This window comes from Alcaligenes sp. Marseille-Q7550 (genome assembly GCF_965112015.1).
In genome coordinates, this window is record NZ_CBCOPU010000003.1 from 55969 (window position 1) to 167136 (window position 111168).

Consider the following 111168-nt stretch of genomic DNA (forward strand, 5'->3'; position numbering starts at 1 on the left):
TCAACGGCCGTCTGCAGGACTCGCGCAAGGCCTCCCGTCAGGATCGGGACATCGAGCTGGTCCGCCTGACCTCCATCCTGGCCCGCTATGGCATGGCGCGCGTCAACATGGTCGACTCGGTCGAACCCAATCTGCAGAGCTGGCCGACCGAAACCCTGCTTGCCTGGGTGGACCTGACGCAGCGCCTGCCCGGCATCAAGCAGGCCGAGCAGACCCGCCGGCAGGCCCTGGACCTGATCCAGGCGCGCCTGGTCAGCCGCGGCACGCGTCTGGTCTTCGGCGAGGATCGCCTCAACGGCGATCCCTGGACGATGAGCAGCCGCGTCACCAACCAGGCCCGCCTGATGATGCAGATGAGCGGTCAGCCTGACTGGGCCGAGGACATGCCGCGCCTGGCGCAGGGGCTGCTGCTGGAGCAGCGGCGCGGCGCCTGGGGCATGACCACGGAGAATCTGCTGGCCGGGCTGGCGATCGAGCAGTTCAGCCGCCATTACGAACATCCTGTCCATGGCCAGTCCATGGTGATCCTGGGGTCGGAAAGCGCCCAGGTCGTGGATTGGGACGCCTTGACGCCCAATCGCCAGGGCGTGCGCTCGACCCGGATCGATGTGCCCTGGCGCGGTCCCGAAGCCGATGACCTGAGCGTCGAGCTGATGGGCGAGGGCAAGGCCTGGGTGGACGTGCGTTCGCTGGCCGCCGTGCCGGTGGACAAGCCCATTGCGGCCGGGCTGAGCGTGGAGCGCAGCATGAAGGCGGTCGAGCAGGCCAAGCCCGGCGTCTGGAGCCGCGGCGACATTGCCCGCATCACCCTGACGGTCAAGGCCCAGGGGCCGGCAAGCTGGGTGGTGGTATCCGATCCCATCCCGGCCGGCGCCACCATCCTGGGCAGCGGCCTGGGACGCGACTCGGCACTGGCGACCGAAGGCGAGCGCAACGAAGGCGTGGCCTGGCCCGCCTTCGTGGAGCGCCGCTTCGACGGCTATCGCGCCTACTACGAGCGCTTCCCGGAAGGCACCACCACGGTGGAATACACGGTGCGCCTGAACACGGTCGGCCAGTTCGTGCTGCCGGCCACGCGGGTGGAGGCGCTGTACGAGCCTGATGTCTTCGCCGTCTGGCCCAATGCCGGCACGCTGGATGTGGTGGATGCGCCTGCGCCGTGAACACAGCGCCCTGCTGCTGGGCCTGGCCTTGCTGGCCGGCCCGGCGGCGGCGCTGCCCTCCTATGAGCAGGTGCGCCAGGCGCACCGCTCTTCCGACATCCAGGTCCTGGACCGCCACGGCGTGCTGCTGCAGAGCGTGCGGCGGGATTTCAGGCAGCGGCGCGGGCAATGGGTGGACCTGGAGCATATATCCCCGGCCTTGCAGCGCGCCGTGCTGGTGTCCGAAGACCGCCGCTTCGAGTCGCACGGCGGAGTGGACTGGTGGTCTGTCGGGTCGGCGGCCTGGGAGGGGCTGGTATCGGGCCGGGCCCGCGGCGCCTCAACCATCACGATGCAGTTGGCCGGTCTGCTGGACCAGGACCTGGCGGCCGGTCGAGGCGGCCGTTCCCTGTGGCAGAAGCTGGACCAGGTGGTGGCGGCGCAGTCCCTGGAAGACAGTTGGAGCAAGCCGCAGATCCTCGAAGCCTATTTGAACCGCGTGGCGTTTCGCGGCGAACTGGTCGGCGTGGATGCCTTGTCGCGCACCTTGTTCCAGAAACAGGCGGCGGCGCTGGATGTGCGCGAATCGGCCATCGCCGCCGTGCTGCTGCGCGGTCCCAATGCCTCGGCGCTCACCGTGGAGCGGCGCGCCTGCATGACTTTGCAGGACATGGGGCGCGGCCAGGAATGCCGCGGCCTGGGCAATCTGGTGACGGTGGCGCTGCGGCGCGCCGCCCAGCCTCCTTTCGGGCAGGCGGACCAGGCGCCTCACTTCGCCCGCTGGGTCATCGAGCAGGACAAGGACCTGCAGGCGGGCGACAGCTTGCGCACCACGCTGGATGCGCGCCTGCAGGCCCTGGTGGCGGCCAGCGTGCGGCGTCATCTGCTTGACCTGCGCACCGCGCGCGTGCGCGACGCCGCCGTGGTCGTGCTGGACAATCGCAGCGGGCAGGTGCTGGCGTATCTGGGTTCCAGCGGCGATCTGTCGCAGGCCGATCAGGTGGACCACGCCCGCTCGCTGCGCCAGGCGGGCTCCACCCTCAAGCCGTTCCTGTACGAACTGGCCATTGAAAGGCGCATGCTGACGGCCGCCTCGCTGCTGCAGGACTCGGCCTTGAATCTGCCTACCGGCAACGGGCTCTACATACCGCAGAATTACGACAAGCAATTCGTCGGCTGGACCAGCGCGCGCACCGCGCTCGGGTCCTCGCTGAATATCCCCGCGGTCCGCGTGCTGACCTTGCTGGGGCCGCAAGCGCTGGTGCAGCGCCTGCGGGACCTGGGGATGGACCTGCGCCAGGAGGGCGATTATTACGGCTACAGCCTGGCGCTGGGCAGCGCTGATGTCACTTTGTTGCAATTGACCAATGCATATCGCGTCCTGGCCAACCAGGGGCGGGCCCAGGAGGTTCGTACACGGCTGGATGCGCCGCCGGCCCAGCTCAGGCCCGTGATGGAGCCCGCTGCCGCCTGGATCGTGGGCGACATGCTGTCCGACCGGCAGGCCCGAGTGATGACTTTTGGACTGGACAGCGCCTTGAGCACCCCTTTCTGGTCGGCGGCCAAGACCGGCACCAGCAAGGACATGCGCGACAACTGGGCCATGGGGTGGTCGCAGGACTACACGGTGGGCGTGTGGGTGGGCAACAGCGCGGGCGAAAGCATGCAGGACGTGTCCGGAGTCAGCGGCGCGGCGCCCATCTGGCATGAGGTCATGGCGGCCTTGAACCGCGGCCGGCCCAGCCGTCCGCCGGCCATGCCCGAAGGCGTGGCGGTCCGTGACATCCGTTACGAGCCGGCGGTGGAGGCGCAGCGACGCGAATACTTCCTGGAAGGGACGCAGACCGACGTGATAGAGCTGGCCAATGCGGGCCAGGCCTATGCCGGGCCGCTGCGCATTGCCGAGCCGGTCGACGGCACCATCCTGGCCCTGGATCCGGATATTCCGCCGCAGAACCAGCAGATGCGCCTGTTGGCGCAGGGGCAGGGCAGCGACGCCCTGCCGCTGGCCTGGTGGGTGGACGGCCGCGAGGTCGCGCGAGGGAGCCAGGCGCGCCTGCCGCTGAGGCCGGGCAATGTCCGCATCGAGCTCAAGGACGGACAGGGCAAGCTGCGGGACCAGGTGCGCGTGCAGGTGCGCGGCGCCCTGCCGGGCAGGCTTAACAAAGATTAACCGCTTTCACTGTTACATGACTGCTACACTGCAAGTCATGTTGAATTTTTGCAAAGAGGGGGGACCTTCAGAATGATGACTTTACGCACGCTTGCCCGATTCCTGGCGCCTATCGGCCTGGTGGCGCTGGCCGCTTGCCAGACTGTCCAGCAAAAACCCGCTGACCAAGCCGGCTCGTCCAGCACCACGGCGGCGCAGACCCCCTCCACGGCCGCCCAGGCCGGCCAGACCGGCGGCGCCCAGCCTTCCGGCGCGCAGCAGCAGGTCGCTCCCGTCCAGGTCTTCCTGGCGGACACGCAGCCCCAGAGCGGCTGGGCCCGCGTGGACGTACAGCCCAATGGCGCCCTTTATGTGAATCCGCGCGCCATCATCGTGCGCGACGACCTGACCGGCGTGCAGGCGGGCACCAACGACAGCAAGGAAGGCCTGCTGGCTCTGAACCTGACTCCCGAGGCGGCACAGCGCCTGCTGCAGGTCACCACCCAGAACCCCAGGAAGCGCCTGGCGCTGGTGGTGGGCGACACCATGCTGGCCGCTCCCAGCTACAGCTCGCCCGTCAAGGACGGCCGCCTGATCTTCATGGTGGGTACGGAAGCCAACGCCATGGCCGCTGCGCGCGCCATCGCCGGGCCTCAGGCCACGCCGACCACCAATCAGAAAAGCAATTAAACCGTCGTCATGAAGCCAGCCATCCCCAGCAACGTGGCCTTTTATGTGCTTTCGTTCCGGGTGCTGGCGACCATGCACGGCGTCGCGCTGCTGACCATCATGCTGATGGCCAGCGGCGTGGTCAATTCCGTCTTCATGCCCGAGTGGCTGCGCATTCCGCTGGCGGTGTTCATGATGGGCCTGGTCTCCGCCTTCCTGGCCTTGTGCTGGAGCCACTGGACGGCCGCCTGGCGGATGTCCTCGACCGGACGGCGCTGGGCCTGGATTCCCGCATTCTGTTCCGCCTTCTTCCTGGCGCTGAGCCTGGCGGTGTTCCTGCTGGGGTTGTGGGGCACGCTGGGGGTGGCCAGCTTTGCGTACCAGCATAGCGATTGGGTCGATTCAGCTCCTCAGGACGAGGACAGCGCCGCGATTCCCGATTTCGGCATGCCTCAGATTTTCCCGCAGGAACTGCGTCTCTGAGCCTTGCCGCCGGCTCCACGAGCTCTTGGCCGGCCTGCTTGTCGGGCTTGCGTTGTATTTTTTCTAATTGCCTGTTTTCCTGCTCGCTATTTTGCTGCTCCCGGTTTTAAAATATACGCATTGCGTATATTAATATAGCGAGCACTCCACATGGCCGTTTCCCAACAAGTATTTTTGCGCGATGCGATGCGTCGCCTGAACCTGACCCGCGACGTATTCGCCGCCCGCATCGGCGTCAAGCGGCGCGCCCTGGATACATGGCTGTTGCCGGAAGGCTCGCTGGAGTCGCGGGCCATGCCGGAAGTGGTGCAGCGCTTCGTGACGGAAATCGTGGAAAACGAAGCCCTGCTCAATAAATATGCGCAGAGCGCACAGTCCGGTCCGCTGCGTGACCGTATCGCCGTCGGCGGCAAGCACCAGTTGCTGTCGGTGGACCAGTTCACGCGCGAAACCGTGGAAGAGCTGTGCAGCCTGGCCGACATCATGCAGCCCATCGCGCGCCGCCAGAAAGTGTCGCGCGTGCTGGAAGGCGCCGTGCTGGGCAACCTGTTCTTCGAGGCCTCGACCCGCACCCGCGTCAGCTTCGGCGCCGCTTTCTGCCGTCTTGGCGGCTCTGTCTGCGACACTACCGGCTTCACGTTCTCGTCCATGGCCAAGGGCGAATCCATCTATGACACCAGCCGCGTGATGAGCGGCTATGTGGACGCCATGGTGATCCGCCACCCCGAGCAAGGCTCGGTGGCCGAATTCGCCCGCGCCACCAACATCCCCGTGGTCAACGGCGGCGACGGCGCCGGGGAGCACCCCAGCCAGGCCCTGCTGGACCTCTACACCATCAGCACCGAGTTTTCCCGCCTGGGCAAGCTGTTGGACGGCGCGCACATCGCCATGGTGGGCGACCTGAAATACGGCCGCACGGTACATTCCCTGATCAAGCTGCTGGGCATGTACCGCGGCCTGAAGTTCACCCTGATCTCGCCCCCCGGCCTGGAAATGCCCGAGGACATCGTGCAGCAGGTGGCCAAGCAGGGCAAGCACGTGATCGAACAGACGCATTCCCTGGAAAAAGGTCTGCCTGGCGTGGACGTGATCTACGCCACCCGCGTGCAGAAGGAGCGTTTCGCGGAAGGCCAGGGCGACAGCTACACCGCGGATTTCCAGGTCAACAAGGCCATCATCGACCAGTGCTGCGGGCCCGACGTGATCGTCATGCATCCGCTGCCGCGCGACAGCCGTGAAGGCGCGCATGACCTGAGCGTGGACCTGAACCATGATCCGCGCCTGGCCATCTTCCGCCAGGCCGACAATGGCATCCCGGTGCGCATGGCCATCTTCGCCGTGTTGCTGGGCGTGGAGACCCTGGTGCAGCATTCCATGCGCGATGTCACCTGGAGTCCGCCTTCGCACGTCGGCCCCGACGACGCGGTCTTCCACGGCATGTACTGACGCGCCGCCGCGGCTGCGGCCCCCCGCGCCCGCCATGGCGCGGCGGGCCGTTTTGCTTACTTGGCCGTAGGCATGACGAATTCCGCTCCTTTGGCCATGCTTTCGGGCCAGCGCTGCATGATGGACTTCTGCCGCGTGTAGAAGCGCACGCCTTCCTCGCCATAGGCGTGCATGTCGCCGAACAGGCTTTTCTTCCAGCCGCCGAAGCCGTGCCAGGCCATGGGCACGGGGATGGGCACATTGATGCCTACCATGCCCACCTGGATGCGCCGGCCGAACTCGCGCGCCACATTGCCGTCACTCGTGAAGCAGGCCACGCCGTTGCCGAATTCATGCCGGTTGATCAACTGTATGGCGGCGGCCAGATCGGGCACGCGCACGCAGCACAGGACCGGCCCGAAGATCTCTTCCTTGTAGATGCTCATGTCGGGCGTGACATGATCGAAGAGGGTGCCGCCCAGCCAGAAGCCGTCCCGGCAACCCTCGCCGGCCAGGGCGCCGTCAAAAGCCCTGCCGTCGACCCGCAGCAGCGCGCCTTCGCGCACGCCCTGGGCGATGTGCTCGGTGATGCGCGCATGCGCCTGCGGGGTGACGATGGGGCCCATCTCGGCCTGCGGATCCATGCCGTTGCGGATTTTCAAGGCGCGGGTGCGTGATTCCAGGGCCGGGAGAATGCGATCGGCGGCCTCGCCCACCAGCACGGCGACCGACACCGCCATGCAGCGTTCGCCGGCCGAGCCGTATGCCGCGCCGACCAAGGCGTCGACCGCCAGATCCAGGCCGGCGTCGGGCATCACGACCAGGTGGTTCTTGGCGCCTCCCAGGGCCTGGATGCGCTTGCCGCGGGCGGCGCCCTTTTCATACAGGCGCTGGGCGATCGGCGTGGAGCCGACGAAGGACACGGCCTGCACGTCCGGATGTTCGACCAGGGCGTCCACTGCTTCCTTGTCGCCTTGCACGACGTTGAACACGCCGTCGGGCAGGCCGGCCTGCTTGAGCAGCTCGGCGATGAACAGGCTGGGGCTGGGGTCTATGGGACTGGGCTTGAGCACGAAGCAGTTGCCGGCCGCGATGGCCACGGGAAACATCCACATGGGCACCATGACCGGAAAGTTGAAGGGCGTAATGCCGGCGACCACGCCTAGCGGCTGGCGCAGGGCCCAGTTGTCGATGCCCGTGCTGACCTGATCGGTGTAGTCGCCTTTCAGGAGCTGCGGAATGCCGCAGGCGAATTCGACAATCTCTATGCCGCGGGTCACCTCGCCCTGCGCGTCGGAGAAGACCTTGCCATGCTCGGCCGTGATCAGCGCCGCCAGCGCGTCCTTGTGCTCGTTCAGCAGGGCAAGGAATCTGAACAGCACGCGGGCGCGACGCACGGGCGGGATGTCAGACCAGGCGGGGAAGGCCGCCCTGGCGCAGGCGACGGCATCGTCGACATCCTGTGCGTCGGCCAGTCTCACGTGGCCGGCGACCCGGCCGCTCGCGGGATTGTAGATGGGCTGCGTCCGGGCGCCGGCGCCGGCCTGGAGGCTGCCGCCGATGTAGTGGGCGATCTCCTGGACCTTGGGGTCTGTCATGGTGAAGCTCTCCTGCTCAGGTGGGTTGCAACAAAAAGGGCGGCGGCCCGCAGGGGGCCGCCCGGTTCAGTGGGAAGCGGCCGCGATGCCGACCGCCGTCTCGGCCCGGGCTTCCTGCGCCGGGAAGCCGGCGCGGTCCTGCGCGGCGCGGCGGCTGCGATCCGCGGCGGACACCGCCACGATGGTCAGAAAGGCCAGGGGCATGGAGATCAGCGTCGGATAGTCGTACGGGAACACGGCGGCGGAAAATCCGAAGATGCGCACCCAGACGGCGGGCGACAGGATCACCAGCGCCAGGGCCACGCCCAGCCCCGCCAGGCCGCCGGCCAGCGCGCCGCGCGTGGTCAACCCGCGCCAGTACATGGACATGAGCAGCACGGGAAAATTGGCGGAGGCCGCGATGCTGAACGCCAGGGCCACCAGAAAAGCCACATTCTGGTCGCGGAACAGCAAGCCAAGGACGATGGCGACCAGCCCTATGCCGATCGAAGCCAGGCGGTTCACGAGCATGGCCTGCGCGGCGGACACATTGCCGCGCCGCAGCACCTTGGCGTACAGGTCGTGCGCCGCGGCCGAAGCCCCCGCCAGCGTCAGGCCGCTGACCACGGCGAGAATCGTGGCGAAGGATACCGCGGCCAGCAGGCCGAACAGCAGGTTGCCGCCCAGCGCCGTGGCCAAGTGCATGATGGGCATGTTCGAGCCGCCCAGCACGGGGCCGCCCACCTTGCCGTCGACGTAGAATGCGGGATAGTCGGGCAGGATCGCCATGGCGCTCAGGCCCAGGAAACAGATGAGCACGAAGAACACGCCCATCAGTCCCGTCGCCACGAATACCGATTGACGGGCTGCGCGCGCGTCGGGCACGGTGAAGAAGAGCATCATGATGTGGGGCAGGCCGGCAATGCCGAATACCAGCGATACGGCCAGCGAGAAGCCCGAGAACGGGTCCGCCATCAGCTTCCAGGGGCCCTTCATGGCTTCGCCGGCCGGGTGCCGCTCCGAGGCGGCCGCCACCAGGGCGGAAAAGTCGAAGTCGAAGTAGCCCAGCGCCAGCACGGCCATCAGTACGCCATTGCCCAGCATCAGCACGGCCTTGATGATCTGCACCCAGGTCGTGGCGACCATGCCGCCGAGCACGACGTAGACCATCATCAGCAGGCCCACCGCGATGACGGCGTAGGAATAATCGATGCCGAACAGCAACTGCACCAGCTGGCCCGCGCCCACCATCTGCACGATCAGATAGAACAGGACCACCGTCAGCGAACTGATCGCGGTGAATATCCGGGTGCTGCGTTCATCGAGCCGGTAGGAGACGATGTCGCTGAGCGTGTAGCGGCCCAGGTTGCGCAGCCGTTCGGCGATCAGGAACATGACGATGGGCCAGCCCATGAAGGCGCACACGGCATAGATCAGGGAGTCGAACCCGTTGGAGAATGCCAGGGAGGAGATGCCCAGCAGCGTGGCGGCGGACATGTAGTCGCCCACGATGGCCAGCCCGTTCTGGGTGCCCGTGATGCCGCCGCCCGCGGTGTAGAAGTCGGAGCTGGAGCGGGTCCTGAGCGAGGCCCAGTAGGTGATCCCCAGGGTGACCAGCACGAAGCCGGCGAAGATCAGGATGGCTTGCGTGTTCATGGCCGCACCTGTGCCAGCAGGCGATCGCGCATGGGATCGAAGCGCGAATTGGCCACGTGGATGTAGGCGCCCGTCAGCAGCCAGGACAGCAGGATCAGCCCAACGGCGTACAGCAGCCCGCTGGTGACGGTCCCCTGGTCGTTGAGCGGGTGCGCCAGCGCGGCGGGCCAGAGTACGGCGGCCAGGATGAAGCCGGCGCGCAGGCCTAGGCAAAGGCCGGCGCAGGCAAACGCCAGGCGCCGGCGCTGCGACTTGAGCCGTTCGTACTCGGGCAGGCCGGACAGGCGCCGGCAGATTTCTTCGTTCGACAGCATGGTTTGTCTCCGTCCTTGTTCTGTTGGTCGCCCATGTCCGCCCGGCCTGCAATCAGGAGGTCGGCCTCACTTTATGGGCTTTCTTGTTCACGAACTCGCCCAGGCGCTCCTGCACGTCCCGCCCGGTCTGTACAACGGCCGCCATCAGGCCCTCAGTGAAAAGCCCTTCGGTGGCGGCCATGTCGCCAATGCGGCTGATCGAACTGACGATGGCGTAGTTCGACAGGACCGCATTGCCGGCAATGCGCTGCGCGAGCTCCAGGCCGAGCTCGTACGCGGACTTGGGGTTGGCCTCGGTGTTGCAGACGTAGTGGGCCAGGCCCAGGCGCTCGCCTTCGTGCGCGTCCAGCACCCGGCCGGTCAGCATCAGCTCCACCATGCGGTTGGCCGAGATGATCTTGGCGGTGCGCACCGTGGCGCCTCCGCCGGTGAAGATGCCGCGCGTGCCTTCAGGCAAGGCGAAGAAGGTGCTCTTGTCGGCGACCCGCACGTGTGCGGCGCTGGCCAGCTCCAGGCCGCCGCCCACGACGGCGCCCTGCAGGCAGGCGATCACGGGAATGCCTCCGTGCTGGATCTTGTCGAAGGCGCGGTGCCAGCCCTGGCAGACGCGCAGGAAATCGACGGCGCTGCGCGCCTTGTCGTGGTGTTCCTTAAGGTCCAGGCCGGCGCAGAAATGATCGCCCTGCGCCTTCATCAGAATGACCCGTATGTGCTCGGGCACGTTGGAAAAGTACGCGTCGATTTCGGCGATGGCTTCTTCGTCCAGCGCGTTGCGCTTGTGCGCCTTGTTCAGCGTGACGATACCGATGTCGTCCAGCTCGGTCGTGAGCAGGAAGGGTGCTGCCATAATCAAACTCCTAGAATGGGGAAAGGGTGCGCGCCGACAGGCGCTAGCGCGGCGCGGCTTTGTCCGCCAGCCATTGGCGCAGCGCGGATTTCTGGATTTTTCCCGTGGCGGTCATGGGCATCTCGTCGATGAATACGACCCGATCCGGGCAGGACCACTTGGCGACCCGCCCTTCGTAGCGTGCGAGCACGTGGGCTTCGCTCAGCCCGGCGCTCGGTTTCGGAACCACGAACAGGACAGGGCGTTCGCCCCATTTTTCATCCGCGTCCGCGACGCAGGCCGCCAGCTCGATCCGCGGTTCTTCCATCGCGATGTTCTCGATCTCGATGGACGAGATCCATTCGCCGCCCGATTTGATGACATCCTTGCTCCTGTCCGTGATGCGCAGGTAACCGTCCGCATCGATGGAGCCCACGTCGCCGGTGCGGAACCAGCCGTCCTCGGTCGCGTCCTGCATCTTTCCGTAGTAGCGCGCGATGACCCAGTTGCCCTGAACCATAAGATGCCCGGTGCTGTGGCCGTCATGCGGCAGCTTGCGTCCCTGGTCGTCGACGATCTTGAAGCGCACGCCAAAGAGCGCCCGCCCCTGGGAGGTCAGCATGTGCTGTTTTTCCTCGTCGGGCAGCGCTTCGTGCCGGGGCAGCAGTTGGCAGACCGTCCCCAGGGGGGAGGTCTCGGTCATGCCCCATGCGTGGCGCACCGCCACCTTGCGTTGCGCAAAGGAAGCGATCATGTGGGGCGGGCAGGCGGCGCCGCCGATCACGATGCGCCGCAGCGTGCTGAATGCCAGACCCTTCTCCTGGACGTGGTCGAGCACGTTCTTCCATACCGTGGGCACGCCCGCCGACAGGGTGACGCCGGTGCGCTCGCACAGTTCGTACAGGCGATTGCCCTGCATGCCGGCGCCGGGCAGCACGATCCGGGCGCCGGACAGCAGGGCGGAATAGGGCAGGCCCCAGGCATTGACGTGAAACATCGGCACCAGCGGCATGACGGTATCGTTGCCGGAGATGGACAGCGCGTTGGGATGGCATGACGCATAGGCATGCAGCACGGTGGAGCGGTGCGAGTACAGCGCGCCTTTGGGCTCCCCGGTGGTGCCGGAGGTGTAGCACAGGCCGCAGGCGGTGTTCTCGTCGAATTCGGGCCACTGGAACCCGGCGGCGTCCTGGGCCAGCCAGGTTTCATAGTCCTCGTCCGGCGCGTCCTGGCGGGCGGCGCCCATGCGCACCCAGTGCCGGACGCTGGGGCAGCGTTCCTGCAGGTAGGCCGCCAGCTCGCTGAAATGATCGTCGTAGAACAGCGCCGCATCCTGGGCGTCGTTGATGATGAAGGCAATCTGCTCGCGCGTCAGACGGGGATTGACGGTGTGGCAGATGGCGCCCATGCCGGCCGTGGCATAGTAGATTTCCAGGTGGCGGCAGGTATTCCATGCCAATGTCGCCACGCGGTCGCCTGGTTCCAGGCCCCGCAGCGCCATGCCCCGCGCCAGCGCCTGGACCCGTTGCGCGAATTCCCGATACGTGCAGACATGCAGTTCGCCCTGGTCCAGGGCCGTGATGATTTCCTGGGCGGGGTTGTTTTCTGCGGCATGTGTGAGAATGGAGCTGATGAGCAAGGGCATGCGCATCATGTTTGCGGCTGGCGCCATGGCAAGGTCTCCTTGTTGTATGGTTGGAGCATAGGCTGCTTCGCTAACGAGCCCAATTGCCAATTGCGACGCTGCATATGCAAAAACTGACAATATTCTGTTTGGGAGAGACATGGACATGATGGTCGTCGGCAGCGCCGATGCCGCGGACGTGAGCGCCGCGACGGTGTCGCTGGATCTGGTGCAGGATTGGTTGTCCAGTTTGCGGGCCGTGTGCGCCGAGCCTGTCCTGGATCATTGCCTGAGACAGGCCGGCATCGTCAAGGATTTCATGGACCGGCCTGTTTCCCGGCTGACCCGCGACCAGCTGGTGCGTCTTTATCAGGAGGGCGCGCGGGCCACGGGCGATGAGATGATGGGCTTGTGGAGCCGGCCCATCCGTTCGGGGTCCTTGAAGTACATCGTGCGGGCTGTCCGGGATGCGCCGGCCATCGACGTGGCGCTATATCGCTTCACGCAGTTCTGGAATCTGCTGCTGGACGACTACAGCCTGAGCCTGGTCCAATCGGGCCAGACGCTGGGCGTCATGCTGGTGCCGCGCCGCGAACGGGCCGCGGTCAACCGTTTCGGGCACGCCCTGATGCTGAAGCTGACGCACGGCATCGTCTCCTGGCTGGTCGGCCGCGAGGCTCCGGTGCAGGAGGTGGCGCTTGCCTTCGGGCGGCCGCCGTTCGCGGCCGATTACTCGATCCTGTTCCCCGCGCCTATGCAGTTCGATGCAAGGCGCTCGCAGATTCTGTTTCGCGCCGAGCTGGGCCCCATCCGCCCCGAACGCAGCCAGGCCGATGCGCGCCTGTTCCTTGAGAGGGCGCCGCGCGACTGGATCTTCACCTCGTATCGCGAGCACGCCTTGCGCCTGAAAGTGCGCGAGCTCTTGCATGCCGATCTGGGGCGCACGCTGGAAGAAGTATCCGGGAAGCTGCATATGTCGCCGCGTACGCTGATACGCAGGCTGGGCGGGGAGGGGCTGTCGTTCCAGGGCATCAAGGACGAGTTGCGCCGGGACCTGGCCATTTTCTATCTGGCGCGCCGGGAAGTGTCGCTGGCCGAGATCGCCTATGCGCTGAAGTTCAGTTCGCCGGCGACCTTTCATCGCGCTTTCCGGCATTGGACGGGGATGACGCCGGGCGTGTATCGGACAGCCCAGCGGGAGCTGGGCTGACCTGGCGCCGCAGGGATCAGGATTTGCGCTCGCCGCCCAGCACGCCGACCAGGTCGGCGATCAGATTGGCCAGCTCGGCCGTCATCAGCGTCATGTCGGCATCGAAGATCTCGTCGTCGTTGACGGCGGTGGCATCCTGTTTTTCAGGCAGGATGTCCAGCGGGCTGACGCGCTTGATGTCCAGGGCGTCGGTCAGCACGAAGCTGATGCGCTCGGCCCAGGTCAGGGCCAGGCGCGTGCACTGCTTGCCGGCCTGCACGTGCTTGCGCACTTCCTCGATGTCCACGCTCTGCTTGACATAGCGCACGGCCGCGCCGCTGTCGCCGGTCGAGCGCAGCTCGGTGTCCTGGTCTATGGTGAAGTTGGCCGGCGGGTCATTGTCGATCAGCCAGGAGGTCATGACCGAGCCGGGCGACAGCTCCGTGTACAGGGGCAGGGCGGGAAAAGGCTCTACGCTCTTGGCAAGCAGCCCCAGCACTTCGTCGCTCTTGGCGGTGGCCGCCGCGTCGATGGCCAGCCAGTGGTTGCGGGTATCCAGCCACACGCGGGTGTCGCGGGACACGGCAAAGGCGCGCGGCATCAGCTCGGTGATGACCTGCTCCTTGATTTCCTTCATCTGCTTGCGGCCGGGCTTGTAGCCTTGCTGCTCTTCGATGTCGCGCGCCTTTTCGCGGGCGACCTGGTTGATGACGGCGGTCGGCAGCAGCTTCTTTTCGGCGCGCAGGGCGATCAGGTACTGGCCCTCGACCGCATGCACCAGGGCGTCGTTGTCACGCGGGCTGACCCAGCCCAGGCTCAGCGGCTCCTGGCTGGAGCCAGGCGTGAAGCGATGCTTGGCCAGTGCGTTTTCCAATTCCTGGGCGGAACATTTCCAATCGGGGGAGAGGCGATAGATGCGTAGATTCTTGAACCACATGGACACTAGGATAGGTAGACAGGACAGAGAAGGCCGGGGTTTGCCCGCTGGAAGCGGACCCCGCCGCAAGGCAAAGCGTTGATTGTACGCGCAGAAGCCCGGACGCGTCCTCGTCCGTTTACCCGTGTTTGCATTTGGGCGGGCCGCGGAGCGCGTCAGGCATTGATGTCGTTGTGGCGCGTTTCGCGCACGAAGGGCAGGCCTATGGCCACGGTGAGCAGGCAGATGATGATGGGATACCACAGGCCGTCGTAGATATTGCCCGAGGCGGCGATCATGGCGAAGGACAATGGCGGCAGGAACCCTCCGAACCAGCCGTTGCCGATGTGGTAGGGCAGGCTCATGGACGTGTAGCGGATGCGGATGGGAAACATCTCCACCAGCATGGCGGCAATGGGGCCGTAGACGGCCGTCACCAGGCCGACCAGATAGGTCAGCAGCAGGATCAGCATGACGGTGTCGACGTGTTCCGGGTCGGCCCGCTCCGGGTAGCCGTGCTGGCGGATGGCGCTGGTCAGTTGGGCCTTCAGTTCCCTGGACTGGCGCGCGAATTCCGCGCGCGCAAGGCCCGCGCCTTCGAAGCTGTCTATGGTCTGCGTCCCGATGCGCACCTGCGCCACCTGGCCGGGCGCGCCCGCCTGGTTGCTGTAGCTGACGGCATGGCTGGCCATGAAGGACTTGACGATGTCGCAGGAGCTGGTGAAGGAGTGCGTCCCCACAGGGTTGAACTGGAAGGAACAGGCGGCGGGGTCGGCGATGACGGTCACCGGCGCCTGCCGCTGCGCCTGCACCAGGGCCGGATTGGCGTAGTGCGCCAAGCCCTTGAAGGCGGGATAGTAGGTCAGCGCCGCCAGCAGGCAGCCCGCCAGGATGATGGGCTTGCGGCCGATGTGGTCCGACAGCCAGCCGAACAGCACGAACAGGGGCGTGGCCAGCAGCAGGGCGATGGCCATCATGGTCTGCGCGTGGTTGGCTTCCACGCCCAGGGTCTGGGTGATGAAGAACAGAGCGTAGAACTGGCCCGTATACCAGACCACGCCCTGGCCGGCGGCCAGGCCGAAGAGCGCCAGCAAGGCGATGCGCAGGTTCTTCCAGCGCCCGAATGATTCCCTGATGGGCGCACTGGACAGCGCGCCTTGTTCCTTGATGTGCTGGAAGGCGGGCGACTCTTCCAGGTTCATGCGTATCCAGACCGAGATGCCCAGCAGCAGCACCGAGATCAGGAAGGGGATGCGCCAGCCCCAGGCCACGAAGGCTTCCTCGCCCAGGGCGCTGCGTATGCTCATGATGACCACCAGCGACAGCAGCAGGCCGACCGAGGCCGTGGTCTGGATCCAGCTGGTGTAGAAGCCGCGCCGGTGCTGGGGCGCGTACTCGGCGACATAGGTGGCGGCGCCGCCGTATTCGCCGCCCAGGGCCAGTCCCTGCAACAGGCGCAGCACGATCAGAATGATGGGGGCCGCGATGCCGATGGCTTCGTAGTTGGGCAGCACGCCGACCAGGAAAGTGGACAGTCCCATTAGCAGGATGGTGACAAGGAACGTGTACTTGCGGCCCACGCGATCGCCAATGCGGCCGAACAACAGGGCGCCGAACGGACGCACGGCAAAGCCGGCGGCAAAGGCGAGCAGGGCGAAGATGAAGCCCGCGGTCGGATTGACCGCCGAAAAGAAATGCTGCGCCAGGATGGCGGCCATGGAGCCGTAGAGGTAGAAGTCGTACCACTCGAACATGGTGCCCAGCGAGGAGGCGAATATGACTTTGCGCCCCTGGGCGTCGAGTTTGCCGCGGGCGGCGCGGGGCGCGGCGTCCAGGGCGTGTCTGGCGATCGTCGGCGGCATGCGTCAGGCTCTCCGTGGCGGGTTCAGCGGGAAGCTGGCCCGCAGGCGTGTGCCGCTGGCCTGGCCGGCGCTCAGCGGCAGAAACTCGATGGTTGCGTCATGGATGTCCGCGATCTCGCGCACGATGGCCAGTCCCAGCCCGCTGCCGTCGGCCTGGTTGCCCATGATGCGGTAGAAGCGGTCGAAGACGCGCGACTGATGTTCCGGCGCGATGCCCGGACCGTTGTCCTCGATCTCCAGCCAGCCATGCTCTTGATCCCGGCCTGTGCGCACGGTCACCCAGCCGCCGGCCGGCGTGTAGATCAGGGCGTTGTCCAGCAGATTGTTCAGCAGCTCGCCCGCCATCACGCCGTCTGCCGGCAGCCCCACGGGCTGCCCGGCGCTTTCCAGGCCCAGGTCCAGGCCCATCTGCAGGGCGCGCGGCACCCATTGGGCGATGTGCTGTTCGGCCAGGGTGTTCAGCTCGATGGCCTGCGAGAGAGGCGCGCGCAGCGCATCGCCGCTTTCGGCCCGCGCCAGGGCCAGCATCTGGGTGACCAGCCGCGTGGCGCGCTCGGTGCCGCGCACCAGTTGGCGCAGGCTGGCTTCGCTCTGGACGGGGTCGTGTTCGCGCAGCGCCACTTCCGCCTGGGTCCGGATGCCGGCCAGCGGCGTTTTCAACTGATGCGCCGCATTGGCCACGCAGCGCCGCTGCGCGGCGGAATACTGCGCCTGGCGCTCCAGCAGCCCGTTCATGGCGTCGATCAGGGGCACGATCTCCGCCGGCGCCTGGTCGCGGTCCACGGGCGAGAGATCCCCGGGCGCGCGGGCCCGCAGCCGGGCCTGCAGCAGGTTCAGCGGCTCCAGGCCGTGCGTGAGCCCCAGGCCGGCCAGCATGGCGGCCAGGGGCACCAGGATGAACTGGGGCGTCAGCATGCCGATCAGGATCTCCCGGTGCAGCACCGAACGATGCTGGTTGGTCTCGGCCACAATGGCCAGAAAAGGCGTGTTCAGCCTGTCCCGCCCGCCCCAGACATAGGCCAGGCGCAGGCTCTGGCCGTCCATCTCGACGTCCCGGTAGCGCAGGACATTGTTTTCATAGTCCCAGCTGTCGGGCAGGGGCAGGGCGGCGTTGCCGGCCAGGGGATCGCCGTTGGCGTCCCGGATCTGCCAGAGCGTGGGCGTGTCGCTGCCCAGGCGCAGAATGGTGTTGGCCGAGGCGGACAGTTCGACCCGCCCGTGTACGTCCTGCTGGCTGATCTCGTGGCGCAGCAGGTCCAGGTGATCGCGCAGCGTGCGGTCGTAGGGCGAATTGGCGATGTGCTGAGCGATGAAATAGGTGATGACGATGCCTATGGTCCACAGCAGGAACAGCGGGCCGAATATCCACAGCATGATCTTGTGGATCAGGGTGCGTTGCGCCGGCCTGGCCGGCGCCTTGCGGAAGCGCGCGGCCCGGTCGGGGGCGTCCTGGCGGGCGGACTGGGGCTGGGAATGCATGGACGGCCTTCAGGCGGGCGCGTCTTCCCGCAGCTTCTCGGGCTCCAGGCAGTAGCCCAGGCCGCGTACGGTCATGATGCGCACTCCGCTGGGCTCCAGCTTCTTGCGCAGGCGGTGGATATAGACCTCGATGGCATTGGGAGTGACTTCCTCGCCCCATTCGCACAACAGGTCCACGAACTGGTTCTTGCTGATCATGCGGCCGCTGCGCGACAGGAAGATCTCCAGCAGGCTGGTTTCGCGCGCCGACAGCTCCAGGGGCTGGCTGTCTATGTAGGCCACCCGGCCCTTCAGGTCAAAGCTCAGGCGCTTGTGGTGCAGCATGGCGCTGCTGGTGCCGGTGCTGCGCCGCGTCAGGGCGCGCACGCGGGCCTCCAGTTCGGTCAGGGCGAAGGGCTTGGACATGTAATCGTCCGCGCCCAGATCCAGGCCGCGCACCCGCTGCTCCACCGTGTCGCTGGCGGTCAGGATGAGCACGGGCAGGCTGTCCTGGCGCTGGCGTATGGACTGCAGCACGGCCAGGCCGTGCTTCTTGGGCAGGTCCAGGTCCAGGATCAGCAGGTCGAAACTTTGCAGTTGCAGAGCGGAGTCGGCGCTCTCGCCATCGTGCACCACGTCCACGGCATAGCCCTCGTAGCGCAGGGAGCGGGAAAGTCCATCGGCGAGAATACTGTCGTCTTCGGCTATGAGTATGCGCATGTCCCTGGTTAAATCCGTGTTTTAAAAGCTGTTTTATATTGTTGCACAGGGCTTGCGCGAAGGTCATTAGGGGATAACGATGGACGTTGTGCGACTTTTGTGGATATCTGGTTATATATACAGTATAATTTGATGCAATAATTAAGTTTGGCTTTAAGTTTTACATTGCCGTGCCTGCCCATCGTGGCGCAATTCCATAGTCAAGGATTCTTCATGGACGACAAAAACAGCAAAGCAGTGGCCTCGGAACGTTCAAAAGCGCTGGCGGCCGCCCTTTCGCAGATCGAAAAGCAGTTTGGCAAGGGCTCCATCATGCGTTATGGCGACGACAGCGTCGAGCACGACATCCAGGTCGTCTCCACGGGGTCGCTGGGCCTGGACATCGCCCTGGGGGTCGGCGGCCTGCCGCGCGGTCGCGTCATCGAAATCTATGGACCCGAATCCTCCGGCAAGACCACGCTCACCCTGCAGGTCATCGCCGAAATGCAGAAGCTCAATGGCACCTGCGCCTTCATCGACGCCGAACACGCCCTGGACGTGCAGTACGCCCAGAAGCTGGGCGTGAACCTGGGCGACCTGCTCATCTCCCAGCCCGACACCGGCGAACAGGCCCTTGAAATCACCGAAGCCCTGGTACGCTCCGGTTCTGTCGACCTCATCGTCATCGACTCGGTGGCGGCCCTCACGCCCAAGGCCGAAATCGAAGGCGACATGGGCGACGCCTTGCCCGGCCTGCAGGCCCGCCTGATGAGCCAGGCCCTGCGCAAGCTCACCGCCACCATCAAGCGCGCCAACTGCATGGTCATCTTCATCAACCAGATCCGCATGAAGATCGGCGTCATGTTCGGCAACCCCGAGACCACCACCGGCGGCAACGCGCTCAAGTTCTATTCGTCCGTGCGCCTGGACATCCGCCGCATCGGCTCCATCAAGCGCGGCGAGGAAATGATCGGCAACGAAACCCGCGTCAAGGTCGTCAAGAACAAGGTGGCCCCCCTTCAAGCAGACCGAATTCGACATCATGTACGGCAGCGGCATTTCCCGCGAAGGCGAGATCATCGACCTGGGCGTGCAGACCGGCGTGGTGGACAAGGCAGGCGCCTGGTACAGCTACGACGGCAACCGCATCGGCCAGGGCAAGGACAATGTGCGCGAATTCCTGAAAGAGCGCCCCGAGCTTGCCCGCGAGATCGAAAACAAGGTGCGCGAAAAACTGGGCGTGGCTCCCATGGCGGCGGCTGCACCCCGCTCAGCCAGCGCGGAAGCCTCCGTCACGCCTGAAGACCAAGCTTGATCTACCCGGGCGGGTTCGACGACGAACCCTTCGAAACCGACCCCGAGGAAGTCCAGGAGCGCCGGCAGCGCCAGCGCTCAAATTCGGCTTCGCTTTCTCCGAACCCGCGCGTTCGTACCAGTCCTGCGAAGGTGGCGGGCGACTCCCCTCAGGATTTCGAATCCCTTTCGGCGGCGCCCAAGCGGGCAGGGCCTTCGCTCAAGGCACGCGCCTTGAACTACCTGTCGCGGCGCGAATACTCACGCCTGGAGCTGGGGCGCAAGCTCTCGGCGCATGCCGACAGTCCGGAACAACTGGAAGCCTTGCTGGACGAGCTCACGGCGCAGAAATGGCTGTCCGACGAGCGTTTCGCCCAAAGCCTGGTCAATCGCCGTGCTTCCCGCGTGGGCGCGCGCGTCATTCTGCAGGAATTGCGCCAGCACGGCCTGGATGCCGCGCAGACTGAAACCATCAAGGAAGAGCTGGCGGCCACGGAACTGGAGCGCGCCCGCCAGGTGTGGGCCAAGAAGTTCAGCGCGCCGCCTGAAGACGCTCGCGCCTATGCCAAGCAATATCGCTTCATGGCCAGCCGCGGCTTTTCGGGGCGCATCCTGCAGCAGATCCTGGGCGACTGGGAGGACGATCCCGCCTAGCGCATTCTGCTGCCGGGCCCCATTGCCGGCCGGCTTTCAGGCCTGGGCGGCCACGATCCCCTGCAAGGTCTTGAAGCACGTTTCGCGCGCCTGCTTCAGGAAGGCCTGTACATAATCCGCTTGAAGATCTTCGCTGCGCACCGCGGCATACAAGGTGCGCCATACGCCTTGCTCGCCCAGGCGGCAGGTGCGCAGCCATCCCTGGTTCAGGAATTCCGTCAGCGCCCAGTTGGGCAGGGCGGTCACGCCGCGCTGGCTGGCCACCAGCTGCACGATCATGGGCGTAAGTTCCGCCTGGCGTACGGCGGCCGGTTCTACGTCCGCAGGCTCCAGAAACTGTGTGAAGACATCCAGCCGGCTGCGCTCGACGGGGTAGGTGATCAGCACCTGGTCGGCCAGTTGCACCGGCTCCACATAACGGTACTGGGCGAGCGGATGCTGGCTGGCCACGGCCAGGATCAGCTCGTAGCGGAACAGCGGCGCGTAGTGCACGTCGGCATCGTCCTGCGGGTCGGAGGTGATCACCACGTCCAGGTCGCCGCGCAGCAGGGCGGGCAGGGGGGCGAAAGAAAAGGCGGCGGACAGGTCCAGCGTGACGTCCGGCCATTGCTGGCGGAACGCGTCCAGCGCCGGCATCAGCCATTGAAAACAGGAATGGCAGTCTATGGCCTCGTGCAGTCTTCCGGTCCGGCCGGCAGCCAGGCGCTGCAGGTCTCGTTCGGCAGCGCGGATGCGCGGCAGGATGTCGTCGGCCAAGGTCAGGATGCGCAGGGCGGCGGTTGTCAGGCGCGCCGGGCGGGTGCGCCGGTTCAACAACTGCACCTGCAGTCTGACTTCCAGGTCGCGCAACTGATGGGAGAGCGCCGACTGCGTGACGTGCAGCCGTTCGGCGGCCTCCTGCAGGCTGCCGCTGTCGCGGATGGCGCTCAAGGTTTCCAGATGTCGAATTTCAAGCATGTTGAATAAAGCTCATGTTTAACATGGTGCATTTGATTTTTTTTCAATCAATTGTACAGGCACAATACCCTCCAGACGCCGAAACTGGGCTCTCCGATTATTATTTTTGGGTATATCATGACAATTATTCATAATTTGGGTTTTCCGCGCATGGGCAAGCAGCGCGAACTCAAACGCGCTCTGGAATCGTATTGGGCTGGCAAGGCGAGCCAGGAAGAATTGCTGGAGACCGGCAAGCAGTTGCGCGCCCGCCATTGGGACATCCAGGCCCGGGCCGGACTGGACCTGATCCCCGTGGGCGACTTCGCCTGGTACGACCAGATCCTGGAATGGAGCACCGTGCTGGGCGTGGTGCCGGCCCGCTTCGGCCAGGCCGACGATGCTCCCGTTTCCCTGGATACGCTGTTCCGCATGGCCCGCGGTCGCGCGCCCAGCGGCACGCCCGCCGCCGCTTGCGAAATGACCAAGTGGTTCGACACCAATTACCACTACATCGTGCCCGAGCTGGCGCCCGGCCAGACCTTCCGCATCGCCCGCGACTTCCTGTTCGAGCAGGTCGAAGAGGCCCAGGCCCTGGGCCATGCCGTCAAACCGGTGATCCCCGGGCCCCTGACCTGGCTGTGGCTGGGCAAGGGCGACGCCTACGAAGGCCTGTCGGACGAGCGCAAGCTGGAGTTGCTGCAGGCTTTGCTGCCGGTCTACGAACAGGTGCTGGCGCGCTTCCAGGCGCAAGGCGTGCAATGGGTGCAGATCGATGAGCCGATCCTGGTGCTGGACCTGCCGCAAGCCTGGCGGGACGCCTTCCGCCGCGTCTACCAGAACTTGAACCAGTCCGGGCTGCGCGTGCTGCTGGCCACGTATTTCGATGATCTGCGCGAGAATGTCGCCTTGCTCAAGGACCTGCCCGTGGCCGGCGTCCATGTGGACGGCGTGCGTGCGCCCGCGGCCCTGCAGGCTGTCCAGGCCGTGCTCGGTGTCGACCAGGTGCTGTCCGCCGGCGTCATTTCCGGCCGCAATATCTGGCGCACCGAACTGGACAAGGCGGTCGAACTGCTCAAGCCCTTGCAGGCCGCCCTGGGCGAGCGCCTGTGGATCGCGCCATCCTGCTCGCTGCTGCATGTCCCCGTGGACCTGGACGGGGAGACCGGCCTGGATGCGGAGCTCAAGAGCTGGCTGTCCTTCGCCGTGCAGAAGCTCGATGAGCTCAAGTTGCTCGAAGGCTTGTTGAACGGTTCGCTGGATGCGCAAGGCGAGCAGGACGTGCAGGCCCAGCGCGCCGCGCTGCAAAGCCGCCGCAGCTCCGGCCGTACCCGCATCCCCGCCGTTCAGGCCCGCATGGAAGAGATCGCCCAGGTGCGGCGCGAGCGTGCTCCTTTTGCAAAGCGCATCCAGGCCCAGCGTGAGAAACTGAATCTGCCTGCCTATCCCACGACCACCATCGGCTCCTTCCCGCAGACCACGGAAATCCGCACGGCCCGCCGCGACTGGCGCAACGGCTCCCTGAGCGACGCCGCCTACGAGAAGGCCATGCAGGCCGAGATCGAGCAGGTGATCCGTTTCCAGGAGCGTATCGGCCTGGACGTGCTGGTGCACGGCGAAGCCGAGCGTAACGACATGGTGGAGTACTTCGGCGAACTGCTGGGCGGCTTTGCCTTCACGCAGAACGGCTGGGTGCAGAGCTATGGTTCGCGCTGCGTGAAGCCGCCCATCATCTTTGGCGACGTGGTGCGTCCAGCCCCCATGAGCGTGGCCTGGTCCGCCTACGCCCAGTCCCTGACCGAGCTGCCCGTCAAGGGCATGCTGACCGGCCCGGTCACCATGCTGCAATGGTCCTTCGTGCGCGACGACCAGCCGCGCGCCGACACCTGCCGCCAGCTCGCCCTGGCCTTGCGCGACGAGGTCTCGGACCTTGAGAAGGCCGGCATCCATGTCATCCAGATCGACGAACCCGCCTTCCGCGAGGGCTTGCCGCTGCGCAAAGGCGACTGGCGGCAGTATCTGGATTGGGCCGTGGATTGCTTCCGCCTGTCCACCAGCGCCGTGGCCGATGACACGCAGATCCACACCCATATGTGCTATTCGGAGTTCAACGACATCATGTAATCCATTGCGGCCATGGACGCGGACGTGATCACGATCGAGACCTCGCGCTCCAACATGCTGCTGCTGGAGGCCTTCGAGAATTTCGAGTACCCGAACGACATAGGCCCCGGCGTGTACGACATTCACTCGCCCAATGTGCCGGAGACGGGCTGGATGGTGCGCCTGATGGGCGAGGCCGCCAAGCGCCTGCCCGCCGAGCGCCTGTGGGTGAATCCGGACTGCGGCCTGAAGACCCGCGGCTGGCCCGAGACCGAGGCTTCCTTGCTGGCCATGGTGCAGGCCGCCAAGACCTTGCGCGCCAGCGCCTGAAGCCAGTGTCCGTCTGGCGGTCGGACCTCGCATTGCGCGGGTATCGTCCGCCGCCTGGCCGCACGCCTGGACGACCGCCTTGACGGCGGTCGTTTTTTTAGGCTCGAAATTTCATATATAAAGGGAAAGGCTCATAAAAAAACGGGTATGAACGGTCTGGAGTGTGCGCTCCTATTATGTAAGAGGCTGATACGGACAATACGAGGTGCGTTATACTTAGCCCGTTTCAACCCTGTGCCCTTGAACGTATAAATGCCTTTGCCCAAGCCGTCCGTCGCCCGTGAACCGCTGCATACTCGCACCATCAAGGTGGAGTCATTCATCCGGGAAGATGGCCTGTGGGATCTGGAAGCCGAGCTGATCGATGTGAAGTCCTATGATTTCCCCATTCGCGACGGCCAGATCCACAAGGCGGGCGATCCCGTTCATCACATGCACTTGCGCATCACCATCGATAGCGACTTCACCATCACCGACGCCCTGGCGGTGTACGATGCGGCGCCCTACGGGCAGAACTGCTCGTCCATCGCCGGCGCCTATGCCCAGTTGGTCGGCCTGAACCTGCTCAAGCAGTTTCGTCAACGGGTCAAGGAGCGCCTGGCGCGCTCGGCCGGCTGTACGCACTTGAGCGAACTGGCCCAGGTGCTGCCCACCGCCGCCGTGCAGACCATGGCGGGGCGGCGGCGCAGCAGCGGCGAATCGGAAATCCACCGAACCGACAAGCAGCCCTTCCACCTGGACGGCTGCCACGCCCTGCGCCTGAACGGCCCGGTGGTCAAGGAGTTCTATCCCGTTTGGTACAGGCCGGATGCGCCGGCCCGGGATTCATAGTTTCTGGTTTGTTCAGGTCCCGGGCTCCGGCCCAGGGTTCCTGCCTTTTTTTATTGTGTTTTTAGACTGACAGGTATCACATGAAAATTCACGAATATCAGGGCAAGTCGCTGCTTAAGCAGTTTGGCGTTGCCGTGCCGCGCGGAATTCCTGCCTTCTCCGTCGACGAGGCTGTGGCGGCCGCACAGGCGCTGGGTGGCTCCGTGTGGGTCGTCAAGGCCCAGATCCACGCAGGCGGCCGTGGCAAGGGCGGCGGCGTCAAGCTGGCCCGCTCCATCGACGAAGTGCGTCAACTGGCCTCGGAAATCCTGGGCATGCAGCTGATCACGCACCAGACCGGCCCTGAAGGCCAGAAGGTGGGCCGTCTGCTGATCGAAGAAGGCGCGGACATCAAGAAAGAATACTACGTGGGCATCGTGACCGACCGCGCCTCGCAGCGCGTGGCCGTCATGGCTTCCAGCGAAGGCGGCATGGAGATCGAAGAGGTCGCCGCCCACTCGCCCGAAAAGATCCTGAAGGAATTCGTGGATCCCGCCCTGGGCCTGACGGCCGAGCAGGCCGCCAAGCTGGCCCGCGGCATCGGCGTGCCCGACGCTTCCGTGGAGAAGGCCGCCGCCGAATTCCAGAAGCTGTACAAGGCCTACACCGAGACCGACGCCGAACTGGCTGAGATCAACCCCCTGATCCTGACCGGCTCGGGCGACATCATCGCCCTGGACGCCAAGTTCAACTTCGACGGCAATGCGCTGTTCCGCCATCCCGACATCGTCGCCTTCCGCGACCTGGCCGAAGAAGACCCTGCCGAAGTCGAAGCCAGCAAGTACGACCTGGCCTACATCCAGCTGGACGGCAACATCGGCTGCCTGGTGAACGGCGCCGGTCTGGCCATGGCCACCATGGACACCATCAAGCTGTTCGGCGGCGAGCCCGCCAACTTCCTGGACGTGGGCGGCGGCGCAACCGCCGAGAAAGTCACCGAAGCCTTCAAGATCATGCTGGCCAACAAGGGCGTCAAGGCCATCCTGGTCAACATCTTCGGCGGCATCATGCGCTGCGACGTCATCGCCGAAGGCGTGATCGCCGCGTGCAAGGCCGTCAACCTGAACGTGCCTCTGGTCGTTCGCATGAAGGGCACCAACGAAGAGCTGGGCAAGAAGATGCTGGCCGAATCCGGCCTGCCCATCATCAGCGCGGACACCATGGCTGAAGCCGCGACCGCCGTCGTCGCCGCCGCCAAGTAAGAAAAGGTTGAGGATTAGCAAATGTCGATTCTGATCAATAAAGACACCAAAGTCATCACACAAGGGATCACCGGCAAGACCGGCCAGTTCCACACCCGCATGTGCCGCGAGTACGGCAACGGCATGGAAGCCTTCGTGGCTGGCGTGAACCCCAAGCGCGCCGGCGAAGATTTCGAAGGCATCCCGATCTACGCCTCCGTCTCCGACGCCAAGGCCGAGACCGGCGCCACCGTTTCGGTCATCTACGTGCCGCCGGCAGGCGCGGCCGCCGCCATCTGGGAAGCCGTTGAAGCCGATCTGGACCTGGTGATCTGCATCACCGAAGGCATCCCCGTGCGCGACATGCTGGAAGTGCGCAACCGCATGCGCGCCGAAAACCGCAAGACCCTGCTGCTGGGCCCGAACTGCCCCGGCCTGATCACCCCCGATGAAATCAAGATCGGCATCATGCCCGGTCACATCCATCGCAAGGGCCGCATCGGCGTGGTCAGCCGCTCCGGCACGCTGACTTACGAAGCCGTGGCGCAAGTCACCGAGCTGGGCCTGGGCCAGTCCTCGGCCGTGGGCATCGGCGGCGACCCGATCAACGGCCTGAAGCACATCGACGTGCTGAAGATGTTCAACGACGATCCTGACACCGACGCCGTCATCATGATCGGCGAGATCGGCGGTCCGGACGAAGTGAACGCCGCCCTGTGGGCCAAGGACAACATGACCAAGCCCGTGGTCGGCTTCATCGCCGGCGTGACCGCGCCTCCCGGAAAACGCATGGGCCACGCCGGTGCGCTGATCTCCGGCGGCGCCGACACGGCCGATGCCAAGCTGGAAGTGATGGAAGCCTGCGGCATCCGCACGACCCGCAACCCTTCCGAAATGGGCAAGCTGCTCAAGTCGGTGCTCTAAGAAGTCCAGGCCCGCCTCGGCGGGCCTTTTGTCCGGCCGCTTCGCGGCCGGGCGCCAGCGGCCAGCCGGTTTCGCCAAGAAGAACACCATTCCGGCGCATTCCTTCCCGAATCTGGCCAGCCTGCACGCACGCTGAATTACGTAACAAAAGAAAACAGCCCATGCCGCGTTTTCGGCTTGCCGTCCACCTCGTGGCCTGCATGCCATTCGGATTTGCCAGGCGTGGAACAGTCCGCGGGGCCTGTTCCATGTCCGGGCTCATCCCCCAAGGGGAGCTTTTCCCCTGGAGCGGTCCGGCGTAAAAATACGGCGCCTGCCCATGAACATGGAGCGGCGGATAATTTATAGCTGTAACGGGAACTACTATGATTGAATTTCTGCAATCGCTCCATTGGGGGTCATTGTTCCAGATCGTCCTGATCGACATTCTGCTGGGGGGAGACAACGCGGTCGTGATCGCCCTTGCGTGCCGCAACCTGCCCAAGCAGCAGCGCATGCAAGGCATCCTGTGGGGGACCGCGGGCGCCATCATCCTGCGCGTGGTCCTGATTTTCTTCGCCCTGACGCTGCTGGGCATTCCTTTCCTGAAGGTCGTGGGCGCCTTGCTGCTGCTGTGGATCGGCATCAAGCTGCTGATGCCCGACGATGACGAGCATGGCAACATCCAGGGCGCAAGCTCCATCTGGGCGGCCGTCAAGACCATCATCGTGGCGGACTTCGTCATGAGCCTGGACAACGTCATTGCGATTGCCGGCGCGGCCCAGAATGCCCATCTGGACCATCAGCTGGGCTATGTGATCTTCGGCCTGCTGCTGAGCGTGCCCATCATCATCTGGGGCAGCACCCTGGTTCTCAAACTGATCGATCGCTTCCCCATCGTGGTCACCTTCGGTGGCGCCTTGCTGGGCTGGATCGCCGGCGGCATGCTGGTGACCGACGCCTTTGTGGAAAATCAATTCGGCGTGGTCGCGCAGCCTGTTAAACTGGGGGTTGAGATCGTCTGCGCCCTGCTCGTGGTGGCTGTCGGCAAATGGCTGGCCAGCCGCAAGGGCTCCACCAAGGAAAGTTAAGTCAATGGCAATTTTCAAGTCTTCCGACGCCAAGTCCCAGGAAAGCGGCCTGTCGCTGCTGCAAGGGCTGGGCATCCTGGCCGTCATCGGCATCGTCGCCGCCGCTGTTCTGCGCTACTTCGCCGCATGATGGCAGCGGCTGCACCCCAGGAACTGGTCATCGCCACCCGCGCCAGCCAACTGGCGCTATGGCAGGCCGAGCACGTCCGCGGCCTCCTGCAGCAGTTGTACCCGCAGTGCCGCGTCAGCCTGCTGGAGATGACCACCCGCGGCGACACCATTCTGGATCGCACGCTGTCCAAGGTCGGCGGCAAGGGGCTGTTCGTCAAGGAGCTTGAAACCGCCTTGCTGGACGGTCGCGCCCATCTGGCCGTCCACTCCCTGAAAGACGTGCCGGTGGACCTGCAGTCCCCGTTCGCCTTGCCCGTCATCATGGAGCGCGAGGATCCGCGCGACGCCTTCGTCTCCAACGAGTACGCCAAGCTGGCCGCGCTGCCGGCCGGCGCCGTGGTCGGCACGTCCAGCCTGCGCCGCGAATCCCAGATCCGCGAGCGTTACCCCCATCTGGAAGTACGACCCCTGCGCGGCAACGTCCAGACCCGCCTGGCCAAGCTGGACCGCGGCGAGTACGCCGCCATCATCCTGGCCTCCGCCGGGCTGCGACGCCTGGGCCTGGCCGAGCGCATCCGCGACTACATCTCCGTGGAGGACAGCCTGCCCGCGGCCGGTCAGGGCGCCCTGGGCATCGAGATCCTCGAAACACGCCAGGACGTGGCCCAGTGGCTCGCGCCCCTGGCCGACGCTTCGAGCACCGCCTGTGCGCTGGCCGAACGCGCCGTTTCGCGCGCATTGGGCGGCTCCTGCCAGGTCCCGCTGGCGGCCTACGCCACCTTGCAGGGGGACAATCTGGAATTGCGGGGCCTGGTGGCCGAACCCGACGGTTCCGTGGTCTATCGCGCACAGGCCCATGGTCCGGCGCGAGACGCCGAAGTCCTGGGTCAGGCCCTGGCGCAGGATCTGAAAGAGCAGGGGGCCCAGGCCGTCCTGGACCGCCTGCTGTCCGAATCGCCCCAAGGGCGCTGATACGGAATGGGCATGCCCAAGGCTGTGTTGACGCGGCCGGCAGGCCGAAATGAAACCCTGGCGGCCGCCCTGGCCGCGCAGGGTTTTTCTTCGCTGGTGCTGCCTGCCCTGGAGCTGCTGCCGCTGGATCTGTCCGGCGAGCGCTGGCAGGACCCGGCGGACTACGATCTGCTCATGTTCGTCAGCGGCAATGCCGCCGCTTTCTACTTCTCCGCCCTGCGCGAGCGCGGCCGGCGCTGGCCCGAAGGCGTGCGGCTGGCTGCCGTCGGCGCGGCCACGGCGCGGGCGCTGCTGGCTCAGCCTGGCGTGCCTCCCTGGGCCGTCATCCAGCCTTCCGATCCTGCCTCGCTGCAGGACTCCGAGGCCCTCTGGCCGGAGATCGAACCTTTACTGGGGCAGTTGCGCCGCGTTCTGATCGTGCGCGGGCAGACCGGGCGGGAATGGCTGGGCGAACGACTGGAGCAGGCAGGCGTGCAGGTGCAGCGGCTGGCCGTCTACCGACGTTGTCCGACGGTCTGGAACGAGGACCAGGTGCGTCTGGTCCGGCAGGCCCTGGATGAACCCATGGCAGTCCTGCTGAGCAGTTCCGAAAGCGTGGATGCGGTGCTGGCCAATGTGCAGCGCCTGGACATGATCGAGCGCTGGGCGGCTGCCTGCCGCTATGTGGTCATCCATCCGCGCATCCAGGAACGTTTACAATCCCGCTTGGATCAGGCTGGAATCACCGGGCGTCCAGTGGTACAAAGATGTACGCCAGACGACGGCGCCATTGTCGCTGCCATGGTAGCGGCGCTCTCGCGCGACTAGCCTCACACGGATTACAATCTTGCCATGAACGCTAAAACAGATAACACATCCGCAAGCGAACCGGGGCCAAGCGTGCCCGGCCCAGAAGCCGCCAAGGCGTCCGCTTCCTATCCGGGCGCCGCTGCGCCGCGCGCGCCCGAACACCGCCGCAAGAGCGGCGCCGGCCCAGCCTATGCCCTGACGGCCGTCGTGGTCGCGCTGGCGGCCGCGGCCCTGTGGTATCAGAACAGCAGCATCCAGCAGTACAAGGACGAGCTTCAGGGCCAGTTGGCCGCCAACATCAGCGCCACGCAGCAGGCCAATCAGCGCGCCGAGCAGGCGCTTGCGCAGTTGCAGCGCCAGTCCGACAAACTGAACGCCCTCGAACAGTCCTACCGGGATTCCACCGAACAGTTCCAGGACCTGAGCCAGGCTTTCCAGACCATGACGGATAGCGGCTCGGACCTGATTCTTTTGAACGATATCGATCACCTGGCCACCATCGCTCAACAGCAGCTGCTGCTGGGCGGCAACGTGGCCAACGCCATTGTCTCCCTGGAAGCCGCGCAGGCCCAGTTGGCTCGGGCCAACCGCGTGCGCCTGGCGCCGCTGCAACAGACCCTGAATGGGGACCTGGACCGCCTGCGCGCCGCTGCCACCGTGGACGTGGCCTCTTTGTCGCGCCAGCTGGACACCTTGTCGCGCTACGTCTCCGAAGCGCCATTGCTCGTGCCCGACGATGTCGCCGGCGGCGCCAGCACTCAGGCGCTGAACCTGCAGCCCGAGCAACAGGCGAGCGCCGAGCTGCCCGCCGACGCATCCTGGTGGGCGCGCACCTGGAACGCCGTGGAGCAGTGGAGCGCGGAAGCGTGGCGGTCCGTGACGCATGACCTGGGGCAGTTCGTGTCGGTGCGGCGCGTGGACGATGCGGCCGCGCTGCTGATGTCGCCCGACCAGGCGGCCCGCCTGCGCGAGAACCTGCGCCTGCGCATCATGACCGCCCAGCTTGCCATGATGATGAACCAGTCTTCGGTCTGGCAGACCGAGCTGGATGCCGTGATCACCGCGCTGGAAAAACGGTTCGACCTGCAGTCCAACGAGGTGCAGCAGGCCTTGCGGCTGACCCGTCAACTGCAGGACGCCCAGATCGGCGCCCGTCTGCCCACAGTCAACAATACCCTGGCCGCCATCGAAAGCCTGCGTCAGGCCGAGGCGAGCCGCGCCCAGGACAAGCAGCCGGCGGTTCCGTCCACGGAAGCTCCCGCCCAGGAGCCCGAATCCGAATCCTCCCCCGGCGAACAGCCGGCCCAGGAGCCGCCTGCTCCCGCTGCGAGCCAATCCGAAGCCGGCGATGCCGCGCAGGCGACCAATGCCGCGGTCGGGCAGGCGCAGGGGTAAGCGATGCGTACTTGGTTCTGGACTCTCATTCTGTTCATTGCCGCCGTGGCGCTCGCCCTGGTGCTGCGTGAACATGCCGGCAATGTCTATCTGGCAACGCCGCATCATCTGGTGCGCTCCTCCCTGACTTTCGTTGTCTTGTCCCTGCTGGCCCTGTTCGTGGCCCTGTACATTCTGCTGCGGCTGCTGGCCTGGGTCAGCGGCGGTCCGGAGCGATTCCGGCTGTGGCGTGGCCGGCGTGCCCAGAAGCGCGACCAGACTTTGCTGGAAACGGGCTGGATAAGCATCCTGGAAGGGCGCTACGACCAGGCCGAGAAAGACATGATGAAGCTCATGAGCAAAACTCGCTCGCAGAGCAGCAATGTCGTCGCCGGCCTGGCCGCGGCCCGCGCCGCGCATTACCAGGGTGACATGACCCAGCGTGACCAAGCCCTGGCGGCGGCTCGCGCCGCCGCCGGCGAAGACACGCGCCTGAAGGAAGCCAGCGCCGTCGCCTCCGCCGAAATGTATCTGGACCAGAATCGGGCCCAGCAGGCCATAGCCCTGCTGCAGCCTCTGCAGGATGCCAGTTCGCGTCACCTGCACGCCGCCCGGCTGCTGCTGCGTGCCTACAGGCAGCAAGGCGATGCCGAGCGCGTCTACGAGCTGACCCGTCTGCTCATGCGCCGCAGCGGCATCGAACGCCAGGAAGCATTGGGGCATATCGAGTTCGCGGCGGCGGCCCGGCTGCGCGCCGGCGGCAGCGAGCAGTTCAAGACGCTGTGGTCGGACCTGAAAGCCGACGAAAAGCTGCTGCCGGGCGTGGCCCTGGAAGCCGCCCTGATCCAGGAGCGCGAAGGCAACTACGAAGACGCGGGCCGCATCCTGGAGCCGGCCATTGCCGCCAGTTTCGACGTCCGCCTGCTGGAGGCCTATGCGCGGTGCCCCGCCGAGCAGGTCGGCCGCCGCCTGGCCAAGGCGGAGGAATGGCTGCGCAGCCAGCCCAACAATCCCGTCCTGCTGTCCACGCTGGGCCATTTGTGCCTGACCAGCCAGCTCTGGGGGCAGGGGGAGCATTACCTGCTGCGCAGCCTGAAGATCCAGGGCGACCTGCGCAACCACGCGCTGCTGGGCAATCTGTACGACAGCCTGGGGCGCCGGGACGAGGCGGTGGCTTACTGGCGCAAGGCTGCCTCCATGGCCGGCACGCTGCCGGTGCTGACGGTGGCCGGCGCCTTGCCGGCGGCCGACACCCGCATGGATCCTGCGCACATCGATGGCGACAGCCTGCCTTCGGACCAGCAAGCCCAGGTCCCGCCCTACGGCGCCAGCGCCGTGGCGGACGATCTGCCCGACAGCGGCCGTCCGCTGCCCGTGGTGGAGCCCATCAAGCCGGCCCCCACGCCCAGCCAGGACGCGCTCACCTCCTCGTCGGACCTGGATGATTATTTCGATACGGCGCCCATCCCCGGCGTCGATCTTTCCCAGACTTCGGACCGTCCCCGACGCTCCAACGATTAACCCTCACCATCTTTTTTAAGGTTTGCAAGAATGAGCCTAGACCGCGTGCCAGCCGGCAAGAAACTGCCCGACGAGTTCAATGTCATCGTTGAAATTCCCATGAACTCCGACCCCGTGAAGTACGAAGTCGACGAGACTGGCGCTATTTTCGTGGACCGCTTCATGCTGACCGCGATGCACTATCCCTGCAACTACGGTTACATCCCCCAGACCATTTCCGAAGACGGCGATCCGGTGGACGTGCTGGTCATCGCGCCGTTCCCCATCCAGATCGGCGCCGTGATCGCCTGCCGCGCCATCGGCGTGCTGAACATGGACGACGAAGCGGGCGGCGACGCCAAGCTGCTGGCCGTGCCCACGGACAAGCTGTATCCCCTGTACCGCCACATCCAGTCCCCCGACGACCTGCAGCCTGAAGAGCTCGAGCGCATCAAGCACTTCTTCGAGCACTACAAGGACATCGAGAAGGGCAAGTGGGTCAAGGTCAAAGGCTGGGACGGCGTGGAAGCCGCCAAGAAAGAGATCGTCGACGGCGCCAAACGCTTCGCAGACAGCCAATCCCAATGAGTACCGTCATCCCCACGCCACCCGTCGCGGCGCTGAACGTCCAGGACAGCGATCAGCTCTTTCCCGTGCGCCGCATCTACTGCGTCGGCCGCAACTACGTGGAGCATGCCCAGGAAATGGGCTTCACCGGCCGCGAAGATCCTTTTTTCTTCTGCAAGCCGGCCGATGCCATCCTGAACGTGCTGCCGGGTCAGGTCTGCGACATGCCGTATCCTTCCCGCACCCAGGACCTGCACCACGAAATCGAGCTCGTTGTGGCACTGTCCAAGGGCGGGCGTGATCTGTCGGTGCAGCAGGCTGCGGAATGCGTGTGGGGATATGCGGTAGGTCTGGACATGACCCGTCGCGACCTGCAGGCCCAGGCCAAGAAAGCCGGCCGCCCCTGGGAGGTCGGCAAGGCCTTCGACCACTCGGCGCCCACCGGCCCGCTGGCGCCGCGCAGCCGCGTCGGCGAACTGATCGCCGGCGCCATCACGCTGGACGTCAACGGCGAGCGCCGCCAGAGCGGCGATCTCTCGCAGCTGATCTGGAATGTGGCCGAGTCCATCGCCTATCTGTCGGGCCTGTTCGAACTGCATCCTGGCGACATCATCTTCACGGGCACGCCCGCAGGCGTCGGCGCGGTCGAGCGCGGCGATGTCATGCATGGCGCCATTGAAGGGGTGGGCAGCATAGACGTGCGCCTGGTCTGATCGCCAGTCCTCGCGCAGGTTTCGCTGTTCGTGGCGAAGCGGAGCTGCGTGCAACGTGCTTTCGTAACGTGGCGCTGAAGCTCCGGCCTTGCGGTCGGAGCTTTTTTATTCATGGCAAAGAGCCCGCTTGCGGGCCTTGACTGCAGGCTGCTTGCCTGCAAACTCTTTTCGCTAATTTTCTCGTCGACATGGATTTTGGCGGCCTGTTCCTGACGCTGCAAGTGCTCATCGTGGCGGGCGTGGCAAGCTGGTGCCTGCTGACCCTGGGTGTGTTCGTATTGCTGCGCGGCAGAGTATCCAGGGGCCGGCGGCTGGCCTGGACGCTGCTGTTTTTCAGCCTGCCCGTGTTGTGGCTGGCGTTTCACATGCTCTGGGCCTACGTCTTGCTGGTTCTGGAATGGCGGTATTGAATCAGGGGCGGGTGCCCGCCCTGCGCTGAGACACAATCAGCCAGCTCGGTTTTTGCGAATTGGAGGGGGCGGGCGGGAAGGGCAGACTATGGACTGACTTTGGGGAGATTCCTATGAGGCAGTCCAGCATGCAGCAGCGCGGCCAGGGCATGGTCGAATACCTGGTCATCGTGGCCCTGGTGGCGGTGGCCGCCATCGCGGTGTATCAATCCTTCGGGCAGGTCATACGCAACCAGACAGCGGCCATGGCCAAGGAGCTGGCCGGCGAGGACGGATCGGAACAGACCCGCCAGGCTCAGTCGGCTGCTGCCGCGGCCGCTGCGCAGGGCGCCTCCAAGGGGCTCAAGTCCTTCACGGGCAATGCGCAATGACGCCGCCGCGCAGGTCCCAGCAGGGTGCGGCGCTGGCCTGGGGGCTGGTGTCCCTGTCTCTTCTGTCCGTGGCGTGGCTCGGGTACTTTCACGTCAACCAGATCGCCGAGCAGCAAGGGCGTCTTTCGCTCGTGCTGGATGCGGCCGCCTACAGCGCGGCAACCGAGCAGGCGCGCACCCTGAACCTGCTGGCCTACATCAATCGCGCCCAGCTGGGGCATCAGCTTGCCCTGGCGCACCTGCTGACCCTGGCCACCTGGGACCGGGCGGCGCAAACCCAGTCCGGGCAGATGCGGCGCGGCAATCCGCCCGCGTATCTGATCGCCATGATGTTCGGGCCGGGCCATGGATCCGCCTACCTGGGCGCCCGCTCGGCCGGCGATGGCCAACGCTCCCTGGAGCAGGCCTTCGAGGGCCACCAGCAGCTTATCCATCAGGTGCTGGCCAAGGCGCAGGAGCAACTGGTCCAGGAACTGCCTCAACGTCGCCGCGCCATCATTCAGGCCATCCTGGATGGCAGCCTGCCGGATTGGCCGGTTCAGGAGCGTTCCTGGCAACTGGAAGAAGACGGCTGGCCTGGTTTTCTGCAGCGGCGCAGCGGTCTGGCGCAATGGCGGCCGGCCTTGACGCGCTTGACGGCCTTGTACGGCTTTCTCGGACCACGTGATCATCTTGCCAGCTCGTTCTGGGTCGTGGATCCTCGATGTCCGCTGTGGCGGCATCGCTTGCGCCGCTTGGGGCGTACGGAGATGGACGATGGTGGCCGCTGGCATTCCAGCGATACGCAATCCTTGCATGCCGTGCGAGCCAATCGATGGCTGGGCTGCTACTACCGCGAGTACGCCATGGCCTGGGCCTTGCAGACGCCCAGGGAAACGTCCGGCATTCAGGCGCCTGCGGACTTTTCCGCGCAGAGTTTCTGGCGTTGGGCCCTGGAGCAGGGCAATACATCGCTTTTTTCGGCTGACGATAACGCCGTGGCCAAGGCGTGGGCCCGGCGCGACGTCATGGATTGGAAGCAGGCGGGCTTGCCGGATGGATATTCGATCGCCATGCCGGGTTCGCGTCTCGGCCTGTGCTTGCGCTTGCGCGGTCAAGGCCATCTTGGGCAGGCCGTTCATGCCCATTCTTGCGCTCAAACCTTTTTTTCTCTGCCGCCCGGTTCCCATGACGAGGACTCTGGTTCTTCCAGCCTGTTTCTGCCTTTTTGGCAGGCGCGGCTGAGCGGCGCCGATCAAACGTCCGTGCGCAAGCCTCGCCGTAGAAGGCGAGGCCAGGCAAGGCCGGCTCGCTGCAATGCACGCCGCGCCTCTGCATCACGGCAAAAAAGCGCCGGCCGCCAGGCCCGAGTTCTTCATGTCGGCGGGGAGCAGTCATGATCATGCGCCTTCTCGCAAACAGGCAGCAAGGAGCCGTGCTGGTGGAGGCCTGCCTTCTGGGAGTGGTGCTGTGCCTGTTGATCCTGAGCGGGCGCTGGCTGATGAGCCAGCAGAATCGCCTGCAGCAGCTACAGCAGTTCAGCCATGCGCAGGTGTTCGTGCATGACTCGCAAGGTGTGCCGATCAGCGAAGGCAATGGGCCGCCGGAGGAGTTTCTCCTCAGCCGACGCTTCGACGCATTGCCTGCCCAGGGGGCGGAGTCCTTGAGGATAGAGTTGCTGGGCATGCGAAGCGGCACCTGGCAGGTCCGGTCCAGCATGGGCATGGACTGGCCTGCATGGATGCCCGGTGAGCGGGCGGCGCTGACGCTGGCGCGTCAATCCCATCTGCTGGCGGGGGCGGGGCAGGCGGACGATACACAAAGTGCAAAGGCCCGCCTTGTCGGCAGCCGCAGCGCGTGGGGGCGCGCCACTCGAGCCAGCCTGCAGGCGGCGCAGGCATCCATGCAGGCGGCCGCGCCGCTGGATTCGGCTTGGGGACGGGCGCTCCCGGATCTGGATTGGTTCGGTCCCTGGCAGGATGTCGCACCGGATCTGGCCACGCGCTTGTGCACGGGCCTCGCTGCTGATGGCGAAGGCGAGCAAGGCCGGATCAACGCGGCGCCGCAAGCGCCTGCGCACTGTGGCGCAGATGCTGCGGCCGGCATGGCGGGGTTCTCGAACCGACTGGAGGCGCCGTGAAATCCTGGCTTGTCTTCTGTCTGCTGCTCGCTCCTGGATTCTGCCGGGCTGCAGCGGTACCGCCGCCCTTGAACGATCCGGCGGTGAACTGGAGCGGGGGCCAGGGCAGTCGCACGCCTCAAGGGCTGTTGTGGTCCTGGAACATGCGGACAGATCTGCCCGCGCGGGATTTGTCGGAGCGGCTCGAACCGGCTTGCGGCGCATTCCACCGCGCTCTGCGCCTGCACAAACAATGGGTGTTCAGCGCGCAGCACGGGAACAGAAGCTGCGTGCTGTGGCTGGACGGCCTGCACGGGCCGGACCTGTCAGGCTCTTTGAGCATGTCGGAGGCGGCCCGCCCGGAGCCGATGCCGTCGGCGCCCATCCCCGGACCTGTGTTGTGGCAACACGAACAGCAAGGGGAAGGGCGGGCCTGGCTGGTCCAGGTCCAGGATGGCTGGCGCACCCGTCTTGGCGCCGCCGGGTGGCGTCCGGCCGCCTCGAGGGACGTCTGGCGGCGGGAGCAGTCCGTGCTGGAAGTCGTCGAGGTGGAGCATGGGCGCCTCATGTATCTGTTGGTGATCTGCAGGGGCTGTACACAGGAGTCGCCATGACTTTTTCCGCCTTGTTTCGTGTTGTCCGCCATCCCAGCGTCGGATTGGGGGGAGCGGCTCTGCTGGCCGGCCTGATGGCGGCCGGGTCCATGAGCGAGTATCTCGATCAGCAGGAGCAGGCGCTGCGTCAGGCCGCAGTCCGTCCGCATGTCGAACGCGTGGTCGCCGCCGTCGCGCTGGAAGCTGGAACGGTGTTGCAGGTCGCCCATCTGGCCGCGCGCGCCTATCCGGCGGAACTGGCGCCCAGCGACAGCCTGGACGCAGCGCGTTTCGGGGATCTGGACGGCATGGTGCTCACCCAGGCTCTGCGGGCGGGGGACCTGATCACACGGGCGCGCGTGCAGGCGCCATCCGGGCCTTTCTCCGAACAGTTGCTGTCGGGCAGGCGTGCCGTGACGGTGCCGGTCGATGCACTCAGTTCGGTTTCCGGCCTGATCCGCCCCGGCGACCTGATCGACATCTACGTCAGCTTCGACGATCGTCAGCGGCGCGTCACCGCTCCTTTGCTGCAATCCGTGGCGGTGCTGGCGACGGGCCACAAGTCGCAGGGAACGGGGGGCGGCCCAGGCGCTGAGACGGAGGGCTACAACACGTTGACCCTGGACGTGGGGCCGGACGAGGCCCTGAAGCTGCTGGCGGCGCGCCAGCACGGCCGCATCACGGCCCTGCTGCGCCATCCTGATGACCAGACGCCCCATCAAGCTGCTGTGCGCGGCGAACTGGCCGATATCCTGGGCCTCGCGCCGGATGGCGCACCCGGCAAGCCTGTGGAGGTCCTGTACGGCAATCGGCCGTCGCGCGATGTCGGATCGCCGGAGTTGGAAAGGTTGGGCTGGCTGGACTTGCCTGATGTCCTTGCCGTGCCAAAGGGGCGGCCATGAAAGAGACCAGGCGTCTTTGCCGTTGGCTGGGCCTGTTCATGCTGAGCTGTATGCCCGCACAGCTCTGCGCGCAGGATCTGGCTTTGCAGGTGGGCGAGTTGCTGGTCTTGCCGGGTGGTCAGGTCGAACGTGTGGCGGTGGGCGACGGCGATATCGTCCATGCTGTCACCACGGATGCGCGCGAATTGATCCTGTTCGCCCGCAAGGCGGGCGCCACATCGGTGCAGGTCTGGCGCAATTCGGGCCAAAGCCGATCGTACCAGGTGCAGGTTTCGCCCGAGAACCATCGCCAGACCCTGTCCGAACTGCGGGAGCTGTTGGCGCGCATTCCGCAATTGCGCATCAGCGAACTGGGCGGCAAGCTGGTGCTGGAAGGCGAAGGGCTCAGCGACCAGGACAAGGAACGCATCCAGTCCCTCAGCCAGCAGCATCCCCAACTGCTGGACTTCACCCAGCAGGACGGCTGGGAGCCCATGGTGCTGCTGGATGTGCAGGTGGTCGAAGTGCCCCGCAACAGCCTGCGCGAACTGGGCGTACGATGGGAAGGCGCCTCTCAGGGGGGATTGAGCATGGGAGGCGGCTGGGACGCCGCCACGCATCAGTTCCTGGAGCGTCCCGGCGAAGCCGTGCTGCCCTTGCCCTTTCCGGCGCGGCATGGCGCGGCCTTCTTCGGAGTGGGAGCGCTGATGTCGGCCCGGGTGCAGGCCATGGCTCAGGAGGGCCAGGCCGTGGTGCTGGCCCAGCCCCAGCTTCTGGCGCGCAGCGGCTCGCAGGCCGAGTTCCTTGCCGGCGGGGAATTGCCTTACACCGTGACGGACGCCAAGGGCAACAGCAACACGGCGTTCAAGCCCTATGGCGTGTCATTGCGCATCGTGCCGCGGGTGGAGCGCGGCGGCCTGGTGCGTTCGCGCATCGAGGTCGAAGTCAGTTCGGTGGACGCCAGCCTGTCGCAGCCTGCGGGCCCCTCGCTCAAGACCCGCCGCGCCTCCACGGAGTTCAATGTGCGCTCCGGCCAGACGCTGGTGTTGGCCGGTTTCATTTCGCGCGAGGAATCCCGCCATGTCGATCGGCTGCCGGGCCTGGCCAGCCTGCCCGTCCTGGGGGCGCTGTTCCGTTCGGAGCGCTTCGCTCGCCAGGAGACGGAGCTGGCGGTGTTCGTCACGCCCACCCTGGTGACCGCGGATCATCCGGATCTGCTCTCGCGTCAGGCGAACTCGGCCCAGTGGCTGGAACAGGCCTTTCCCGATGCGCCCAGGCTGAACACGCCGGTACGCAGCCCCGTCGCCGAGCCTGCGGTGGATTCATTCTGGCGCGGCAATGCATCCCAATGGCGCAATTCCGATGCCGAGGTCTACCGTGTTGAACCTTGAAGTCTGCTCCGAGCGCGACGCTGCGCGCCGTTGTTCTCTGGCCCTGCCCGCGCTGATAGGGCGGGATCCGGGCTGCGACCTGGTCCTGCCGTCCTGGCGTATCGCCCGCCAGCATGCCAGCCTTCTGGACCGGGCGGGCGCCGTGTATGTGCAGGACCACGGCTCCCTGACCGGAGTGCTGCTCAATGGGCGGCGCGTCTACGACGACGGACCTTTGCGCCAGGGCGATGTGCTGACACTGGGAGGGTTTACCCTGCGGGTGCTGGGTCTGCTTCATGTGTCTTCCGAGGCGGACAGATCGCGGGGAGTCGAGCCGGCCGAGCAGGCGGAACCGCTTGCATCGCCGCCCGCACAGAGCGCGATGTTCAGGCAGGAGCAACAGCGCCTGCATCAGGCCTTGCTCGATGCCCTGGAGCTGGAACGCCGCGACCTGTCCAGGGTCAGCGATCAGCAGTTGTATCAAGAGGCCTATGAGTGCGTGGGCCGGCTCATCCAGGCCCAATGCGCCTTGCCGCCCGACGAGCAGGCCGGCCTGCAGGCGGCGGTGTGCGCCGAAGCAGTGGGTCTGGGGCCTCTGGAGCCCTTGCTGGCCGACCCCGGCGTATCGGAGATCATGGTCAATCATTACGCCAGCGTCTTCGTGGAGCAGGGAGGGCGTCTTCAGCCGCACCCGGCCTCCTTCAGCAGCGAAGCGGCCCTGAGGGCCGTCATCGATCGCATCCTGGCGCCGATTGGGCGCCGCCTGGATGTCAGCTCGCCGGCCGTGGACGGCCGGCTGTCCGACGGCTCCCGCTTCCATGCCGTGCTGGCCCCGGTCGCGGTCAAAGGCACTTGCGTGACCATACGCAAGTTTCCCAGACGCCGCCTGTCACTGGACGATCTGCTGCGCTCAGGCAGCCTGTCCGCCGACATGGCTGTCTTCCTGCGCCAGGCTGTGGACCAGCGCTGCAATGTGCTGGTGTCCGGCGGCACCGGCACGGGCAAGACGACCTTGCTCAACGTGCTCAGCACCTGCATCGATCCCGGCGAGCGCATCGTCACGCTGGAGGATGCGGCGGAACTGCAGTTGCAGCATGCGAACTGGGTGGCGTTGGAATCGCGTCCCGCCAATGCGGAGGGGCAGGGCCAGGTGGACATACGCAGCCTGCTGCGCCAGGCCTTGCGCATGAGGCCGGACCGGATCGTGGTGGGGGAGTGCCGCGGGGCGGAAGCTTTCGACATGCTCTCGGCCATGAACACCGGCCACGAGGGATCCATGGGGACCTTGCATGCGAACAGCCCCCGCGACGCCCTGTCCCGCCTGGAGGGCATGGTCCTGATGGCGGGCCTGGACCTGCCCCTGAACGTCGTGCGCGAGCATATCGCCCGGGCCTTGCATGTGCTGGTTCAGCTGTGCCGCTTGCCGGACGGCCGCCGCCTGATCAGCGAGATCGTGGAAGTGACCGGCATCGAAGGGCACTGCATTCAGATGCAGACCTTGTACAGCTATCGTCCGGAGGGCGGCTTCAGCGGCAGCGGCCTGGTGTCCGAGCGTCTGGGCTTGCTCCGGAGGGAGCGGCCATGAAGCTTGCGGCGCTCATCCTTGTGCTGCTGGGCGCGTGCCTGCTGGCGTTCCTGCTGCTGCGCCTGTCCAGCGGGCTGGCCCGATCCTATCGCCGGCACCTGCAGGCCAGTTCCAGGGACAGCCTGCAATCTCATTTTGTCTTCGTACGCAGCCAGTACCTGGTGGCGGCCAGTGCGGCGCTGCCGCCCGTGCTTCTGGCGTTCGTCTGGTGGTTGTGGCAATCGCTCGTGCTGGCGGCGGCTTGCGCCATTGCGGGGCTGGTGCTGCCTATCCTGCTGCTGCGCGGCGTGCGGGCCCGCCGCCTGCAGCGCCTGCGCCGGCAATTGCCGGATTTTGTCCTGTCCCTGGCCCTGGCGCTGCAAGCCGGCCTGGCTCTGCAGGCCGCTTTGCAGCAACTGGCGCAATCTCTTGCGCCGCCTCTGGGGCAGGAGCTGCGCCTGCTCTTGCGTCAACAGCGGCTGGGCCTGGGGCGGCAGGCCAGCTATGACGAACTGCTGGCGCGCGCGCCCCTGGCCGAGCTGGGCATGTTTCTGAGCGTTCTGCACATGGGGCTGGGAACAGGAGCCGGATTGGCCGGCATGCTCAAGATTCTGTCCCAGACCTTGCGAAACCGCCTGGCCATGGAGGAGAAGATCCAGGCCCTGACCGCTCAGGCTCGTCTGCAGGCGCGCATCATGCTGGGACTGCCGCTGCTGCTGGCCGTTGTCCTGTATGCGCTGGATCCGGAAGGCTTTGGACAGGCCTGGTTCAGCCGGACCGGCGCCTGGGTGGCGGCAGGCATCCTGGCCATGCTGTCCACCGGCCTGTGGTGGATGCGCCTGATCCTGCGCGGCAAGGAGTAGGCATGCATCGACTTTCCCGGCTGCTGGCCGGCGCGAGCGCAAGCTGCTTGTCGATGGCCTTGCTGTGGGGCTGGCAGGCGCGCTGTCGGCAGTTGATGCGAGCTGGCCGGCGGCCCGCGCAAGCAGCCCTGCAGGCCTGGGAGGCCCCGTTTCTCAAGTTGCTGGCGATGGCGGGTTCCTTGCCTGTGATCAACGAATGGCTGCATCGCCTCGCCGGGCCGACGGCTCGGGATCCGGTCGGCGCCTTGGCCAGGACCTTGGCGCTGGCCAGCCTGCTTGCGCTGGGCAGTGCGGCGGCCTTGTTGCGTCTGGGTTTTCCGTTGCGCGCCACCGCGTGGACCTGCGCGGCCATCGTGCCGGTCAGTCTGATGCATTGGCTGCAGCAGGTGCGCGTCTCCCTGCGCAGGCAGGCCGGCGCCTGTCGTCGCGACCTGCCGTTCTTTCTGGACCTGCTGGTGTTGGCGGTGGAGTCGGGGCTGGGGCTGCAGCAAGCATGGACCCAATCCCTGGAAAGTCTTCCCGATGGCGCCTTGAGGCATGTCCTGTCCATGGCGCTGGCGGACATGCGCACCGGGCGACGGCTGTCGCAGGCCATGCGTTCCGCGGGGCGACGGATCAGGCTGGCGGACCTGGAGGAACTGGCCCTGGCGCTGGAGGTGGCCCAGGAGACGGGCCTGTCCCTGGCAAGCTTGCTGCGCGCCCAATCGGAGCAGTTGCGCAACCGCTTGCACTTGGAAGCCGAGCAGCGGGCCTTGAAGCTGCCTGTCCACCTGCTTCTGCCTTTGGTGGTCTGCATCTTTCCCTGCACCTTCCTGGTTCTGGGCATGACCTTGCTGGGGCCGTGGCTGTCGGCGCCTTTCTGAGGCGGCGCTCATGGACGCACGTCTGCTGTGCCTGCATGATGCCCGCCACGCCTGGTCGCGGCTCCGTGGCTGGCGTGCGCTTCCGCGCGACGGCGGCCTGCACGGCATGTGGTTGCGGCCTTGCCGAGCCGTTCATACCTGGGGGCTGCGCGAGCCCTTGGATCTGTGTTTTCTGGATCGATGCGACCAACCCTTGCGTTTTTGCTCTCATGTGCCGGTCGGTACTTGGCGCTGGTGCCCGCAAGCGTATTCCGTGCTGGAGGCGCCGGCGGGATTCTTGTGCGGCCTCCAGGGATTCGGGCCATGGCGGGATGCCTTGCGGCAACTGCGGCAGGGCGTAGGGCGAGCCTGGGTGATTCTGGATGATCCTGGGTGATGCCGATGGCAGGCTTGGTCCACGGTTGTGAACGAAGCCTGCCCTTGGGCCGGATCAGACGGCCGGCCTGGGGGTGGAATCCCCGAATACGCTGCGGTAGGCCGGGTAGAAGCTGGCGTAGAGTACGGCGGCGATCGCCAGGTTGACGGGTGTCAGCAGCACCGTGAGGGTGCCGGGACTCAGGCCGGCGCCCAGCATGAGCTGGCCCAGGGTCTGAAGGCCATAGAAAGCGGCGGCCCAGCACAGGCCATAGAGCAGGAAGGCCGCCTTGTTGCGCCAGCAGGCCACCATGGAAAAGAACAAGGCCTGCTTGATGGGCACGGCGTGCCAGCCCACCAGGGCGGGCGCGTGCCAGAACAGGCCCGACAAGCCAATGTACAGGATGAAGAAGGTCAGGATGGGCTTGCGGAAGGCCGACATGATCTCTTCCGGGCTGGCGGCATTGCTGTTGGCCATCAGGTCGGCCAGCTCCTGCACGAAAGGCGCGGTGGCGAGGAACCCCGCGGCCAGGCAGGCCAGCAGATAGATCAGGCCAAGCTGGATCAGCCGGGCGCGTACATTGGAGGGCTTGACCGGCTCCAGCCACATGCCCAGCCGCATGGTCTGGCCGCCGTCTATGCGTCGGCAGGCGTTCTGCACGATGAAGGTCATGGAAGGCACGAGCACGATCAGGATCATCTGGCCGAAGATCGGGAAGAGGGTGCTCAGATTGATCAGGATGGATGTCACCAGGCTCCAGAAGAAGAGCGCGGCGGGCTGCAGCCTGAACAGCCGCATGCCTTCCTGAATCCAGTACCAGCCATAGAGAAAGGGGAGCTTGGCAGCCTGCATGGTCGGTATCCGTGATCAGCGCGGCAGGGCGGGGACGCCGTGGTCGCGGCGCTGGCGCAGCACGCGCTCGAAATGGCGGGGGTCGTGGGGCTTGAGCGTCTGGGCCGGACGCGGCAGGAATAATCGTGCAGGCGCGACACCCAGAAGCGCAGGGCGGCCGCCTGGATCAGGCGCGGCCAGGCTTGCCGTTCGGCATCGGTGAAGGGACGCACCTGGGCGTAGGCCTGCAGCCAGGCCTGCGCTTTTTCCAGGTCCAGGGCGCCGGTCAGGCGGTCTATGCACCAGTCGTTCACGCCCACAGCCACATCGAACAGCCAGGTGTCGCAGCCTGCGAAGTAGAAGTCGATGATGCCGCCCATCTGGGGAGAATCCGACGTGCCGGCAAACAGCACATTGTCGCGGAACAGGTCGCAGTGGGCCGGCCCCTTGGGCAGGCTGCGGTAGCAGTCCGTGGCGGCGAAATCGGTCTGCTCCTTCAGCACGGTCTGGATCAGCTCAGCCTGGCCGGCATCCAGGAAGGGCAGCACCTGTGGAACGGTGGCCTGCCACCAGGACAGGCCGCGCAGATTGGGCTGCTCCAGCGGGAAGTCCTGCGCGGCCAGGTGCGCCCGGGCCTGGGTGGCGGCGGTCTGCCGGCAGTGCTCCACGGTGGGATCGGGCTCGTAGCCTCCGCGCAGGCGCGTGACGATGGAGCAGGGCTTGCCGTGCATGACGCCGATGCGCTTGCCGTCGCGGCGCGTCATGGGTTCGGGCACCGGCACGCCCTTGGCGGCCAGGTGATGCATCAGTTCGACGTAGAAGGGCAGTTGCTCCAGCGTCAGCACTTCGAACAGGGTCAGGACATACTCGCCTTGCGTGGTGGTCAGGAAGTAATTGGTGTTTTCAATGCCGGCGGTGATGCCGCGCAGGGAGACCAGCTCCCCGATGTTGTAGTGGTCCAGCAGTGCGCGGGCATCCAGTTCGCTGACAGAGGTAAAAACAGCCATGCTTGATTCAGTGTCCGGTTGGAAGGTGGCGGCGCGCCGGCCGGCGCGCAAAGAAGAGCCAAACGGCCGATTTTAGACCAGTGCGCGGGCTTTTTGGGGCGTGTCGCGGATTTTGGCGCGAGACCGGGCGCGCGGCGCCGGTTTTCCCCGCGGCCCTTAAGCTATTAAAATAACAGGTTGTCTATTGCGCCCGCCATTTGCCGCGGGCCTCTACCCGAATCCATATGAATACCCCCACCCTGCCTGACGGCCAGATGTGGCGCTTGAGCGTGGCGCCCATGATCGATGTGACCGACAGGCACAGCCGCTTCTTTCACCGCCTGCTGGCGCCTCGGGCGCTGCTGTTCACCGAGATGATCACCACCGGTGCGCTGATGCACGGCGACCAGGCCCGCCACCTGGACTTCGACCCGGCCGAGCATCCCGTGGCCCTGCAACTGGGCGGCAGCGATCCGCAGGCGCTGGCCGCCAGCGCCCGGCTGGGCGAACAATGGGGCTACGACGAGATCAACCTGAATTGCGGCTGCCCTTCAGAGCGCGTCCAGAAGGGGGCGTTCGGCGCCTGCCTGATGGCTGAACCGCACTTGGTCGCCGATTGCGTCAAGGCCATGCAGGACGCGGTTTCCGTACCGGTCACGGTCAAGCACCGGCTGGGCCTGGACTACAGCGAATCCTATGATTTCGTGCGCGATTTCGTGGGCATACTGTTCGAGGCCGGCTGTCGCGTGTTCACCGTGCATGCGCGCAATGCGGTGCTCAAGGGCCTGTCCCCCAAGGACAACCGCGAGATTCCTCCCTTGCGCTACGACGCGGCCCGTCAGCTCAAGGCCGATTTCCCGCAGGCGCGGTTCGTGCTCAACGGAGGCATCGTCCAGGCCGACCAGGCCGTGGAGCTGGAGCAGCAGTTCGATGGCGTCATGCTGGGCCGCGCCGCCTGGCATACGCCCGGCGTGCTCACCGACATCCATCGCCGCTTGTGGCCGTCCGAGGCCATCCCGGACGAGGACAGCGTCATCGAACGCATGCAGGCCTATGCCGCCGCGCAGGTGCGGGCGGGCGTGCCGCTGCGCATCGTGGTCAAGAGCCTGCTGGGCTGGCCGCACGGCAAAAAGGGCGCGCGCCAGTGGCGCCGCACCCTGACCGATCCCGCCTTGCTGGCCGGAAACGACGCAGGCCTGCTCGCGCAGGCCTGGCAGGAGCTCAAGCGCCAGAACGGCGCCTGAGAGCGGCAGGATCAGTTGGCCCCGGCCGATTCGGAGTCGGTGGGCCAGTCGCGGATGTAGGCTTTGAGCATCTTGTTCTCGAATTGCTGGGCGTGCACGATGGCGCGCGCCATGTCGTAGAAGGAGATGACGCCCATCAGCGTGGGGCCGTCCATGACCGGCATGTAGCGCGCGTGGTTGTCCAGCATCAGGCGCTGTACTTCATCGGCGCTGGTGTTGGGCGTGACGCTGACCGGCGCGTCGTCCATGATGCTGCGCACCGTGAAGCCCGAGGCCTTGTCGCCATGCGCGTGCCAGTGGCGGATGATTTCGCGGAAGGTCAGCATGCCGACCAACTGGCCGTGCTCCATGATGACCAGCGAGCCTATGTCCAGCTCGCTCATGCTCTGCACGGCTTTTTCGACGGTCATGTCGGGGGTGCCGGTATAAAGCGTGTCACCTTTGACACGCAGGATTTCACTGACTTTTAGCATGCTGGGTCTCCTGGCGGATATCGGAATTCTGTGGGGCTGGGCAGGCTGCAAGTACGCCGTCGGGCGATTCAAACAGGTTTTCCAGATTGGACATTCGCTGGTCGAAGAAGTGGGATAGATAGTTCAGTACATATTCTAGCGGACCCTCGTGGGCATGGGAGCGGTCCAGCAGAAATGTCGTTATCAGCGTATTCAGGCTGACCTGGCGCAAATCGCTGCTAAGCACCCAGACTTCGTCCTCGTTCTGAAGCGTGTCGGCGATCAGGCCCATGTCCTTGAGCTTGCACATGACCTGGTTCAGCTCGTCCGGGTCCCGTTCCAGCCGCAGGCTGAGCGAGCTGATGCTCAGCCCGGGCAGGGGGTCGAGGCGGTTCAGCCAGAGCTGGTGCAGGATGTTCACCGCGTCGGTAAAGGCGATGCCCGGCACGTCGAGCTTGACCCAGTTGCGCCGCCGCCAGTCGGGCAGGATGGCGACCATGGAGGCGCCCAGCAGCACGATCAGCCAGGATATGTAGATCCACAGCAGGAAGATGGGCAAGGTGGCGAAGGCGCCGTAAATGATGGTGTAGGTCGGGAAACGCGTGAGGTAGAAGGCGAAGCCCGCCTTCATGACTTCAAGGGCGGCGGCGGTCGCCACCCCGCCCACCAGCGCATCGCGCCACCAGACGCGGCGGTTGGGCACGTACATGAAGAGCGCCGTGAAGCCCAGCGCGCTGAACAGGAAGGGAACATAGGACAGGGCGAAGGATACGATGCCGGACAGATCGCCGATATAGCCCAGGGATTCGCGCGCCAGCACGGCGGTGGCCCACAGGCTGGCGCCGGTCAGGATGGGGCCCAGCGAGATGATGGCCCAGTAGACCAGCAGGCGCTGGCCCAGCGGCCGCTTGACGTGAACCTGGAAGATGTCGTTGAAGGTCTCGTCTATGGTCATGATCAGCATGATGGACGTGACGATCAGGAACAGGCTGCCCACGGCGGTCAGGCCCGAGGCCTTGGCGGCGAACTGGTTCAGGTACAGCATCGCGTTTTCCGACACCACTTCCGGCATCAGGTTGCGGGTCAGAAAGCCTTCCAGGGCCTGCTCGAACTCCTGGAACAGCGGAAAAGCCGTGAACAGGGCCAGCACGACGGTCAGCATGGGCACCAGGGCGAGAATGGTGGTGTAGGTCAGGCTGGAGGCCACCTTCATCAGGTCTTTCTCGGCCACGCGCTTGAACACGAAGCGCACGATGTCCAGCAGGTGCGCCAGGCCTTTGCGCGGCGGCGCGGACGTGGGCTGGGCAGTCGGGTTGGCGGCAGTGTGCGGGGAATTGGCGTCGCTGGACGGCACAGGGAGCATGTAGGATTCCTCGTCGTTTTTTCAGGGCATGTTTCGTGCGCCGGGCGCTGCTTTTTCGACATGGTTTCAGGTGATAATAACAGCATGCATGCACCATTGAACCCCATACTTCATCGCGTGGCCGCCTCGGCGCTGGTCGCCCTCATCGTCCTTTGCCTGGCCTGGGAGCTGCATTTCGCGCCCCTCAAGCCCGGCGGATCCTGGCTGGTGCTCAAGGTCGTGCCCTTGCTGTTTCCGCTGCGCGGCGTGCTCAAGGGCAATCTGTATACCTTGCAGTGGACCTCCATGATGATCCTGCTGTATTTTGCCGAGGGCGTGGTGCGGGCCTGGTCCGATCCCGTGGCCACCGTCCTGCCCTGGGCGCTGGGCGAGATCGTTCTGACGCTCATTTTCTACTTCTGCGCCATCTTCTACCTGTGGCCGGCCAAGAAGGCCGCCAAGCAGCGCGCCAAGGCCGAAAAAAACGCCCGGTCGGCATAACGAACGTGTTCATGATCTAAGGAGGACTCATGTCCAGCTTGTTCGACGGCCTGACCATACGCCATACCTACGCGGATCTGCCGTCCGCCTTCCATACCGCCGTGCCGCCCCAGCCGCTGGTCAATGCGCGCCTGCTGCATGTCAACGAGCCCCTGGCGGCCCAGTTGGGGCTGGATACGGCGCGCCTGCACGAGCCCGAGTTCCTGGACGTGGTTGCGGGCCGGCAGCCCCTGCCTGGCGGGCGGACGGTGTCGGCGGTCTACAGCGGCCATCAGTTCGGCATCTGGGCCGGCCAGCTCGGTGATGGCCGCGCGCATCTGCTGGGCCAGATCGACACGGCCGACGGCCCCCAGGAGTTGCAGCTCAAGGGCGCGGGCAAGACGCCGTATTCGCGCATGGGAGACGGCCGCGCGGTGTTGCGCTCGAGCGTGCGCGAATACCTGGCCGGCGAGGCCATGGCCGGCCTGGGCATCGCCACCAGCCGGGCCCTGGCGCTGGTCACTTCCGACACTCCCGTGTATCGGGAAACCGTGGAGACGGGCGCCATCGTGACGCGCGTGGCGCCCAGCTTCGTGCGCTTCGGCTCCTTCGAGCACTGGTCGCACGATGCCGAGCGCCTGCGCATCCTGCTGGACTACGTGCTGCGCGAGTTCTACCCCGAACTGCGCCGGGAGTCCGACAGCGAACAGCAGCGCGTCTGCCGTTTTCTGGAAGAAGTGGCGCGGCGCAGCGCCGAGATGGTGGCGGACTGGCAGACGGTGGGCTTCTGCCACGGCGTCATGAACACCGACAATATGTCCATCCTGGGCCTGACCATAGACTACGGCCCCTACGGATTCATGGATCGTTTCCGCGTCAACCATGTGTGCAATCACAGCGATACGCAAGGGCGCTACGCCTGGAACATGCAGCCGTCCATCGTGCACTGGAACCTGTATCGCCTGGCCAGCGCCTTCCTGTCGCTGGACCTTGAGGCCGACGCCCTGAAGGAAAGCCTGCAGACCTTCGAGGGCCACTTCCTCAAGCGCTATCACGCCAATCTGCAGGCCAAGTTCGGCCTGCGCACCTGGACCGAGGAGGACGCCGGGCTGGCGGATGACTGGTGGCGGCTGCTGCACGTCAGCGGCGCGGACTTCACCCTGTCCTTCCGGGCCCTGGCTCCGGCGCCCGCCATACCCGATGCTTTCCTGGACTTGTTCGAGCACTCCGAACAGGCCTCGTCCTGGCTGCAACGCTATCGGCAGCGCCTGGCCCAGGATGGATCGGACACGCCGCAGCGCGCCGCCGCCATGAATCGCGTCAATCCGCTCTATGTGCTGCGCAATTACCTGGCCGAGCAGGCCATACGGGCCGCGGCGCAGGACGACGCCGCCGAGATCGAAACCTTGCTGACGCTGCTGCGCGACCCTTATACCGAGCGCGCGGGGTACGAGGCCTACGCCGCCGTGCCGCCCGACTGGGGCTGCCGGCTGGAGGTCAGCTGCTCGTCCTGACCGGGCGGCCTATGGCGGGGATACGGTCGCGCGCATGTCCGGCGCGGTGAACAATGCCATAATCCAGTCTGTCCTTTCTTCATTTTTTCGCATTTCTTCGCAACGAAACCACGTATGTCCGGCAATACACTAGGCAAAAGCTTCTGCGTCACCAATTATGGTGAATCCCACGGACCGGCCATTGGCGCGGTCATCGACGGCTGCCCGCCCGGCCTGGAACTGTCCGAGCAGGACATCCAGGTCGAGCTGGACCGCCGCCGGCCCGGGACCTCCCGGCACGTCACGCAGCGCCGCGAGCCTGACCAGGTCGAGATCCTGTCCGGCCTCTACGAGGGCCGCACCACGGGCACGCCCATCAGCCTGCTGATCCGCAACACCGATGCGCGCAGCAAGGATTATGGCAACCTGCTGGATACCTTCCGCCCCGGGCACGCCGACTACACCTATTGGAAAAAATTCGAGAACCGTGATCCGCGCGGGGGCGGCCGATCCTCGGCGCGCCTGACCGCGCCCACGGTGGCGGCCGGCGCCATCGCCAAGAAGTGGCTGGGGCAGCATTTCGGCATCCAGATCCGCGGCTACATGAGCCAGCTCGGCCCCTTGCAGATCCCGTTCAAGACCTGGGACAGCGTCAGCCAGAATCCCTTCTATGCGCCCGACCCCGACATGGTGCCGGAACTGGAAGCCTATATGGAAGAACTGCGCAAGGAAGGCGACTCCATCGGCGCGCGCATCGAAGTGGTGGCCGAAGGCGTGCCGGCCGGCTGGGGAGAACCCATCTACGACCGCCTGGACGCGGATATCGCCCATGCCATGATGGGCCTGAACGCCGTTAAGGGCGTGTCCATCGGCGCGGGCTTCGAAAGCATCGTGCAAAAAGGTTCCGAGCACGGCGACGCTCTCTACCCGGACGGCTTCAAGACCAATCACGCCGGCGGCATCCTGGGCGGCATTTCTTCCGGCCAGGCCATCACCGTGTCGCTCGCGATCAAGCCCACCTCCAGCATTCGTACCATGCGGCCCTCCGTCACCCGCGCCGGCGATCCGGTGGAGGTGCAGACGCTGGGCCGCCACGATCCCTGCGTGGGAATACGCGCCACGCCCATTGCCGAGGCCCTGCTGGCCATTGTCCTGATGGATCATTGCCTGCGCCATCAGGCGCAATGCTCCATCCGGACCTGATCCGCAAGCCGGGCGTACGTTCCTTACTTCTTCAACAGCCTGTGGAGTCGCTCATGAAACGTTCAGTCTTTGGCAAACGATTCGCCGCCGGCGCGCTGGCGCTGGCGCTGGCGGGCTGTGCCGCCGTCCAGACCACATCCAGCGGGAATGTGGGCGTGGAGCGCAAGCAATACATGTCGGGCCTGGTTTCGGAGGCCGAGCTCAATCAGGCGGCGGCACAGAACTACGCTCAGGTGCTGAGCCAGGCGCGGGCGCAGGGCGCGCTGGATACGGATGCGGCGCAGACCCGGCGGGTGCGCGCCATCGCCCAGCGCCTCATCGCCCAGGTCGGCGCCTTCCGGCCCGATGCCGCGGGCTGGAACTGGGAAGTGCACGTCATAGCCCAGGACGAGGTCAACGCCTGGTGCATGCCCGGCGGCAAGATTGCGGTCTACACCGGCCTGATCAAGCGCATCCAGCCCACGGACGCCGAACTGGCCGCCATCATCGGGCACGAGATGGCGCATGCCTTGCGCGAGCATTCGCGCGAGCAGGTGTCGCAGAAGATGGCTACCTCCATCGGTCTGTCGGTGCTCACGGCCATCACCGGCGTGCAGTCCGTCAGCGACCTGGGCAGCTCGCTCAGCGAAGTCATGTTCGAATTGCCCAACAGCCGCACGCACGAGACCGAGGCCGATCTGATCGGAGTCGAATTGGCCGCACGCGCCGGCTACGACCCGCGCGCCGCGGTCACGCTGTGGCAGAAGATGGCGGCGCTGGAGCAGGGCAGGGGGCAGCCGGAGTTCCTGTCCACCCACCCCTCGTCCTCGACCCGCATCGCCGACCTGCAGGCCATTTCCGAGCGTTTCATGCCGCTCTACGAGCAAGCGCGGCGTTAGACGGCTTTTCCCAGGCGCCTCGACCGGCCGGATGCCTGCAAGGCGCCCGGTTTTCTATGCCCGCGCAAGTTCAGGCTGGTACTTTCAATACTAGGATGGCAACTGGTCTTGTCCCAGTTACTGCGCCTGTCATAATGACGTAAATCACAGCAAGCGGCCCGGCTTTTTCCGGGCTCCTGTCCCAACCGGATGTTGAGAACGCAATGGCCAAGACCTTATACGATAAGTTGTTCGACGAACATGTCGTGCACCAGGAAACAGACGGCACCTGTCTGATCTATATCGATCGCCACCTGCTGCACGAGGTGACCAGCCCGCAGGCCTTCGAGGGCCTGACCATGGCCGGGCGCAAGCCCTGGCGCATCAGCGCCAACCTGGCCGTGGCCGACCATAACGTGCCCACCACCTCGCGTCAGAACGGCATCGAAGACCCGATCTCGCGCCTGCAGGTGGATACGCTGGATGCCAATTGCGAACACTTCGGCATCACCGAATTCCGCATGAACGACGTGCGCCAGGGCATCGTGCACATTGTCGGCCCCGAGCAGGGCGCGACGCTGCCCGGCATGACCGTGGTCTGCGGCGATTCGCCCACCAGCACCCACGGCGCCGTGGGCGCGCTGGCGTTCGGCATCGGCACCTCGGAAGTGGAGCATACCCTGGCCACCCAGACCCTGCTCATGAAGAAAAGCAAGAGCATGCTGGTGCAGGTGGACGGCAAGCTGCCCTTCGGCTGCACGGCCAAGGACCTGATCCTGTACGTGATCGGCCAGATCGGCACGGCCGGCGGCACGGGCTACGCCATCGAGTTCGGCGGCTCGGCCATCCGCGAGCTGAGCATGGAAGGGCGCATGACCATCTGCAACATGGCCATCGAGGCCGGCGCGCGCTCCGGCATGGTCGCGGTCGATGAGCAGACCATCAACTACCTGCGCGGCCGTCCCTATTCGCCCAAGGGTCCGCTGTGGGACCAGGCCGTGGAATACTGGAAGACGCTGCATTCGGACGAGGGCGCCCAGTTCGACCGCGTCGTGCGCATCGACGCCAGCCGGATCATGCCGCAGCTGACCTGGGGCACCTCGCCAGAGATGGTGCTGCCCGTGGACAGCCGCGTGCCCGACCCGGACAAGGAAAAGGACGACGTCAAGCGCAACGGCATGGAGCGCGCCCTGGAATACATGGGCCTGACGCCCAACATGCCCTTGACGGACATCCGCATCGATCGCGTGTTCATCGGTTCCTGTACGAACGCCCGCATCGAGGACCTGCGCGCCGCGGCCGCCGTGGCTCGCGGCCGCAAGGTCGCCGCCAATGTGAAGCAGGCCATGATCGTGCCCAGCTCCGGGCTGGTCAAGCGCCAGGCCGAGCAGGAAGGCCTGGACAAGATCTTCCTGGATGCCGGCTTCGAATGGCGCGAACCGGGCTGCTCCATGTGCCTGGCCATGAACGCCGACCGCCTCGAACCAGGCGAGCGCTGCGCGTCCACGTCCAACCGCAACTTCGAAGGCCGCCAGGGCCAGGGCGGACGCACGCACCTGGTCAGCCCCGCCATGGCCGCTGCCGCCGCCATTGCCGGTCACTTCGTCGATGTGCGCTCGTTCAACTAAGGAGACCTCGCCATGCAAGCTTTCACCACTCATCAAGGCCTGGTCGCTCCCCTGGACCGGGAAAACGTCGACACCGACCTGATCATTCCCAAGCAGTTCCTGAAATCCATCAAGCGTACGGGTTTCGGCCCCAACCTGTTCGACGAGCTGCGCTATCTGGACCATGGCGAACCGGGCATGGACAATTCCAGGCGGCCGCTCAACCCCGATTTCGTGCTGAACCAGGACCGCTACCAGGGCGCCTCCATCCTGCTGGCGCGCCAGAACTTCGGCTGCGGTTCCAGCCGCGAACATGCGCCCTGGGCCCTGATGCAATACGGTTTTCGCGCCATCATCGCGCCGTCTTTCGCCGACATCTTCTTCAACAACAGCTTCAAGAACGGCCTGCTGCCCATCGTGCTCAATGAACTGGACGTGGCTCGCCTGTTCGACGAGGTCAAGGCCTTCCCCGGCTACCAGTTGCGCATCGACCTGGAGCAGCAGCGCGTGATCACGCCGGAAGGCCGCGAATTGCCGTTCGACATCGACGCCTTCCGCAAGCATTGCCTGCTCAACGGCCTGGACGAGATCGGCCTGACTTTGCAGAAGGCCGACCTGATCCGGGAATACGAGTCGCAGCGCCTGGCCCGCCATCCCTGGCTGGTCGGCAATCCGTCCGCCTGAACACGCTCATGACAAAAGCGCTCCGGCCGGCAGGCCGGAGCGCTTTTTCCCTATCCCCCGACTTTTACGCCTGACTTCATCATGACCTACAAGATTGCAGTATTGCCCGGCGACGGCATCGGCCCCGAAATCACGGAACAGGCGCAGCGCGTGCTGTCCGCCGTGGGCCTGGACCTGGACATGACGGTGGCTCCCGTGGGCGGCGCCGCCTACGACCTGCACGGCCATCCCTTGCCGCCCGAAACCCTCAAGCTGGCGCAGCAGTCCGATGCCGTGCTGTTCGGCGCCGTGGGCGACTGGAAATACGATTCGCTGGAACGTCATTTGCGCCCCGAACAGGCCATCCTGGGCCTGCGCAAAGCCATGGGCCTGTTCGCCAACCTGCGTCCGGCCATCCTGTATCCGCAACTGGCCAACGCTTCCACGCTCAAGCCTGAAGTCGTGTCGGGGCTGGACATCCTGATCGTGCGCGAGCTGACCGGCGACATCTATTTCGGCCAGCCGCGCGGCGTGCGCACCGTGCAGGAAGGCGCCTTCGCCGGCGAGCGCCAGGGCTTCGACACCATGCACTACGCCGAAAGCGAAGTGCGCCGCATCGCCCACGTGGGCTTCCAGGCCGCCCGGAAGCGTAACAAGCGCCTGTGCAGCGTGGACAAGTCCAACGTGCTCGAGACCTCGCAGTTCTGGCGCGACATCATGATCGATGTGGCGCGCGAGTATCCCGACGTGGCCCTGAGCCATATGTACGTGGACAATGCCGCCATGCAACTGGTGCGTGCGCCAAAAGAATTCGACGTGATCGTCACAGGCAACCTGTTTGGCGATATCCTATCGGATGAGGCTGCGATGCTGACCGGTTCCATCGGCATGCTGCCTTCGGCATCGCTCAACGCGTCGCAGCAGGGCCTGTACGAGCCCAGCCACGGCTCGGCTCCGGACATCGCCGGCCAGAACAAGGCCAATCCGCTGGCCACGATCCTGTCGGCCGCCATGCTGCTGCGCTATTCGCTCAATGCCGAGGAGCAGGCCAAGCGCATCGAGGCCGCCGTCTCCAGCGTGCTGGAGCAGGGGCTGCGCACCGGCGACATCCATGAAGCAGGCTGCGAACTCGTGTCCACCAGCGCCATGGGCGACGCGGTTCTTCAGGCTTTAAAATAGTATCCTTATAGTTTTTACATTATCGATATCCAGGTGGTATTACCATGACTCAAGCGGTAGGTTTGGTCGGCTGGCGCGGTATGGTGGGCTCCGTGCTCATGCAGCGTATGCGCGACGAAGGCGATTTTTCCCTTTTTCAGCCGGTGTTCTTCTCGACCAGCAACGCCGGCGGCGCAGCTCCCTCGTGGGCTGACGGCGCCGGCCCATTGCAGGACGCTCACGATATTGAAGCGCTCAAGAAGCTGCCCATCATCGTGACCGCTCAGGGCGGGGACTACACAAGCCAGATCTATCCCAAGCTGCGCGCCGCCGGCTGGAACGGCCTGTGGATCGACGCGGCCAGCACGCTGCGCATGGACGAGAATTCCGTCATCGTGCTGGACCCCATCAACCGCAACGTCATCGACGCGGCCCTGGCCAAGGGCGGCAAGCAGTTCATCGGCGGCAACTGCACCGTCAGCTGCATGCTGATGGGCCTGGGCGGCCTGTTCAAGCATGACCTGGTCGAATGGATGACCAGCATGACCTACCAGGCCGCATCGGGCGGCGGCGCCCAGCACATGCGCGAGCTGCTCACCCAGTTCGGCCTGCTGAACCAGTCCGTGGGCGCCTTGCTGGCCGACCCTGCCTCGGCCATCCTGGATATCGACCGCGGCGTGCTGCAGGCGCAGAAGGATCCCTCCCTGCCGCAGAAGAACTTCGGCGTGCCGCTGGGCGGCAGCCTGATCCCCTGGATCGACTCCGACCTGGGCAACGGCATGACGCGCGAGGAATGGAAGGGCGGCGTGGAGACCAACAAGATCCTGGGCCGCACGGCGCAGGACAAGCAGATCCCGATCGACGGCCTGTGCGTGCGCATCGGCGCCATGCGCTGCCACAGCCAGGCGCTGACCATCAAGCTGACCCGCGACGTGCCGCTGGACGAGATCAACGACATCATCGCCCAGGGTTCGAAGTGGGCCAAGGTCATCCCCAACGAGCGCCAGGCCACGATGCAGGAACTGACCCCCGTGGCCGTGACCGGCACGCTGGACATCCCTGTGGGCCGCATGCGCAAGCTGAACATGGGTCCCGAATACCTCAGCGCCTTTACCGTGGGCGACCAGTTGCTGTGGGGCGCGGCCGAGCCGCTGCGTCGCATGCTGCGCATCGCCCTGGGCGAGCTGTAACCATGACAGGCCGCCGGCGCGCACTGCATCTGCTGGGTCCGGCCCTGCTGTCGGCAGGCGTGCTGGCCGGCGCCGATGTCCAGGCCCTGGAGATCGGCCACAGCCGCCTGGTTTCGCGCCCGGACCAGCCCCTGCGGCTGGATGTTGGCATACGGAGCATCACGCCGGCGGAAAGCCTGTCCCTGCAGGCCGCGCCTGCGCCGCTGCCGGCCTGGCGCGGCTGGTGGGGTCCCGCCGGTGGACCTGGCTTCCCTGCAGGTCCGGCTGGAGCGTGACGGCCAAGGCCAGGTGCGCCGCATCGTCCTGTCGTCCGACCAGCCTTTTTCGGGCAAGGTGGCCGATATCCTGCTGCAGATCCGCAGCGACAGTGGCCAGGCCACGCATCAGGTCAGCGTGCTCGCGCCCGCTGCGGTACGCGTGCAAGTTCCTGTGCGGCAGGCGCAGGCCAGACGCGCCGCGCCGATATCCGTCTTGATTCCGGCGGCGCCCGCGGGCGCCGCGTCCGGACACAGCAGCGTGCAGCGCGTGCCGCAGGGCGCCATCCAGGTTCAGTCCGGCGACACGCTGCACGCCCTGGCGCGTCGCTATGCGGTGGACGGGGTCACGGCCTACCAGTGGATGCTGGCCGTCCAGCGCCTGAATCCGGATGCTTTCATCGGCCACAATCTGCATCGCCTGAAGGCGGGGCAATCCCTGCAGGTGCCGGACATGGACCTGATGCTGTCGCTGGACGACGCCCAGGCCCGGCGCCTGTACGTGGACCAGGCCCGCGCCCTGCGTCAGGGCGGCCGGGTGCGCATGGGCCAGGCCGACGCCTCGCAGGGGGCGCTACAGGTCGGCGCCGCGGTCCAAGCCGTTTCCGAACAGGCCCAGGATCGTTTGCGCCTGTCCGCGCCCACTGCGGCCGAGGACCACAAGCAGGCGGTGCAGCACCAGTTGCGCGATACCGGCGAACGGGCGTCGCAACTCGAAGAAAACGTTTCCAATCTCAGCCGCGCCCTGCAATCGCAAGGGGAGGCGGCCAAGGATCTGATCCTGGAGTCGGCCGGCGAACTGGGCCTTGCCGACACCAGCGCGAACACTCCCGCCGTCGTCCCTGAGCAGGGCGGGCAGGCGGGCGCGGCGGCGCCCCTCGCCGCTTCCGGATCCGCTTCCGTCGCACCCGGCCCTGAACAAGGCAAGATGGCCGGCGCAGTCAACAAGGCAAAGAAAACCGTGTCCTGGATACAAGAACACATGCTGGCCGTCATGGCCGTGGTCCTGGCCCTGATCGTGCTGATCGTGACCTGGGTGCTCAAACGGGCCAATTCCGCCAATCAAGACATCGACGATTCCCCGGCTCCCGTCAGCGAGGCCATGGTTCGCGAGAAGCTGGAAAAAATCAATCTGGACCTGGACCAGCCGCCTTCGGACGAGCCTCCCGTCCGTCCGTAAAGGCGGGCCAATGAGCACTCGCATCGCATTGGGCGTCTGCTACGACGGCGCGCCCTGGCTGGGCTGGCAGAGCCAGCCGGGCGGTCGCACGGTGCAGGATGTGCTGGAACAGGCCTTGAGCCGGTTCGCCGCACATCCGGTCAGCACCATTTGCGCCGGGCGCACCGACACCGGCGTGCATGCCCTGAACCAGACCGTGCATCTGGATACGACGGCCGCGCGCAGCCTGGAGTCCTGGGTGCGCGGGGTGAACGCCTTGCTGCCGGAATCCATCGCCGTCCAATGGGCGCGCGAGGTGCCGGACGATTTTCATGCCCGCTTCTCGGCTCAGGGACGCCATTATGTGTATCTGGTACGCCAGCATCGGGTGCGTTCGCCCTTGACGCAGGGCAGGGCGGCCTGGGTGTTCCGGCCGCTCGAGCTGGCCCGCATGCAGGAGGCGGCCGGACATCTATTGGGCGAACATGATTTCAGCGCCTTCCGTTCCTCGGAATGCCAGGCGGCCAGCCCGGTGCGCACGCTGACGCGCGCGCACATCGAGCGGCAGGGGGATTATTTCCTGTTCAGCTTCAGCGCCAACGCCTTCCTGCATCACATGATACGCAACCTGATGGGGGCGTTGATCTATATAGGCCAAGGCCGTCAGCCGCCATCCTGGGCGGCGCAGCTGCTGCAGCAGCGCGACCGGCGCCTGGCCGCGCCCACATTCGAAGCCAGCGGCCTGTATCTGGCCGGGGTGGATTATCCGCCCGCCTTCGGCCTGCCCGCCGCCGACCCCTATGGGCAACTGCGCGAGCTGACCGGTCTGCGCTTTGGACAAACAGGATGAAGCAAGCGATTCAATGTCCTGTTCTAAAGGGTAATTCCTTGGTTCGAGAGCCGTTCGTGCCTGCTTCAATCGTATAAAATGTGAAGCCTTTTCTTTTTGTAAGCATTCCAATCCAATTTTGGGCCGACTACCTTCCGGGTCCAGCCACAAGCTATTCCGGGACGCGACCATATCCTGAGCAAGGCCATGCAATTTTTATTACGTATATCTAGCTTTATCGACCGCATCAATACCGCGGTCGGCAAATCGGTGACCTGGCTGACCCTGATCGTGGTCCTGGTCAGCGCCGTCAACGCTGTGGTGCGCAAGGTGTTCGGGGTCAGCTCGAACGCCTGGCTGGAGCTGCAGTGGTATCTGTTCGGCGCCATCTTCCTGCTGGCGGCCGGCTATACCTTCTTCGTGAACGAGCACGTGCGCGTGGATGCCCTGGCCGAGCGCTTTCCGCCGCGCCTGCAGGTGTGGATCGACGTCATCGGCGTCATCTTCTTCCTCCTGCCCGCCGGCCTGCTGATCTTCTGGCTCTCCATCCCTTTCTTCCAGCAGTCCTACGATCTGCATGAACTGTCCTCGAATACGGGCGGCCTGATACGCTGGCCGGTCAAGCTGCTGATTCCCGTGGGCTTTGCGCTCCTGTGCCTGGCGGGCGTCTCCCACCTGATCAAGTGCATAGGCTTCTTGCGCGGCGCCTGCCCCAATCCGCTCAAGGGCTCGGGCGGCCCCAGCGCCGAAGAACAGCTGGCTGAGGAAATCCGCCAGATGGCGCAGGCCCAGCAAGCTGCAACCCCCGTTTCGAAAGGCCGGTAACGATGGAATTCTTTGTTGATAATCTGGCGCCGATCATGTTCTTCAACTTGATCGCGTTCCTGCTGCTGGGCTTTCCGGTGGCCTTCACCCTGGCCGCGATCGGCATTCTCTACGGCCTGGTGGCCATCGAACTGGGGCTGATGCAGCCCGCCCTGTTCCAGGCATTGCCGCAGCGCGTGTTCGGCATCGTCGAGAACGATACCTTGCTGGCAGTGCCGTTCTTCACGCTCATGGGCTTGATTCTCGAGCGCTCCGGCATGGCCGAGGACCTGCTGGACACCATAGGCCAGTTGTTCGGCCCGCTGCGCGGGGGCCTGGCCATCGCCGTGGTGCTGGTGGGCGCCATGCTGGCGGCCACCACCGGCGTGGTGTCGGCCTCGGTGATCTCCATGGGCCTGATTTCCCTGCCCATCATGTTGCGCTACGGCTATGACCGCAGGCTGGCGACCGGGGTGATCGCGGCCTCCGGCACGCTCTCGCAGATCATCCCGCCTTCCATCGTGCTGATCATCCTGGCCGACCAGCTGGGCCGCTCCATCGGCGACATGTACCGCGGCGCCATGGTGCCCGGCCTGCTGCTCACCGGCGTGTACATCCTGTACATCGTGGCCATGTCCTACATCAAGCCCAAGTCTGCTCCGGCCCTGCCGCCCGAGGCCCGGGTCTACGTGGAGCCGGACGGCAGCCGCGGCCTGACTTCGCTGATCCTGCTGACGCTGCTGGCTTCGGCCGTGGCCTACTTCGGCTCCCAGCACTATTTCGCCACGCACCCCAACATTCCCGTGGACGAGCATATCGTCGTGATGCTCCTGTTGTGGGGCATCACGGCCTGGGTCATCGCCCTGGCCAACAAGCTGCTGCGCCTGAAGCTGCTGTCGCGGATCGCCGAGCGCGTGGTGTTCGTCATGATCCCGCCGCTGTTCTTGATATTTTTGGTCCTGGGCACCATCTTCATCGGCGTGGCCACGCCGACCGAAGGCGGCGCCATGGGCGCGGTGGGAGCCATCATCATGGCCGTCTCGCGCGGGCGCCTGTCCTGGAAGCTGCTGCGCCAGGCTATGGAGTCGACCACGCGCCTGTCCTGCTTCGTGGTCTTCATCCTGGTGGGCTCCACGGTGTTCAGCCTGAGCTTTCGCGGCATCAACGGCGACCTGTGGGTGGAGCACCTGCTCATCGACATGCCCGGCGGCCAATGGGGCTTCCTGATCGTGGTCAGCGTGCTGACTTTCCTGCTGGCCTTCTTCCTGGACTTCTTCGAGCTGGCCTTCATCATCGTGCCCTTGCTGGGTCCGGTGGCCGACAAGATGGGGATAGACCTGATCTGGTTCGGCGTGCTGTTAGCAGTTAATATGCAAACATCCTTTATGCATCCACCATTTGGCTTCGCACTATTTTATTTGCGTTCGGTGGCGCCCAAGGAAGACTATATCGACAAGGTCACCGGCGAACGCATCAGGCGCGTGGCCACCACGGATATCTATTGGGGCTCGGTTCCCTTTATCATTATCCAGTTGCTGATGGTGGCGGCGGTCATGGTCTTCCCCGGCATGGTCACCCACTACAAGCACGGCGAGGTCCTGCTGGACGATTCCCAGATCCAGTTCGGCACCGAATCCACCTATGGTTCGGACAGCTACGGACAGGATCCCGCCGCCGTCTTCCAGTAAGACAGCATCGGTTCAACAACGGGGGCGCCAAGCCCCCGTTTTTCATTCAGGAGCAGCCATGATGCCAGCCCGTACCCGGATCAAGATTTGCGGATTGACCCGGGAGCAGGACATAGACGCCGCCGTCCGGGCGGGCGCCGACGCCCTAGGCTTTGTGTTCTATCCCAAGAGCCCGCGCATGCTCTCCACGGACCAGGCGGCCCGCCTGCGCAGGCGCATCCCCGCCTTCGTGCAGGCTGTCGGCCTGTTCGTGAACGCGCCGGAAGCGTTCGTGCGCGAGATACTGGACCAGGTCCGTCCCGACCTGCTGCAGTTCCATGGGGAAGAAAGCCCGGCGCAATGCCGGCTGTATGGCCACCCCTACATCAAGGCCTTCCGGGCCGGCGCGCCCGGCCTGGATACGGTGGAGGGCCTGTTCCAGGCCTGTCTGGCGTATCCGGACGCCCAGGGCTGGCTGATGGACGGCTATCACGATGCCTACGGCGGCACCGGCACGGCCTTTGACGCCGACCTGATCCATGGGCTGCAGCAAAGGCTTTCGAGCCAGGCGCATCTGCCGCCCCTGATCCTGGCCGGCGGCATGCGGATCGACAACGTCGCGCGACGCGTGGCCCTGCATCGGCCCTACGCCATCGACGTGAGCAGCGGCGTCGAGGATGCGCCGGGCGTCAAGAACGCCGACAAGATCGCGCAGTTCATGCAGGCGCTGGCGCACTCCTGAACCCGGCGGGGAATCTTTCGGGTTTCAGGAAGTCTATCTCTCTTGATCCGGCCCGCCGCGAGCGGGCCCTTCTTTTCCGGTCTTGCCAGGAGCCGTATCCATGCAGAGCATCCAGCTCGTCCCTTCACCTTCGCCACGTCCTTGTTCGCCTTCATGGCGGCGGCCATCGCGGCCTTGTTGCTGGCCGCGTGGCTGGACAGGCGAAGCCGGACGCGCGCGGAATCCGCGCTGTGGCGCGGCATGCTGCTGGGCGTGGTGGCCGGACGCCTGGGCTTTCTCATCCAGCAATGGGATTTTTATCGCCACGCGCCCTTGAGCTGGTTGGATCTGCGCGACGGCGGCTTGATGCTGCCGGCCGCTGTTGCGGCAGCCCTGGCCTACTGGCTGTGGCGCGGGCTGCGCGACAAGGCGATGCTGCCGGCGCTGTCGGGAGGCCTTGCCGTCGGCCTGGCCGCCTTCGCCCTGATCATGAGCTGGGCGGGCACGATGCAGACACAGGAATCCCGGATCTTACCGACGGTGGCCTTGCAACCCTTGCAGGCGCAGACCGATTCCCCGGCGGGGCTGCAGGGCTATCAGGGCAAGCTGACCGTGGTCAACCTGTGGGCCACCTGGTGCCCGCCGTGCCGGCGGGAGATGCCGGCCTTCAAGCAGGTGCAGTCCAGCCGCGACGACGTGCATATCGTCTTTGCCAACCAGGGCGAGGAGGCCGACGTCATCCAGCAGTATCTGGACAAGGAAAAGCTGGAGCTGGCCAATATGTGGCGCGATCCGCAGATGCAACTGGGCCAGGCTGTCCGCAGCCGCGGCCTGCCCACCACCCTGTTCCTGGACGCGCAGGGGCGGCTGCTGGACGTGCGCGCCGGGGAGCTGTCGGCCGCCACGCTGAATGACCGTATCGATCGTTTGATGTAGGAGTTCAGGCTCTGGCTTGCGTCGTCCGATCGGGCAGGAGCCGGCTCGGCATGAAGCCGACGGCACGTTGATGCGCCGTGGCGGTGTCCGGGCGCGCGCCGCCCAGTCCGTTCGCCGGACGCCTCATGCTCAGCGCAATCGTCCCTTTTTCATCCAGAATCGTCAACGCCTGCCGTAGAATTTCGGACTGGGTCGGTCTGGGGCAAAAAAGGTTTTTCGAAGAATCCCGGGGACTGAATTGTCAAGTCGATGCCGAACTGGTTTTTGAAGACGCCGTTCAAGGCGCGGGAAGATCGGACGGGGCTGATGGCTTGCCGGCGCGGCGCGCCGGTGCCCTGGTCGGGACGAGTGGCCGGGCGCGTCGTTAACTCCGGCGGGTTGCTCGCCCCCCAGGCGAGCAACAAGCGCCGCCGTCGAACAGAACGACGCTTGCACCCCGTCCCCGCGCCCCGCCTGCGGCAAGCCATCCGACCCGCCCCGTCCGATCTTCCCGCGCCTTGAACGGCTCAAAATGCCGATGACATCAACCTGGCTATACGCATTCATGCCAAACAGAAAATTCAGCGGATGGCTGATATGTTGTACGGCGTGCGCGGACGTCCCGCCGTTTGGGCCAAAACAACGGTGCCGTTCTCGCGAGGCCGGCCCGCCCCGGCCGGCCTCGCGAGAACCCGAGGTTCTTTCCGCTTGGCCCAAACGGCTCGCCAAACACGGAGGAATCCCCGGAATTCCTCGAAGAAGCAAAAAAAACCGCCCGGCAAGGGGCGGCAAATCAGCACAGGAACGCGGTCGGTCAGGCTTTCTGCAGCACGCCTTCTTCTTGTTCCTCGTGAGGGCGGCGGGCGTAGTGATTGGCGATCACGGCGCAGGCCATGAGCTGAATCTGGTGGAACAGCATGATGGGCAGCAGCGCTGGACCGATGGCGGCGCCGCTGAACAGCACCTGGGCCATGGGCACGCCGGTGGACAGGCTCTTCTTGGAGCCGCAGAACACGATGGTGATCTCGTCTTCCTTGTTGAAGCCGAAGCGGCGCGCCATCCAGGTGGTCAGCGCCAGCACCACGGCCAGCAGCACGATGCAGACCACGGTCAGGATCAGCAGGGACATGGGCGGCACGGCCTGCCACAGCCCGCCGATGACCGAGGCGCTGAACGCGGTGTAGACGACCAGCAGGATGGAGGTCTGGTCCACGTTGCGCAGCCAGGCACGGTTGCGGTCCATCCAGCCGCCGATCCAGGGACGCATCAGGTGGCCGACCACGAAGGGCAGCAGCAGTTGCAGGCTGATCTTCTTGATGGCGTCCAGAGTGGAGGCTGCCGAGCCGGCGTCCGCATCGAGCAGCAGCTTGAGCAGCACGGGCGTGAGCACGATGCCGATCAGGCTGGAGGCCGAGGCGCTGCAGACGGCGGCGGGAATGTTGCCGCGGGCGATGGAGGTGAAGGCGATGGCCGACTGCACGGTTCCGGGCAGGGCGCACAGGTACAGGATGCCCACGAACAAGGGCATGCCCAGCAGCGGCAGCAGCACGGGCTTCAAGACCAGGCCCAGCAGCGGAAACATGACGAAGGTGCAGCCGAACACCAGCAGATGCAGCCGCCAGTGCGTGGCGCCGGCGATGATGGCTTCGCGCGAGAGCTTGGCGCCGTGCATGAAGAACAGCAGGGCGATGGCCAAGCCGGTGATCAGCTCGAAAATGACGGCGCCCTGGCCGTAGGCGGGAAACAGCGTGGCCAGGGCCACGACGCCGATCAGGATCAGGGTGAAATTGTCGAACAGCAGTCTTAGGCGTGACAACATGGCGATTTGAAAGAGTTGCGAAAAGGGACGGTTCACTTTACCGTAGACTTTCGTGGGTGTTTATCGTTAAACGGATATGGAACATCGAAAAGCGGACATTCTGGTGCATTCGGACGCCATTCCGGCAGGGTTGAGGCAATTGCGTTACCTGCCCAGGCCGCTCTACGGCCAGGAACGGGCCTTGCCCAACCAGGCGATTTCACGTCCGCACCGCCACCCCTGGGTGCAGTTTTCCTATGCGCTGACCGGAGTGATCGAGGTGCGCACTGCGACCGGTCGCTTCATGGCGCCGCCGCAGCAGGCCGTGTGGGTGCCGGCCGGCGTGGAGCATGGCGTGCGCTGTTCGCCCGATGCGCAGATACGCAGCCTGTACATCGATGTGCAGGCCTTGCCGCGGCAGCACGAGCAGTGCCGGGTCGTGGCGGTGAACCGGCTGCTGCGGGAACTGATCCGGGAATTCAGCGCCTTGCCGGTGCTCTATGACCGCGAAGGGGAACAGGGCCGACTGGTGCAGGTGCTGCTGGACCGCCTGCTGGCGGCGCCCGAAAGCGGCCTGATCCTGCCCTGGCCGGCGGATCCGCGCTTGCGCCAGGTCTGCCAGCAGTTGCAGGCCCAGCCCGCGCTGGGTTGTACCCTGGAGGAACTGGCCGGGCAGCAGGGCGTGTCGGAGAAAACATTGAGCCGGCTGTTCCGCCAGGAGACCGGGCTGACCTTCCGGGCCTGGCGGCAGCGTCTGCGCATCATGAGCGCCTTGCCCATGCTCGAGCGCCATGAGCGCGTCACCGATGTGGCGCTGGCCTGCGGCTACGACAGCATGTCGGCCTTCGTGGCGGCGTTCCGCGAGCTGATGGGCCAGACGCCCGGCGAGTTCTTCCGCCCGCCGGCCGACGAGGCCGGGCTGTAGGCCCGGACGAAGTTCCACAGCAGCCGGCGCGCTTCGGGCGTGTCCCGCACCTGATCGGCCATGGCCTGCGGGTCCCGTCCCTCGGCCTGCAGCCCCGCTTGATTGCGCAAGATGCAGTAGCGCAGCAGTTCAGCGAAGAATTCCGGGTGGAACTGGGCGGACCATTGCGCCGGGCCGTAGCGCAGGATCTGGTGCGGATCGTGGTCGGAGCCGGCCAGCACCTGGACGCCCGCGGGGATGTCCAGCACGCTCTGCTGGTGGGTGAGCAGGGCGTCAAAGCGTATCGGCAGGCCGGCGAGCATGTCATGTTCGCGGGACTGCGGCCGCAGCGCCACCGGCAGGCAGCCCAGTTCGCGTCCCCGCGGATGGTAGTCCACCACGCCGCCCAGGGCATGCGCCATCAGTTGATGACCGTAGCAGATTCCCAACAGGGGCGTTCCAGCCTGGCGCCGCTCGCGTATCCAGTGCGCCAGCGCTTCGCTCCACCCCAGCCTGTCGGTGACCATGCACCAGGATCCGGTGATGATGACCGGCTCCGTGCAGTCGGCCTCGGGCAGGGCGGGGTCCTCGTCCACCCGCCATATCCGCAGGTTCTCGGACACCGGTTGCAAGGCTTGGCGGAACCAGTCCGCCTGGCTGCCGAAGCGCGCCTTCACGTCGGCGGGCGGATCTCCAGCCTGCAGGATATGCACCGTGCTCATGCCTGGCCCTTGAGCATGCTCCAGGTGGCCATGCCCAGCGCCACCATGATCAGCGAGCCGATCACGTGGATGGCCACGCCGCCCAGGGCCCAGACGTAGCGCTGCTGCAGCATCAGGGTCATGATTTCCGCGGAAAACGTGGAGAAGGTGGTCAGTCCGCCCAGGAAGCCGGTCATGACGAAGACCCGCCAGCCTTCGTGCGCCAGGCCCAGTCCGCTGAAGCCGGCCATGGCGATGCCCATCAGATAGCCGCCGATCAGGTTGGCGAGCAATGTGCCGGGAGGCAGGGTGGGAAAGAGGGTATTGAGGGTCTGGCTGAGCAGCCAGCGCGAGACGGCGCCCAGAGCGCCGCCGACGGCGATGTACAACACGGCAAGAGGCATGAACCGACCTTGATGGATGATGCGGCTGTCAGCGAGCTGTCAGCCGGTCGCGATATATACGATAGAGCTCATGCTCATTATGCGCCCGTATGGTTGAAAACGCGATCTTGTCCAAAGGCCGCGGCCCCATTACCGTAAGAGTACGCACGACAGACGGACGGCCGGACCCCGCCGGCACGCCCGCATCCTCTTGGAGACATCATGGCAAACATCTTTGATCAGGATCTGCCCAGGACGCCCGCCAATTACCGCGCCCTCTCGCCGCTGGATTTCATCGAGCGCAGCGCCAGCGTCTATCCCGACTATCCGGCGGTGGTCTACGGCCCGCGCGAGGGAGGCCTGCGCCTGAGCTGGGCGCAACTGTATGCGCGTACGCGCCAGTTGGCCAGCGCCCTGGACAGGGAAGGCATAGGCAAAGGCGACACGGTGGCGGTGATGCTGCCCAACACGCCCCCCATGGTCGAAGCGCATTTCGGCGTGCCCATGTGCGGCGCCGTGCTCAATACCTTGAACACCCGCCTGGACGCGGCCACCATCGCCTACATGCTGGATCACGGCCAGGCCAAGGCGGTGCTGGTGGACAGCGAGTACGCCCAGGTGATGCAGCAGGCGCTGCAATTGCGTGAAAGCACGGAGCCCATTCTGGTCATCGACGTGGTGGATCCGTACTTCAAGGGGGAGGGCGGACTGATAGGCCGCCAGACCTATGCGGAATTTGTGGACGGCGGCGACGCCGGCTACGAGTGGCAGTTGCCGGCCGACGAATGGGACGCCATCGCGCTCAACTACACCAGCGGCACGACGGGCAAGCCCAAGGGCGTGGTGTACCACCATCGCGGCGCCTGCCTGAACGCCTTGTCCAACATCCTGGAATGGGACATGCCCAAGCATGCCGTCTACCTGTGGACGCTGCCCATGTTCCACTGCAATGGCTGGTGCTTTCCCTGGGTGGTGGCGGCGCGGGCCGGGGTCAACGTCTGCCTGCGCAAGGTGGAAGCCCAGGCCATGGCGCAGGCCATCATCGAGCACGGCGTCACCCATTATTGCGGCGCGCCCATCGTGCACTCCATGCTGGTCAATGCCGACGAGAGCCTGAAGGCGAAGCTGCCGCGCGGCGTGTGCGCCATGGTGGCGGGCGCCGCACCGCCGGCCGCCATGCTAGAAGGCATGGAACGGATGGGCTTTGCGCTGACGCACGTGTACGGCCTGACCGAGACCTACGGCCCGGCGGCCGTCTGCGCCCAGCATGCGCCATGGCAGGACCTGGACATCCAGGAACGCGCGCAGCGCAATGCGCGCCAGGGCGTGCGCTATCACTTGCAGGGAGGCGTGCAGGTGATCGATCCGCAGACCATGCGTCCCGTCCCGCCCGACGGGCAGACCATGGGCGAGATCATGTTTCGCGGCAACATCACCATGAAGGGCTATCTGAAGAACGCCAAGGCGACCGAGGAATCCCTGGCCGGCGGCTGGTTCCACACGGGCGACCTGGCCGTGTGCGAGCCTGACGGCTATGTTCGCATCAAGGACCGCAGCAAGGACATCATCATCTCGGGGGGCGAGAACATCTCGTCCATCGAGATCGAGGACGTGCTCTACCGTCATCCGGCCGTGCAGGCCGCGGCCGTGGTGGCCCGGCCCGACGAGCGCTGGGGCGAGGCCCCTCACGCCTACGTGGAGCTGCGGCCCGGCGCGCAGGCCAGCGCCGAGGAACTGGCCGCGCATTGCCGACAGTATCTGGCGGGCTTTAAAATACCCCGGTATTTCAGCTTCACGGAGCTGCCCAAGACCTCGACGGGTAAAATACAGAAATTCGCCCTGCGCCAGCAGGCCCGCGAGGCGGCCGCGGACTGACCGCGGCGGCCCCCAACGCCCAGGCGGGTCATGGTCCGGCCTGGGGTTCAAACCAAGTACAGGATTCTAGGAATGCCATCTTTTGACGTTGTATCCGAAGTCAACGCCCACGAACTGCGCAATGCAGTCGACCAGGCCAGCCGCGAGCTGGGCACGCGCTTCGACTTCAAGGGTACGGATGCTAAATTCGAACTGGAAGACGAGAACACCATTCTGCAGTCGGCGCCCAGCGTGTTCCAGCTGGAGCAGATGATGCAGATCCTGCGCGGCCGGGTGTCGGCGCGCGGCATCGACGTGCGCTGCCTGGATGCCGAGAAACCGCTGGAGAACGTGGCCGGCGCCCGCCAGAAGGTCAAGGTGCGCCAGGGCCTGGATCAGCCCACCGCCAAGAAGCTGGTGGCCGCCATCAAGGGCGCCAAGCTCAAGGTCGAGGCCCAGATCCAGGGCGACAAGCTGCGCGTCACGGGCAAGAAGCGCGACGATCTGCAGGCGGCCATCGCCCTGCTCAAGCAGACCGACGTCGATCTGCCCCTGCAGTACCAGAACTTCCGCGATTGATTTTTCTCCGGCGGCCCATGGCGGCCGCCGACGCCGTATATGTCTTTACGAGTCGAATTGATGCGCCCGGACGACATCGATCATGTCCTGTTGGCGCAAGCGGACGTCTACGATCCCGACATCCTGGAGGACCGCAGCTTTTACCAGAATCGCCTGGATCTGTCCCCGCACAGTTGCTGGGTTGCGCGCGATACGACCGGCGAGCTGCAGGGCTACCTGATTTCCTATCCCTGGGCCGGCGATCTGCCGCCCGCCCTGGGCCACGCCTTGCCGGCCTTGCCCGAGCATCCGGATCAGTGGTTCATTCATGACTGCGCGGTGTTGCGCCGCGCCCAGGGGCGCGGCGTGGCCGGAGCCCTGTTGCAGGCTGGCCGGCATTATGCCTGGCGCCGCGGCCTGCGGCGCTGCAGCCTGGTGTCCCTGGGCCCGGCGGTGGGCTACTGGGAGCGCCATGGATACCGGCCCGTACAGGGCGTGGCGCCCGAGGTGCTGGCCCGCAAGCTGGCGCAGTACGGCGAGCAGGCCTGCTTCATGGACCGTCCTGTGGAGCCGCCCGCCTGAATCGCAGGCGTCCGGGTCCAAGGGCTTGAACAGATGCCTAGGGCCGCAGGCGGTAGCCCGTGCGGAAGATCCAGCCGACCAGCGCCAGGAAGGCGGCCAGGAAGATCAGCGTCATGCCCAGGCTCAGCCAGACGTTCACGTCGGCCAGGTTGAAGAAGCTCCAGCGAAACCCGCTGATCAGGTAGAGCACGGGATTGAACAGCGTGACCTTCTGCCAGAACTCGGGCAGCATGTCGATGGAGTAGAAGGTCCCGCCCAGAAAAGTCAGCGGCGTGATGATCAGCATGGGCACGAACTGCAGCTTTTCGAAGTTGTCCGCCCATATGCCGATGATGAAGCCCAGCAGGCTGAAGGTCAGCGCCGTCAGCGCCAGGAAGGTCAGCATCCAGATCGGGTGGGCGATCTCGTAGGGCACGAAGCAGCGCGCCGTCAGCAGGATGATGGCGGCCAGGATCAGCGACTTGCTGGCCGCCGCGCCCACGAAGGCCAGCGTGACCTCGAAGTGCGAGATGGGGGCGGACAGGATTTCGTAGATATTGCGCGTGAAGCGCGGGAAATAGATCCCGAAGGCCGCGTTCGAGACGCTGTGGGTCAGCACCGACAGCATGGTCAGCCCGGGCACGATGAAGGCCCCGTAGGACACGCTGCCGATCTCGTTGATGCGGTGGCCTATGGCCGCGCCGAAGACCACGAAGTAGAGCGCCGTGGAGATCACCGGCGCGACGATGCTTTGCAGCAGGGTGCGGCGCGTGCGCGCCATTTCATAACCGTATATGGCCAGGACGGCGTGCCAGTTCATGCCTGCGCTCCCACGAATTCCACGAAGATGTCTTCCAGGCTGCGCTCGCGCGTCTGGATGTCGGTGATGCCCAGGCCGGCCTGGCCTATGGCGGCCAGCAGGGCGCTGAAGTCGTGCTCCTGCTCCCGGTCATTGAAGGGATACAGCAGTTGCAGCCCGTCGGAGGAGCGCTGCAGTCCCAGCGCGACCAGCTGGCCGGGCAGGGCGTCCACCGGCTGGGCCAGGCTCAGGCTCAGGGTCTTGCCGCCCAGGCGGCGCATCAGGTCCTGCTTGGTCTCCACCAGTTGCAGCTTGCCCTTGTTGATGAAGCCGATGCGGTCGGCCATGTCCTCGGCCTCTTCGATGTAGTGCGTGGTCAGGCTGATGGTCACGCCCTGGCTGCGCAGCTTCTTGACCAGGCTCCACATGCCCTGGCGCAGCGCCACGTCCACGCCGGCGGTGGGCTCGTCCAGGAACAGGATCTCCGGCTCGTGGGACAGCGCCTTGGCGATCAGCACGCGCCGCTTCATGCCGCCCGACAGGGTGATGAGGGGGTTGTCCTTCTTGTCCCACAGGGACAGGTCCTTGAGGATCTGCTCGATCAGCGGCGGATTCGGGGACTTGCCGAACAGGCCGCGGCTGAAGCGCACCGTGTTCCAGACCGTCTCGAAGGAGTCGGCGCTGAGTTCCTGGGGCACCAGGCCTATCTTCCGGCGCGCCAGCTTGTACTGGTCGACATTGTCCGCGCCGTCCACCGTCACGGTGCCGCTGCTGCGATTGACCAGGCCGCAGATGATGCTGATCAGCGTGGTCTTGCCCGCGCCGTTCGGACCCAGCAGGGCGAAGATCTCTCCGCGCTTGATGTCCAGGTCCAGGGGGTGCAAGGCATGGTGGCCATTGGCGTATTGCTTGCTCAGGCCGCGCACGCGCAAAATGGCGTGGGAATCAGGAGTGTTCTGCATGGGCAGGAAGGTTACACTTGCGGGTTGCTGACAGGGTAAGAATGATCGCATGGATTTGAAGTCAACAAGCTTAACACCGGAGCCCCATGGGGATGTTCTGAGCGATGCGCAGGCCATGGCGCTGGCGCTGGAGCAGGCCGGACGCGCCGCCCGCATGGGCGAGGTGCCGGTGGGCGCGGTCCTGCTCGATGCGGACGGGCGTCTGCTGTCGGTGGGTGCGAACCGCACCATCTGCGACCAGGACCCCACCCAGCACGCCGAAATCGTGGCCTTGCGCGACGCCACGCGGCTGGCCGGCAACTATCGCCTGCCCGGCGCCAGCCTGTTCGTCACGCTGGAGCCGTGCATGATGTGCCTGGGCGCCATGCTGCACGCACGCCTGGCGCGCGTGGTCTGGGGCGCCGCCGATCCCAAGACCGGCGTGTGCGGCGGCGTGGAGTCTTTGCACCTGCACCCGACCCTGAACCATCACACCTGCGTCAGCGGCGGCCTGATGGCCGAGGAATGCGCGCAGGTGCTGCGCGACTTCTTCCGTGAGCGCCGCGCCCAGCAGAAAGCCGCGCGCCAGGCGCCGGCGCAAGGGCGGGATCAGTCCGTCTAGATTTGTCTTGGGACGGCCCTGCGTTAAAAAATCCTTCCACGCTGCGATAGAATACCGGCACCCTCATCTACAAGGCCCATCATGAACCTCCCCGAGCACGATCACCATCATCAGCATGACCACGGCCATTGCGGCCACCTGGATCACTCGGGAATCTATCTGTTCTCGCCCTCCGGCCAGGTCCTGGAGCCGGAACGTCTGACGCTGGCGCAGCAGCGCCTGCGCGACATGGGATTTACCGTGGATGCGGATGCGGACGCGCTGGCCGTGCACGAACGCTTTGCCGGCACGGATGAGCAGCGCCTGGCCGCCGTCCAGCGGTCCCTGGCCCAGCCCCATCCCATCGTCATGGCCACGCGCGGCGGATACGGGCTCAGCCGCCTGCTCGATCGCATCGACTGGCGCGCCGTGGCCGACAGCGGCAAGCATTTCGTGGGCATGTCGGACTTCACCGCCTTCAACCTGGCCCTGCTGGCCAGGACCGGCGCGATCAGCTTCTCGGGGCCGACCGCCATCGCGGACTTCGGCTGTCCGGAACCAGACGACCTGACCACGGAGCTGTTCGCCGAGCTGATGCGCGGCGAGCTGGAGCTGTTCAGCTTCGAGTCCGAGGACTCGGACGCCGTGGACGGGCGGGGCGTGCTGTGGGGCGGCAATCTGGCCGTGATGTGCTCGCTGCTGGGCACGCCGTATTTCCCACAGGTCGACGGCGGCATCCTGTTTCTGGAGGACGTGGGCGAGCACCCTTACCGCGTCGAGCGCATGTTGACGCAGCTCTGGCATGCCGGCGTGCTCAATCGCCAGCTTGCCGTGGTGCTCGGGCGTTTCACGGAATACCGCCAGGGCGCCAACGACAATGGCTTCGGCATGGATTCGGTCGTGCGCTGGCTGCGCCAGACCGTCAAGGTGCCCGTGGTCACGGGCCTGCCGTACGGCCATGTGGAGGTCAAGGTCACGCTGCCGGTGGGCAAGCAGGTCGGCCTGGCCACCGAGGACGGCATGGCCTATCTGGTCCTGGACGAACACGAACACTGACGGCAGGCACTAACGGATTTCGCGGGCGCTTGCTACACTAGCGGGTTGAATCCAACCTTTTGCAAAGTGCTTTTACGTGATCTCCACCGCTAATCTAACGATCCAGTTCGGCGCCAAGCCCCTGTTTGAAAACGTCAGCGTCAAGTTCGGCGAAGGCAACCGCTACGGCCTGATCGGAGCCAACGGATCGGGCAAGTCCACCTTCATGAAAATCATCGGGGGCGACCTGGAAGCCAGCGCCGGCAATGTGTCGCTGGATCCGGGCGTGCGCCTGGGCAAGCTGCGCCAGGACCAGTTCGCCTACGAAGACATGCGCGTGCTGGACGTGGTCATGATGGGCCACACGGAAATGTGGAGCACCATGCAGGAGCGGGATGCGATCTACGCCAATCCCGACGCCACCGAAGAAGACTACATGAAGGCGGCCGAGCTGGAGGCCCGCTTCGCCGAGTACGACGGCTACACCGCCGAATCGCGCGCCGGCGAGCTGCTGATGGGCCTGGAAATCCCGGTCGAGCAGCACAACCTGCCCATGAGCGAGGTGGCCCCGGGCTGGAAGCTGCGCGTGCTGCTGGCCCAGGCGCTGTTCTCCAATCCCGACGTGCTGCTGCTGGACGAGCCCACCAACAACCTGGACATCAACACCATCCGCTGGCTGGAGGACGTGCTCAACAGCTACCAGAGCACCATGGTCATCATCAGCCACGACCGCCACTTCCTGAACCAGGTCTGCACCCATATGGCCGACCTGGACTACGGCGAACTGCGCGTCTACCCCGGCAACTACGACGACTACATGCTGGCTTCGGTGCAGTCGCGCGAACGCGTGCTGGCGGCCAACTCCAAGGCCAAGGAGCGCATCAGCGAACTGCAGGACTTCGTGCGCCGCTTCGCCGCCAACAAGTCCAAGTCCCGCCAGGCCACCTCGCGCCTGAAGCAGATCGGCCGCCTGAAGGCCGACACCATCGAGGTCAAGCCGTCCTCGCGCCAGAATCCCTTCATGCGCTTCGAGCAGAAGAAGGTGCTGCATCGCCTGGCCGTCACGGTGGAAGGGCTGGGCAAGTCCTACGACCGTCCCGTCATCGGCAATTTCTCGGCCATGATCGAGGCCGGCGAGAAGATCGCCATCGTGGGCGCCAACGGCGTGGGCAAGACCACGCTGCTGCGCCTGCTGGCCGGCGACCTGGAGCCCGATCGCGGTTCGGTGACCTGGTCCGAGAACGCCGACATCGGCTACATGGCCCAGGACGTGTCGGACGAATTCGAAACCCAGGACAATCTCTTCGACTGGATCAGCCGCTTCCGCCAGGCGGGCGACGACGACCAGTCGCTGCGCTCGGTGCTGGGCCGCATGCTGTTCTCGGCGGACGACATCATCAAGCCGGTCAAGGTGCTCTCGGGGGTGAAAAGAACCGCATGACCTTCTCGCGCCTGATGCTGGGCCGGCACAACGTCATGCTGCTGGACGAACCCACCAACCACCTGGACATGGAGTCCATCGAGTCCCTGCAGATGGCCCTGGAGAAGTTCGCCGGCACCCTGATCTTCGTTTCCCACGATCGCGAGTTCGTCTCGGGCGTGGCCACGCGCATCATCGAAGTGCTGCCCGACGGCAAGCTGGTGGACTATCACGGCGGCTACGAAGACTACCTGGCTGCGCGCGAGCAGGCCTGAGGCCGCCGATGGCCTTGTTCACCCTGTCGGGGCCTGCCCGTTTCGAAGAGGACATCAAGAAAAGCCGCTTCCTGGCGCTGGCCGTTCCAGTGGACAGCGCCGCCCAGGCCCTGCAGTTCTTCCAGGAGAACAGCGTCCCGGACGCCACGCATAATTGCTGGGCCTACAAGATCGGCGCGGAGTACCGCTTCAACGATGACGGCGAGCCGGGCGGCACGGCCGGCCGCCCCATCCTGCAGGCCATCGAAGGGCAGAATTGCGATCGGGTGGCCGTGCTGGTGGTGCGCTGGTTCGGCGGCGTCAAGCTGGGCACGGGCGGGCTGGTGCGCGCCTATGGCGGCGCGGCCGCCCAATGCCTGCGACTGGCCGACAAGCGCGAACTGATTCCCATGTCACAGTTGCGCTGTCGCTGCTCGTTCAGCGACCTGGCGCTGGTCCAGTCCCGCTTCGAGTCCTTCGGCGTCCAGGTCCAGGACGAGCAGTTCGACGGAGAGGGCGTCTCCTGGGTGCTGGCCTTGCCGGCGGACAAGCGCGCCTGTTTTCAACAGGCCTTCGTCAACATGACCCGCGGCCAGGGCGAATGCGCGCCGCTCCAGGCGGATTGATCGCGCGCCTTTGCCCCGACAGGAAATTTTCCGCCAGGCTTGTTTCCTTGCTGGTATTTCTGCTGCTAAGGTAGGGGCAATGAATCCCTTGTCTTCTTCCTGCTTGGCTGATCAGCTATCGCGCATCCAGCGCGTGCTGCGCCGTCGCCTTCCCACCGGCCTGCTGGCCTTGTATCTGTACGGCTCCGCCGTGCAGAGCCGTTTGCAGCCTTACAGCGACATCGATCTCCTGGCGGTGGTGGATGCGCCTTTGCCGGCGGCTGCGCGCCTGGATCTGATGCGGGACCTGCTCTCGGTCTCGGCCTGGCCCGGCAGCGATCCGCATTGCCGAGCGGTGGAATTGACCGTGCTGGTTCGTGCCGATGTCGTGCCCTGGCGTTTTCCCCCTCGGCGCGAACTGCAATTCGGCGAATGGCTGCGCGAGACGCTGCAGGCCGGCCAGGCGCCGCAGCCGGAACCCGATGCGGACCTGGCCATTCTCCTGACCCAGCTTCGTCAGCACAGCGTGGCCCTGTCGGGACCGCCGGCCGAGGACTGTTTCGAACCGGTTCCCGTCCAGGACCTGAACGCCGCCATGCATCGCGCCGCGGCGCAGTGGGAAAAGCCTGCCGATTGGGCCGGGGACGCGCGCAATGTGCTCCTGGCCCTGGCGCGCATCTGGTTCAGCCTGTGCACGGGTGACATCGTCTCCAAGGACGCGGCGGCCGCCTGGGCTGCCGAGCGGCTTCCCCAGCCCTGCAAAGGGGTGATGGAGCATGCCCGCGAAGCTTATCTGGGCCTGGCGCCCGACCGGTTGGACCGGCAGCCGGAGCAGGTCCGGGCCTGCATTGCGCGCATCAAGAGCCGGCTTCCCGCCTGACTCCCTCGAAAACAGCCCCGCTGCAGGGGAAAAATGGGCCAGGCGTCCTGTCTGGACGAAAAGGCATGTTTTACGTACGAATCAGCGCGGTTGCAGCGTATTCCTTCGTCATACTGACTGCATCCGAGTCGTCGTCCAGCCCCGAGCGCCATGCAGCACAGCCGGGTCGGGCGCGGCCTGTTTCCAGGGGTGAACGCCATGTCCTACGAGATCGATGCCAGCGAGTGGCTCAACACGGAAGCGCCGCTCAGCCTGAGGGCCTTGCGCGGCCGGGTGGTGATCGTCACGGTGTTCCAGATGCTGTGCCCAGGCTGCGTGCGCAACAGCCTGCCGCAGGCCAAAGGACTGGATGCGCTCTTCCCGCGCGAGGACCTGGCGGTCATCGGTCTGCACAGCGTGTTCGAGCGCCATCACGTCATGACGCCGGCCGCCCTGCGCGCCTTTGCCAGTGAATACCGGCTGGGCTTTCCCATCGCCATCGACAGGCCCTTGGAGCCGGGCGTCATGCCGGCGACCATGAAGCAATGGGGGCTGGGCGGCACGCCCACCCTGCTGGTGTTTGATCGGCAAGGCGAACTTGCCTTGCGGCACCTGGGGCATCTGGACGATTTGCGGCTGGGAGCCTTCGTGGGCCAGCTCATCGCCCAGCGCAGGCTGCGGGAAGCGGGTCTGGAACCCGCGGATCAGGCGGACGGCGGCCCTGTCTGCACGCCGTGAATTTTCCACTTGGCAAGGATGTGTGATGAAAATTGCTGTTTTCGACACCTACGTGGTGCGGCCCGAAGGACGCGGCGTGCATTTCAGACATTCTGGTGCATGACCAGGACGACGCCAAGGCGCTGGACGTGGTGCTGGATCACGGCCGGCGCTATCTGAGCGCCAAGGGCGTGCCGGCGGATACCCTGAATGCGCGCGAGTGCCGTTTCTGCCATACGGAGATCGCCTCGACCCCGGTCGAGAACGAGATCAAGCGCATCGGCTTTGCCATCATCGAGCTGGAGCATTGCGACTAGGCGCATGCGCGACGCAAAAACGCCAGGCACAGCCTGGCGTTTTTGCTTGCGGCGCAGCCGTGCGCTAGCAGGCAAGCGCCTGTTCAGCGCAGGCTTTACCCGGATGCCGGAATCAGTTCTGGGTCTTGCCCTGGGATTCCTGGGCGGCGATCTCGGCGTGAACCTTTTCCATGTCCACCGCCTTGACCTGCTCCACCAGTTCGTTGAGCTGCGAAGCCGACAGGGCGCCGGCCTGGGAGAACAGCAGGACGCGTTCGCGGAAGACCATCAGCGTGGGAATGGAGCGGATGCGCAGGCCGCAGCCAGCTCCTGTTCTTCCTCGGTGTTCACTTTGGCGAAGGTGACGTCCTGGTGCTCGGCGGCAGCGGCTTCGAACACGGGGGCGAATTGGCGACATGGACCGCACCAGGGGGCCCAGAAGTCGATGATGAGGGGTTTGCCGTCTTCGACGGCAGCCTGGAAGGTGGCCTCGTTCAGTTCGATGGTGCTCATGGGGAGAGCCTCCGCATAAAAAAATACCCCCACGCTGCGCCTTTGGCTTGCTGCCCCCCAGGGGGGGATTTTTACCTTAGGACGGCCTGGCGGTAAAAAAAAGCGGCTGGTGGACAGCCGCTTTGTTAGTCATGCGTTCAGTGTAACCGCTTTTCCCGCGACGCCAAAGCGGCGTCCCGTTCGGCGGCAGGGTTATTCATTCCGCATAGACGCCATACTTGATGATGAACAGGATGGCCACGATCAGGGTGGCGGGGTGGATGTCGCGCCAGCGTCCGGTGGTCAGCTTGATGACCACGTAGCTGATGAAGCCGAAGGCCAGGCCGTTGGCGATCGAGTAGGTGAAAGGCATGGCGAAGGCGGCCAGGGCAGCCGGCACGGCTTCGGTCATGTCTTCCCATTTGACCTCGGTGATCTCGCGCATCATCAGGCAGGCCACATAGAGCAGGGCGGGCGCGGTGGCGTAGCCTGGAACGGTGGCGGCCAAGGGCGAGAAGAACAGGGCCAGCAGGAAGAGCACGCCCACGGTCAGGGCGGTCAGGCCGGTGCGGCCGCCCGCCTGCACGCCGGAGGCGCTTTCGACATAGGCGGTGGTGCTGCTGGTGCCCAGCATCGAGCCGGCCACGATGGCGGTGCTGTCGGGCAGCAGGGCGCGGCCCAGGCGGTTGGGGCGGCGTTCCTCGATCAGGCGGGCGCGCTTGGCCACGCCTAGCATGGTGCCGGTGGCGTCGAAGACCTCGACCAGCACCAGCACCAGAATCACGTGGATGAAGCCGGTGTGCAGGGCGCCCATGATGTCCAGCTGCAGGAAGGTGGGCATCAGCGACGGGGGCATGGAGACCACGCCGCCGAACTGGCTGTAGCCGGTTGCGATGGACAGGAGGGTGATGGCCAGGATGCCGATCAGGATGGCGCCGCGCACCCTCAGGGCGTCCAGGGCCGCGATGATGAAAAAGCCCAGGATGGCGAACATGGCCCCGGGCTTGGTCAGGTCGCCCAGGCCGATCTTGGTGGCGGGGTTGGCCACGACGATCTCCGAGGTCATCAGCGCGATCAGGCCCAGGAACATGCCTATGCCGGCGGCGATGGCGCTTTGCAGAGACTTGGGTATCCCGCGTATCAGCCAGCCGCGTATGCCGGTGACGGTCAGCAGCAGGAAGATCACGCAGGAGAGGAAGGCCACAGCGCCTGCTGCCAGGTGTAGCCCAGCGTGGCGACCACGGTGAAGGCGAAGAAGGCGTTCAGCCCCATGCCCGGCGCCATGCCGATGGGCCAGTTGGCCAGGAAGGCCATGATGAAGGTGCCCAGCGCGGCAGCCAGGCAGGTGGCCACGAAGACCGCGTTGCGATCCATGCCCGTGGAGGACAGGATGTCCGGGTTGACGAAGATGATGTAGGACATGGTCAGGAAGGTGGTGATGCCTGCCAGGACCTCGGTGCGGAAATTGGTGCCATGCTCAGAGAGTTTGAATAAGCGTTCAAACATGGTCTTCCCCTCGTGGTTGATATGCTGTCGGAATCCCTTGGAGCGTGTGCAGGCTCCAAGATGGATGACGGATTTTAACCGTCACAGACACACTGTGTTGCACTCTTTATGCCTGCACAATGGACCTTTAAGAGAAGCTTGGCAAGAGGTGGCGCATGGGCAACAATTTGCCGACCTCGCCATGGCGGCGGGGTAAAATAGCCAAATGAATATTCTTGGATTTGAAAGTTCCTGCGACGAGACCGGCGTGGCGCTGGTCAGCACGGAACGGGGCCTGCTGGCTCATGCCCTGCACAGCCAGATCGCCATGCACCGCGATTACGGCGGCGTCGTGCCGGAGCTGGCTTCGCGCGACCACATCCGGCGCGTGCTGCCCCTGACCCGCCAGGTGCTGGCGCAAGCAGGCCTGGCGCTGGAGGAGGTGGACGCCATCGCCTATACGGCCGGTCCCGGGCTGGCCGGAGCCTTGCTGGTAGGCGCCAGCGTCGCGCAGGCCATGGCCTGGTCGCTGGGCAAGCCCACCATCGCCGTGCATCACCTGGAAGGGCACCTGCTCTCGCCGCTGCTGGCCGAGCCCCGTCCTGAGTTCCCTTTTGTGGCGCTGCTGGTGTCGGGCGGCCACACGCAGATCATGCGGGTGGACGGCGGGGCCGGTACGAATTGCTGGGCGAGACCCTGGACGATGCGGCCGGCGAAGCCTTCGACAAAAGCGCCAAGCTGATGGGGCTGGGCTATCCCGGCGGACCCGCCCTGTCGCGTCTGGCCGAGCAGGGCGACCCGACGGCATACGATTTGCCCCGCCCCATGCTGCACAGCAAGGATCTGGATTTCAGCTTCAGCGGCCTGAAGACCGCGGTGCTGACGCGGCTGCGCAAACTGGAGCAGGAAGAGGGCGGCGTGACGCCGCAGCGGCGCGCCGACCTGGCCGCCGCCACGGAAAGCGCCATTGTCGACGTGCTGGCGGCCAAGGCCATCAAGGCCTTGAAGCAAAGCGGGCTGAAGCGTCTGGTGGTGGCCGGCGGCGTGGGAGCCAACCGACATCTGCGCGCCCAGTTGCAGCAGGCGATGCGCAAGCTGCGCGGCGAGGTCTTCTTTCCGCCGCTGGAATTCTGTACCGACAATGGCGCCATGATCGCGTTTGCGGCGGCCATGCGGCTGCAGCATGGCCTGGCGGAGCTGGATGCGTCGCAGCACGGTTTCGCGATCCGGCCGCGCTGGGACTTGGCCAGCGTCAACGAGCCGCTGGCGCAGGCAGGAGCCTAGGCTTTATTTTTTCTTGCCGGCGCCGATCTTGCTTTCCTTGCCGGTCATGAGGCGGCGGATGTTCTCCTGGTGTCGCCACAGCAGCAGGGCGGCGATGGCGATCAGGGCGGCGGCGGTCGCGCCGCTCATGGGCCAGGCCACCTTGGCGCCCAGCAGGTAATAGAAGGGCACGAATACGGCGCTGACGATGGCGGCCAGCGAGGAATACCGGCTGACCCAGGCGATGATCAGCCAGGTGGCCAGCGTGGCCAGCGCCAGCCAGGGCTCCAGGGCCAGGATCACACCTATGGCGGTGGCCACGCCCTTGCCGCCCTTGAAGCCCAGGAACAGCGGGAACAGATGGCCCAGGAAGGCGAACAGGGCGCTGATGGCGGCCAGCGCCGGCGCCCAGCCCCAGGCGGCGATGGCCTGCTGGGTCAGGAACACCGCCAGCCAGCCTTTGAACGCATCGCCCAGCAAGGTCAGAACGGCGGCCTTCTTGTTTCCGGTGCGCAACACGTTGGTGGCGCCCGGGTTTTTGGAGCCAAAGGTGCGCGGGTCCTGCAAGCCCATGATCTTGCTGACGATCACGGCAAAGGGCAGCGAGCGCAGCAGGTATGAAACCAGGGCCGTGAGCAAGGCGGCCGCAGCGAAGGGAAGGGCATTCATGGGATCGGAGCTCCACAATAATAGTTGCGCGGATTCTACCGGCCTTGCAGCAAAATACCAAAACCAGCGGGTACAATTCGCTACCCCTGTTAGATTTTTAACGGAAGTGAACGATGCGTATTCTGGTGTCCAATGATGATGGCTACAATGCGGCCGGGATCGAGGCCCTGCATCAGGCCTTGCAGGGTCTGGGCGAACTGACCGTCATCGCACCCGAGACCAATTGCAGCGGGGCCAGCAACTCCTTGACGCTGAACCGCCCCCTGTCGGTGCGCCAGGCCGCCAATGGCTTCTATTACGTCAATGGTACACCGTCGGACTGCGTGCACGTGGCCCTGACCGGGCTGCTGGACTTCCGTCCGGACCTGGTGGTCTCGGGCATCAACAATGGCGCCAACATGGGCGACGATACGCTGTATTCAGGCACGGTCGCCGCTGCCATGGAAGGGCACCTGTTCGGCATACCCGCCATCGCCTTCTCGCTGATCGAGCGCGGCTGGCCCCATCTGGACAGCGCCGCGCGCATCGCGCGCGAGGTCGTGGAGCGCTGCCGTCGCCAGCCCCTGGCGCCCAATACCCTGCTCAACGTCAACATTCCGGCCGTGCCCTACGATGCGCTCAAGGGCCTGCGCGTCACGCGCCTGGGCAAGCGCCATCCATCCGAGCCCGTCATCCAGAGCCGCACGCCCTATGGCGACCCGGTCTACTGGATAGGCCCGGTCGGCCGGGTGTCCGACAGCGCGGACGATACGGATTTCGGCGCGGTCGAGCAACTGGCCGTATCGGTCACGCCATTGCGCGTGGACCTGACCAATTACGAACAACTGGCCGGCATACGGGCCTGGGCGGAGTAGCCATGCGCAAGCCGGTCAACCGTTTTCCTTTCGCCGACGGCACGACGAACCGATTCGGCAAGTCCCGGCTGGGCAGCGGGCTGTCCGCCAGCAACAGCAACACGCGCATCGTGCAGCGCGGCCAGTTGCAGCCCGCGCCGGCTGGGGCGGTGTCACAGCAAGTGTCAACAAGTGTCAATCTTGGTTTGAACTCGGAACGCTCGCGTGGCATGATGATCGAGCGCCTGCGCAGGCAGGGCATCGTGGACGAACGCGTGCTGGCCGCCATGCAGGCCGTGCCCCGCCACCTGTTCGTCGACGAGGGGCTGGCCAGCCGCGCCTACGAGGACGACGCCCTGCCCATCGGCTTTGCCCAGACCATATCCCAGCCCTGGGTGGTCGCGCACATGATCTCCCTGGTGTGCGACCAGAAAATACCTAACAAAGTACTTGAAGTTGGCGCCGGATGTGGTTATCAGGCTGCAGTTTTGGCACAATTGGTCAAAGAAGTTTACGCCATCGAGCGCATCAAGGGGCTGTACGACGCGGCTCGTGATCGCATGAGGCAATTAGGCCTGTCGCAACGCGTTCGGGTGCTGTTTGGTGACGGAATGCAAGGTTACGCCGCCGCCGCTCCCTATGATGCTATCGTTGTGGCGGCAGCCGGTCCGGTCATTCCCCGGACCTTGCTGGAGCAATTGGCCGTCGGCGGGCGATTGATCGCACCCGAAGGCACGACGCAGCAGCGCCTGGTCCTGGTGGAGCGCACCGGACAGGCCGGCTGGCGTCGCGAAGAACTTGAAGCGGTCCGCTTCGTACCGATGCGGTCCGGAACCCAGATTTAGTAAGACATTCTCAGGAGATTCATATGCAGCATGCAGTCAGGTTACCGATAACCGCTGCTCCCACCAACGTTCTGTGGTCCTTGAAGCCACGTCATTGCCTGGTGGTGGCTGTGGTCGCCAGTACCCTGTTGGCGGGCTGCGGGAGCCGTTCGGCCCGCGCGCCCGTCACTGACATGAGCTCCTCGTCGGCCTCCTCCGGCGCCGTCAGCACGGCCTCGGGCACCTATGTGGTGCGGCCCGGCGACACGCTGTACAAGATCGCCCAGGCCCATGGCATGGAGGTCGGCACGCTGATCAGCCTGAACCAGATTTCCGACCCGTCCATGCTGCGCGTGGGCCAGGTCCTGCGCCTGGACGGCAATGCGTCCGTGGCGGCCGCGCCGCCGTCCTCCTCGGGCTCGTCCCAGACCTCGCCCGTCAGCCCGGCCACGCCGATCAAGACCGAAACCCCCGCTTCTGCGCCCCGCGCCAGCGACGCCTCCCTGATCTCCTGGGGCTGGCCTGCCACCGGCAAGATCATTCAGGGCTTCAACGCCTCCACCAAGGGCATCGACATCGAAGGCAAGGTGGGCGACCCCGTGGTCGCCGCCGCCGATGGCAAGGTCATGTATGCCGGCAACGGCGTGCGCGGCCTGGGCTCCATGGTGCTGCTGGGTCACAGCAATGGTTTCATCACCGCGTACGCGCACAACAACACGCTGCATGTGAAGACCGGCCAGCAGGTCAAGAAGGGCCAGCGCATCGCCGACCTGGGCCAGTCCGACACGACCTCGCCGCGCCTGCACTTCGAGATTCGTCGCTCGGGCACGCCGGTCAATCCCATGTCCTATCTGCCGGCCCGCTGATCGGCGCGGCAGCGTGGATGACAAAGCGGCCCGCGGGCCGCTTTTTTTTCATGCCGGCGCGTCGCTCCCGAGGCAGGAAGCGCCTTTTCTGGAGTGTCGGGCTTGTGCCGCGCAGGAGCATGGCTCGCAGCCCGGGCTTGTTTGCCGGGGGGCATGCGTTTTTTTCATTCTCCGCGCGGCCCCATTGTAAAATTGCCTATTTGCCTGCATTTCTTCGAGCGAGCGCGCAATCTTCCGCGGGCCGGGCGCTTATCTGGATTTTTATCGTATGTCTGATGTGTTGTTGATCGAATCGCTGGATCTGGAAGGGCGCGGCGTGGCCCACAAGGACGGCAAAGTGGTGTTCGTGGAAGGGGCTCTGCCCGGCGAGCGCGTGCGCGCCGAAACCGTGCGCTCCAAGGATTCCTATGACAAGGCGCGCATGACCGAACTGGTGCAGCGCTCTTCCCAGCGCGCCGAGCCGCCCTGTCCGAACTTCGGCAACTGCGGGGGCTGCGCCATGCAGCACCTGGAGCCGGCCGCCCAGGTTGCGATCAAGCAGCGCGTGCTGGAAGACTCCCTGGCGCACATCGGCAAGGTCAGACCCAGCCAGGTCCTGCCGGCTCTGCACGGCCCCTATTGGGGCTATCGCTATCGGGCGCGCTTCTCCACCCGTTTCGTGCCCAAGAAGGGCGGGGTGCTGGTCGGTTTTCGCGAGAAGAATGGCCGTTACGTGGTGGACATGACCGAATGCCGCGTGCTGCCCGCCAAGGTGTCGGCCTTGCTGGGGCCGCTGCGCACCTGTCTGGCGGGCCTGTCGCGCCCCGACAGGCTGCCGCAGATCGAGCTGGCCATGGGCGACCAGGTCACCGTGCTGACGCTGCGCCACATGGAGCCGCTGACGGCGGACGACATTGCCCGTCTGCGTGATTTTGCCAAAGAGCATGACATCAGCTGGTGGCTGCAGCCCAAAGGCCCAGAGACCGTGCACCCGCTGGAGCGCGACGATGCCGGCAAGCTGGCCTACGCCTTGCCCGAATTCGGCTTGCGCATGCCGTTCCGCCCCACGGACTTCACCCAGGTCAACCATGCCATCAACCGCAGCCTGATCTCTCGCGCGCTGTCCTTGCTGGATGTGCAGCCGCATCATCGCGTGGCCGACCTGTTCTGCGGTCTGGGCAACTTCAGCCTGCCGCTGGCGCGCCGCGCCGCGGAAGTGGTCGGCATCGAAGGCAGCGCCACCCTGACCCAGCGCGCCGGCGAGGCCGCCCTGGCGCACGGCCTGCAGGACAAGGCCCGCTTCGCCACCCTGAACCTGTTCGAGGTGGACGTCAAATGGCTGCGCGACCTGGGCCGCTTCGACCGCATCCTGATCGACCCGCCGCGCGACGGCGCCATGGCCGTGGCCACCGCGCTGACCCAACTGGCCCCCGAAGAACGCCCCGAGCGCCTGGTCTATGTGTCCTGCAGCCCGGGCACCCTGGCTCGCGACGCCGGCATCCTGGTCAACGAAGGCGGCTACACGCTGCAATCCGCCGGCGTGGTCAACATGTTTCCCCACACCGCGCACGTGGAATCGATCGCGGTGTTTGCAAAGTAAGCACTTGGCCTGAACGCCCAGAAATAAGAGCGGTTCTGCGCGTGGCAGGTAAGCACTGTGGGCGCCTCTTCAGCGGCGCGGCCGGCTTGTGGCTCATGGAACATGAAATGGTTATCCGTTACCCAATCTAGGGTTGATGGCGATGGCGGTGTTGCGGCCGGGCCATTCTTGCGTCCGACCCTGGTTCTGGTGGCCGGGTTCGATCTTCTTCGAGAGAAACAAGCATGAATACAACGACTTTCGATATGCTCAATATTTCAAGCTCCCTCAGGACCGACGGCTTCGACGCCCTTGATGTGGCGCAGGCGCCGTCGTCGCCGCGAATGGGCACCGGGCTGGGTTTGTGGGAAACCCTGGGTGGTCTGGCAAGTACTCGGCGCGCCGACCGTCGGCTGGTCGGAGAGCTGCTGGTTGGACTGATGAGCCCTCTGGCGGTTCAACGAAGACTCGGCATTGACGAAGAGCGTCTATCCAGGATAGTGATGCCACTGATGGAGTTAGGCCAGGACTGGGAAGCATGCGAAACTGTGTCTATGAGGGCACGGCAGTGCCTGCATGCATGTTTGCAAGAACAGAAAGAATCGGACATCGTCATACTGCGTTACGGTATATTGCGCAGTGAGCAGTCCCGCAATGCCATTCTGGACAGGATTTCAACGCAGCCCAATGACCTGCGGCGCGCTGCGGCAGCCAAGGTTCTGGCGGATGTGGCCGAGGCCGTGGAACAGCGCTGGACCTGGAACACCGTGCATATGCCCCTGCAACAGCTTTTCCATGTGTTGCATGCCCCCATCTTGGACGTACCCAAGTTGCTTGCGCAGTTGGAGCTGATTCCGGGCGACGAGGCGACCCTGTATCGCTACGTCCAGCTCTTGTCCGACGACGAGTTCTATAAGCTGGAGAAAACATTGCGGACTTGCTGGCCGAGGATCGTTCAGGTCTCCCTATACCCAGGCACCGAGAGGGCGGCTTTTGCTAAGCTGATGAACATCTGCAATGCCTGCGACGACGAGGATTACAGGCGGCTATTGATGTAGGCGCAGTAAATTGTCGCCGCGCCGCTGTCGGCCGTTGCCGACTGCGACCGACTCGCCGCCGCCCAGGCGTTGGATGAGCTGGGCCTGCGCAGGATCGGGCTCAACGTGCAGTCGTACGTCGATTGAGGGAAGCCGGGAAGAACTCCCCGCCAGCCGGCGGGGCGCTTTTTCCGGCGGCGCGCGCCTAGCCGGGGATGCGGTCCAGGATGAGCTGGGCTTCGATGCGCACGCGTTCGGGGGCGGTGCCGCCGATGTGCTTGCGCGAGGCGACCGAACCTTCCAGGGTCAGCACCTGGAAGATGTCGGATTCGATGCGGGCGTCGAAGCTCTGGAGCTGCTCCAGGGACAGGTCGGCCAGGTCGCAGCCGCGCTCTTCGCAGTGGCGCACGGCCAGCGCCACGGTTTCGTGGGCGTCGCGGAAAGGCAGGCCTTTCTTGACCAGGTAGTCGGCCAGATCGGTGGCGGTGGCAAAGCCCTGCAGCGCGGCCGCGCGCATGGCCTCGGGCTTGACCTTGATGCCGGAGATCAGGTCCACGAAGATGGTCAGGGTGTCGCGGATGGTGTCGGCGGAGTCGAACAGGCCTTCCTTGTCTTCCTGGTTGTCCTTGTTGTAGGCCAGGGGCTGGCCTTTCATCAGGGTCAGCAGGGCGATCAGATGGCCGTTGACGCGGCCGGTCTTGCCGCGGGCCAGCTCGGGCACGTCGGGGTTCTTTTTCTGGGGCATGATGGAGCTGCCCGTGCCGAAGCGGTCGGCCCGGTCGATGACGCCCACGCGCGGGCTCATCCACCGCCCCCGCTCTTCGGAGAAGCGCGAGATGTGCGTCATGATCAACGCGGCGGCGGCGCAGAACTCGATGGCGAAGTCACGGTCCGAGACGGCGTCCAGCGAGTTGCGGCAGACTTCATCGAAGCCCAGCAGGCCGGCGACCATCTCGCGGTCGATCGGGTAGCTGGTGCCGGCCAGGGCGGCCGCGCCCAGGGGCAGTCGGTTGACGCGCTTGCGGCAGTCCTGCAGACGTTCGGCGTCGCGGCGGAACATTTCGGCGTAGGCCAGCAGGTGGTGGCCGAAGGTGACGGGCTGGGCCACCTGCAGATGGGTGAAGCCGGGCAGGATGGTGTCGGCCTGGGCCAGGGCCAGCTCGGCCAGCTTGCGCTGCATCTGGGCCAGCAGGTCCACGGCGATATCGATTTCATTGCGCAGCCACAAGCGGATGTCGGTGGCCACCTGGTCGTTGCGCGAGCGGCCCGTGTGCAGACGCTTGCCCGCGTCGCCGATCAGCTCCACCAGCCGCTTCTCGATGTTCAGGTGCACGTCCTCCAGGTCCAGCAGCCACTGGAATTGGCCCTGCTCGATCTCGTCCAGTATCTGGGCCATGCCGCGTTCGATGTCCGCCTTGTCCTGCGCGCTGATGACGCCCACGGCGGCCAGCATGCTGGCGTGGGCCAGCGAGCCCTGGATGTCGAAGCGCGCCATGCGCTTGTCGAAGTCCACGGAAGCGGTGTAGCGCTTGACCAGATCGGAGACGGGTTCGGAGAATCGGGCCGACCAGGCTTTGGCCTTGTTGGCGAACTGGTCGTGATGGGAGTTGGGTGTGTTCGTAGACATAGGGGGCAATTATAGTGAATCGGGCGGGGCAGCAGGGCGTTGCCGCCCACTGCGCGCAGGCGCTGTGCAGTATATTAGAGAGTTTTGACAGTCTAGGAAACCGAGCCGGCGCATTTTTGCGGCCGGCCGGACGGGGAACCGACATGGAACACGAGCGCGCCCTGGCCGATTTGCTGGGATGGCAACGGATCGAGGGCTATCTGCCGCAGGAACTATGGGTGCAGGTGCTGGCGGGCATCGGCATGCTGGCGCTGCTGGTGTGGTTCGCGAGCTGGATCACGTCCAGCGTGCTCTCCAGCCTGGTGCGCCGCATCCTGAAGGTGGCGGGCAAGGACGAATGGGCCCGCGCGCTGGTCAAGCGCCGTTTCGTGCGCCATGTCGGCTACGCCGTGCCCCTGCTGGTGGTGGCCTCGAGCCTGGCGCTTCTGCCCCTGTCGCCGGCCATTCTGCAGCCGGTCGCGCGCCTATTCCTGATGGCGTTCTGCGTGTTCGTCATCATGGCCATCGTCAGCCTGCTGGGCGCCTGGCAGGATGTCTATGCCAATTCCAGCCGGGGACGCACCAAGTCCATCAAAGGCTATATCGAAGTGGCCAAGATCGGAGTCTGGGCCATCGGCTTCATCGTCATGACCTCCATTTTGCTGGACCAGTCGCCGGTGCTGCTGCTCTCGGGCCTGGGCGCGCTGTCGGCGGTGCTGCTGCTGGTGTTCAAGGATACGCTGCTCTCGCTGGTGGCCAGCACGCAGATGAGTTCCAACGACATGCTGCGCATCGGCGACTGGATCGAGATGAAGCAGGCCAATGCCGACGGCTTCGTCATCGACATCGCCCTGCATACGGTCAAGGTGCAGAACTGGGACAAGACCGTCACCACCATTCCCACCTACAAGCTGTTTTCCGAAAGCTACCGCAACTGGCGGCAGATGTTCGAATCGGGCGGGCGGCGCATCAAGCGCACCCTCAGCATCGATGCCTCCAGCGTGCGCTTCCTGACCCCCGAAGAGGTCGGCAGCCTGTCCCGCTTCGCGCTCCTGCGCGACTACCTGGAGCAGAAGCAGCGTGAAATCGAGGCCTCCAACCAGGAGCTGGGGCGCGCCGGCATGGATGCCGTCAATTACCGGCGCCTGACCAATCTGGGTACGTTCCGGGCCTATTGCATGGCCTACATCAAGCGGCACCCGGAGGTGCATCAGGATATGATTCAGATGGTGCGCATGATGGAGCCCACAGCCGACGGCATCCCGGTGGAAGTCTATTGCTTCACCAACAAGACGGCCTGGGTGGACCACGAGCGCATCCAGGGCGATATCTTCGATCACTTCCTGTCCATCCTGCCGGAAATGGGCCTGCGGCTGTTCCAGTCGCCTACCGGGCGAGATCTCAGCCTGGGGCTCAGTCTGGCGGCGGAAAGCCACAGGCCCGCCCTGGGGCAAAGCGATTCTTTCAAATCATGAAGCACGCACAACCATGAAACAAATCACCGCCATCATCAAGCCTTTCAAGCTGGACGAAGTCCGCGAAGCCCTGGCCGAGCTGGACGTCAACGGGCTGACCGTCACCGAGGTCAAGGGTTTCGGCCGCCAGAAGGGTCATACCGAACTTTACCGCGGCGCCGAGTACGTGGTGGATTTCCTGCCCAAGATCCGCGTGGACATCGTGGTGGCGGCGGAGCGCTGCGAGGCGGTCATCGACGCCATCATCAAGGCCGCTCACACCGGCAAGATCGGCGATGGCAAGATCTTCGTCACGCCGGTGGAGCAGGCCATTCGCATCCGTACCGGCGAAAGCGGGCGCGACGCGCTCTGACCACGCGCCTTCGGGCCGGGCGGCAAACAAGGAGATTTCCATGCAGTACGAAACCATGGGTACGGCAGCGCGCGTCTCGCGCGTGGGCCAGGGCAGCTGGTATGTGGACGCGGGCGACTGGAACCAGGCCATCGCCGCATTCCGCGCCGGTCTGGACGCCGGCATGAATCACATCGACACCGCGGAGATGTATGGCGAAGGCGAAGCCGAAACCCTGATCGGGCAGGCCTTGCGCGGCCGCCGCGACGAAGCCTTCCTGGTGTCCAAGGTGCTGCCGTACAACGCCTCGCGGCAGGGCGTCATCAAGGCCTGCGAAGCCAGCCTGAAGCGCCTGGGTACGGATCGGCTGGACATGTACCTGCTGCACTGGCCCGGCCGCGTGCCCCTGGAGGAAACCTTCGCCGCTTTCGAGCAACTGCGCCGCGACGGCAAGATACTGCAATGGGGCGTCAGCAATTTCGATGCGCAATGGCTGCAGGAGGCCTACGACATCGTGGGGCCGAATCGCATCGCCTGCAATCAGGTGCTTTATCACCTGAACGAGCGCGCCATCGAGCATTCCGTACTGCCCTGGTGCCATGAGCACGGGGTGCGCGTGGTGGCCTACAGCCCCTTTGGTCACGATGATTTTCCCGATCCGGACTCCGAAGGCGGCGCCTTGCTGGAGGAGATCGGCAGCGCCTATGGCGCCACGCCGCGTCAGGTGGCCCTGGCTTTCCTGCTTCGCAAGCGCGATGTGTTCGTCATCCCCAAGTCCTCCACGGTGGAGCATACCCAGGAAAACGCCGCCGCCGGCGACCTGACGCTCAGTGCCGAACACCTCGACGAGCTCGATCAATACTTCGCCCAGGGGCCCGAGCCGGCCTATCTGCCCATGCTGTAAGGAGCTGGTGAACCGCGGGGCTGCCCGCGGTTTCTCTTTGAGTCCACACCCGCGGACCGCCGCCTTCAGGCCTGCGCCTCGCGCAGTCCGCGCCTGTCCTGCAGCCACAGCCACGCCAGGGCCAGCATCACCATGCCGGAAATGGGCAGGGTCCAGGTGTTGACGCCCTCCCAGCCATAGTTGGCGAGCACGCGGCCGGACGTGAACGAGGACAGCGCCACGCAGGTGAAGATGATGAAATCGTTCAGGGCCTGCACGCGGCCGCGTTCTTCCGGGCGGTAGCAGTCCAGCACCATATTGGTGGCGCCGATGAAGCCGAAATTCCAGCCCAGGCCCAGCAGCACCAGGCTGAACCAGAAGTGCGACACGCTGATGCCCGTCAGCGCGACCACGCTGGCCAGTCCCAGCAGCAGCACGCCCGCGAAGGTGACCGGGATCTTGCCGAAGCGCTTGATCAGGCCGCCGGTGAAAAAGCTTGGCCCGAACATGGCCAGGATGTGCCACTGTATGCCCAGCGTCGAATCGTTCAGGCTGTGGCCGCAGCCTATCATGGCCAGCGGCGAGGCCGTCATCAGGAAGTTCATCAGTCCGTAGGAGGCCACGCCCGCCAGCACGGCGATGATGAAGCGGCTGTTGGCGGCGATCTCGCGCAAGGGGCGCCCGGTATAGGGAGTCGCCCCCGCCTGGGCGGCGCCGCGTCCCAGGCGCAGGGCGGCCGCAAAAGGCAGGACCAGCGCCGCCAGCGCGGCTTGCGCCAGGAAGGCCGCGGCGAACGGGTGCTGCGGCCAGATGTCCTGGGTGTGCACGATGGTCTGGGTGGCGATCACCGCGCCGAGCAGGCCGCCGGCCATGACCCAGGAGATGGCTTTGGGCCGGAAGACTTCGGAGGCGTTGTCGGCGGCTGCAAAGCGGTAGCTCTGTACATAGGAGGCGTACAGTCCGGCCAGCAGCGTGCCCAGGCAGAACAGGGCGAAGGAACCTGCGTAGATGCCTCCGGAGGCCAGCAGGCCGGCGCCCACGCCCAGCAGGGCGCCGATGAGGTAGCCGCCCTGGCGGCCCAGGCGGCGCATCAGGTAGGCCGCCGGCAGGATGCCCACCGCCAGTCCCAGATTGAAGATGCCCACGGGCAGGGTAGCCAGGTCGCTGCGGCTGGCCATTTGCTGGCCCACCAGGCTGCTCAGGGCGACGACCAGCGCCGGGTTGGCGCCGCCCAGCGCCTGCATGCCGGACAGGATGAAGGCATTGCGGCGGCCGTTGTCTGGGATGGTGGGCATGGCGATGGGCTCTCTACATAAGTTGAAATTATTAGCTAATGATAATTGGAAATTAGGCAAGCGTGGAGCCAGGCGACCAGAACGCGGGCATGAAGCATTCGGCCACCAGCAGGGGCTGGCCGTGGCGCCAGAACACGGAGCAGCGCGCCAGCAATTGCCGGGCCTGCGGCACGGGCTCCCCGGAGCCGTCCAGGGCGCGTTCGATGGTGCGGAAAAACGGCACGGCGCGATTCAGGCGGCAGCTCAGGAAGGCCGACCGTTGTATCTGGGCGTCGTTGTAGAGCATGTCGGCCAGGGGGCGGCTGCGCAGACGCCGTATGCCCTGCCAGACGCCGTGCGAGGCGGCCAGGGGCGTGAAGCTGCGGGCGATCACGCAGCGCACGCCATCGATGGACATGGAGACTTCGCGTATCCAGGCCAGCGTGCCGCGAGGCCTTTCAATCAGCGCGGCTTCCTGGGCGTCCAGGCGGCAGGCGTACTCGCGCACCACGTCCAGGCGCACCTGGCCCAGGCGACGCAGGCCGGCGGTCAGGGCGCCGGGACGGTGCAGCCAGTGTTTCTGGGCGGGCGTGGCGGAAGGATGAACCTGGTCGTGCCAGGGTTTTTTTGCAGTGGGACTCAATTTCATGTCCGGTATTATCGCCAAAGCCATAAAATAGCGCTCATGGAAAAAGAACGTATCTCAAAATTAATGGCCCAGCGCGGCATGTGCTCGCGCCGCGAGGCCGACGCTTTCATCGAGCGCGGCTGGGTGCGCGTGGACGGCGAAATCGTCTCCGAACTGGGCAGCAAGGCCTATCCCAACCAGAAGATCACGCTGGAGAAGCAGGCCCGCAAGCGCCAGACCCAGCGCGTGACCATTCTGCTGCACAAGCCCGTGGGCTTTGTATCGGGACAGGCCGAGTCGGGCTATCGCAATGCGGTCTCGCTGATCAACGCCTCGACCCAGTACAAGGGCGGGCGCGGCGGGCCCAAATTCGAGCCCGCGCACCTGCGTGGACTGGCTCCGGCCGGCCGCCTGGACATCGATTCCACCGGCCTGCTCATCCTGACCCAGGATGGGCGCATCGCCCGCCAGATCATCGGCGATGATTCGGTCATCGACAAGGAATACCTGGTGCGCGTCTCCGGCAAGCTCAGCGAGCGCGGCCTGGAACTGCTCAATTACGGCCTGAGCCTGGACGGCAAGCCGCTGCTGCCCGCGCAGGTGTCCTGGCAGAACGAGGACCAGCTGCGCTTCGTGCTGCGCGAAGGCAAGAAACGCCAGATCCGCCGCATGTGCGAGATGGTGGGGCTTAAGGTGGTGGGTTTGAAGCGCGTGCGCATCGGCGAACTGGTGCTGGGCGACCTGCCCATGGGCCAGTGGCGCTACATGAAGGAATCCGAGCGCCTGGCCTGAACCCGGCTTTTCTATTTGGAAGAGGCGCGCAATTGATAGCTGGCCCGGTCGTCCTGGGCCAGCTTTTCTTTTAGCCAGGGCAAGCTTTGCGCCAGCGCGGCCTGCAGCGTCCAGGGCGGATTGGTGATGAACAGGCCGCTGCCGTGCAGGCCCAGTCCGTTGGCGGCCGGGGCGCGCACGTTCAGGCTGGCGTGCAGCCAGGGCGTGTCCAGTTGCTCCAGGCTGCGTTGCAGTTGCTGGACCTCGGGGCGCTGCACGATCGGGTACCAGATCACGATGCAGGCCTGGGCGAAGCGCTTCAGGGCCTCTTTCACGCTGACCGGCACCTGTCTGTAGTCCGACTTGGCCTCGTAGGAGGGATCCATGACCACGACGCCGCGCCGCGACGGCGGCGGCAGCAGGCGGTTCAACTGTTCGAAGCCATTTTGCTGGTACAGGCGCACGCGGCGGTTGCCGCGCGGGAACAACTGGGCGACGTTCTCGCTCAGCACCTCGAACTCCGAGGGGTGCAGCTCGAAACCGTGGAAGCTGTCCTGCCGGCGCAGCAGGCTCAGCGCCAGCCAGGGCGAACCCGGATAGTAGCGGGCCACCTCGTCTGGATTCAGGTCCGCGACGGCGTCTATGTAGCGCTCGATCAGTCCAGGATGGCGGTCCTGCTGCAGGACCCGGTCCAGTCCGTCGTAGAACTCGCCCCGGGTCTGGGCCCAATCGTCCTCCAGGTCGTACAGCCCCGCGCCGCAATGCGTGTCGATGACGGTGAAGGCGCTGTCCTTTTGCGTGTAGTAATCGAAGATGTGCAGCAGGGTGGCGTGCTTGAGCACGTCGGCGTGATTGCCGGCGTGAAAGGCGTGGCGGTAACTAAACAAGAGCAGTCCTGGCGCAGGGCCGGTTAGAGAGTGTCGGGACGGATGGTGGTGACCTTGTCGGTGAAGACGGCGTTGCAGCCCCAGTCGAGCAGCTCGCGCACGCGTTCGGCGTCATTCACGGTCCAGACCGCCACGGTGTAGCCGGCCTGGCGTATGGCCCGCACCAGGGCCTGGTCGGTGTAGCGGTCGTTCAGGTTCAGGCCGCAGCGCCTGGAGCTCCTGGGATGCTGCGGCCAGTCGGCGGGCACCTGTTCTTCGATGAGCAGGGCGCGCGGGAGGGTCGGTGCGACGCGTTGCGCGGCGGCCAGGGCTTCTTCGGAAAAAGAGGACAGCAGCGGCGGCAGGCTGGCCCTGGCCCACAGACGCTGGGCCGCCAGCGCCACGGCGGCGCCGGTTTCGGCTTCCTGGCCGGTGGTGGGCTTGATTTCGATGTTGCTGTGGATCTGGTTGGCCAGCGTGAAGGCGGCGATCGCGCTGAGGGTGGCGACGGGCTCGCCCGCGTAGGCCGAGGAATGCCAGGCGCCGAAGTCCCAGGCCGACAGTTCGGCCAGGGTGTAGTCCGCAGCCAGCCCCCTGGCGTTGGAGGTGCGATCCATGGTGTCGTCGTGCAGCAGGATGGGAACGCCGTCCCGGCTCAGCTTGACGTCGTACTCCATCATGGTGAAGCCGTTCTGGGCGCCGACGCGCATGGCGGCCAGGGTGTTTTCAGGGGCGACCTTGCCCGCGCCGCGATGGGCGATCAGGCTGTGGTAGGGCCAGTGATGGGTGATGGGGCTCATGTAGGACTCGCAGGCGGCAGGTGAAAAAAGCCAATGTACTATTTTACCCGGGGCTGTACACTGTAGGGTTAGGGTTTTGGATTTACAATCCGGCTTTAGGCCGACTCAAGCTATTTAAGTCAAACATACTTAATCTAAACACGGTATATTTTCAGGCCGGTCCATGCCGGGTCCGTCCTGATGCGCCGCCCGCAGCGCAGCGCTGCAAGCGAAAGTAGGTGATGATTAATGTTCGAGATTATCCGTAAGAACCAACGCATCATGCAGTTGGTCCTGTTAGTGCTGATTCTGCCGTCGTTTGTCCTGATCGGCGTCCGCGGCTACATCAATTATGTGTCCGGGGACAGCGACATCGTCAAAGTGGGCGACGGCGCCATCACCGCACAGGAGTTCGACCGCGCCCGCCGCATGCAACTTGATGAAATGCAGCGCAGCAACCCGGCCGGCTTCGACCTGGCCCAGGCGGACAGTCCCGCCAGCCGCCGCCAGTTGCTGGAATCCATGATCGACCAGCGCGTACAGATCGACGAAGCCACCCGAGCCCGTTTCAGCGTCTCGGACGCCGCGCTGCGCGATGCCATCGCCACCATGCCCCAGTTCCAGGAAAATGGCGTGTTCTCGCCCTCGCTGTACAACCAGGTCCTGTCCTCGGCCGGCATCAGCGTGCGCGATTTCGAACAGAGCCAGCGCGGCCAACTGGCCCTGGACCGTGTGCTCGGCCCCGTGGGCGCCACCGCCGCCATGCTGCCCAGCGTCATGAACCGGCTCGAGATCGCCCTGACCGAAGAGCGCGGCGTGCGCACCCGCACTTTCCTGGCGCGCAGCTTCGAAGACCAGGTGCAGGTCACCGAGGCGGATCTGCAGGCCTGGTACGACAAGAACAAGGCTGCGCTGGAGCTGCCCGAGCAGGTCAGCGCCGAATACCTGCTGCTGGACGAGCAAGCCGCTTCGGCCGACGTGGCCAAGCCCACCGATGAACAGCTCAAGCAGTACTACGAACAGAACAAGGCCCGCTACGTGCAGCCCGGCCGCGTGAACCTCAGCCACATCCTGGTGTCCCTGCCCGCCGGCGCCTCCGAGGCCCAGCGCGAGGCCGCCCAGGCCAAGGCCCGGGAACTGGCCGAAAAAGCCCAGGCCGACAAGAATGCCTTTGCCGATCTGGCGCGCAGCAGTTCTGAAGACGGCGGCAGCGCCCGCGACGGCGGCGAACTGGGCTGGATCACCAAGGGCTCCTGGCCTGCCGTGTTGGAAAATGCCGTGTTCTCGCTGAACAAAGGCGATATATCCGGCGTCATCGAAGGCCCCAGCGGCTTTCACATCTTCAAGATCAACGATGTGCAGGCCGAGCAGGGCGAATCCTTCGAGCAGGCCCGCTCCAAGGTCGAGTCCGAAGTGCGCAAGCAGCTGGCCGCCGAACGTTTCGCCGACATGGCCACCAAGCTGACCAACCTGGTCTACGACAACGAAGAAAACCTGCAGGCCGCCGCCAGCGCGCTGGGCCTGACCTTGAAGAATGTGGACGGCATCACGCGCCAGGGCCTGGTTCCGGCCGGCCACATCGACAGCGACAAGGCCGCCGCCGACAGCGCGGACGCCGCCGTACTGGACGACAGCCGCGTGCGCCAGGCGCTCTTCAATCCCACCGCCATGAGCTCGCGCAAGAACGCCGGCGTGGTGGAGATCTCGCCCGACACCCTGATCGCGGTGCGCGTCACCGACGTCAAGCCCGCCCATGTGCCCGCGCTGGACAAGGTTCGCAACCAGGCTCGCGAAAGCCTGGTGCGTGAACGCTCCCAGGAGCTGGCCGTCCAGGCGGGCGAACAGCAGCTGGAACAGCTCAAGGGCGGCGCCGCCGCAGAAGGCTTCTCCAAGCAGTTTGCCGTCAGCCGCGCCGCGTTCCCCGAAATGGACGAGGCCCTGCTGAACAAGGTGCTTGCCGCGCCCGTGGACAAGCTTCCCGCCTATGTGGGCGCCGCCCAGCCGCAGGGCTATACCGTGGTGGAGATCGTCAGCCACGAGCCCGGCAAGGCCGGCAATCCCGGCCTGGGCCTGCTGACCGCCCAGTTGAACCAGGCCCTGGCCCGCAGCGAAACCGAAGCTGTGCTGCAAGCCATGCGCGAGGATCTTAAAGTCCAGGTGCTGCCTGAGGCCGAGAAGGAACTGACCGCCAGCGGCGACGCGGAATAAGTCCGCGCAGATGTTTCGAACGCCCCAGGCCGCTTGCCGGCTTGGGGTGTTTTTGTTTACCACCAGGACATTGCCATGGGCCAATCCGATTTCTCCATTACGCGCCGCCGCCTGCTGGGCGCTACGTCCATGTGGGCGCTGGGCGCTCCATGGCTGGCGCAGGCTGCGCCGCAGGGCACCTTCATCGAACGCACCTTGAACAAGCCCGTGCCGGGCGGCGTGGCTGTCGTGGATCTGGGCGAGGCCGCGCAGGCGCCCCGGGTCAGTCTGGGCGCCCATCGCGTCCTGGTGATCCGCGATGCGGACCAGCGCTGGAAGGCCATCGCGGGCATAGACCTGAAGACGGCTCCCGGTGCACAATCTGTCGGTGCACGGCGCCGGGCAGGTGCCCTTTCAGGTGGGCAGCAAGCGTTACCGTGAACAGCGCATCACGCTCAAGAACAAGTCGCACGTCAATCCGGATCCGCAGCAACAGGCGCGCTTCGAGCGCGAATACAAAGAGCAGATGGAGGCCTACGCCAGCTTTCGGACGGAAGGGCCCAGCAATGTGGTGTTTGAAAAACCCGTGCCGGGGCGGCTGACCAGCCCGTTCGGCTTGCGGCGGTTCTTCAACGGAGAAGAGCGCAATCCGCATTCGGGACTGGACTTCGCGGCTGCGACCGGCACGCAGGTCAGGGTTCCGGCCGACGGCGTGGTGAGCATCGTGGCGGACTACTTTTTTAATGGCAAGACGGTGTTCGTGGACCATGGCCAGGGCCTGATCACCATGTATTGCCATCTTTCGGCCTTTGACGTGCGCAAGGGCGATGCGGTGCGCAAGGGCGATGTCGTGGGCCGCTCGGGCGCCACGGGGCGGGCGACGGCCCGCATCTGCACTGGAACGTCAGCCTGAACAATGCCCGCGTCGACCCGGCCATCTTCATCGGGGCTTTCCAGCCATAGCGAAGCGCTGGCCATGATCATCAAGTCTGCCTATCTGCGCGGCATGCGCGACAGCGCCTCGATCGCGCTGGGCTATGTGCCGGTCGCCATTTCCTTCGGCCTGTCCGCCGTGCACGCGGGACTGTCCCCCTGGCTGGCCGTGCTGGTGTCGCTGGTGGTGTATGCGGGCGCCAGCCAGTTCATTCTCATCAGCCTGCTTGCGGCGGGCGCCGCCTATCCCAGCATACTGGGCATCGTGGTGGTCATGAACCTGCGCCATCTGTTCTACGGTCCGGCTTTGCTGGGCTTTTTCAGCGGACCGCGCACGGTGCGCAGCCTGTGGCTGGCTCCCGGGCTGACGGACGAGGTCTTCGCCGCCTCCGCCGGCAGCCTGTCGCGTCAGCCGCCCAGGGAGCAGGAGTCCTGGTATTGCGGTCTGCAGCTGGGGGCGTATCTGTCCTGGGTCGGAGGCACCGCGCTGGGCGCTTTCTTCGCCGGCGATCTGCTGGGGCAGTCGCCGGTGCTGGAAAAAACGCTGGGCTTCGTGCTGCCGGCTCTGTTCTTCGCCTTGCTGCTGGAGATCCGCCGCAGCGCGCCCATGATGGTCATGGCGGGGGCCGGACTGGCGGCGCTGCTCGCCATGCTGACCTTGCCTTCGTACCTGGCCATCATCGTGGGCATGCTGGCCGGCGGACTGATGGCCTTGCGCCGAGCTTGAGGGGTGGAGATGGACTGGGGTTTTGTAGTGATGATTATGCTGGCGGGCCTGGGTACGTTTCTGATCCGCTACCTGCCATTGCGCCTGAGAAGCCGATCGGGGCGGGCGGGAGGACCGGATGCGCGCTCGGTCTGGTCGCGCCTGTTCAGCGCCATCGGCCCGGCGGGCATCGTGGCCTTGCTGGTGGTCTCGCTGATTTCCCTAGTTCGTCCGGAACAGCCCTGGATAGACGGCGTGCCGGTGCTGACCGGCCTGGCTGGCGTGCTCCTGGGACGGCGCTGGCCGGGCGGCATCGCTGGATCCACCTTGGCCGGCGTGCTGGCCTATGGCCTGGCGGTGTGGGCGATGGGTGCATGAAATCTACCGTCAGGCCTGGTCGTGCCGACCCGGCATGACAGTCTGTCGATAGACGAGGGCCGTTTCTCATGGTTCGTCACTTGCCCTGCGCCGCAACGCCGTCTGTCGTCTTGCGACACCTTGGCATTCCAAAACGCCTGCTAATACACGGCAGGCGTTCTTCGTGGAGCAGGGGAATCAGCCTTTCAGGCGCACGATCTTCTGGACCTGGGGCACGTGCCGGATGGCGCGTATGACGCGAGCCAGGTGGGTGCGGCTGTCGACCTGGACGGTCAGGTGCAGCACCGAGGTGGCGGCGGATTCATCCGGCATGGAGATATGGATGATGTTGGAATCCGCGTCCGTGATTTCCGCGGCCAGGCGGCCCAGCACGCCGCGCTCGTTGATGGCGGTGACGTCCAGGCGGGTGGACAGGTGGCGCGCCGTGTTGCTGTCCCACATGACGGGCACCCAGCGTTCAGGTTCCTTGGCCTGGGCGCGCTGAGCCACGGCGCATTCGGCCATGTGCACCACCAGGCCGTGGCCCAGCCGTATGCCGCCGATGATGGCGTCGCCCGGCAGCGGACCGCAGCAGGGCGCGAGCTGCACGGCCTGGCCTTCGTTGCCGTGGATGAGGATGGGGGCGGAGGTGTTCGCGGTGATTTCGTCGAAAGCCGCCGCCGTGGTTTCCAGCAGGGCGTTTTCCGGAGCGAAGCGGCGCGCGACCACGGCGGCCAGGCGCTTGCCCAGGCCGATGTCGGCCAGGATCTCTTCGCGCGAGGCGGCGCCCGAGCCCTTGGCGAGCTTGTCCCAGTTCGGGTCGTCGTCGCCCGCGTGCGGCAGGCCGAGCTGGTCGAAGGCCTGGTCCAGCAGGCGGCGGCCGAAGGCGACGGATTCCTCGTACTTGACGGTGCGCAGGTAATGGCGGATTTCCGAGCGTGCGCGGCCCGAGCGGACGTAATTGAGCCATTGCGCGCTGGGACGGGCGGCCGGGGAAGTGATGATCTCCACCGAGTCCCCGCTCTTGAGTTCGGTGCGCAGGGGGGCGAATTCGCCGTTGATCTTGGAGGCCACGGCGTGGTTGCCGATGTCCGTATGGATGCTGTAGGCGAAGTCCACGGGAGTGGCGCCGCGGGGCAGGGAGATGATCTTGCCCTTGGGGGTATAGACGTACACGGCGTCGGGGAACAGGTCCACCTTGACGTGTTCCAGGAACTCGGCGGAATCGCCGGTCTGGCTCTGGATGTCCAGCAGCGACTGCAGCCAGCGATGGGTGCGCTTCTGCAAGTCGTTGAGCGTGACGTCGTCTTCCTTGTACAGCCAGTGCGAAGCCACGCCTTCTTCGGCCACGTGGTCCATTTCGCGGGTGCGGAACTGGAATTCCACGGGGGTGCCGTAGGGGCCGATCAGGGTGGTGTGCAGGGACTGGTAGCCATTGACCTTGGGGATGGCGATGTAGTCCTTGAACTTGCCCGGCACCGGGCGGTAGAGCTGGTGCAGCGTGCCCAGGGCCAGGTAGCATTCGGGCAGCGTATGCACGATGACCCGGAAACCGTAGATGTCCAGCACGTCCGAGAAGGACTTCTTCTGTTCGACCATCTTGCAGAAGATGCTGTAGAGGGATTTTTCGCGGCCGGAGATCTCCGCCTCGATGCCGGCGGCCGGCAGGGCGATCTTGACCGCGTCGGTGATCTTGCCCAGCACTTCGCGGCGATTGCCGCGCGCCGCCATCAGGGCCTTGTGCAGCACCTTGTAGCGGTTGGGGTACATGGCCTTGAAACAGCGATCCTGCAGTTCGCGGAACAGCGTGTTCAGGCCCAGGCGATGGGCGATGGGCGCGTAGATGTCCAGGGTCTCCTGGGCCACGCGGCGGCGCTTTTCCGGCTTGACCGCGTCCAGCGTGCGCATATTGTGCAGGCGGTCGGCCAGCTTGATCAGGATGACGCGCACGTCGCGCGACATGGCCAGCAGCATCTTGCGAAAGCTGTCGGCCTGCTGCTGCGTCTTGGTGGCGAATTCCAGGCGTTCCAGCTTGGACAGGCCGTCCACGATCTCGGCCACGTCGGTGCCGAATTTTTCGGCCAGCTCCTGCTTGGAGACGTCCTGGTCTTCGATGACGTCGTGCAGCAGGGCGGACATCAGCGCGTCGGTGTCCAGCTTCCAGCCGGCGCAGATTTCAGTGACGGCGATGGGATGCGAGATGTAGGGCTCGCCGCTGGCGCGGAACTGCCCGAGGTGGGCCTGGTCGGCGAAGCGGTAGGCCTCGCGGACGCGTTCCACGTCCTTGGGGTCCAGGTACTGCGAGATGATCTTGGTCAGCGGAGCGAGCGAGGCGATGGCGGCGTTGCCGCCTTCCGGGGCGGGCAGCGGCGCAACGCCGGTTTCGGCCTTGGGCTTGCGGCGTCCCAGCCGCGAGCCTTTTTTCAGGACGGCCAGAAGACCAGACGATGCGCCGCGTAAACCCGGAAATGCCATACAGTGCTCCGCAGATGGATCAGGTGGGAACCTTGCGCAGCATTTCCAGGCCGGTTGCGCCGGCGGCGATTTCGCGCAGCGCCGTCACGGTGGGCTTGTTCTTGCTTTCCAGGCGGGGTTCATGGCCCTGAGCCAGTTCGCGCGCGCGGTAGGCGGCAGCCAGGGTCAGTTTGAAACGGTTGGGGACTTGCTCCAGGCAGTCCTCGACAGTGATGCGTGCCATAGTTAGACCTGTGGTCGAAGAAGAATGAAAGAGGAAAAATCAAGCTTGATGCGAGAGGGCATCGGCGCCTAATTGTTGAAAGAGTTCGCGATGCCGTACCGACTGGGTGGCCGTGCGCAGACGGCTGGCCTGTACGATGCTCGATAGCTGCGCTAATGCCTCATCGAAATCTTGATTGATAATAGCATATTGGCACTCATTCACATGGGCGATTTCGCTGCTGGCGGCCTGCAGGCGGCGGGCGATGACCTCGTCGCTGTCCTGGCCGCGATTGCGCAGGCGCGCCTCCAGGGTGGGCAGCGAAGGCGGCAGGATGAAGATGCCGACGGCCTGGGGGAAATGTTCGCGCGCCTGCTGCGCGCCCTGCCAGTCGATCTCCAGCAGCACGTCGCGGCCGGACTGCAGGGCCTGCTCGATGGGCGCGCGCGGCGTGCCGTAGTAGTTGCCGTGCACCAGGGCCCATTCCAGCATGGCCTGTTCCTGGCACAGTTGCTCGAAGCGGGGCTTGTCGACGAAGAAGTAGTGCTGGCCGTCGACCTCGCCCGGGCGAGGCGCGCGCGTGGTGGCGGAAATGGACAGCATGATGGCCGGGTCCTGGGCCAGCAAGGCGTTCACCAGGCTGGATTTGCCGGCGCCGCTGGGGGCGACGACCATGAAGATGGTGCCGGGATAGCTCGTGGACATAATGAGCGGTGTCTGAAATGAAACGTTGAAGGAAATCAATCGGCCTGTTCGCCGGTCTGGCCGAATTCGCCCAGGACGGCCTGCAGGCTGGCGGCGTCGGCGCACAGGAACACGACCGTGTCGTTGGGGTTCATGTTGAAGAGCACGTCCTGCACCTGCTCGGCGACATCTTCAGCCTGGGCGATGGCCATGACGTGCACGTCGCCGCCGGCCTCGAACTGCTCTTCCGGAACGATTTCCGTGACCGCATCCAGGTCTGGTTCGCTGATGGCCAGGTAGGCCCACACCTTGTGTTCGTCCAGCGCTATCTCGAGCACGTAGCCCGAGTCGGTCAGTCGTATGATTTCGCTTTGTACTTGCATGGTGGATGGCCGGTTCAGATAAAGGAAAGAGTGGCGACGACGGGCGCGTGATCCGAAGGCTGTTCATTGGCGCGCGGCTCGCGGTCGATCATGCAGGCCGAACAGCGGGGCCGCAGCGCCTCGGACAGCAGCACGTGGTCGATGCGCAGGCCCGCGTCGCGGCGGAAGGCGAAGCGTCGGTAGTCCCACCAGGTGAAAGGGCTGCCGGTCTGCTCGAACAGCCGGTAGGCGTCGTGCAGGCCCAGATCCAGCAGCTGCCGGAATGCCTCGCGCTCGGCCGGCGACACCAGCACGTCCCCCGCCCACTTGGCCGGATCGTGCACGTCTTCGTCGGCCGGGGCAATATTATAGTCGCCCAGGATGGCCAGCCGCGGATACTCGGCCAACTCTTTTTGCAGCCATTCGCGCAGGGCCGAGAACCATTGCAGCTTGTAGACGTACTTGTCGCTCTCCAGCGACTGGCCATTGGGACAGTAGGCGCTGATGACGCGCAGCGGGCCATCCGGCGACTCGTAGGTGGCGGCCAGCAGCCGCTGCTGGGGGTCTTCATAGTTGGGCAGATTGCGCTGCACATCCGCACCGGGCTGGCGCGAGATCAGGGCCACGCCGTTGTAGGTTTTCTGGCCGGCCCAATGGGCCTGGTAGCCGATCTCCTGCAGGGCCTGCAGAGGAAAGCGCTCATCGGGAATCTTCAGTTCCTGCAGGCAGAGCACGTCCACGGGATTGGCCTGGAGCCAGTCCAGGACCTGCGGCAGGCGAACGTTCAGGGAATTGACGTTCCAGGTGGCAAGTTTCATGGTGTATGGGAATTCTTTGAAATTCAGTAGCTTATATTGGTGTTTTGCGTATATTCTTGATTTGGCTACCCAGTCAGCCCCCCGTTCAGTGCGGGCCAGGTGAGCGCGTCCGTGTTGCGCGGATGCCACTATCATAGCAGCGGACGCTCCCGTCAGTCTCGAGCGTGTGACCTCGCGGTCGTCGATTGGGGGGCATGTCTGACGCAGGGCGACGGAGCTCCGATTGGTGCAAGTGCTTGTGAACGATATAGTCGATGGACTGATTCGGAGGATATATGCCATGCAGCCACGCATTCATGTCATCACCATCGGCGTCGATGATCTCGACAGGTCGCTGCGTTTTTATCGGGACGGACTTGGCTTCAAGACCGAAGGAATTGTCGGCGCCGAATTTGAATACGGCGCCGTCGTCTTCATCGATTTGCAGCCCGGCCTTCGTCTGGCGTTATGGCCTCGTTCGAGTATTGCGCATGACACGGGCCTGCCATTGAGTTCTTCCTGCGCCATAGAAATGACACTCGGGCATAACGTTTCTTCCAGAGCGGAAGTGGACGAGATCATGCGACTGGCCAGAGAAGCGGGAGGCGTCGTCCTCAAGCCGGCGCAGGAGACCTTCTGGGGCGGCTACGCGGGCTACTTCCAGGACCCTGACGGCCATGTATGGGAGGCGGTCTGGAATCCTGCCTGGGAATTGCCGGGGTAAGCTGCAAGGGTGGCGTTCATGAGAGGCGCAGCCGCCATTTCATTGACGGCAGAAGGAACCGTAGTGTTCTTGGCGGCCGGACAGCCAGCTTCAGGAAAAGTAGTGGAGGCGCGGGCTGGAATCGAACCAACCTAGGCGGATTTGCAGTCCGCCACATAACCAATCTGTCACCGCGCCTTTTATTTTGTCCTGGGACATGTAAAATTATGCCCGAGGACAAAGGCAAATGCAAGCCTGAAGGCACAAGGGCTGGCCCCGGCACGATTCACAGCATGCAGACGTACCGTCCCGCACCCATCTTGCCGACTGTGCGCGGCACTTCATCGTCCAAGGACTTCGCATGCATTATCAGTTCCCCATCGTCATCATCGACGAAGACTTCCGTTCCGAAAACGCCTCCGGGCTCAGCATCCGGGTGCTGGCCGACGCCATTGCGGCCGAAGGCTTCGAGGTGCTGGGCACCACCAGCTATGGCGACCTGAGCCAGTTCGCCCAGCAGCAAAGCCGCGCCAGCGCCTTCATTCTGTCCATCGACGACGAAGAGTTCACCCAGGACGGCGACAGCGCGCCGGCCCTGGTCAATCTGCGCGCCTTCATCCGCGCCGTGCGCCGGCGCAACACCGACGTGCCCATCTACGTGTACGGCGAGACCAAGACCGCGCGCCACATGCCCAACGACATCCTGCGCGAGCTGCAGGGCGTCATCCACATGTTCGAGGACACGCCTGAATTCGTGGCCCGCCATATCGTGCGCGAGGCGCGCAGCTACGTGGAAGGCGTCAAGCCGCCGTTTCTGAAGGCCCTGCTGGACTATGCCGAGGACGGCTCCTATTCCTGGCACTGCCCGGGCCATTCGGGCGGAGTGGCCTTCCTGAAGAGCCCGGTGGGACAGATCTTCCATCAGTTCTTCGGAGAAAACATGCTGCGCGCCGACGTCTGCAACGCGGTGGAGGAGCTGGGCCAACTGCTCGACCACAACGGCGCCATCGGGGCCAGCGAGCGCAACGCCGCGCGCATCTTCAATGCGGATCACTGTTTTTTCGTCACCAACGGCACCAGCACCAGCAACAAGATCGTCTGGCACCATGCCGTGGCGCCGGGCGACGTGGTGGTGGTGGACCGCAACTGCCACAAGTCCATCCTGCACAGCATCGTCATGACGGGCGCCATTCCGGTGTTTCTGCGTCCCACGCGCAACCATTTCGGCATCATCGGACCGATTGCGCGCAGCGAATTCGACGTGCAGTCGATCCGCGACAAGATCCGCGCCCATCCCTTGCTGTCCCACGTGGACGCCGATACGGTCCAGCCGCGCGTCATGACCCTGACCCAATCCACCTACGACGGCGTCATCTACGACACCGAAGCCATCAAGTCGGCCCTGGACGGCTACGTGGACGTGCTGCACTTTGATGAAGCCTGGATCCCGCATGCGGCCTTCCACCCCTTCTATGGCCATTTCCACGCCATGGGCAAGAGCCGCCCGCGGCCCCGGGCGTCCCTCGTGTTCTCCACGCAGTCCACTCACAAGCTGCTGGCCGGCATCAGCCAGGCCAGCCACGTGCTGGCGCAGGATTCGGCCACGCGCCGGCTGGATCGCCACCTCTTCAATGAAGCCTATCTGATGCATACCAGCACCAGTCCGCAATACGCCATCATCGCGTCCTGCGACGTGGCTGCCGCCATGATGGAGCCGCCGGGCGGTCGGGTGCTGGTCGAGGAAAGCATCATGGAGGCGCTGGACTTCCGACGCGCCATGCGCAAGGTGGAGTCGCAGTTCGCGGCCGACGACTGGTGGTTCAAGGTCTGGGGCCCGCCACGCCTGGCAGAGGACGGCATCGGCGAGGCGGCGGACTGGATCATCCGCGACGATCCCGAACATGGCGGCTGGCACGGCTTCGGCCCGTTGGCGGACGGCTTCAACATGCTCGATCCCATCAAGGCCACCATCGTCACGCCGGGGCTGGACCTGGACGGCACCTTCGCCGCCAGCGGCATTCCCGCCTCCATCGTGACCAAGTTCCTGGCCCAGCGCGGCGTCATCGTCGAAAAGACGGGGCTCTACAGTTTCTTCATCATGTTCACCATCGGCATCACCAAGGGCCGCTGGAACTCGCTGGTGACCGCCTTGCAGCAGTTCAAGGACGACTACGACCGCAACCTGCCGGTCTGGCGCGCGCTGCCGGAGTTCGCCCGCCGATACCCCTGCTACGAAGAAATGGGCCTGCGCGACCTGTGCCAGCACGTGCACCGGATGTATGCCCGTCACGATATCGCGCGACTGACCACGGAAATGTATCTGTCGCAGGTCGTGCCCGTCATGAAGCCCAGCGAAGCCTTCGCCTGCATCGCCCAGCGGCGCACCGAACGGGTGGAGATTGACCGCCTGGAAGGCCGGGTCACGACCAACCTGATCACGCCGTATCCGCCCGGCATCCCGCTGCTGATCCCGGGCGAGGCCTTCAACAAGACCATCGTGGACTTCCTGAAATTCTCGCGCGAACTCAACCTGCGGTGTCCGGGGTTCGGGACGGACATCCACGGCTTCGTGGAGGAGCGCGGCGCGGACGGGCAGATGCGGTACTACGTGGACTGCGTGGCGCAATAGGAGGATGCGGCCGGGATCGCCTCCCGGCCGCGGCCGTAAGACCGCTTCAGGGTCGAAGCGCCGGGGCGGCGGGGCGGGCGGCCGGCGCGCCGAAATGCCGCGGCGCGTGCAGGCGCCAGGGGCTGGCCGGGGCGACCACTCCCAGCGGGCTCAGGTAGCGGACTATGTAGCGCGGGCTGCCGTCGCCCCAGGCCAGCAGGGATGTGGCCACAATGGGCGCCAGGCCGCCGCCCAGGGCGCCGGAGATCTGCACGGCGATCGAGATGCCGCTGTAGCGCACCTCAGGCGGGAACTGGGACGAAAACAGGCTGCCCTGCGGCCCGTACAGGCAGGCATAGACCAGGCCGACGGCCAGCACCATGGCCAGGGTGATGGCGCCGGTGTCGCGGGTCTGCAGCATGTCGAAGAACAGCGGCGCGAAGATCAGAATGCCCGCCGAGCCGGCCATGAACACCCACTTGTGGCCCAGGCGATCGCCCAGCAGGCCGAATACCGGCATGGCGAACAGGGCTGCGGCCGCGCCCCAGATGGTGGCGTCCAGCAGCACGGTGCGCGGCAGGCCCAGCGTGCCGGTGGCGTAGGCCAGGGCGAAGGTGACGACGGTGTAGAACCAGGTCACCTCCGCCAGACGGCCGCCGATCACCAGCAGCAGCTCGCGGGGATAGCGCCTGAAGACCACCTTGGCGGGCACCTCCACCTTGCCGCCCTTGCCCTGCATGCGCTCGAAATCGGGGGACTCGGCCACTTTCAGGCGGATGAACCAGCCCACCAGCAGGAGCAGCACGCTGGCCAGGAACGGGATGCGCCAGCCCCAGGTGAGCATGTCTTTTTCGGGCAGGGCGGCGACCGCGCCCATGGCCAGCGACGACAGGATCAGGCCCGGCGCCACCCCGGCCTGGGGCAGGCTGCCGAAGAAGCCCTTCTTGCCTTCGGGGGCGTGCTCCACGGCCATCAGCACGGCGCCGCCCCATTCGCCGCCCACCGCCACGCCCTGGCAGAAGCGCATCAGCACCAGCAGCACGGCGCCCCAGTAGCCTATGCTGTCATACGAGGGGATCAGCCCGATCAGGATGGTCGGTATGCCCATCATGAACAGGGTGATCAGCAGCATGGACTTGCGTCCGACGCGATCGCCGAAATGGCCGAAGACGATGCCGCCCAGAGGACGGGCGAAGAAACCCACGGAATAGGTGGCGAAGGCGGCCAGCGTGCCCGTGATCGGGTCGAAGGCCGGGAAGAATATCTGGTTGAATATCAGGGCGGCGGCCGTGCCGTACAGGAAGAAGTCGTACCATTCGATGGTGGTGCCCATCATGCTGGCCAATCCCGCCGTCACGTACTGGCGGCGCGAGCGCGCCGCCTGCTTTGCAGGCATAGTCATGTCCGTATCCTTGCAAGTGTGAAAAAGGCGGCTCAGAGTGCGGGCAGGCCGGGGGCGCGACGCGACTGTCGGGTCCAGTAGTCGAAGGTGGCGCGCACGATGGAGGGCTTGAGCAGGTAGTCATGCGCCTCGCGGGCCAGCGCGTCGTCCACGGGTGTCAGCGGCCCGAAGGCCTGGGCGCGGATCTGCAGGCGCGCGGCCCGCTCCAGGTACACGGACAGGTAGGTGGCTTCTTCGCAGGAGCGGCCGGCGGTCAGGTAGCCGTGATGGGCCAGGATGATGGCGCGCTTGTCACCCAGCGCCCGGGAGATGATGACCCCTTCCTGGTCCGCGATCGGCACGCCGGGCCAGTCGGGCAGAAAGGCGCAATCCTCGTGCAGGGGCGTCATGTCCATCTGGGCGATGACCAGCGGCTGCCGGGCCGCCGCCAGCGCGCTGGCCCAGGGGGAATGGGTGTGGATGATGGATTGCACGTCGGGCCTGGCCTGGTAGACCCACAGGTGAAAGCGCGTGGCCGGATTGGCCATGCCCTGCCCGGACAGGGTGTTCAGGTCCCGGTCCACTTCGATGAAGTCCTGGGGCGTGGCTTCGTCAAAGCCCAGACCGAAACGCAGAGTCCAGTAGGCGTCGGGGCGTTCGGAGCGCACGCTGATCTGGCCCGCCAGCCCGGCCTCCTGCTCGGTCATGGCCAGGATGCGGCAGGCGCAAGCCATGGTTTCGGGAATGCTGCGCTCCACCGGGCGCAGGTGGCGGGCCATGTCCTGCGTGGCCCGGGCGTCGAAATAGGATTTCTCCCTGAGTGCGTTCGGCATCTTGTCTCCTTTGGAATTGTTGTGAGCCTGCATGGGGCAGGCCTGGAGCCAGTATGGCGATTGCAGGGAGCGCAAGCCATGATGCTGCGCTCATAGCAGCTATTCCACCATGGCGTCTTCCAGGGTGTCGGCGGCGCGCATGGCGCAACTGAGCAGTTCTGTCGTCAGGGTCTGAGGCTGGCGATCCGCGCGCAGGATGGCGACGACCCGGCGCTGCAAGGCCGGCGCCGTGACGGGGTGCTTGTGCAGTTCGTACTCGGCCAGGAGCCTGTCGGGAATGCGGGCCGGCAGGATGCAGTCGCCTACGCCGGAGGACACCAGGCGCAGCATGGCGTCTATGGTCTCGGCCTCGGCCACGAATTCGGGGTTCAGTCCGCTGCTGTGCACCATGCGGCGCAAGGCATAGTGGCTGGGAAAGCCCACCAGCCGCAGCGGCCGCGCCCTCAGGTCGCCGTCCGGCGCCGGATCGGGACGCGCCGAGATCAGGCACATCTGGTCGTCGAACAGCACATGCGACACCAGGTCGCCGCAGTCCACGGCCACGTCGTAGACGAAGCCCATGTCCGCTTTGCCGGTTTCGACCAGGGAGACGACTTCGGGCGAGCTGCGGCCGAGCAGGGACAGGTTGACGCTGGGGTGCGAACTCATGAAGGTTGCCGCCACATCGGCCATGAAGTAGTAGCTCAGGGTGTGAACGGTGGCCAGCCGGACGGTGCCCTGGCTCACGCCGTACTGCTGGCGCACGGTGTCCACCGCCAGGTCGATGCGCCGATAGGCCGGTTCGATGGCGTCGCGCAACAGGCGGCCGGCGTCGGTCAGCCTGACGCCGCGCCCGGTGCGCACGAACAGCGGCTTGCCCAGGGCCTGCTCCAGGGCGGCCAGTTGCTTGCTGATGCCCGATTGGCTCTGGCCCAGTTCGTCCGCGGCCCGTGACAAGGATTCAAGCTGAGCGATGCGCAGAAAATAGCGCAGCGGGCGATCCAGGGTGTCCATGACATGTCTCCCTTGTGCATGATGGCCTTCTGGCGAGGCATGCGCAGAGCGTACACGGCTTGTCCTGGGCTGACGATCAGTACAAATAAGGATGCCGGCGCCAATGCCAGGCGGGCAGGCTCGCATGGCTCGTGCGGGCATGCCCGATTTTGCGCAAAAAATAGCTTATTTTCAGCGATTGCATACCTAAGTTCGGCAAAAATTGATTCGTATTCTAATTATTGATATAATCAAACAATCGGGGCGCTAAGGGGGCGCCCCCTGTCGATGTCAACAGGAGCAAATCGTGAGTCAATCGAAACCGGTTCGTCGCAAACAGGCCTTTGAGGTCGAACCCCTTAATTGGGTCGCTCCCAAGAAAGCCGCACGGGAAACAGAAGCCGAAAGCAAGACGGAGCAGCCCAGCGAGCACTGCGCTGCCGAAACGGCTTGATGGTGCCGCGGTATTGAAAAAAAAGCGCAAGCACGATTGCTTGCGTTTTTTTTTGGGGGGCCTTGGGTGCGGCTGTCGAGCCTGGCGAGGATCAGGGCAGGCGCCCATGCCGCAGCAAGTTGCCGGCGGCCCGCTCGAATCCCGCCCAGGCCGCGACGGCCAACTGGGATCCCGTGCTGACGCGGAGCACGAACAGGGCGGCCAGGTCGGGCACGGTCAGGCTGGGATCGATCAGCAGCACATTGACGGGGGTAGGGGCCACGGCCTGTACGACGCGCGCGATGTCGTCCAGCCGGCGCAGGCCCGGCGCGTAGACCACGTCGGCGCCGGCCCGGGCGTAGGCCTGCAGCCTGTCTATGGTTTCGTCCAGGCCGGCCGCGCCTGTCAACAGGCCTTCGCTGCGCCCCACCAGCAGGAGGTCCTCGCCGCTGGCCTGGATGGCGGCCCTGGAAGCCCGGATGCGGGCGACGGCCAGGTCTCTTTCGTACAGCCCGTCGTCGCGGCGGTCCTCGATGGACAGTCCGGCGATACCGGTGCCTATCGCCAGGCGCACATTGGCGGCCACCTCGTCGGGCTGCGCGGCGAAACCGTCTTCGAAGTCGGCATTGACGGGCAGATCGGTGCTGGAGGCCAGCTGGCGCAGATGTTCAAGCAGCGCGTCGCGGCCGGGCTGGAAATCGTCCAGCCCCTGAGCCCAGGCGTAGGCCGCGCTGCTGCTGGCAATGGCCTGCGCGCCTAGCCGTTCCAGGCGGCGTACGCCGCCCAGGTCCCAGGGATTGGGCAATATGAGGGTGCCTTGCTGGTGCAGCGCGCGAAAGCGGCGGCGTTTTTCCTGCGTGCTGAGACTCATGACCATGCTCCGGAAGAAGGGGATAGGCAGTGTGTCGTCCTTGATTGCGGGGGACACTCCGATTCTTGCTGCCGAAACCGGCCGGTGCAATAGCCTTTCTCAAATAAGGCTCTTGGGAATTCGCGTGGGTCGGGCG

100 protein-coding genes, 1 tRNA gene and 9 pseudogenes (1 of these 110 only partly in view) are annotated in these 111168 nt (G+C 65.3%); 73 read left to right on the top strand and 37 right to left on the bottom strand.

Annotated elements, in window-relative coordinates; all coding sequences use genetic code 11:
- The 5 genes from ACWPWO_RS16755 to ACWPWO_RS16775 all read left to right on the top strand — a co-directional run.
- Positions 1–1163, top strand: partial view of an alpha-2-macroglobulin family protein gene (locus ACWPWO_RS16755; RefSeq protein WP_454007561.1) — the end only. It extends 4744 nt beyond the left edge of the window; the window shows 1163 of its 5907 coding nt (coding positions 4745–5907); the start codon falls outside the window, past its left edge; the stop codon is at positions 1161–1163.
- Positions 1147–3315: a penicillin-binding protein 1C gene (gene pbpC, locus ACWPWO_RS16760; RefSeq protein ID WP_454007562.1), complete on the top strand. Its 2169-nt coding sequence runs from the start codon at positions 1147–1149 to the stop codon at positions 3313–3315. Before ACWPWO_RS16755 ends, pbpC begins: the two co-directional genes overlap by 17 nt.
- Positions 3316–3387: 72 nt before the next feature.
- Positions 3388–3984, top strand: coding sequence for a SecDF P1 head subdomain-containing protein (locus ACWPWO_RS16765; protein WP_394060132.1), 597 nt, complete (start codon positions 3388–3390; stop codon positions 3982–3984).
- A gap of 9 nt (positions 3985–3993) precedes the next feature.
- Entirely contained in the window at positions 3994–4446 is a 453-nt protein-coding gene (locus tag ACWPWO_RS16770) for a hypothetical protein (protein ID WP_454007563.1), read from the top strand.
- A 150-nt stretch (positions 4447–4596) separates the two neighbouring features.
- Positions 4597–5892 (top strand): aspartate carbamoyltransferase, encoded by a 1296-nt coding sequence (locus ACWPWO_RS16775; RefSeq protein ID WP_394060129.1) that lies wholly within the window; start codon positions 4597–4599, stop codon positions 5890–5892.
- Positions 5893–5948: 56 nt separating this feature from the next.
- Here ACWPWO_RS16775 and ACWPWO_RS16780 read toward each other — a convergent pair whose 3' ends face one another.
- The 5 genes from ACWPWO_RS16780 to ACWPWO_RS16800 form a co-directional block, all read right to left on the bottom strand.
- Positions 5949–7469, bottom strand: coding sequence for a CoA-acylating methylmalonate-semialdehyde dehydrogenase (locus ACWPWO_RS16780; RefSeq protein WP_454007564.1), 1521 nt, complete (start codon positions 7467–7469; stop codon positions 5949–5951).
- A gap of 66 nt (positions 7470–7535) precedes the next feature.
- Positions 7536–9104: a sodium:solute symporter family transporter gene (locus tag ACWPWO_RS16785; protein ID WP_454007565.1), complete on the bottom strand. Its 1569-nt coding sequence runs from the start codon at positions 9102–9104 to the stop codon at positions 7536–7538.
- Positions 9101–9418: a DUF485 domain-containing protein gene (locus ACWPWO_RS16790; protein ID WP_454007566.1), complete on the bottom strand. Its 318-nt coding sequence runs from the start codon at positions 9416–9418 to the stop codon at positions 9101–9103. Before ACWPWO_RS16790 ends, ACWPWO_RS16785 begins: the two co-directional genes overlap by 4 nt.
- A gap of 52 nt (positions 9419–9470) precedes the next feature.
- On the bottom strand, positions 9471–10265 hold the full coding sequence (locus ACWPWO_RS16795; RefSeq protein ID WP_454007567.1) for a crotonase/enoyl-CoA hydratase family protein: 795 nt from the start codon (positions 10263–10265) through the stop codon (positions 9471–9473).
- A 43-nt stretch (positions 10266–10308) separates the two neighbouring features.
- Positions 10309–11916: a long-chain-fatty-acid--CoA ligase gene (locus ACWPWO_RS16800; protein ID WP_454007568.1), complete on the bottom strand. Its 1608-nt coding sequence runs from the start codon at positions 11914–11916 to the stop codon at positions 10309–10311.
- A 112-nt stretch (positions 11917–12028) separates the two neighbouring features.
- Between ACWPWO_RS16800 and ACWPWO_RS16805 the strand changes: the two genes are divergently transcribed.
- Positions 12029–13078: an AraC family transcriptional regulator ligand-binding domain-containing protein gene (locus ACWPWO_RS16805; RefSeq protein ID WP_454007569.1), complete on the top strand. Its 1050-nt coding sequence runs from the start codon at positions 12029–12031 to the stop codon at positions 13076–13078.
- A gap of 16 nt (positions 13079–13094) precedes the next feature.
- Here the strand turns inward: ACWPWO_RS16805 and ACWPWO_RS16810 are convergent, their stop codons facing one another.
- The 4 genes from ACWPWO_RS16810 to ACWPWO_RS16825 form a co-directional block, all read right to left on the bottom strand.
- Positions 13095–13994 (bottom strand): recombination-associated protein RdgC, encoded by a 900-nt coding sequence (locus ACWPWO_RS16810; protein ID WP_454007570.1) that lies wholly within the window; start codon positions 13992–13994, stop codon positions 13095–13097.
- A gap of 155 nt (positions 13995–14149) precedes the next feature.
- Positions 14150–15727, bottom strand: a complete 1578-nt coding sequence (locus ACWPWO_RS16815; protein WP_454007809.1) for an MFS transporter — start codon at positions 15725–15727, stop codon at positions 14150–14152.
- Positions 15728–15838: 111 nt separating this feature from the next.
- Positions 15839–17314, bottom strand: a complete 1476-nt coding sequence (locus ACWPWO_RS16820; protein ID WP_454007571.1) for a sensor histidine kinase N-terminal domain-containing protein — start codon at positions 17312–17314, stop codon at positions 15839–15841.
- A gap of 9 nt (positions 17315–17323) precedes the next feature.
- Positions 17324–18013, bottom strand: a complete 690-nt coding sequence (locus ACWPWO_RS16825; RefSeq protein ID WP_394060112.1) for a response regulator — start codon at positions 18011–18013, stop codon at positions 17324–17326.
- 213 nt (positions 18014–18226) lie between these two features.
- On the opposite strand from ACWPWO_RS16825, the pseudogene recA reads away from it, so the two are divergent.
- Together recA and recX are read left to right on the top strand one after the other, a co-directional pair.
- Positions 18227–19307, top strand: a pseudogene (recA, locus tag ACWPWO_RS16830) (recombinase RecA).
- The gene (recX, locus tag ACWPWO_RS16835) at positions 19304–19939 is read left to right on the top strand and encodes a recombination regulator RecX (protein WP_454007572.1); all 636 of its coding nucleotides are present in this window, start codon (positions 19304–19306) and stop codon (positions 19937–19939) included. The pseudogene recA and the gene recX overlap by 4 nt, the downstream one beginning before the upstream one ends.
- 36 nt (positions 19940–19975) lie before the next feature.
- On the opposite strand, the gene ACWPWO_RS16840 is transcribed toward recX, so the two are convergent.
- The gene (locus ACWPWO_RS16840) at positions 19976–20896 is read right to left on the bottom strand and encodes a LysR family transcriptional regulator (RefSeq protein WP_454007573.1); all 921 of its coding nucleotides are present in this window, start codon (positions 20894–20896) and stop codon (positions 19976–19978) included.
- 117 nt (positions 20897–21013) lie between these two features.
- On the opposite strand from ACWPWO_RS16840, the pseudogene metE reads away from it, so the two are divergent.
- From metE to ACWPWO_RS16950, 22 genes and pseudogenes are all read left to right on the top strand, one after another.
- Positions 21014–23308 (top strand): annotated as a pseudogene (gene metE / locus ACWPWO_RS16845) (5-methyltetrahydropteroyltriglutamate--homocysteine S-methyltransferase).
- Positions 23309–23560: 252 nt separating this feature from the next.
- Positions 23561–24139 carry a DUF2889 domain-containing protein gene (locus ACWPWO_RS16850; RefSeq protein WP_454007574.1) on the top strand — a complete coding sequence of 193 codons (579 nt, stop codon included), beginning with the start codon at positions 23561–23563 and terminating at the stop codon, positions 24137–24139.
- 80 nt (positions 24140–24219) lie between these two features.
- Positions 24220–25380 (top strand): ADP-forming succinate--CoA ligase subunit beta, encoded by a 1161-nt coding sequence (sucC, locus tag ACWPWO_RS16855; RefSeq protein ID WP_454007575.1) that lies wholly within the window; start codon positions 24220–24222, stop codon positions 25378–25380.
- Positions 25381–25401: 21 nt separating this feature from the next.
- Positions 25402–26283, top strand: coding sequence for a succinate--CoA ligase subunit alpha (sucD, locus tag ACWPWO_RS16860; protein ID WP_394060098.1), 882 nt, complete (start codon positions 25402–25404; stop codon positions 26281–26283).
- 365 nt (positions 26284–26648) lie between these two features.
- Positions 26649–27353, top strand: coding sequence for a TerC family protein (locus ACWPWO_RS16865; RefSeq protein WP_454007576.1), 705 nt, complete (start codon positions 26649–26651; stop codon positions 27351–27353).
- Positions 27354–27357: 4 nt separating this feature from the next.
- A complete protein-coding gene (locus ACWPWO_RS16870) occupies positions 27358–27483 on the top strand; it encodes a hypothetical protein (RefSeq protein ID WP_394060094.1) in 126 nt (41 codons plus the stop codon).
- Entirely contained in the window at positions 27483–28436 is a 954-nt protein-coding gene (gene hemC, locus ACWPWO_RS16875) for a hydroxymethylbilane synthase (protein ID WP_454007810.1), read from the top strand. The genes ACWPWO_RS16870 and hemC overlap by 1 nt, the downstream gene beginning before the upstream one ends.
- Positions 28437–28448: 12 nt before the next feature.
- The gene (locus ACWPWO_RS16880) at positions 28449–29243 is read left to right on the top strand and encodes a uroporphyrinogen-III synthase (protein ID WP_454007577.1); all 795 of its coding nucleotides are present in this window, start codon (positions 28449–28451) and stop codon (positions 29241–29243) included.
- A 72-nt stretch (positions 29244–29315) separates the two neighbouring features.
- Positions 29316–30620, top strand: a complete 1305-nt coding sequence (locus tag ACWPWO_RS16885; RefSeq protein WP_454007578.1) for a uroporphyrinogen-III C-methyltransferase — start codon at positions 29316–29318, stop codon at positions 30618–30620.
- A gap of 3 nt (positions 30621–30623) precedes the next feature.
- Positions 30624–32120 (top strand): heme biosynthesis HemY N-terminal domain-containing protein, encoded by a 1497-nt coding sequence (locus ACWPWO_RS16890; protein ID WP_454007579.1) that lies wholly within the window; start codon positions 30624–30626, stop codon positions 32118–32120.
- Between the two features lie 30 nt (positions 32121–32150).
- On the top strand, positions 32151–32687 hold the full coding sequence (gene ppa / locus ACWPWO_RS16895) for an inorganic diphosphatase (protein ID WP_454007580.1): 537 nt from the start codon (positions 32151–32153) through the stop codon (positions 32685–32687).
- A complete protein-coding gene (locus ACWPWO_RS16900; protein ID WP_454007581.1) occupies positions 32684–33379 on the top strand; it encodes a fumarylacetoacetate hydrolase family protein in 696 nt (231 codons plus the stop codon). The genes ppa and ACWPWO_RS16900 overlap by 4 nt, the downstream gene beginning before the upstream one ends.
- Positions 33380–33567: 188 nt before the next feature.
- Entirely contained in the window at positions 33568–33789 is a 222-nt protein-coding gene (locus ACWPWO_RS16905; RefSeq protein WP_454007582.1) for a hypothetical protein, read from the top strand.
- A gap of 113 nt (positions 33790–33902) precedes the next feature.
- Positions 33903–34160 (top strand): hypothetical protein, encoded by a 258-nt coding sequence (locus ACWPWO_RS16910; protein WP_454007583.1) that lies wholly within the window; start codon positions 33903–33905, stop codon positions 34158–34160.
- Entirely contained in the window at positions 34157–35539 is a 1383-nt protein-coding gene (locus tag ACWPWO_RS16915; protein ID WP_454007584.1) for a hypothetical protein, read from the top strand. Before ACWPWO_RS16910 ends, ACWPWO_RS16915 begins: the two co-directional genes overlap by 4 nt.
- Positions 35536–36279 (top strand): pilus assembly protein TadE, encoded by a 744-nt coding sequence (locus tag ACWPWO_RS16920; protein WP_454007585.1) that lies wholly within the window; start codon positions 35536–35538, stop codon positions 36277–36279. Before ACWPWO_RS16915 ends, ACWPWO_RS16920 begins: the two co-directional genes overlap by 4 nt.
- Positions 36276–36872: a hypothetical protein gene (locus ACWPWO_RS16925; RefSeq protein ID WP_454007586.1), complete on the top strand. Its 597-nt coding sequence runs from the start codon at positions 36276–36278 to the stop codon at positions 36870–36872. Before ACWPWO_RS16920 ends, ACWPWO_RS16925 begins: the two co-directional genes overlap by 4 nt.
- Positions 36869–37753: a Flp pilus assembly protein CpaB gene (gene cpaB, locus ACWPWO_RS16930; protein WP_454007587.1), complete on the top strand. Its 885-nt coding sequence runs from the start codon at positions 36869–36871 to the stop codon at positions 37751–37753. Before ACWPWO_RS16925 ends, cpaB begins: the two co-directional genes overlap by 4 nt.
- Before the next feature lie 38 nt (positions 37754–37791).
- Positions 37792–39123 (top strand): type II and III secretion system protein family protein, encoded by a 1332-nt coding sequence (locus tag ACWPWO_RS16935; RefSeq protein ID WP_454007811.1) that lies wholly within the window; start codon positions 37792–37794, stop codon positions 39121–39123.
- Complete coding sequence (locus ACWPWO_RS16940) at positions 39113–40687, top strand: ATPase, T2SS/T4P/T4SS family (RefSeq protein WP_454007812.1); 1575 nt, start codon at positions 39113–39115, stop codon at positions 40685–40687. The genes ACWPWO_RS16935 and ACWPWO_RS16940 overlap by 11 nt, the downstream gene beginning before the upstream one ends.
- Entirely contained in the window at positions 40684–41529 is an 846-nt protein-coding gene (locus ACWPWO_RS16945) for a type II secretion system F family protein (protein WP_454007588.1), read from the top strand. The genes ACWPWO_RS16940 and ACWPWO_RS16945 overlap by 4 nt, the downstream gene beginning before the upstream one ends.
- A 2-nt stretch (positions 41530–41531) precedes the next feature.
- A complete protein-coding gene (locus ACWPWO_RS16950) occupies positions 41532–42392 on the top strand; it encodes a type II secretion system F family protein (protein ID WP_454007589.1) in 861 nt (286 codons plus the stop codon).
- A gap of 430 nt (positions 42393–42822) precedes the next feature.
- Here the strand turns inward: ACWPWO_RS16950 and ACWPWO_RS16955 are convergent, their stop codons facing one another.
- Positions 42823–43545, bottom strand: a complete 723-nt coding sequence (locus ACWPWO_RS16955) for a BPSS1780 family membrane protein (protein WP_454007813.1) — start codon at positions 43543–43545, stop codon at positions 42823–42825.
- A 69-nt stretch (positions 43546–43614) separates the two neighbouring features.
- Positions 43615–44585 (bottom strand): annotated as a pseudogene (locus ACWPWO_RS16960) (homoserine kinase).
- Positions 44586–44809: 224 nt separating this feature from the next.
- Here ACWPWO_RS16960 and dusA point away from each other — a divergent pair.
- Positions 44810–45808 carry a tRNA dihydrouridine(20/20a) synthase DusA gene (dusA, locus tag ACWPWO_RS16965; protein WP_454007590.1) on the top strand — a complete coding sequence of 333 codons (999 nt, stop codon included), beginning with the start codon at positions 44810–44812 and terminating at the stop codon, positions 45806–45808.
- Positions 45809–45819: 11 nt separating this feature from the next.
- On the opposite strand, the gene ACWPWO_RS16970 is transcribed toward dusA, so the two are convergent.
- Positions 45820–46281, bottom strand: coding sequence for a CBS domain-containing protein (locus tag ACWPWO_RS16970; protein ID WP_394060057.1), 462 nt, complete (start codon positions 46279–46281; stop codon positions 45820–45822).
- Positions 46265–47623 carry a YihY family inner membrane protein gene (locus tag ACWPWO_RS16975; RefSeq protein WP_454007591.1) on the bottom strand — a complete coding sequence of 453 codons (1359 nt, stop codon included), beginning with the start codon at positions 47621–47623 and terminating at the stop codon, positions 46265–46267. Before ACWPWO_RS16975 ends, ACWPWO_RS16970 begins: the two co-directional genes overlap by 17 nt.
- Positions 47624–47707: 84 nt before the next feature.
- On the opposite strand from ACWPWO_RS16975, the gene ACWPWO_RS16980 reads away from it, so the two are divergent.
- The 15 genes from ACWPWO_RS16980 (at position 47708) to ACWPWO_RS17050 (ending at position 62623) form a co-directional block, all read left to right on the top strand.
- Entirely contained in the window at positions 47708–48103 is a 396-nt protein-coding gene (locus tag ACWPWO_RS16980; protein ID WP_454007592.1) for a DUF2069 domain-containing protein, read from the top strand.
- Between the two features lie 29 nt (positions 48104–48132).
- Positions 48133–49596 (top strand): protein adenylyltransferase SelO, encoded by a 1464-nt coding sequence (locus ACWPWO_RS16985; protein WP_454007593.1) that lies wholly within the window; start codon positions 48133–48135, stop codon positions 49594–49596.
- A gap of 114 nt (positions 49597–49710) precedes the next feature.
- On the top strand, positions 49711–50778 hold the full coding sequence (aroC, locus tag ACWPWO_RS16990; RefSeq protein ID WP_454007594.1) for a chorismate synthase: 1068 nt from the start codon (positions 49711–49713) through the stop codon (positions 50776–50778).
- Positions 50779–50831: 53 nt separating this feature from the next.
- Positions 50832–51656: a M48 family metallopeptidase gene (locus tag ACWPWO_RS16995; protein ID WP_454007595.1), complete on the top strand. Its 825-nt coding sequence runs from the start codon at positions 50832–50834 to the stop codon at positions 51654–51656.
- 203 nt (positions 51657–51859) lie between these two features.
- Complete coding sequence (gene leuC, locus ACWPWO_RS17000) at positions 51860–53263, top strand: 3-isopropylmalate dehydratase large subunit (RefSeq protein ID WP_454007596.1); 1404 nt, start codon at positions 51860–51862, stop codon at positions 53261–53263.
- Positions 53264–53275: 12 nt separating this feature from the next.
- Positions 53276–53926 carry a 3-isopropylmalate dehydratase small subunit gene (gene leuD, locus ACWPWO_RS17005; protein WP_454007597.1) on the top strand — a complete coding sequence of 217 codons (651 nt, stop codon included), beginning with the start codon at positions 53276–53278 and terminating at the stop codon, positions 53924–53926.
- 81 nt (positions 53927–54007) lie between these two features.
- Complete coding sequence (leuB, locus tag ACWPWO_RS17010) at positions 54008–55084, top strand: 3-isopropylmalate dehydrogenase (RefSeq protein ID WP_454007598.1); 1077 nt, start codon at positions 54008–54010, stop codon at positions 55082–55084.
- Positions 55085–55128: 44 nt separating this feature from the next.
- On the top strand, positions 55129–56253 hold the full coding sequence (gene asd / locus ACWPWO_RS17015; protein ID WP_454007599.1) for an aspartate-semialdehyde dehydrogenase: 1125 nt from the start codon (positions 55129–55131) through the stop codon (positions 56251–56253).
- Between the two features lie 2 nt (positions 56254–56255).
- Positions 56256–56528 (top strand): hypothetical protein, encoded by a 273-nt coding sequence (locus ACWPWO_RS17020; RefSeq protein WP_454007600.1) that lies wholly within the window; start codon positions 56256–56258, stop codon positions 56526–56528.
- A complete protein-coding gene (locus ACWPWO_RS17025; protein ID WP_454007601.1) occupies positions 56491–57687 on the top strand; it encodes a type IV pilus assembly protein FimV in 1197 nt (398 codons plus the stop codon). Before ACWPWO_RS17020 ends, ACWPWO_RS17025 begins: the two co-directional genes overlap by 38 nt.
- A 10-nt stretch (positions 57688–57697) precedes the next feature.
- Positions 57698–58516, top strand: coding sequence for a tRNA pseudouridine(38-40) synthase TruA (gene truA / locus ACWPWO_RS17030; protein WP_454007602.1), 819 nt, complete (start codon positions 57698–57700; stop codon positions 58514–58516).
- Between the two features lie 186 nt (positions 58517–58702).
- Positions 58703–59320 (top strand): TRAP transporter small permease subunit, encoded by a 618-nt coding sequence (locus ACWPWO_RS17035; RefSeq protein WP_454007603.1) that lies wholly within the window; start codon positions 58703–58705, stop codon positions 59318–59320.
- A 2-nt stretch (positions 59321–59322) separates the two neighbouring features.
- Entirely contained in the window at positions 59323–60987 is a 1665-nt protein-coding gene (locus ACWPWO_RS17040) for a TRAP transporter large permease (protein ID WP_454007604.1), read from the top strand.
- A 61-nt stretch (positions 60988–61048) separates the two neighbouring features.
- A complete protein-coding gene (locus ACWPWO_RS17045) occupies positions 61049–61708 on the top strand; it encodes a phosphoribosylanthranilate isomerase (RefSeq protein ID WP_454007814.1) in 660 nt (219 codons plus the stop codon).
- A gap of 42 nt (positions 61709–61750) precedes the next feature.
- Positions 61751–62623, top strand: a complete 873-nt coding sequence (locus ACWPWO_RS17050; protein ID WP_454007605.1) for a redoxin domain-containing protein — start codon at positions 61751–61753, stop codon at positions 62621–62623.
- A 793-nt stretch (positions 62624–63416) separates the two neighbouring features.
- Here ACWPWO_RS17050 and ACWPWO_RS17055 read toward each other — a convergent pair.
- Positions 63417–64421, bottom strand: a complete 1005-nt coding sequence (locus tag ACWPWO_RS17055; protein ID WP_454007606.1) for a bile acid:sodium symporter family protein — start codon at positions 64419–64421, stop codon at positions 63417–63419.
- A 76-nt stretch (positions 64422–64497) separates the two neighbouring features.
- On the opposite strand from ACWPWO_RS17055, the gene ACWPWO_RS17060 reads away from it, so the two are divergent.
- Positions 64498–65325, top strand: a complete 828-nt coding sequence (locus ACWPWO_RS17060) for an AraC family transcriptional regulator (protein ID WP_454007607.1) — start codon at positions 64498–64500, stop codon at positions 65323–65325.
- Here ACWPWO_RS17060 and ACWPWO_RS17065 read toward each other — a convergent pair.
- Both ACWPWO_RS17065 and crcB read right to left on the bottom strand, forming a co-directional pair.
- A complete protein-coding gene (locus ACWPWO_RS17065) occupies positions 65226–66026 on the bottom strand; it encodes a glutamine amidotransferase (protein WP_454007608.1) in 801 nt (266 codons plus the stop codon). The two genes, ACWPWO_RS17060 and ACWPWO_RS17065, sit on opposite strands and share 100 nt — an antisense overlap.
- A complete protein-coding gene (crcB, locus tag ACWPWO_RS17070) occupies positions 66023–66409 on the bottom strand; it encodes a fluoride efflux transporter CrcB (protein ID WP_394060021.1) in 387 nt (128 codons plus the stop codon). Before crcB ends, ACWPWO_RS17065 begins: the two co-directional genes overlap by 4 nt.
- Positions 66410–66610: 201 nt before the next feature.
- Between crcB and ACWPWO_RS17075 the strand changes: the two genes are divergently transcribed.
- The 3 genes from ACWPWO_RS17075 to ACWPWO_RS17085 all read left to right on the top strand — a co-directional run bounded on the left by ACWPWO_RS17075 (position 66611) and on the right by ACWPWO_RS17085 (position 69382).
- Positions 66611–68263: an acyl-CoA synthetase gene (locus ACWPWO_RS17075; RefSeq protein WP_454007609.1), complete on the top strand. Its 1653-nt coding sequence runs from the start codon at positions 66611–66613 to the stop codon at positions 68261–68263.
- Between the two features lie 72 nt (positions 68264–68335).
- Complete coding sequence (locus tag ACWPWO_RS17080; RefSeq protein ID WP_454007610.1) at positions 68336–68821, top strand: YajQ family cyclic di-GMP-binding protein; 486 nt, start codon at positions 68336–68338, stop codon at positions 68819–68821.
- A 39-nt stretch (positions 68822–68860) separates the two neighbouring features.
- Positions 68861–69382, top strand: a complete 522-nt coding sequence (locus tag ACWPWO_RS17085) for a GNAT family N-acetyltransferase (RefSeq protein WP_454007611.1) — start codon at positions 68861–68863, stop codon at positions 69380–69382.
- 37 nt (positions 69383–69419) lie between these two features.
- Here the strand turns inward: ACWPWO_RS17085 and ACWPWO_RS17090 are convergent, their stop codons facing one another.
- Positions 69420–70181, bottom strand: a complete 762-nt coding sequence (locus ACWPWO_RS17090) for an ABC transporter permease (protein ID WP_454007612.1) — start codon at positions 70179–70181, stop codon at positions 69420–69422.
- Positions 70178–71122: an ATP-binding cassette domain-containing protein gene (locus tag ACWPWO_RS17095; protein WP_454007613.1), complete on the bottom strand. Its 945-nt coding sequence runs from the start codon at positions 71120–71122 to the stop codon at positions 70178–70180. Before ACWPWO_RS17095 ends, ACWPWO_RS17090 begins: the two co-directional genes overlap by 4 nt.
- A gap of 49 nt (positions 71123–71171) precedes the next feature.
- Between ACWPWO_RS17095 and tadA the strand changes: the two genes are divergently transcribed.
- The 7 genes and pseudogenes from tadA (at position 71172) to ACWPWO_RS17130 (ending at position 76909) form a co-directional block, all read left to right on the top strand.
- On the top strand, positions 71172–71723 hold the full coding sequence (gene tadA / locus ACWPWO_RS17100; protein WP_454007614.1) for a tRNA adenosine(34) deaminase TadA: 552 nt from the start codon (positions 71172–71174) through the stop codon (positions 71721–71723).
- Between the two features lie 81 nt (positions 71724–71804).
- Entirely contained in the window at positions 71805–72758 is a 954-nt protein-coding gene (locus ACWPWO_RS17105; RefSeq protein WP_454007615.1) for an LD-carboxypeptidase, read from the top strand.
- Positions 72759–72834: 76 nt separating this feature from the next.
- A pseudogene (locus tag ACWPWO_RS17110) lies at positions 72835–74432 on the top strand (ABC-F family ATPase).
- Positions 74433–74440: 8 nt separating this feature from the next.
- Positions 74441–75037, top strand: a complete 597-nt coding sequence (locus tag ACWPWO_RS17115; protein WP_454007616.1) for an IMPACT family protein — start codon at positions 74441–74443, stop codon at positions 75035–75037.
- Between the two features lie 88 nt (positions 75038–75125).
- The gene (locus ACWPWO_RS17120; RefSeq protein WP_454007617.1) at positions 75126–75896 is read left to right on the top strand and encodes an aminoglycoside adenylyltransferase family protein; all 771 of its coding nucleotides are present in this window, start codon (positions 75126–75128) and stop codon (positions 75894–75896) included.
- 150 nt (positions 75897–76046) lie between these two features.
- Positions 76047–76613, top strand: coding sequence for a redoxin family protein (locus tag ACWPWO_RS17125; RefSeq protein WP_454007618.1), 567 nt, complete (start codon positions 76047–76049; stop codon positions 76611–76613).
- 95 nt (positions 76614–76708) lie between these two features.
- Positions 76709–76909 carry a DUF2024 family protein gene (locus ACWPWO_RS17130; RefSeq protein ID WP_454007619.1) on the top strand — a complete coding sequence of 67 codons (201 nt, stop codon included), beginning with the start codon at positions 76709–76711 and terminating at the stop codon, positions 76907–76909.
- Positions 76910–77021: 112 nt separating this feature from the next.
- Here ACWPWO_RS17130 and trxA read toward each other — a convergent pair.
- Together trxA and ACWPWO_RS17140 are read right to left on the bottom strand one after the other, a co-directional pair.
- A pseudogene (gene trxA, locus ACWPWO_RS17135) lies at positions 77022–77401 on the bottom strand (thioredoxin).
- A 196-nt stretch (positions 77402–77597) separates the two neighbouring features.
- A pseudogene (locus ACWPWO_RS17140) lies at positions 77598–78886 on the bottom strand (NCS2 family permease).
- 205 nt (positions 78887–79091) lie between these two features.
- Here ACWPWO_RS17140 and tsaD point away from each other — a divergent pair.
- Positions 79092–80149 (top strand): annotated as a pseudogene (tsaD, locus tag ACWPWO_RS17145) (tRNA (adenosine(37)-N6)-threonylcarbamoyltransferase complex transferase subunit TsaD).
- A gap of 3 nt (positions 80150–80152) precedes the next feature.
- On the opposite strand, the gene plsY reads toward tsaD, so the two are convergent.
- Entirely contained in the window at positions 80153–80797 is a 645-nt protein-coding gene (gene plsY / locus ACWPWO_RS17150) for a glycerol-3-phosphate 1-O-acyltransferase PlsY (RefSeq protein WP_454007620.1), read from the bottom strand.
- 113 nt (positions 80798–80910) lie between these two features.
- Between plsY and surE the strand changes: the two genes are divergently transcribed.
- The 5 genes and pseudogenes from surE (at position 80911) to ACWPWO_RS17175 (ending at position 85936) form a co-directional block, all read left to right on the top strand.
- Positions 80911–81651 carry a 5'/3'-nucleotidase SurE gene (gene surE / locus ACWPWO_RS17155; protein ID WP_454007621.1) on the top strand — a complete coding sequence of 247 codons (741 nt, stop codon included), beginning with the start codon at positions 80911–80913 and terminating at the stop codon, positions 81649–81651.
- A 2-nt stretch (positions 81652–81653) separates the two neighbouring features.
- Positions 81654–82475 carry a protein-L-isoaspartate(D-aspartate) O-methyltransferase gene (locus ACWPWO_RS17160; RefSeq protein ID WP_454007622.1) on the top strand — a complete coding sequence of 274 codons (822 nt, stop codon included), beginning with the start codon at positions 81654–81656 and terminating at the stop codon, positions 82473–82475.
- 80 nt (positions 82476–82555) lie between these two features.
- Positions 82556–83320, top strand: a complete 765-nt coding sequence (locus ACWPWO_RS17165) for a peptidoglycan DD-metalloendopeptidase family protein (RefSeq protein ID WP_454007623.1) — start codon at positions 82556–82558, stop codon at positions 83318–83320.
- Positions 83321–83588: 268 nt separating this feature from the next.
- Positions 83589–84890: pseudogene (gene rlmD, locus ACWPWO_RS17170) on the top strand (23S rRNA (uracil(1939)-C(5))-methyltransferase RlmD); the annotation flags it as partial.
- A 233-nt stretch (positions 84891–85123) separates the two neighbouring features.
- Positions 85124–85936: a hypothetical protein gene (locus ACWPWO_RS17175; RefSeq protein WP_454007624.1), complete on the top strand. Its 813-nt coding sequence runs from the start codon at positions 85124–85126 to the stop codon at positions 85934–85936.
- 184 nt (positions 85937–86120) lie between these two features.
- Here ACWPWO_RS17175 and argH read toward each other — a convergent pair whose 3' ends face one another.
- On the bottom strand, positions 86121–87542 hold the full coding sequence (argH, locus tag ACWPWO_RS17180; RefSeq protein WP_454007625.1) for an argininosuccinate lyase: 1422 nt from the start codon (positions 87540–87542) through the stop codon (positions 86121–86123).
- 143 nt (positions 87543–87685) lie between these two features.
- Between argH and ACWPWO_RS17185 the strand changes: the two genes are divergently transcribed.
- The 3 genes from ACWPWO_RS17185 to ACWPWO_RS17195 are packed head-to-tail and all read left to right on the top strand — an operon-like array spanning position 87686 to position 90231.
- Complete coding sequence (locus ACWPWO_RS17185; RefSeq protein WP_454007626.1) at positions 87686–88996, top strand: mechanosensitive ion channel family protein; 1311 nt, start codon at positions 87686–87688, stop codon at positions 88994–88996.
- A gap of 13 nt (positions 88997–89009) precedes the next feature.
- Positions 89010–89348, top strand: coding sequence for a P-II family nitrogen regulator (locus ACWPWO_RS17190; protein ID WP_394059971.1), 339 nt, complete (start codon positions 89010–89012; stop codon positions 89346–89348).
- Positions 89349–89388: 40 nt separating this feature from the next.
- The gene (locus ACWPWO_RS17195; RefSeq protein ID WP_454007627.1) at positions 89389–90231 is read left to right on the top strand and encodes an aldo/keto reductase; all 843 of its coding nucleotides are present in this window, start codon (positions 89389–89391) and stop codon (positions 90229–90231) included.
- Positions 90232–90296: 65 nt separating this feature from the next.
- Here the strand turns inward: ACWPWO_RS17195 and ACWPWO_RS17200 are convergent, their stop codons facing one another.
- Entirely contained in the window at positions 90297–91505 is a 1209-nt protein-coding gene (locus tag ACWPWO_RS17200) for an MFS transporter (RefSeq protein ID WP_454007628.1), read from the bottom strand.
- A gap of 52 nt (positions 91506–91557) precedes the next feature.
- A complete protein-coding gene (locus tag ACWPWO_RS17205; protein ID WP_454007629.1) occupies positions 91558–92133 on the bottom strand; it encodes a chorismate--pyruvate lyase family protein in 576 nt (191 codons plus the stop codon).
- Between the two features lie 36 nt (positions 92134–92169).
- Between ACWPWO_RS17205 and ACWPWO_RS17210 the strand changes: the two genes are divergently transcribed.
- Entirely contained in the window at positions 92170–92904 is a 735-nt protein-coding gene (locus tag ACWPWO_RS17210; RefSeq protein ID WP_454007630.1) for a pseudouridine synthase, read from the top strand.
- Between the two features lie 11 nt (positions 92905–92915).
- Here ACWPWO_RS17210 and ACWPWO_RS17215 read toward each other — a convergent pair whose 3' ends face one another.
- Together ACWPWO_RS17215 and ugpQ are read right to left on the bottom strand one after the other, a co-directional pair.
- Positions 92916–93770, bottom strand: coding sequence for a 23S rRNA (adenine(2030)-N(6))-methyltransferase RlmJ (locus ACWPWO_RS17215; RefSeq protein WP_454007631.1), 855 nt, complete (start codon positions 93768–93770; stop codon positions 92916–92918).
- Between the two features lie 23 nt (positions 93771–93793).
- Positions 93794–94549, bottom strand: a complete 756-nt coding sequence (gene ugpQ / locus ACWPWO_RS17220; protein WP_454007632.1) for a glycerophosphodiester phosphodiesterase — start codon at positions 94547–94549, stop codon at positions 93794–93796.
- Between the two features lie 228 nt (positions 94550–94777).
- On the opposite strand from ugpQ, the gene ACWPWO_RS17225 reads away from it, so the two are divergent.
- The 4 genes and pseudogenes from ACWPWO_RS17225 (at position 94778) to ACWPWO_RS17240 (ending at position 98732) form a co-directional block, all read left to right on the top strand.
- On the top strand, positions 94778–96736 hold the full coding sequence (locus ACWPWO_RS17225; RefSeq protein ID WP_454007633.1) for a SurA N-terminal domain-containing protein: 1959 nt from the start codon (positions 94778–94780) through the stop codon (positions 96734–96736).
- Between the two features lie 129 nt (positions 96737–96865).
- Positions 96866–97678: pseudogene (locus tag ACWPWO_RS17230) on the top strand (peptidoglycan DD-metalloendopeptidase family protein).
- 13 nt (positions 97679–97691) lie between these two features.
- Positions 97692–98375 carry an AzlC family ABC transporter permease gene (locus tag ACWPWO_RS17235; RefSeq protein WP_454007634.1) on the top strand — a complete coding sequence of 228 codons (684 nt, stop codon included), beginning with the start codon at positions 97692–97694 and terminating at the stop codon, positions 98373–98375.
- A 30-nt stretch (positions 98376–98405) separates the two neighbouring features.
- A complete protein-coding gene (locus ACWPWO_RS17240) occupies positions 98406–98732 on the top strand; it encodes an AzlD domain-containing protein (RefSeq protein WP_454007815.1) in 327 nt (108 codons plus the stop codon).
- A 177-nt stretch (positions 98733–98909) separates the two neighbouring features.
- Here ACWPWO_RS17240 and ACWPWO_RS17245 read toward each other — a convergent pair whose 3' ends face one another.
- From ACWPWO_RS17245 to xth, 5 genes are read right to left on the bottom strand one after another with little or no spacing between them, the layout of a single operon-like run.
- Positions 98910–101186 (bottom strand): RelA/SpoT family protein, encoded by a 2277-nt coding sequence (locus ACWPWO_RS17245; protein ID WP_454007635.1) that lies wholly within the window; start codon positions 101184–101186, stop codon positions 98910–98912.
- Between the two features lie 19 nt (positions 101187–101205).
- Positions 101206–101409 (bottom strand): DNA-directed RNA polymerase subunit omega, encoded by a 204-nt coding sequence (gene rpoZ / locus ACWPWO_RS17250; protein ID WP_394059947.1) that lies wholly within the window; start codon positions 101407–101409, stop codon positions 101206–101208.
- A gap of 39 nt (positions 101410–101448) precedes the next feature.
- Positions 101449–102093, bottom strand: coding sequence for a guanylate kinase (gmk, locus tag ACWPWO_RS17255; RefSeq protein ID WP_454007636.1), 645 nt, complete (start codon positions 102091–102093; stop codon positions 101449–101451).
- Between the two features lie 35 nt (positions 102094–102128).
- A complete protein-coding gene (locus tag ACWPWO_RS17260) occupies positions 102129–102455 on the bottom strand; it encodes a hypothetical protein (RefSeq protein ID WP_454007637.1) in 327 nt (108 codons plus the stop codon).
- A gap of 14 nt (positions 102456–102469) precedes the next feature.
- The gene (xth, locus tag ACWPWO_RS17265) at positions 102470–103252 is read right to left on the bottom strand and encodes an exodeoxyribonuclease III (RefSeq protein WP_454007638.1); all 783 of its coding nucleotides are present in this window, start codon (positions 103250–103252) and stop codon (positions 102470–102472) included.
- Between the two features lie 280 nt (positions 103253–103532).
- On the opposite strand from xth, the gene ACWPWO_RS17270 reads away from it, so the two are divergent.
- The gene (locus ACWPWO_RS17270; protein ID WP_454007639.1) at positions 103533–103955 is read left to right on the top strand and encodes a VOC family protein; all 423 of its coding nucleotides are present in this window, start codon (positions 103533–103535) and stop codon (positions 103953–103955) included.
- Between the two features lie 103 nt (positions 103956–104058).
- On the opposite strand, the gene ACWPWO_RS17275 is transcribed toward ACWPWO_RS17270, so the two are convergent.
- Positions 104059–104132: transfer RNA gene (locus ACWPWO_RS17275), tRNA-Cys, on the bottom strand.
- A gap of 163 nt (positions 104133–104295) precedes the next feature.
- On the opposite strand from ACWPWO_RS17275, the gene ACWPWO_RS17280 reads away from it, so the two are divergent.
- Positions 104296–106563: an Orn/Lys/Arg family decarboxylase gene (locus ACWPWO_RS17280; protein ID WP_454007640.1), complete on the top strand. Its 2268-nt coding sequence runs from the start codon at positions 104296–104298 to the stop codon at positions 106561–106563.
- A gap of 46 nt (positions 106564–106609) precedes the next feature.
- Here ACWPWO_RS17280 and ACWPWO_RS17285 read toward each other — a convergent pair whose 3' ends face one another.
- From ACWPWO_RS17285 to ACWPWO_RS17300, 4 genes are all read right to left on the bottom strand, one after another.
- Positions 106610–107944 carry an MFS transporter gene (locus ACWPWO_RS17285; protein WP_454007641.1) on the bottom strand — a complete coding sequence of 445 codons (1335 nt, stop codon included), beginning with the start codon at positions 107942–107944 and terminating at the stop codon, positions 106610–106612.
- A 32-nt stretch (positions 107945–107976) separates the two neighbouring features.
- Entirely contained in the window at positions 107977–108756 is a 780-nt protein-coding gene (locus ACWPWO_RS17290; protein ID WP_454007642.1) for an aldolase, read from the bottom strand.
- Positions 108757–108855: 99 nt separating this feature from the next.
- On the bottom strand, positions 108856–109749 hold the full coding sequence (locus ACWPWO_RS17295; protein WP_454007643.1) for a LysR family transcriptional regulator: 894 nt from the start codon (positions 109747–109749) through the stop codon (positions 108856–108858).
- Positions 109750–110273: 524 nt separating this feature from the next.
- Complete coding sequence (locus ACWPWO_RS17300) at positions 110274–111032, bottom strand: isocitrate lyase/PEP mutase family protein (RefSeq protein WP_454007644.1); 759 nt, start codon at positions 111030–111032, stop codon at positions 110274–110276.
- Between the last annotated feature and the right edge of the window lie 136 nt (positions 111033–111168).

What these genes read in the sequence shown, in the direction of transcription:
- ACWPWO_RS17245 (WP_454007635.1), bottom strand. Translation starts at nt 101,186, where the DNA reads ATGGCATTTCCGGGTTTACGCGGCGCATCGTCTGGTCTTCTGGCCGTC.
- ACWPWO_RS17040 (WP_454007604.1), top strand. Translation starts at nt 59,323, where the DNA reads ATGGAATTCTTTGTTGATAATCTGGCGCCGATCATGTTCTTCAACTTG.
- ACWPWO_RS17290 (WP_454007642.1), bottom strand. Translation starts at nt 108,756, where the DNA reads ATGCCGAACGCACTCAGGGAGAAATCCTATTTCGACGCCCGGGCCACG.
- ACWPWO_RS16975 (WP_454007591.1), bottom strand. Translation starts at nt 47,623, where the DNA reads ATGCTCCCTGTGCCGTCCAGCGACGCCAATTCCCCGCACACTGCCGCC.
- cpaB (WP_454007587.1), top strand. Translation starts at nt 36,869, where the DNA reads ATGACTTTTTCCGCCTTGTTTCGTGTTGTCCGCCATCCCAGCGTCGGA.
- ACWPWO_RS16910 (WP_454007583.1), top strand. Translation starts at nt 33,903, where the DNA reads ATGAGGCAGTCCAGCATGCAGCAGCGCGGCCAGGGCATGGTCGAATAC.
- ACWPWO_RS16770 (WP_454007563.1), top strand. Translation starts at nt 3,994, where the DNA reads ATGAAGCCAGCCATCCCCAGCAACGTGGCCTTTTATGTGCTTTCGTTC.
- surE (WP_454007621.1), top strand. Translation starts at nt 80,911, where the DNA reads ATGCGTATTCTGGTGTCCAATGATGATGGCTACAATGCGGCCGGGATC.
- xth (WP_454007638.1), bottom strand. Translation starts at nt 103,252, where the DNA reads ATGAAACTTGCCACCTGGAACGTCAATTCCCTGAACGTTCGCCTGCCG.
- ACWPWO_RS17295 (WP_454007643.1), bottom strand. Translation starts at nt 109,749, where the DNA reads ATGGACACCCTGGATCGCCCGCTGCGCTATTTTCTGCGCATCGCTCAG.
- ACWPWO_RS16840 (WP_454007573.1), bottom strand. Translation starts at nt 20,896, where the DNA reads ATGCTTGAAATTCGACATCTGGAAACCTTGAGCGCCATCCGCGACAGC.
- ACWPWO_RS17175 (WP_454007624.1), top strand. Translation starts at nt 85,124, where the DNA reads ATGAATACAACGACTTTCGATATGCTCAATATTTCAAGCTCCCTCAGG.
- ACWPWO_RS16955 (WP_454007813.1), bottom strand. Translation starts at nt 43,545, where the DNA reads ATGCGGCTGTTCAGGCTGCAGCCCGCCGCGCTCTTCTTCTGGAGCCTG.
- ACWPWO_RS17055 (WP_454007606.1), bottom strand. Translation starts at nt 64,421, where the DNA reads ATGTTGTCACGCCTAAGACTGCTGTTCGACAATTTCACCCTGATCCTG.
- ACWPWO_RS16900 (WP_454007581.1), top strand. Translation starts at nt 32,684, where the DNA reads ATGAGTACCGTCATCCCCACGCCACCCGTCGCGGCGCTGAACGTCCAG.
- plsY (WP_454007620.1), bottom strand. Translation starts at nt 80,797, where the DNA reads ATGAATGCCCTTCCCTTCGCTGCGGCCGCCTTGCTCACGGCCCTGGTT.
- ACWPWO_RS17045 (WP_454007814.1), top strand. Translation starts at nt 61,049, where the DNA reads ATGCCAGCCCGTACCCGGATCAAGATTTGCGGATTGACCCGGGAGCAG.
- ACWPWO_RS16915 (WP_454007584.1), top strand. Translation starts at nt 34,157, where the DNA reads ATGACGCCGCCGCGCAGGTCCCAGCAGGGTGCGGCGCTGGCCTGGGGG.
- ACWPWO_RS17085 (WP_454007611.1), top strand. Translation starts at nt 68,861, where the DNA reads ATGTCTTTACGAGTCGAATTGATGCGCCCGGACGACATCGATCATGTC.
- ACWPWO_RS17035 (WP_454007603.1), top strand. Translation starts at nt 58,703, where the DNA reads ATGCAATTTTTATTACGTATATCTAGCTTTATCGACCGCATCAATACC.
- ACWPWO_RS17160 (WP_454007622.1), top strand. Translation starts at nt 81,654, where the DNA reads ATGCGCAAGCCGGTCAACCGTTTTCCTTTCGCCGACGGCACGACGAAC.
- ACWPWO_RS17225 (WP_454007633.1), top strand. Translation starts at nt 94,778, where the DNA reads ATGTTCGAGATTATCCGTAAGAACCAACGCATCATGCAGTTGGTCCTG.
- ACWPWO_RS17060 (WP_454007607.1), top strand. Translation starts at nt 64,498, where the DNA reads ATGGAACATCGAAAAGCGGACATTCTGGTGCATTCGGACGCCATTCCG.
- argH (WP_454007625.1), bottom strand. Translation starts at nt 87,542, where the DNA reads ATGTCTACGAACACACCCAACTCCCATCACGACCAGTTCGCCAACAAG.
- rpoZ (WP_394059947.1), bottom strand. Translation starts at nt 101,409, where the DNA reads ATGGCACGCATCACTGTCGAGGACTGCCTGGAGCAAGTCCCCAACCGT.
- ACWPWO_RS17260 (WP_454007637.1), bottom strand. Translation starts at nt 102,455, where the DNA reads ATGCAAGTACAAAGCGAAATCATACGACTGACCGACTCGGGCTACGTG.
- tadA (WP_454007614.1), top strand. Translation starts at nt 71,172, where the DNA reads ATGGATTTGAAGTCAACAAGCTTAACACCGGAGCCCCATGGGGATGTT.
- crcB (WP_394060021.1), bottom strand. Translation starts at nt 66,409, where the DNA reads ATGCCTCTTGCCGTGTTGTACATCGCCGTCGGCGGCGCTCTGGGCGCC.
- aroC (WP_454007594.1), top strand. Translation starts at nt 49,711, where the DNA reads ATGTCCGGCAATACACTAGGCAAAAGCTTCTGCGTCACCAATTATGGT.
- ACWPWO_RS17195 (WP_454007627.1), top strand. Translation starts at nt 89,389, where the DNA reads ATGCAGTACGAAACCATGGGTACGGCAGCGCGCGTCTCGCGCGTGGGC.
- ACWPWO_RS16815 (WP_454007809.1), bottom strand. Translation starts at nt 15,727, where the DNA reads ATGTTCGAGTGGTACGACTTCTACCTCTACGGCTCCATGGCCGCCATC.
- truA (WP_454007602.1), top strand. Translation starts at nt 57,698, where the DNA reads ATGAGCACTCGCATCGCATTGGGCGTCTGCTACGACGGCGCGCCCTGG.
- ACWPWO_RS16800 (WP_454007568.1), bottom strand. Translation starts at nt 11,916, where the DNA reads ATGGCGCCAGCCGCAAACATGATGCGCATGCCCTTGCTCATCAGCTCC.
- ACWPWO_RS16880 (WP_454007577.1), top strand. Translation starts at nt 28,449, where the DNA reads ATGCCCAAGGCTGTGTTGACGCGGCCGGCAGGCCGAAATGAAACCCTG.
- ACWPWO_RS17210 (WP_454007630.1), top strand. Translation starts at nt 92,170, where the DNA reads ATGGAAAAAGAACGTATCTCAAAATTAATGGCCCAGCGCGGCATGTGC.
- ACWPWO_RS17090 (WP_454007612.1), bottom strand. Translation starts at nt 70,181, where the DNA reads ATGAACTGGCACGCCGTCCTGGCCATATACGGTTATGAAATGGCGCGC.
- ppa (WP_454007580.1), top strand. Translation starts at nt 32,151, where the DNA reads ATGAGCCTAGACCGCGTGCCAGCCGGCAAGAAACTGCCCGACGAGTTC.
- ACWPWO_RS16805 (WP_454007569.1), top strand. Translation starts at nt 12,029, where the DNA reads ATGGACATGATGGTCGTCGGCAGCGCCGATGCCGCGGACGTGAGCGCC.
- ACWPWO_RS16945 (WP_454007588.1), top strand. Translation starts at nt 40,684, where the DNA reads ATGAAGCTTGCGGCGCTCATCCTTGTGCTGCTGGGCGCGTGCCTGCTG.
- sucC (WP_454007575.1), top strand. Translation starts at nt 24,220, where the DNA reads ATGAAAATTCACGAATATCAGGGCAAGTCGCTGCTTAAGCAGTTTGGC.
- ACWPWO_RS17190 (WP_394059971.1), top strand. Translation starts at nt 89,010, where the DNA reads ATGAAACAAATCACCGCCATCATCAAGCCTTTCAAGCTGGACGAAGTC.
- sucD (WP_394060098.1), top strand. Translation starts at nt 25,402, where the DNA reads ATGTCGATTCTGATCAATAAAGACACCAAAGTCATCACACAAGGGATC.
- ACWPWO_RS17020 (WP_454007600.1), top strand. Translation starts at nt 56,256, where the DNA reads ATGACAGGCCGCCGGCGCGCACTGCATCTGCTGGGTCCGGCCCTGCTG.
- ACWPWO_RS17270 (WP_454007639.1), top strand. Translation starts at nt 103,533, where the DNA reads ATGCAGCCACGCATTCATGTCATCACCATCGGCGTCGATGATCTCGAC.
- ACWPWO_RS17185 (WP_454007626.1), top strand. Translation starts at nt 87,686, where the DNA reads ATGGAACACGAGCGCGCCCTGGCCGATTTGCTGGGATGGCAACGGATC.
- ACWPWO_RS16810 (WP_454007570.1), bottom strand. Translation starts at nt 13,994, where the DNA reads ATGTGGTTCAAGAATCTACGCATCTATCGCCTCTCCCCCGATTGGAAA.
- ACWPWO_RS16905 (WP_454007582.1), top strand. Translation starts at nt 33,568, where the DNA reads ATGGATTTTGGCGGCCTGTTCCTGACGCTGCAAGTGCTCATCGTGGCG.
- leuD (WP_454007597.1), top strand. Translation starts at nt 53,276, where the DNA reads ATGCAAGCTTTCACCACTCATCAAGGCCTGGTCGCTCCCCTGGACCGG.
- ACWPWO_RS16865 (WP_454007576.1), top strand. Translation starts at nt 26,649, where the DNA reads ATGATTGAATTTCTGCAATCGCTCCATTGGGGGTCATTGTTCCAGATC.
- ACWPWO_RS16820 (WP_454007571.1), bottom strand. Translation starts at nt 17,314, where the DNA reads ATGCATTCCCAGCCCCAGTCCGCCCGCCAGGACGCCCCCGACCGGGCC.
- ACWPWO_RS17115 (WP_454007616.1), top strand. Translation starts at nt 74,441, where the DNA reads ATGGCCTTGTTCACCCTGTCGGGGCCTGCCCGTTTCGAAGAGGACATC.
- ACWPWO_RS16850 (WP_454007574.1), top strand. Translation starts at nt 23,561, where the DNA reads ATGCCTTTGCCCAAGCCGTCCGTCGCCCGTGAACCGCTGCATACTCGC.
- ACWPWO_RS17235 (WP_454007634.1), top strand. Translation starts at nt 97,692, where the DNA reads ATGATCATCAAGTCTGCCTATCTGCGCGGCATGCGCGACAGCGCCTCG.
- ACWPWO_RS16970 (WP_394060057.1), bottom strand. Translation starts at nt 46,281, where the DNA reads ATGCTAAAAGTCAGTGAAATCCTGCGTGTCAAAGGTGACACGCTTTAT.
- ACWPWO_RS16825 (WP_394060112.1), bottom strand. Translation starts at nt 18,013, where the DNA reads ATGCGCATACTCATAGCCGAAGACGACAGTATTCTCGCCGATGGACTT.
- ACWPWO_RS17205 (WP_454007629.1), bottom strand. Translation starts at nt 92,133, where the DNA reads ATGAAATTGAGTCCCACTGCAAAAAAACCCTGGCACGACCAGGTTCAT.
- gmk (WP_454007636.1), bottom strand. Translation starts at nt 102,093, where the DNA reads ATGTCCACGAGCTATCCCGGCACCATCTTCATGGTCGTCGCCCCCAGC.
- ACWPWO_RS16870 (WP_394060094.1), top strand. Translation starts at nt 27,358, where the DNA reads ATGGCAATTTTCAAGTCTTCCGACGCCAAGTCCCAGGAAAGCGGCCTG.
- ACWPWO_RS16995 (WP_454007595.1), top strand. Translation starts at nt 50,832, where the DNA reads ATGAAACGTTCAGTCTTTGGCAAACGATTCGCCGCCGGCGCGCTGGCG.
- ACWPWO_RS16985 (WP_454007593.1), top strand. Translation starts at nt 48,133, where the DNA reads ATGTCCAGCTTGTTCGACGGCCTGACCATACGCCATACCTACGCGGAT.
- ACWPWO_RS17105 (WP_454007615.1), top strand. Translation starts at nt 71,805, where the DNA reads ATGAACCTCCCCGAGCACGATCACCATCATCAGCATGACCACGGCCAT.
- ACWPWO_RS17200 (WP_454007628.1), bottom strand. Translation starts at nt 91,505, where the DNA reads ATGCCCACCATCCCAGACAACGGCCGCCGCAATGCCTTCATCCTGTCC.
- ACWPWO_RS17285 (WP_454007641.1), bottom strand. Translation starts at nt 107,944, where the DNA reads ATGACTATGCCTGCAAAGCAGGCGGCGCGCTCGCGCCGCCAGTACGTG.
- ACWPWO_RS17125 (WP_454007618.1), top strand. Translation starts at nt 76,047, where the DNA reads ATGCAGCACAGCCGGGTCGGGCGCGGCCTGTTTCCAGGGGTGAACGCC.
- ACWPWO_RS17095 (WP_454007613.1), bottom strand. Translation starts at nt 71,122, where the DNA reads ATGCAGAACACTCCTGATTCCCACGCCATTTTGCGCGTGCGCGGCCTG.
- ACWPWO_RS17080 (WP_454007610.1), top strand. Translation starts at nt 68,336, where the DNA reads ATGCCATCTTTTGACGTTGTATCCGAAGTCAACGCCCACGAACTGCGC.
- ugpQ (WP_454007632.1), bottom strand. Translation starts at nt 94,549, where the DNA reads ATGAGCCCCATCACCCATCACTGGCCCTACCACAGCCTGATCGCCCAT.
- ACWPWO_RS17240 (WP_454007815.1), top strand. Translation starts at nt 98,406, where the DNA reads ATGATTATGCTGGCGGGCCTGGGTACGTTTCTGATCCGCTACCTGCCA.
- ACWPWO_RS16775 (WP_394060129.1), top strand. Translation starts at nt 4,597, where the DNA reads ATGGCCGTTTCCCAACAAGTATTTTTGCGCGATGCGATGCGTCGCCTG.
- ACWPWO_RS16920 (WP_454007585.1), top strand. Translation starts at nt 35,536, where the DNA reads ATGATCATGCGCCTTCTCGCAAACAGGCAGCAAGGAGCCGTGCTGGTG.
- ACWPWO_RS17280 (WP_454007640.1), top strand. Translation starts at nt 104,296, where the DNA reads ATGCATTATCAGTTCCCCATCGTCATCATCGACGAAGACTTCCGTTCC.
- ACWPWO_RS16795 (WP_454007567.1), bottom strand. Translation starts at nt 10,265, where the DNA reads ATGGCAGCACCCTTCCTGCTCACGACCGAGCTGGACGACATCGGTATC.
- ACWPWO_RS16950 (WP_454007589.1), top strand. Translation starts at nt 41,532, where the DNA reads ATGCATCGACTTTCCCGGCTGCTGGCCGGCGCGAGCGCAAGCTGCTTG.
- ACWPWO_RS16935 (WP_454007811.1), top strand. Translation starts at nt 37,792, where the DNA reads ATGCTGAGCTGTATGCCCGCACAGCTCTGCGCGCAGGATCTGGCTTTG.
- ACWPWO_RS16785 (WP_454007565.1), bottom strand. Translation starts at nt 9,104, where the DNA reads ATGAACACGCAAGCCATCCTGATCTTCGCCGGCTTCGTGCTGGTCACC.
- asd (WP_454007599.1), top strand. Translation starts at nt 55,129, where the DNA reads ATGACTCAAGCGGTAGGTTTGGTCGGCTGGCGCGGTATGGTGGGCTCC.
- leuB (WP_454007598.1), top strand. Translation starts at nt 54,008, where the DNA reads ATGACCTACAAGATTGCAGTATTGCCCGGCGACGGCATCGGCCCCGAA.
- hemC (WP_454007810.1), top strand. Translation starts at nt 27,483, where the DNA reads ATGGCAGCGGCTGCACCCCAGGAACTGGTCATCGCCACCCGCGCCAGC.
- ACWPWO_RS16890 (WP_454007579.1), top strand. Translation starts at nt 30,624, where the DNA reads ATGCGTACTTGGTTCTGGACTCTCATTCTGTTCATTGCCGCCGTGGCG.
- pbpC (WP_454007562.1), top strand. Translation starts at nt 1,147, where the DNA reads ATGCGCCTGCGCCGTGAACACAGCGCCCTGCTGCTGGGCCTGGCCTTG.
- ACWPWO_RS16790 (WP_454007566.1), bottom strand. Translation starts at nt 9,418, where the DNA reads ATGCTGTCGAACGAAGAAATCTGCCGGCGCCTGTCCGGCCTGCCCGAG.
- leuC (WP_454007596.1), top strand. Translation starts at nt 51,860, where the DNA reads ATGGCCAAGACCTTATACGATAAGTTGTTCGACGAACATGTCGTGCAC.
- ACWPWO_RS17065 (WP_454007608.1), bottom strand. Translation starts at nt 66,026, where the DNA reads ATGAGCACGGTGCATATCCTGCAGGCTGGAGATCCGCCCGCCGACGTG.
- ACWPWO_RS16765 (WP_394060132.1), top strand. Translation starts at nt 3,388, where the DNA reads ATGATGACTTTACGCACGCTTGCCCGATTCCTGGCGCCTATCGGCCTG.
- ACWPWO_RS17075 (WP_454007609.1), top strand. Translation starts at nt 66,611, where the DNA reads ATGGCAAACATCTTTGATCAGGATCTGCCCAGGACGCCCGCCAATTAC.
- ACWPWO_RS17300 (WP_454007644.1), bottom strand. Translation starts at nt 111,032, where the DNA reads ATGAGTCTCAGCACGCAGGAAAAACGCCGCCGCTTTCGCGCGCTGCAC.
- ACWPWO_RS16980 (WP_454007592.1), top strand. Translation starts at nt 47,708, where the DNA reads ATGCATGCACCATTGAACCCCATACTTCATCGCGTGGCCGCCTCGGCG.
- dusA (WP_454007590.1), top strand. Translation starts at nt 44,810, where the DNA reads ATGAATACCCCCACCCTGCCTGACGGCCAGATGTGGCGCTTGAGCGTG.
- ACWPWO_RS16780 (WP_454007564.1), bottom strand. Translation starts at nt 7,469, where the DNA reads ATGACAGACCCCAAGGTCCAGGAGATCGCCCACTACATCGGCGGCAGC.